Origin of the sequence: Litorivivens sp. (assembly GCF_041624475.1) — a bacterium.
Classification (GTDB): domain Bacteria; phylum Pseudomonadota; class Gammaproteobacteria; order Pseudomonadales; family Spongiibacteraceae; genus Litorivivens.
The window spans coordinates 115,343-230,685 of sequence record NZ_JBFJUX010000003.1 but is presented as its reverse complement, the minus strand read 5'-3'; the positions used below and the strand labels follow the sequence as shown (position 1 = coordinate 230,685).

Below are 115,343 nucleotides of genomic sequence, written 5' to 3'. Positions count from 1 at the left end.
TGAGCCACCGCCCAGTCCAAATACAACCAGAGCAGCAACACTGGCAGCCACCGCAAAACCACCGAGTGGCTTGCGCCAATCTCGAGTCGACGCAGGCGCCAACGGCGCTTCCGCTGCAATGGCCGAACTCACCCGAGCACTGATATCCATACCGTTAAAGGTAGGCTCGCCCAGCAAGGCGCTGCGCTGGCGATGTAATCGCCCCCAATACGCCGCGTCACCGTCATCGCTGTCGCGCATCAGGCGCCGCAATTCCAGTTCCGATGCCTCACCATCCATTAGCGCCGACAGGGATTCCCGAAGATCGTTGCTCATGCCATTACCTCGCTGCCACCCATCTGGGCTTTGACTTTTTCATCTACCGCTTCCCGCGCCCGGAAGATCCGCGAGCGAACCGTTCCCACCGGACAATCCATCACATCGGCAATATCTTCATAGCTCAGCCCGTCAAATTCACGCAAGGTCAACGCGGTGCGTAAATCCTCAGGCAGCGCCTGTATTGCCGTATCGACAACCGCCTTCAGTTCATTACCAAACAGCACATTTTCCGGGTTATCGGTGTCGCGCAGGCCGTCTGCGCCGTCATAGAACTCGGCATCGCCAACATCGACATCAATACTGGGGGGTCGCCGACTGCGGCTGACCAGGTAGTTCTTGGCGGTGTTGATCGCAATGCGGTAGAGCCAAGTGTAGAACGCACTCTCACCGCGAAACTTGGGTAAGGCCCGGTAGGCTTTGATAAAGGCTTCCTGGGCCACATCCTGAATTTCATCACTGTCTTTAACATAGCGCGATATCAGGCCAAAAATCTTGTGCTGGTACTTGAGCACCAGCATGTCATAGGCACGCTGATCGCCTCGCTTGACGCGTTCGACCAGTTGCTTATCGCTTACTTCAGCACGATCCACAATCACGCCGCTCCTGATTGTGACCGTCTGTTACGGTGATAGACCACGCGGTACCCCATTAGTTCGCAGATCAAGCCTGCTTTTTTCTTTCCCGGAAGAATTATTTCCGGAATTGGCCGAATTAGGCATAACCAGTATACTCTGCCCGCAGGCAGAACGCCGCAAATGGTATCGACGCAGCTCACCCAAGGCAATCAATGACTTCCAGTTATACCCATGACGTGCTGGTAATCGGCAGCGGCGCCGCTGGCCTGACCCTGGCCCTCAGGCTTGCCGACCAGGCCCGTATCGCCGTAATCTGCAAAGGCGAGCTGAATCAAGGCTCTACCTACTATGCACAGGGCGGCATCGCAGCCGTTTTGGACGAAGACGATACCGAAGACGATCACGTCACCGACACCCTCGCCGCAGGCGCCGACCTGTGTCACAACGACACGGTGCGCTTTACGGTCGCCAACAGCCGGGAAAGTATCGAGTGGCTAGTGTCACAGGGGGTCGAGTTCAGCCGCTACCCCAATCAAAATGGCTTTCACCTGACTCGGGAAGGCGGCCACAGCCACCGACGTATCATCCACGCCGCAGACGCCACCGGTCGGGCCGTGTCAGAAGCCCTGACCAATCAGGCCCTGCAAAAAGCCGACATCGATATTTTCCGGAATCATGTCGCAGTTGATCTGGTAGTACGCAATGGCCGATGTCTCGGCGCCTATGTCTACGACCGGGAATCCGAGCACGTACGACTGTTCCGGGCCAAATTCGTGGTGCTTGCCTCGGGCGGCGCCAGCAAGGCCTACCTTTACACCAGCAACCCCGACGGTGCCTCCGGCGACGGCATCGCCATGGCCTGGCGCGCGGGCTGCCGGGTGGCCAACATGGAGTTCAACCAGTTCCACCCAACCTGCCTGTACCACCCCAAAGCCAAGTCCTTTCTTATCACCGAAGCAATTCGCGGCGAAGGGGGGCGCTTGCTGCTGCCCAACGGCCAGCGCTTTATGCACCGCTACGATGATCGCGGCGAGCTGGCACCCCGGGATATCGTCGCCCGGGCCATAGACCACGAAATGAAGCGCCTTGGTTCCGATTGTGTGTATCTGGACATCAGCCACAAGTCCGCAGAATTCATCTTGCATCACTTCCCGACAGTCAAAGCTCGCTGTCTGGAGTTGGGGATAGATATTACCCGCGAGCCCATTCCCGTGGTGCCCGCCGCCCACTACACCTGTGGCGGCGTGATGGTGGATCATCAAGGGCAGACCGATGTCAGCAATCTGTTTGCCATCGGCGAAACCTCCTTTACTGGCCTGCACGGCGCCAACCGCATGGCCAGCAACTCCCTGCTCGAATGTATCGTATTTGGACGTTCAGCCGCCGACGCCATCAGCCAGCGACTGGCGGAAAGATTGCCAGACATTCATATCGCAGACTGGGATGAGTCGCAGGTAACCGACTCCGACGAAGACGTTGTGATCTCCCACAACTGGGATGAGCTGCGCCGCTTTATGTGGGATTACGTGGGCATTGTTCGCACCGACAAACGCCTGCAACGAGCGCTGCACCGGGTCGAACTGCTGCAACAGGAAATTCGCGAGTACTACAGCAACTACAAGGTCAGCAATGATCTGCTTGAACTGCGCAACCTGGCTATGGTCTCGGAGCTGATTATTCGCTCGGCCATGCAGCGCAAGGAAAGCCGTGGGCTGCACTACACACTGGACTACCCGGAAACACTAGCCGAGGCCCGCGATACGATCCTCGAGCCCGGGCGCAAAGCGTAACTGCACTCGCAGCTGCCGAAAGACGTCGGGCTCACAGGCATCCCCGGTAATCAACAGCGACCGCCCGGCAAAACTCATGCCTGCCGCGTGGGCCGTCACCCAGCAGGAGCGCAGTCCGGCTCGCTGACGTCGCCCCCCACACTGCAGCCACCAGCCTGCCTCGTCCCTGCCCAAGGCCTCTACCCGCCACGCGGGGTGAAAGGCGCGGGTCCAGTGATAACAGAGACTGATGATCACCAGAAACAGCGCGAGGGTTTTGACAAGCGGGCCTACCTGAGCCAGCAGGACCGCAATGACCGTCAGCAGGTGAATGGTTAGCAGAAAAGCCACTAGGAATCTGGAGGGGCGCAGTTCAAGCCTTAGGGGTGCGGGCGTGGGCTTTGATGTCATTCACTATCCCTAGTAAATTTTTGTCGTCTGGGTTTTCCGTCCCCAGCAGCCACTGAAAGATTTCCGTGTCCTCGCATTCCATAAGGGCAACGTAGTGTTGCTGCTTTTCCGGAGACAGACTGCGAAAACAGTTTTCCATAAAAGGCACCAGCATCAGATCCAGTTCCAGCATGCCACGCCGGCTGGCCCAGTAAATTCGCTTGATCTCGTTTTCTGAGTACATTAAGTTCCACTGCTGCCGTTCATTGAGCGGCGCATTATAGCGACACCGGCCAGTCAACGCATGGCCTTCTTTGCGCTGGCTTTGCCAACCCACTGCTGCTGATTTGCCAAAAACCGGAGTTTACGTTGAGTCTCTCTGCCTTTCACGACCAGTTATTATCCGATGGCGCCCGCCTTGAGGGGGATCACTGCCTGTTTGCAGACAATGTAAGCGAGGGGCGTAACCGCCTGGTGCCACTGTCGCAATACGGTTTTATCAAAGCCGTCGGCCCCGATGGCCAGACCTTCTTTCAGGGCCAGACCACCGCAGATTTTCGGCAGGTCGGCGCCGATCAGGCCCGCCAGGGTGGCTACTGCACCCCCAAAGGCCGAATGCTGGCGAGCTTTACCGCCGCCCAGCTTGACGACGACACACTGCTCCTGCAATTGCGACGCGATGTGGTAACCAACACACTGACCGCGCTGGCAAAATATGCGGTATTTTCCAAAGTGGATCTGAGCGAAGCCAATGAGGACTTTGTCGGTATCGGCCTGAGTGGCCCCGACGCGTCTTCAATACTCAATGACGTGTTTGACGGAACACCGCAATCCGCACTGGAAACCCGAACTGTATCCGGCGGGCTACTCTTGCAATGTGACAGCGCCGGGCAAGGCTTCGAATTGTGGCTCAGCCCTGAAAAGGCGCTGGAGGTTTGGCAAGCATTGAAAACCAAAGCCCAGCCCACCAGCTCGGTGTACTGGGACAGCCTGCGCATCGCCGCCGGCGATGTCCCCGTGTGCGCCGCCACCCGAGATGAATTCCTGCCCCAGTTTCTCAATTACGATCTGACCGGTGCGGTCAATTTCAAAAAAGGCTGCTACACCGGTCAGGAAGTGGTCGCCCGCCTGCACTTCAAAGGCGTACCCAAACGACGGCTGTATCTGGCCCACATTGAAGGTGAAGCGAAAGCTGGAGAAACGGTACTGGACGGCGACAAGGCCGTCGGCATGGTGGCACTGAGTGCAGATGACGGACGCGCAGCGCTGGTACTGACCACGGCCTCCGCCGAATCAGACCAGCTGCGGCTGGAACAGGGCAGCCGGATTAGCGAGCTGTCGCCCCCGCCCTACGGCCTTAGCTAACCGCGACCGGAAGTTCCCAGCGGATGGGGCTCTCCCCTCGCGAGTTCAGGTAGTCGTTGGTCTGTGAAAAATGCCGGCAGCCCAGAAAGCCGCGGTGGGCGCTCAGCGGTGACGGATGCGGCGCCTTCAGAACGCAGTGACGGGCAGTATCCACCAGCTGCCCTTTTTTCTGGGCATAACCGCCCCAAAGCAGAAACACCACCCCTTCCCGCTCACGATTGATCGACTCGATTACCGCGTCTGTAAAACGCTCCCAGCCCTTGCCCTGATGGGCACCGGCCTGCCCCTGCTCCACCGTAAGCACGCTGTTCAGTAGCAATACGCCCTGCTCGGCCCAGCTGGTCAGGCAACCGTGCTTGGGCGGCGTGAGCCCCAGGTCGCTCTGCAATTCCTTGTAGATATTCATCAGCGATGGGGGTGGCGCGACCGGCGGTTTCACCGAAAAGCACAGGCCGTGGGCCTGATCCGGCCCGTGGTAAGGATCCTGCCCCAGAATCACGACTTTGACGTTGTCCAGAGGGGTGGTATCGAGCGCATTAAACCACTCGGCCGGGCGCGGGAAGACCACGGCCCCGCTGGCCATGCGCTCCGCCAGAAATGCGCGCAACTTGACCATATACTCCTGCTCAAACTCGCCGGCTAGCGCCTGTAGCCAGGACGGATGCAATTTGATGGATTTCTGTGCGGACAATGCGAGGCTCCCTAATTGAGGCCGCGCAAGGATACCAAGGCCCGCGTCGTGATTAAACGCTAGGGCACCTCTGATTAATTCGGCAATGGCTCAGCGGAGTCTCTGGCGCGCACTGGCAAGGCGCAGTGCGAAGGTCAAGGGTTATTCTCCTTGACGAGCGCTGCAACGACGTCCAGTGTGCGCCAGAGGCTCGCCCTCCGGGGCTTTGCATTGATCCGCCTGACTGCGTTGCGCTCACTTGAAAGGCAACCAGCCTTCCTGCGTGACCGCGCCTTGACAGGCAAATCAACGCAAAGCCTGAGCTATCGCCGAATTAATCAGAGGTGCCCTAGAAAGGCAGCTGCAGGCGAAACGCGCCTCCCAGCTCTCGATCACTCGCAGCCGTGCCGGTAACGCCGATATAAAAACTGTCCAGCAAGTGATAGCTCAGGGACAGGCTGAGCGAGTCGTTATCCCGATCTCTGGCCACATGCATATAACTGGCGCCAACCACAAAACGTCTGGAAATCGGTTTTTCGACGCCCAACACGGTTTCGCGCCGCCCTTTCATTTCGCCAAAAGCCGGCTGTGGCGTCAGTTCCTGAAACAGGCTTACCCGAGCCCAGTCAAATTGATAATCGATCCGCAATTCACCCCGGGTTCGCAAGTGAAAGGTCGATCCTCGCGGGCCGCGATAGGTGCTTTCAAACAGGTCGCGAAGGGTCAAGCCGACGCGCCAGCGGCCCAGCTCCGTCGAGCTGGACAGGTCGACATTGGCCCGGTGAAAGTCACGCGTGAAGCCACTCAATTCGAAAAAATCGCTTTCCCGATAATCCTGTATCGGCACTTCCCTTTCATAGAGGGAAATCGCCTGATATTTCAGACTGGTACTGACGGTGGTCGCCGTAATATTCACTTCGTCCAGCCGACGATGCAAGGCCACCTCTCCGACACCGTAACCCGACACCCGCGCCCGAGACTCCAGTTCCGACAGTTCGAAAAAGGCAATCACCGGCGCCAGGCGAAGCTTGGGTTCATCCGACTCGACATAGTCAAAGGTGCCGGCAAAACGGGTATGAGCCTGCGCGCTGACAGTGTAGCGGTCATCAAAAACCGGACCGCCAATGACCAGCCCTATCCCGGCCTGAAAGGTCGTCGCAGTGTTGTCCAGCGATTGCAGCCGCCTGATCAGCGGCTCTTCATCACCCGGGCGGTATTCAAAGCGGCGAACGCTGGATTCCAGTGCCGCTGCCTCGCGCCGAGCCTTCAGCAGGTCGTCGAGCATTTCTTCCCGGTCATTGAGAAAAGTATAGCCACTACTGTGTGCAACGGTTTCAACCAAATCCGGACGCTGGGCGGCATTTCCCAGAACAGGTTGCAGGTTTCGACGCGTGGAGTCTGCCTCGTGTGCCAGCAGCGGCGTCGCGAGACAGCCAAAAATAAAAAGGGCCGAGCACAGGCTTCGGCCAAGGGAGGGTAAAACAGCCAAGCGACGAGGTTCCGCCACTACGGCGTGGCCATCCGCCGACGGCCACGCAACGACACGGGCACAGTCACGCGGTCATAAAGCCCTGGCAGGAAACGCTGTAGTAAATCGAGAAACACCGCATCACGGCCGATCAGCACCCGCGGCTTACCTTTTTCTACGCCGCGCAGAATGATCTGTGCAGCGCGCTCCGGCGTGGTCGAGGCAATCCGTTCAAACATGGCGGCTGACTCTTCGGTATTGGTACTGCTGCCGTCAAGACTTTCAAAATGCTTGCCGTTGATCACGATATTGGTCTTCACGCCACCAGGGTGGACAGTGACCACCTTGACCGGAGTATCGCGCAGGTCCTGACGCATGGATTCCGAATAACCGCGCACCGCGAACTTGGCCGCGTTATAGGCAGACTGCGACGGCACCGCGATCAAACCAAACAGACTGGAGATATTGACCACCACCGCTTCCGGGCGCGTCAGCAGGTGCGGCAGAAAGGCTTCAACACCGTTCACCACGCCCCAGAAATTGATATTCATCATCCATTCCAGATCTTCCCGCTGCATTGACTGCACGCGACAGGACAGGGACACACCGGCATTGTTGATAATCACATCACAGCAGCCAAAGTGCTCAACCACGCATTTAGCCCAGTCAGCAAAACTCTCTCGCTCTGACACATCCAGCGTCGCAATATGAAGCTGAGACGGAAAACGTTCCTGCAGAGCGCTGAGCGAATCGGGCTTCACATCCGACGCCGCTACCTTTGCCCCACTGCGCAAGGCCAGTTCAGTGAGGGCAAACCCAATACCGGACCCGGCTCCCGTAACGGCAATAACCTTGCCCTTCAAATCAAACATCGATACATCCTTTTTATAAATTTAACTGGAGCTTGTCGCCGGCTCGCCCAGCTCAACATCTACCTGCGGCACACTCATGGGCCGACGCTGGCTCCGGTAAATGCTCGGATCAAAATGCTTTGCCTGCATCCGGTACTGCCAGGAATAACCGGGCCAGAGCGTTGTGTTCTTGCCATCTTCCGTGAGGTACCAGCTGTCACAACCTGACATCCAGGTAGTGTTCTGCATTTTCGTCTGAAGACGATCGTTAAATTCCCTCTGCACCTCGGCTTTAAGATCCAGCGCGGCGATATTGCGCTCACTCAGGTGCCTCAAATAGGCCATGATATAGCGCAACTGCGACTCGATATAAAAGATAACCGAGATATTACCCGGCCCGGTATTCGGCCCCATAATGTACAACATATTCGGGTAACCGCTTACCGTCATGCCTAGGTAGGCTTCAGACCCGCTGCGCCAGTCATCGTTGAGCAGTCTTCCGCCCAGCCCCTCAATCGGAAAGGGCGCACCCGCAGCCGGCACCTTAAAGCCCGTCGCCAAGACAATGACATCCAGCGGCTGATGACTGCCATCGCGACTGACGATGCCGGCCTCATCGACGCGCGCAATGCCGTCCGTCAACACCTCAACATTGGGTCTGGTCAGCGCCGGATAATAGTCATCGGACAGCAATACCCGCTTGCAGCCCAGCGCATACCTCGGCGTTACTTTATCTCGCAGAACCGGGTCTTTGATCATGCGTGCAAGATAGCGACGGCCGAGTTTCTCCCCAAAACGAGTCATCCAGTTGTTTTTGATCATGACCGGTGCGGTTGACTCAAACATCCAGTACTGCACTATACGGTGCAGTTTCTGCAACAGCGGGAAGCGGGCGTAGAGCTTGCGCCAGCGCGGTGGAATCCAGCCATCGCGTTTGGGCATCACCCAGGGCGCCGTACGCTGGTACAGGGACAGGGATTCAACCACTGGCTGAATTTCGGGAACTACCTGAATCGCGCTGGCGCCGGTCCCGATTACGCCCACGCGCTTGCCCCTAAGATCGCAGTCCGAGTCCCACTCGGCGGTGTGCATGATCTTGCCTTCAAAGCTGTCCAGACCTTCAATATTTGGATAGGCCGGCACATTCAAGGCGCCCACAGCAAAAACTACAGCGCGCGCGCGCACCGCGCCGCCATCGGCAAAATGTAGTGTCCAGAGGTGGTTTTGCTCATCAAACTTCGCCGCCGTTACCTCGGCGTTGAAACGGATTTTTCCCCACAGCTGGTACTTGTCAGTGCAGTGCTGAAGGTACTGATGAATCTCTGACTGACCACCAAAGGTGCGACTCCACTCCGGGTTCGGCTCAAAGGAAAACGAATACAGGTGCGAGGGCACATCGCAGGCCGCACCGGGATAGATATTGTCGCGCCAGACACCACCTACATCCCCGGATTTCTCAAAGATAGCGAAATTGCTCTGCCCTTCCTGCAATAATTTTATGGCCAAGCCAAGGCCGCCAAACCCGGCACCGACAATGGCCGTATCCAGCAGCTCGCCACTATCCTGTCTGCGAGTCGTCATTAAACATTCTCCGTATTCACAATACCGTGAGGCGCACTGAAAAAGGCGCGCACAACGGTGGCGGTATCTTTCGGTCGTTCGACCATGGGAAGATGACCGGTCTCGGGAAACACCATGGCTTTGGCCTGGGGAATGGCCGCGAGGAAGGCATCCACACAACTCACATCCAGCACTCGGTCGCTGTCACCCCACAGAACCAGGGTCGGTGCCTGCACTTGCCCCAAGCAGGCATTCACATCGCCCAGCGAATGTACAAGATCCGAAAAGATAGCGTGGTTGACGATGGCCCGCTGCGCCATCTCAGTCCCCATCAAAAACGCAAACACGGCGCCGAGCACGCGCTTGCGCGAATGAAAGCAGATTTGAAATACCCTCTGCGCTTCCGCCGGGCGGTTAGCCACAAGAAAATTGCGTCCTGCAAGAATCCCCGCCTCCAGCATACTGACGCGGGTTGCCGGTGCGCCGGCGGCATTCATCAGGCACAGGCCGCTGACCAGGTGCGGATAACTGGCTGCAAGCTGGGCGGCAATAGCACCGCCCATAGAGCTGCCCGCGACGAAGGCTGAATCCACCTTCAGATCTTTCAGCCATTGTGCGATACGCTCCGCCTGGCTGGTGACCTTGTAGTCGCAATCAACCCGAAAGCTGCTGTTACCAAAGCCCGGCAGATCGGGGGCCAGCACGCGGTAGTGTCGATGCAATAGCTCACTGAGAAAGGACCAGTTTTCCTTGCTGGAGCCAAAGCCGTGAATCAATACCAGTACCGGCTTGTCACTGGCGCCGGTATCCCAGTAATTAAGCCGATGGCCATCCACCTCTGCCCAGCGAATTCGAGCTCCAGCCCGACGTGCAATCACCGGTTTTAGCCGCCCCCACAAACTTGAGCCCGGCTGCCACTGGCGCAGCGCGTCGTGGTCTATTGCTGCCAAAGGCGTCGCCGCAAAAAGAGCCTCCAACTCTGCGAAAGCCGACTCAGCCGGTGCGGTGACAGTGGAGCTCTCGACCGTGGTCACGCAGCAGCTCCCTGGGCTTTATAGGATTCAACCTCGGTAACCAAATCATCGATTTCTTGGAGAAACTCGCGATTGTCGTGATCCCAGGGGTGAAATCCGGGACGGAAGAAATCCAGCCAGTCCGGCAAGGCGCGCAGTAAAACGCCTTTCGGGCCCCACAGAAAGACAGTCACTTTCCACCACCCTTTCAGATTGAAGAGCTGCCCTTTTTCACGAGCAACCATGCCCAGATAAAACGGTGTCAGCATGATGAAGAAAATCGTGGTGGACATAATCAACGCGAAACAGCGACGCAGATAAGCCAGCAAACCATTTTTCATCACCGCACCATACACATCATAGGCCACGGCTTTGTGCTCAGTCTCCTCCAGCGCGTGCCAGTGCCATATGGCTCCATAGCGTGGCTCAGCGTCAGCCATACGGCTTTTGTCGACCAGGATACGGTGCGCGAGAATAGCCGTCAGATGTTCCAGCGCAATGGTTCCCGCGAGCTGAGAACCTTTTGGGGTAAAGCGCCGGAAAAAATTAAGCAGCTTGAGCACAATGTTTTCGTAGCGGTCTGCCGGCAAGCCCTTGGCAGTAAGGGCGTCGTTGTATTCTTCATGCTCGCGACCGTGCATGGCTTCCTGGCCGATAAAGCCCTTCACGGCTTCCTGCAAGTTTGGGTCGGTGACCTTGTCGCGGTAGTGGCGCACGCTATCGATAAAAAAGCGCTCGCCCACCGGGAAGAATATCGACATGGCATTCAGGAAGTGGGAAATATGAACACTACCGCTGTGCCAGTCACTGATGCGCTCAGCAGGCAGATGAAAATTCAGGTTTCTGCGGACAGGCATTACATCATTATTCATGACAATCTCCTTGAGTCGGCCATAGCGGCCGCCGGTTGATTAAAAGGGTCTGAAATCAGTGTATTTTGCTTCCGTCACCACACTCTGCATTGCCTTGAGCGTGTTAAACGGCGTCTCGATCAATTTGGCATTGACGATGGATGCGGGCAGCGCCCCACCCGGCTCGATATGCATTTGGTACTCCACATGCGTACGGTTACCGTCAAGCGGCGTAAAGCGGAAAAAGCCCTCAGCTCGCTCCATCAGCACCGCGCCGTTATCAAGCGGCACCCTGGCCTTATAGGGAGGCTCAAGGCTGTCCAGCGCAACGGTTTCCAGCGCCACAGTTACCACGCGGCTGCTCATTTCCTGGCTGATGGTGGCCGACAGCAGCAAGGCGCGGTCCTTGGCCGGCCAGGGAAAATCGTTGACCATGTAGGTATAGCGTTTGAGTGGCGTCAATTTACGAATCAGCACCGGTGATTTACAGCTGTGCATCCAGTCCACACAGGCCGCTGTATCGTCCATCAGCGCCAGCGCCCGATTCAGCTCAACATCGATAACGGTTTCACCCTTAAAGGCTTTGTAATCCGAGCCCTCGACGTTACGTGTGTAAACGGTCACGCCGTCCTGATCATGCTCCAGCACCCAGCCATTGCTCTCAGCAAAGGCCCCGGAAGCGCCCACGTGTAACAGCAGCAGTGCCACACACAGTGAGAAAAAGCTGTTCATGCAGTTCATTCGTATTTCTCCAACTACCAGCGGTAGGTCATTTGCAGGGCAACGGAACGCGGCGCTTCAACAAAACCGGTAAAGGTCGTAGCGCCGAAGATGGTATGCGCCAGGGGCGTATCGGCGGCGTAAACGATCACGGTTTCATCAGTGAGGTTTTTGCCGACCAGTGATACCTCCCAGCTCTGATCAATGGCGCCAATACCAATGCGACCATTGAACTTAGTAAAGCCGTCCTGCTCGACGCGTGGGTCAACGTTGGAAGACGGGTTGTAATCATCGGTAAATACAACATCCAGCGTCACACCAATCCCCAGCGTCTGACTGATGGGGCGCAGGTAGCCGACAATAAACGTGCCTGACCAGTCCGCCACGTACTGATTGCTCTGGCCGGTGTAGTCGCAGTACAGGCCATCGCTGGATGTGGGCGTCTGGCCCTGACGGCACTGGCCGTTCTTGAAGTCGGTGAATTCAAAATCCAGCAGTGCCAGGGCGCCGCCGAGACTCAGGTACTCGGTTACCTGGTAACGACCGTCCAATTCGATGCCCTGGGTGATGGCTTCTTTGGCGTTGCCGACATTGAAGCCTAGTGTGCCGTCGAAAATACTGATCTGCAGATCTTCGTAGACGGTATAGAACGCAGCCAGATTCAACTCCGCAGCGCCGTCGAGAAGGCCGGTTTTCATGCCCAGCTCGTAACTGGTAGCGATTTCTTCGTCGTACTCAAAGGTACCGACCAGCGAGGTGCGGTTGGGAATAGCCGCTCCGGGATTCGCCGGGGTCAGCTCGGCACTCGGCGACTGGTTCGAGCGAGCATCAAAGCCACCGGCCTTGAAACCGCGGGTCGCCGTAAAATAGGCCATGCCTTCAAGAGAGAAATCCCACTGTATGTTCAGCAGCGGCGAGAAATGGGTTTCACTGCGCTCGCCTTTCAGGTCATGGCGCTCTGCCGCAAAGCTGATGGCTGCGACGGTATCCACTTCGCCAATGGGCAGACTGTTGCCGTTAAGGTCCGCCAGATCAAGCGAGCGGCTGCCTTCCTTGCTCTCGTAGGTGTAGCGTCCACCCAGGGTAACGCGGAAAGTCTCGGCCAGATTAAAGGTGGCCTGCATAAAGGCCGACGCAATATCGGACACACTGGTAAATTCACGCGGCGCCGTGATATTCGCCACCGCGTTACCCGCATCGCCAATACCCGCCACTTCTTCCGGTGCAATACCCAGCGGATTCGGGTCGTAGTCACCGCGGGTGCCGCCATCCTGAAAATCAGCGGCATTGAGCAACTGCACGACAACTTCAGAGTCCTGAACCAGCTTGTCGTTAAAAGTGAGGTCGGTCCGCTGCAGGTAAACACCACCGATGTAGTCAATCGGCTCACCTACCGGTGATACCCAGCGCAACTCTTGACTGAACTGCTGGTAGTCCTCCGCCAGCTCCAGTTTGAATAGTGGCGCGGCTGTGGAATCGCAGTCACAAAGATCGTCATAGGTGTAAGCCATAAGACCGGTGATCGACTTGAACTCGTTGCCGGCATCCGTCAACCAGGTGACATCCAAGGTCATGTTGTAGGTTTCGTTATTACTGAAATTGCCGTTGGACGAGCCCTTGAAATCCTGGAAGTTATTGCGCACCGAATCATCGGTATCCACATCCACCAGCGGCGGGAAGAAGGTGCGATCGAGAATTTCGGCCTCGGTACGGCCTTCAAACAGAAGGGTTGACGACGTCGACGGATCGTCGCGAATGACTTCCGCGTGACGGCCCAGAGTGTCAAACTTGCCGTACTCCAGCTTCAGCGACGCCGTGGTATCGTCATTGGCGGCCCAGTTGAATTTGAGACGGTAGGTCGCCTGATCGTGCTGAGGGCCAAAGCGATCCAGTGTCAGATTCTCGACATAGCCGCCGTAATCGCGCAAGCGGGCAGAAAAACGGGCGCCGAGATCATCAGTAATGGGGCCCGACAAGACCAGGTCAAAGACCCTCTCATCAAAATTCGGCTCATACAGACCGGAGACAAAGCCCTCAAAGACATCAGTGGGATTCGCCGTGTGAAGGTTCACTGCGCCGGCAATGCTGTTTTTGCCGTGCAGAATGTTCTGTGGACCACGCAGCACCTCTGCCCGAGCCAAATCGAGAAACGGTGCCCGAGCGAGCTGGGCGCGACCGTAATAGATACCATCGACGTACATCCCCACAGACTGCTCGAAGCCCTGGTTCATACCGGTCCCTATTCCGCGAATGAAAATATCGGTACTGATACCGCTTTCGGTTACGGTGAGGTTCGGCACATAGGCCTGCAGGTCTTCCATGCGATTGATGCCCGCCTCGATCATTTTGTCACCACCGATGGCACTGACCGAGACCGGAACATCCTGCAGACTCTGCGCCCGGTGTTGGGCGGTGACAATCACCTCTTCAAGCACAGCCTTGGCCAGAGCCATCGGCGACACCAGTCCCATCAACAGTGGCAGCGACAAAAATCGGTAACGCTTCATTATTATCATCCCTTTCGGTATTAACATCGCCATATGACACATCGCAGTATGTATCATCATTTGATGTAACATACATCTTATCATTAATTGATGTCAAGATAGGAGCAGGCAGGTAGAATGGTCATTGGCTGAACTGACCACGGTCGCGCAGCATTTCAGCCAGCCTTGTCTTTTCAATCACTTAGCGAAAAGTCTCGGCTCTGTAGATCGGCTGCAATGTGCTGCAGCACCCATTTTTTATAGAAATATTTGCAATAGACAGAGAGAATCCAGGCCATTACTTCATGAAGTTTCCAGAAGAAACCATCCAGAACCTGGCGCAATACCGGCAACAGAATGATGCCGATGACAGCGCGGCGCTGGAGGAAAAGCAGGAATACACCGTTGAGGAACTGGCGCTGGCGGCCAATACCTCGGTGCGCAATATCCGCGCTTATCAGGACAAGGGTCTGCTGCCGCCCCCCACCCTGCGGGGACGCAAAGGGATATACAACAATCAGCACCTGTCCCGCCTGCGGGTTATCGCCAATCTGCTGGATCGGGGTTACACCCTCGCCAGCATCCTCGATCTGATTTCCGGGCTGGAACAAGGCGTTGGCCTGTCTGAAATTCTGGGTATGGAATCAGCCATCAACAGCCCCTGGGCCAAAGAAGCCCCGGAAATCATCTCCATGACCCAGATGGTCAAGATGTTCGGTACCCAGCTCACCCCGGCCAATATTCGCCTTGCCGGCGAGCTGGGCATTGCCAAAGTCCAGGGTACTCAGGTTCGCGTCAGCAGCATGAGCACCCTCAAAGTAGCCGCTGACCTGTGCGCGATGGGCATCCCGATGGGCGATCAGCTGGAAATACTGCGGATGAGCCGAGACAACGTCGAAAAAGTCGCCAAGGAGTTTGTTCGTCTGATTTCAGAAAATGTACTGAAGCCCTATCAGCAACAACCCCTGCCACCCAAGGAAGAGTTCCCCAAAATCATCGACCTGATCTGGCGCATGCGGCCCATGGCCGAAATTGTAGTAAAAGCCGAGCTGGGACGCGCCATGGAAATGGCCGCCAGTAATATTCTGGCGGACCAGCTGGAAGGCATTCTGAAAACGCTGGAGTCCAGGCGCGACAAGTAACGACGCCGATTAACAGCAGTAAAAAAGGCCAGCAATGGCTGGCCTGAGGTGTCTATCTGGACGGGGATCAATAACACTTACGCGTTACCTGCCGCCATTGTCGGCGGACAGCGCCCCCGGCTCATCGTCTGTGCAGACTATTCGAGCTATACACCCACCGGCGGCGTCGCCGTCGCGGCGTTGTCTATCAGCATTTCCGCGGCATTGACGAATTTCGACTCGTCAGAAGCCAGGTAAACGACCAGAGCCGCAATGTCTTCAGGTTCACACATCGGGTTGGCCTCGGTCGACAGCGACTCAATTTCCTCGCGAGTAGCGCTGTCGGCACCGGTTGCAACTTTGAACACCATCGGCGTCTTCACACCATCGGGGTGAATCGAGTTACAGCGTATACCATTGCGTTTCTCTCGGCAGTAGAGGGCAACTGACTTGGTCAGAGCCGCCACGGCGCCCTTGCTGGCACTGTAGGCCGCAATAAAGGACATACCGTGCAAGGCTGCAACCGATGACATATTGATAATGGAGCCGCCGCGGCCAGTGGCTTCCATGGCTGGAATGGCGTGCTTGCAGCCCAGGAAAACGCCGTCACTGTTGACGGCATTGACCTTGCGGTAGTCTTCCAGCGTGCAGTCGACCACAGAACCCATGGTCATCATGCCGGCATTGTTTACCAGCACATCCAGGCCACCAAAGTGGGAAACGGCTGTCGCAACGACCTTTTCCCAGTCCGCTTCGCTGCTGACATCATGCTTGATAAACAAGGCCTTATCGCCAATTTCGGCGGCTGCCGCGTGCCCGTCTTTTTCATTCAGGTCAGTCAGTACGACCTTCGCGCCCTCAGCGGCCAGCATTTTCGCGTCAGCCCGGCCCATTCCGCTGGCCGCACCTGTCACGATGCAGACCTTGTCTTTTACTCGATTCATGTTCCCTTCCGATTACAGCTCGTGGATGTCTCGCCTGAGGTGAGCCCCCAGCGGCGCGCTAGTAAAGCATGCTGCCTGCACCTTGAAAAGCCGTGCTATAGTTACAATTCTATAATCTTCAAAAAATTCAAGAAGGTAGCATCATGTCCCGGATAGCAAGGAGCGCCACCGTACTGGCCTGGATCAGCCTCAGCCTCCTCCCCCTCAGTGTCATCGCCACCCGCTGGAACCTGCTTCACTTTCGCTATGGTTTGCTCATGTATCTGCTCGCGGCCCTGCTTGGACTGCTCGTGATCGTGCTGGCCGGGTTGTTTACCCGAAGCCAGCCAAGTGAAGCTGGTCGCAAGGCCTTGAGCAGAGCCGCCCTGCTCTCATTGCCCGCCATCGGCCTGTTCGCGTTCAGCGTATTCAGCGCCGGCGATGCGCCGATGATTCACAATGTCACAACTGCCCCTGATAATCCGCCGCAGTTTATCGCCGCGCCCAAACAGCGTGGCTCCGACGCCAATCCTTTGGCCTACACGCCGGAGCTTGCCGAAATCCAACGCCAGGCCTATCCGGAACTCCAGACACTGACCACCGAGCTCAGCGGCAAAGAGGCCCACCAGGTCGCGTTGGCTGTGGCCAACAAGCTGGGCTGGGAAGTCTATTACGACGATCCCGAAAAGGGCCAGATTGAAGCGGTAGCAACCACCCGCTGGTTCGGTTTTAAAGACGATATCCTGATACATATAAACGCCAGTAGCGAGCCAACCCGAATTGACCTACGCTCTGTATCAAGAGTTGGGCAAGGCGACATGGGTGCCAATGCGCGCCGGATTCAGAAATTCGTCGACTATTTCCGAGAAATTGAGTGAGCTCTTGTTAAACATGGGCGTTTTTTTCTGTCAGACAAAAGCATTCATCGCCGGCATCTGCGCGGCTAAGAAGGCTACTCGGTCGCCTGCAAAGCAAACCATCGCCCGTCGAGCAGCAATTCTAATCTTGCTGGCATGCTCATGCAGTTTGGCAACCGCCAACGCACCAGATCCCGAACCCCAGATCATCATAAACACCAAAGTTACGCTGCCAGCTGGCTTTTCCAATTCCGCATTGCGCTCCATTTTTTTTGGGCGCATGCAGACCTGGCCCGACGGCACCCCCATTACCGTTTTTGTGCTGCCCGATACGCATCCTCTCCACCTGAGGTTCTGCACGCTCTATCTGAAAACCTTCCCCTATGTACTCAAGCGGCAGTGGAACCATCTCACCTTTACCGGTTCCGGCGTGCGGCCAATCGAAGTCGGCACAACCTACAACCTCTTTGAGCGAGTTCGCACCACACCTGGTGCGATCGGATACATCAATCGACTGCCCGGCAATACCAGCGATGTTAAATTTGTCGGTACCGAAGCTAATTCGGAAACGAAAAGGACGATACGGTTTTGAAAAAGCCACCCTATAGACTCGCATTGATGCTGGCCGGCTTGCTGTCAGGAAATGGCTTCGCTGAACAGCAACCACTGACCCTGCATGGCTTTGTCAGCCAGGGATACCTTTACAGCAAAAACAATGACATCTTCGGCGACAGCACTGACGGATCCTGGGAATACCACGAAGCCGGCGCTGGCGGGCGCTACCGCCTGAGCAGCCGACTAAGCTTCTCCGGGCAGTGGTTCGCCAGGGATGCCGGTCGTGGTGACAACGGCAGTGTGCGCACAGACTACCTCTACGCCGACCTTCTTCTATCCCAGGGCACTGACTCGGGCACTGGCCTGCGTTTTGGCCGTGTGCGCAATCATTTTGGTTTTTATAACTCAACCCGCGACGTATTTTTTACCCGACCGTCAATTTTACTGCCGCAGTTTTATCTTGAAAGTTTTGGTGTTCGTGAATTGTTTTTTTCCAGCGACGGCGCACAGTTACACAGCTACTGGGACGAGAAAGACTACTATGTTAACTTCACCGGCACCTTCGGTAAAAACAAAGAGGTCAGCTCTGATACTGTCGCCAATATACTCGGCAGCGCCGCGACACTGGCCGGCGATGCTGAACTGCAAAGCCCAATCTCGGTACAGCTGAGCGCAGGGCTGCCCGGAGACCGCTGGAAGACTGCACTGAGTTACTTCAACACCGCACTCACCTTCAACAGTACCAGCGTACTGGCCGACCTCGATGTCACGCTTACCGCATTATCGCTGCAGTACAATGGTAGAAAAACATCGATAACGGCAGAATATTCACTCATGTCGATAAACTCGACTTTTATTGCACCTGCTTTCAACCTGGTGGCAACCGGCAATACGAAGTCTGAATCGGCATATCTACAGATGGATTACCATATAGACGAACAGTTTACGGTTTATGGCCGCTTCGACCACCGCTTGGGCGATCGTGAGCAGCCCAACCAGACGGATTCGAGCGTAGCGACGCTTGGATCACGCTGGCAACCTCACCCACAATGGCTGTTTGCCGCCGAGATCCACGGCATCCGCGGGACCGCCCCGATTCCACGCATCGACAATCGCAACCAAGAAATAGCAGAACGATCCGAACACTTTATTTTCATGGCCGGCTACCGGTTTTGATCGGGAGTAACTTTGTGTGAGCCAGAGCAGCACACAGATACGGCTGAGCCTGCAAAGTAAACTTCTGCTCATTGTCGTGCTCATCATGTCGCTCGCCATGGCGGGCAACATCACAATTGATTACCTGAATTTCGTCGCTGCCAGCGAAAAAGCCGGGATGAAACGGCTCGACATCCTGTTTTCAACCTTTAAACAGCTGACTGAGCGCTCCACGCGTTTATTTGAGCAGGAATTGTCCCAGATACCCATTGAGCCCTACCTGGCGAAAGAGCAGCTAGCGGATTTACCCAAAGCCCTGTCAACCAATCCGAATATCGCGACGCTGCGTATTCTGAATTTCAACGGCGAGGAGTTACGCGCCTGGGGGCCCGAACATAGCAAAGACGTGCCTGCCTTGCTTCAACAGCAGCTGATCAATCTCGTCCGGCAGAATCAGAATCCAGTCAGCAAGATCTTTTGCAACAGCCAATGTTTTCAAACCAGTTTTGTTCCCGTCGTTACCGACGCGGGTAAAACCTATTTAGTCAACGGCGTACGCAGCCTGCACTCCATACTATTTGATTTTAGCGCCATCACGGCCGCTCAGGCAGCGCTCATCAATTCAAAAACCGACGTGCTGATCGCCACCAACGCAGCAACCACCCTGCCTTTGCTTGAGGAAGTTACACAGCTTTCGGGTTTTATGACAATGACGGCAACTGCTTATGTCGACACTTCGCAAGGCGTGGTGGCCGCCGGTATCAAGCAGCTGGACAGTCGGCTCAGCAGCGATTCGCTCCGCCTCGTTTTGCTGCTGGACGACAGCAATTCGCAAATCATAATCCGGAATTCACTCAAGAACAGTTTGGGATCGGCAGGCGTAGCTCTACTGCTCACTTTCATTTTAACTTACATGGCATTGCGCAAGGCTCTGCAAAAGCTGTTCAATCTGTCGCGTGCCATCCCCCGACTTTCCGATTCCAACTACGACGACTTACGCGCGGCGATCATTCCCTATACAGAGCAAACCCGATTCTCGGACGAGATTGATCAACTCAATCTCACCGTCCTTGAGGTCGCCGACGCTCTGGAAGAAATGGAGGCATCAGTAGCAAAACACCGGGAGGATTTACTGCATACCATCGCCGAGCTGGAAGCAGCCCAGGAATTCAATGATGCACTGGTTAACGACTCGCCTCTGGTTATAGCCGCCTATACGCTCAAGGGCGATATGCTTCAGCTCAATGACTACGGCTGCAGACTGGCGGGCTGGCGAAAGTCTGAGGTTGCCAAGCGTTCAGTCGTCGACCTGATTCTGCCTGACCCGGTCGGAAACACCATTCTCGACAACCTCAAACCCCTGACCCTGGGCCGTGAATCCCGCGCTCAATCCGAACAATTGATACGCAATCGGCAGGGGTCGGTGAGCTACCTCACCTGGATTCACGCACGCGTATCGAGCCAGTCAGGCCCCATCATTCTATCGGTCGGTCTGGACGTAACCGAGCGCCGTCGTACGGAAAATCGACTTCGCTGGCTGAGCAAGCACGATGCCATAACTGACCTGCTCAACCGCGAAGCCTTTCACACCGAAGCTTCTCAACTTATCCAACAATATCGAGACAGTCATCGCGTCGAATTGATGATGTTCGACATAGATAATTTTTCGTCTTATAACGATTTGTACGGCTTTCAGCACGGCGATAATATGCTCCGCGAAACCGCCCGCTATATCGAAGGCCTGATCACCTGTCACACCATAATAGGCCGAACGGGCACCAACGAATTCTCCGCCCTGCTGATTATTGACGACCGCGCGCCTAACTCCAAGCGTATCGAGATGCCCTTCTGCACCGATGGCTATTCCCTGAGGTTTTATTCAAAAGCGGAGGGTGATTCGGTGGAGGTTAATCTTACCGCCGCCATTGCCAGACACCAAACCGATGGTGACACCGTCGACGACTTGCTGAGTAACTGCACAGCGACTCTGCGTACCTTGAAAACGATTGATCGCGGCAAGGTAAATTATATTTCAGCCGGGTTTGACAGCCGGGCCGCACGCCAGGAGAAACTACAAGTTCAGGACGCCATCGTCAAAGCCCTCGCTGACGAACGATTTGTCTTGCTGTATCAGCCTATTTACAACCTGGAGCGTGAACGTATCACCCACTGTGAATGCCTGGTGCGAATGGTGACAGAAAACGGCAAACTACTGTCGCCGGCTGCGTTTATGGATATAGCTAAAAACAATGGACTGATGCCGCGTATTGACTATCTGGTTTTGAAAATGGCTCTGCGTCAATTGCGCGACTGGGCGGACAACAATATTCACTTAAAATTGAGTGTTAATGTCACTGCGGTCACCTTCGAAAGCGAACGCTTTGTGCAGCAGCTGCAAAGGCTGCTGTACGAGACCGGCGCCAGCGGCAGTCAGCTCATATTTGAAATCGTGGAAACCGAAGCTATCAACAATCTGGATTCAGCCAAGGCGCTGTGCGATCGACTGGCAAAACTCGATATCCAGATTGCGTTCGATGATTTTGGCATCGGCTTTACTTCGTTCGAATATCTGCGCGATCTGCCCGTCGACTTTATCAAGATCGACCAGTCCTTCATTCGCTATCTTTACAAGCGCAAAAGCGACCAGCTACTGGTCAAATCCATGGTGGACATGGCGCTTGCGCTCGGCAAAAAAATAGTCGCAGAAGGGGTTGAGGACGACGGCAGCGCCGACCTGCTCCGTGATATGGGGGTTCACTACCTTCAGGGCTATTACATTTCCAGACCGAAACGGGTGAACGAAATCGACCTTAACTACTCTATGCCCACCCTCTGAGTTACGTGCTCACACCGCGTCAGCTCGCACCCGGGCAACAGCTTTTTTCCAACCGTGGTAGCGCCGCTCACGATCAGCTTCTGACATGACAGGCGAAAAGCTGCGCTCTGCCTGCCAGGCTGAAGAGAATTGCTCCAACGAGGTATACAGCCCGGATTGAAGGCCTGCAAGACAGGCGGCACCCAACGCTGTTGTTTCAATCACCGCAGGGCGCTGACACTCGCAGCCAATGGTGTCGGCCAGGCGCTGTACAAGCCAATCATTGACCACCATACCGCCATCAACCCGCAGAGCCGCTAGATCCGCACCATCGTCGCGCATTGCATCCAGCAGGTCGCGGGACTGATAACAGACCGCTTCCAGCGTTGCCCGCGCAATATGCGCAATCTGCGTATCACGGGTCAAGCCCAGTATCGCTCCGCGCGCGTCCGGGTCCCAGTACGGCGCCCCCAGGCCGGTAAACGCTGGCACCATATACACGCCGTTAGAGCTCGGTACACTTTCCGCCAGATCCTGCATTTCTGACGCGCTGCCAATCAGATGCAGACCATCACGTAGCCATTGCACTGCTGCGCCAGCGACAAAAATACTGCCCTCAAGCGCATAGGTCACACGCCCCTTCAAGCGCCAGGCCACCGTGGTCAGTAGTCGGTTTTTGGAGGTAATGGCGCGGCTGCCAGTATTCAACATCACAAAACAGCCGGTTCCATAGGTGCTCTTCACCATCCCAGGTTCAAAGCAAGCCTGGCCAACAGTAGCCGCCTGCTGATCGCCAATCAGTGCCCCAATTGGCAGGCTGACACCGAACAGGTCTTCGACAGTGTGCCCATAGTCGTCGGCAGAGTCTTTCACTTCGGGGAGCAGGCTGGCGGGGATATTCAGCAGATTCAACAGCTCATCATCCCAGCACTGCTTGTGAATATTAAAAAGGAGTGTACGAGACGCATTGGTCGCGTCGGTCGCATGAACTTTGCCGCCCGTCAGACGCCACAGCAAAAAGCTGTCGATGGTGCCAAAGGCCAGCTCACCGCGTTCGGCCCGCTGCCGCACATCACTGCTGGCATCCAGCATCCAGGCGAGTTTGGTTCCGGAAAAATAAGGGTCAAGCAAGAGTCCGGTGCGGCGCGAGACCATCGACTCCACGCCCTCTCTGCGTAGCTTTTCGCAGTGGGCCGCGGTGCGCCGATCCTGCCATACAATCGCCCGACCAACCGGCTCGCCGGTGGCTCTATCCCAGAGCGCTGTCGTTTCACGCTGGTTGGTGATGCCGATGGAGCGTATCTGCGAGGCCTGAATACCCGCGTTGCTGATTGCCTGGTGACAGACCGCCAGCGTCGATGACCAGATATCCTCAAGATCGTGCTCCACCCAGCCATCAGCCGGAAAATGCTGAGCAAACTCCTGTTGGCCTATACCGCAGATAGCGCCTTGCGCATCAAAAACAATCGCCCTGGAGCTGGTCGTACCCTGATCAATTGCCAGCAGGAAATCGGCCATTCACTCACTCTCCTCAACTATCGCTTTCCGATTCAGTCCGTCATCAATAGTAAAAGAATAGCGAGCCTCAGGCGACTTTTCGTACGCCCCGCGGCAACGCTAAGACGACAAACCCGTCCGTCAGGACAGGGTGCCGCCATCAACGCGAATATGCTCACCGGTAATGTGAATACCATCGTCGGACGCCAGCATCGCAATTACGCCCGCTACCACACTGGGCTCTTTGGGGCCTGACAGGGAGCTGATACGAGCCAGCAGACTCATATCAGCATCGGTGGGAAAGGTCACATTGGCGGCCATATTGGTGGAGATATCGCCCGGGCAGACACAGTTTGCCCGCACACCGCGCTTGGCATATTCCACCGCAATGGTGCGGGTCATCGCCAACACCGCGCCCTTGCTTGCGCCATAAGCCGTGCCCCAAGGCAAACCACTGAGCGAAGCAGTCGAGGCAGCATTAACGATATTGCCCTTGGTTTTCAGCAGTTCCGGCAGTACCGCCTTACACAGCAGGAAAGTACCGGTCAGGTTGACATCGATCACCCGCTGCCAATCGGATAAGGCCAGTTCATGGCAATTGTCGAAACGAAGCACGCCCGCCATGTTGACCACCGCATCCAGCTTGCCGTAGGTCGAGATACAATCAGCAATGCAGGCGTTGACGTCACTTTCCGAACTGATATCCAGCCGTCGTGCAGTGGCCTCGCCACCCTGTTTTTTTACTTTCTCAACGGCTTTATTGAGTGCGACCTCATTGATATCGGTGCAAAAAACCTTGCCGCCCTCTTCAGCCAAACGATAGGCAGCTGCCTCGCCAATACCTGAGGCTGCCCCAGTAATTAATATGACCTTGCCAGCAAATCGCTGCATTACACCTTCTCCAATTGTAAATAACACCAAAAAAAACGCATTCACCATGCCCCTGCCTGTGAACGCGGTCAAGCCGCACGGGTTCAAACTCTTGTACTTTTCCAAACACCATAAGCATAGCTGTGTTGGGAGCAAAAAAATGAATAAATTCTTCCACCTGCTGGCGATCAGTGTCGTCGGCACAATCGTATCCAGCCAAGCCCTTAGCACAACCGCTCAATGCGGCTTTCACGGTGCCCGTGAAGTTTCCGGCGCATCTTTACATATTGCGGAAAGCTCCAGCTTCGACAGTTATCGTTATATATGGATTGACGAAATCCACCTGCAGGGCAGCACCGGGATCCTGAAGGACAGCGACCGGAATCACTTGCGGCGCCTGATCAAAGATTCCATCGAGCAACAGTGGCAAGAACGCCTGGGTTGGCGCAGCGCGGCAACTGCCGGTGAAGCGGTTGCCAGCCTCAGTGTCGCGCTGGACACCGTTTCAACTGAAGACGGCGCCGTACATGTGCATGCCAACCTTCGCGACAGCCTGACCGGTCAGCAACTGTTGACGCAATGCGGTCGCGAACTGCACCTGGAAATACCGACTGAGAAAAAAACACAAAAACTTGCCTGGCAGGCTGTACAACAGGAAGTCAGCCATTGGGGGGCCGGCCTGGGCACTCATATCATGGCGGTCTACTGACCGAAATTGTCAATAAAGCTGCCTTGATTCACCCTTGAGTTTGGGGGGGGCTCCGCTAAGCTTCTCATCACTGAATTTGTGATGATGGCAACCGTTCGGCCCGCCCTCGCTGTCTGTCTCAAGCCACTGATTGCCTGAGCTTTTCCCGTTGGCGCGCCGTTCTACCACAGGAGATGTTATGGACGCGCTGGAAACCTTTCGGCAGGAAGTCCGCGAGTGGCTTGAAGCCAACTGCCCAGAATCCCAACGCACCCCGCCCACCCGCGAAGAGCAGGTTTGGGCTGGACGCAATCGCACCTTCCCCAGCGCCGACGCCAAACTCTGGTTCGAGCGCATGCGTGACAAGGGCTGGACTGTGCCCGACTGGCCCAAGGAGTATGGCGGTGGCGGTCTGAGCGAAGCCGAGGCGCGTGTTCTCAAGGAAGAGATGAAGAAATTGCGATGCCGCACTCCCCTGCTGGATATCGGTATCTGGATGCTCGGCCCGGCACTGCTGGAATACGGCAGCGAAGAACAGAAACAGGAACATATACCTAAAATTGCGCGCGGCGAGATCCGCTGGTGTCAGGGCTACTCTGAGCCCGGCGCCGGTTCTGATCTGGCCAGCCTGCAGTGCAAGGCCGAAGACAAGGGCGATCACTTTCTGGTTAACGGCACCAAAATCTGGACCACCAACGCCGACAAATCCGACTGGATTTTCTGCCTGGTGCGCACCGACCCCAACGTTAAAAAACAGGAAGGCATCAGCTTTCTTCTGATCGATATGGAAAGCGAAGGTGTCAGCACCTCCCCCATTGAACTGATCAGTGGCGAATCCGAGTTTTGCCAGACCTTCTTCGACAATGTGAAGGTACCGAAAAAGAATATCGTTGGTGAACTGAATAAAGGCTGGTCAGTCGCTAAAGCTTTGCTCAAGCACGAGCGCAAGCTCATGTCCGAGCAGGAAACACCCGCCGGCACACAGATTACGCCGGTTCAGGCTGCGCTCGACTATGTGGGCACAGACAGCGAAGGCAAAGTTGCCAACCGCGTACTGCGCGACCAGCTGGTGCAACACGAAATGAAATACCGTGCACTGGGCCTCACCCACTTCCGCTCGTTTGAAGAAAAAATGAGCGGTGCAGGCGAAGGCAACATTCCCATGATCATGAAGTACGTGGGCACCGAGTGCACTAAAGAGCGCGAAGAAACACTGATCGCCATGCTCGGCACTCAGGGCCTCGGCTGGGAAGGCGAAGGCTTCAATGACGATGAGTTACTGGCAACCCGCGGCTGGCTGTTTTCAAAGGCGCTCTCAATTGCCGGCGGCAGCTCGGAAGTCCAGTTAAACATTATCGCCAAACGCATTTTGGGCCTGCCAGAATAAGCGGGCCGCAGTGGAGTAAAGAACATGCCATTGGTATTGAACGAAGAACAACGCCTGCTGAAGGACACCGCCAAGGAGTTTCTGGCCAGCAGCGCGCCCGTTGAGGCCTTGCGCAAACTGCGCGACGAGAAGAACGAAACCGGCTACGACTCCGCGCTCTGGCAGCAGATGGCGGAATTGGGCTGGGCCGGTATTGTCCTGCCCGAAGACTACGACGGGCTAGACTTTGGTTTTATGGGCCTGGGCGCTATTATCGAAGAAAGCGGCAGGACACTCACTGCCTCTCCGCTTATCTCCAGCGTGGTACTGGGCGCCTCTGCCATCCTGCTGGGAGGCAATGACGAGCAAAAACAGAGTCTGCTGCCCGCTATCGCCAGCGGCGAAAAAACGCTTACACTGGCGATCGATGAAAGCAGCCATCACAATCCGTCCACCACAGCACTGAGCGCTGAAAATCAGGGCGACCGCTTTGTGTTGAGCGGCAAGAAAGTGACCGTGATCGATGGCCATACTGCAGACCACATTGTGGTTGCCGCTCGCACTTCAGGCTCCGCAGGCGACACCGACGGAATCAGCCTGTTTATCGTGGATGGAAACGCTGCCGGTCTGACGCGCACACGTCGCTGGACGGCCGATAGCCGGGCCGTCTCCGAGCTTACTTTTGACAAGGTCAGCGTTAATAAAGCGGAACTGCTGGGTGAGCTCGACAAGGGCTGGGATATTCTCGACCCGGTACTGGATCGAGGACGTATCTGCCTGGCCGCCGAAATGCTCGGTGGTCTGCAGGAGTGCTTTGAGCGCACGGTGGAATACCTGAAGGAGCGCGAGCAGTTTGGCGTGAAAATCGGCTCATTCCAGGCCTTGAAACACCGCACGGCCCATATGTTTACCGAAATCGAACTGGCAAAATCCGTCGTGCTGGATGCCTTGACCGCCATCGACGAACAGCGCGCCGATCTCGGTCAGATGGCCAGTTTTGCTAAAGCGACAGTTAACGATCTCTATTACCTCGTCACCAACGAAGCTGTGCAGATGCACGGTGGTATCGGCGTGACTGACGAACTGGAAATCGGCTTTTTTCTGAAGCGCTCGCGGATGGCCATCCAGCTGCTGGGCGACAGCGGCTTTCACCGGGATCGCTACGCGAGCCTGAACGGCTACTGAGCGACCGACCCTCACCCCAACCCTCTCCCAATGGGAGAGGGAGCTTCCTAGCGGCTGCGAACTAACTTTGTCCGCTTGGCAAAGGACAGATCGACGAAGGCCTCTTTCTTTGCCAAATCCGGTTTGATTTCCGTCTTGCAGGCCCGGCACTGATAGCGACTCCCCTTCAAAAAATTCGCAAAGCGTTGCGAGCCAAAATCAAAAGCCTGACACGCACAAACAAAGGGATAGGTTCTTCGGCGTTGCGGTTTACGCACTTCTGCGCCAGTGGTATCGAAGGCGCCCGCAGCTTTTGGTGTTGCCCCCAGAACCTGCGCCACACGCTTCCAGATCCGATCGTGCCCCCGTGAGCCATACTGCCGAGTCGCAACGATATGCGCCATTTCATGGCCTACGGTATCGTAAACAAAATCCCACTGCGGGTTGTTTCGAAAAATGACCTTGTTCAGTTCAATCAGATTCTGGTGAGGAACGGCGCGACCGGCCATACGCGCACTGCGCAGACCGAAGGAAAGAATCGGCTTAGGATCAGCATAGTCGAGCTGCTCCACCGCCAGCTGATACGACGTTTCAAAGGCTCGCTGAATATCCGCTTCCAGAGTCTCGGGCAACGGATCATGATAGTTCGCCAGCGCCATCAGAAAGTCGGTTTTACCGGCGTTTTCTGACGCAAGCGCTGCACGATATCCGTCACCTTACCACCCTTGTTCGCAATGTCTTCGTCAGATAGATCGCAAAGCTCGTGGGGGAAGACCAGCCAGTCATCGGTTTTATGCAGGTAGTAGTCGGGCGTCAGATCCGTTTTATTGCGAGCAGGCTTGAACCAGGGCATCGCAACACGAATTTCACCGTGCTGACCCACGCCAAGATTATTACGAATTTCCGCCAACACCGCCTTGATCGTCAGACCAGTATCGAAAACATCATCGACAATCAGCAACTTATTTTCGGTGCTGAAGTTGTTAAACACGTAGTCCAGATTATGCACCTTGACTCGACGCTCACGCTGATCAAGACCGCTGTAGAGGGAGGTTCGAATAGCAATATGGTCAACCGCAATGCCGCAGTATTCAAACAGTTCCTGCACTGCCACGCCCACCGGGGTACCGCCGCGCCAGAGCGCGATGATACAGTCCGGCCGAAAGTCGCTTTCGATGATGCGCGCCGCCAGCTCGTAGGCATCATCGAGCAGGCTTTGGGCATTGATAAAACGCTTGTTCACGAGCAAACCTACTTCCGAAATTGTTTGAAATCCGGCTGCCGTTTTTCCAGGAAGGCCATTACCGACTCGATATTTTCAGGCGAGCCCGCCAGACGCATCATTTCATCCTGTTCCCGATCAACAGCTTCATGCACATTCTGCAAGTGCACCTGACGCATCAGGCGTTTGGTAGCCACCAATGAAGAAATGGGCCACTGGGCTATTTCGCGGGCTTTGCACAGCGCCTGATCCAGCAAGCCATCGTCGCTCACCGCAGCTGTCGCGATTCCGACGTCAAGCGCGCGCTCGGCGTTAATCCATTCCGCGGTATACATCAGCTCGGCCGCTCGACGCGCGCCAATTACTTGCTGCAGGGTATAGCTGCTGCCCCACTCCGGCACCAGGCCCAACTGAACGAAGGGAAAGCGCATACGCAGGCTCTCACCCACATAGACCACATCGGCATTAAGCAGCAGCGTTGCACCACCGCCTACGGCCACACCTCTGGCGGCACAGATCAAGGGCTTGTCAAAATCCAATAGTGCCTTGGCGCTTGAGACAAAGGGGTGCTCGCTGTCTCCATCGGCGTTAGCCATGTCGTTCAGATCAACCCCGGAAGAAAAATCCTTGCCCGCGCCGGTAATAACCACACAAGCTACTTTGGGATTATCCTTCGCAGTATTAATCGCCTCGCGAAAGGCTGCCCACTGCTCGACATTGAACGCATTTTTCTTTTCGGGACGGTTCAGGGTAATCAGCAGTACGCCGTCGTCATCGAGTTCCTGCAGTATCGTATCTGACATCATTACATCTCATTATTCGGTAATAAATTGAACAGCGCTATCCAGCGCCGCGCGGCCCGTGCGGCAACTATTTGCCGGATGTGTTCGGTCTTCATAGCCAAATGAAATACCGAACAGCAGTTTGTTGCTGTCAGCAATCGCCAGCTCTTCCCGTATCTGATCTGCGAAAAAGCTGAGCGCGGTTTGCGGGCAGCTGGCCAGACCATGAGCCGACATACTGAGCATCAGGTTCTGGGCATACATACCCAGATCTGCCGCCTCGCGAATACCGAAATGTTCAGGCAAGAACACGAAGGCCACATGCGGGGCGCCGAAAAACTCAAAGTTCCGATAAAAGGCCTCGCCTCGCGCCGCCTTGTCTTCCCGGCTGATACCCAGAGCGTCATAAAGCTGCTTGGCAGCATCGTACTGCCGTTCTTTGTAAACCCCCTCGTACTTGCCATCGTAGGGAAAATCCATGGTCATTTTCCCCTGTAGAAAGTCGCCACTGATTCGCGCTTTCAAACGCTCTTTGGCAGCTCCGCTGACCACTGCAACCTGCCAGGGCTGGGTGTTACAGTTGGACGGCGCCTGCTGCGCTGCGTCGAATACGGAATGCAGCAAGGCATCACTCACCGGCTGTTCAAGAAAAGCTCGCACAGAGCGTCGTTCGTTTACCAGCGCCCGGAATTGCTCGGCCGATAAGGCTTCTTCCGTTTGGACTGTTGCCGCCTCACTCATCTCGTATGGCTCCTGACTGTCTATAAGATTCTATCTCTTCTGCGCTCAAACCCGCGCGGCACAGGATTTCGTCGGCATCGGCGCCGGCGGCACAGGGGCCGCGCTCAATAGCCGCAGGCGTGCGTGAAAAACGTGGTGCGGGCGCCGTCTGGGTAACACCGTCGATTTCGACATAGTTCCGCCGGGTCTGATTGTGCGGGTATGTCACCGCCTCATTCATATCCAGTACCGGCGCAAAGCACACATCGGTGCCTTCCATTATGCCACACCACTGCTCCCGGGTTTTGCTCTTGATCCGCTCGGCAATGCGTTGCTTGAGCACCGGCCACTGCTCTTTTTCGAACAGGTGGGTATAACCACCCTCGCCCAGATCCAGTTCGAGCTTCTCCGCCAACAGCGCGTAAAACTGAGGTTCGATGGAACCTATAGACACATAACGGCCATCGGCACACTCGTAGGTGTCATAGAAATGGGCTCCGCCGTCCAGCCAGTTGTCCTCGCGCTGCAAACTCCAGGTTCCCCCCGCCATATAGGCTTGAGTGGCCGCCATCAGCGAAATGACACCGTCAGTAATAGCAGCATCTACAACCTGCCCCTTGCCGGATGACTTTGCCTCCAGCAGCGCCGCCAGCATCCCCATCACCAGATAGAGCGAGCCGCCACCATAGTCACCCACCAGATTCAGCGGCGGCACCGGACCACTCTCGCGACGGCCTATGGCTGCCAGCGCTCCGGTCACCGCGATGTAATTGATATCGTGACCGGCGGACTTCGCCAGAGGCCCGTCCTGCCCCCAACCGGTCATGCGTCCGTATACCAATTTCGGGTTGCGCTGCAGACACACGTCCGGCCCAAGGCCCAGTTTTTCCATAACTCCGGGGCGGAAGCCCTCAAACAGACCATCAGCGCTTTCAATCAACTTCAGTACCAGCTCAACCGAGGCAGGATTTTTCAGGTCGAGAGCAATACTGCGCTTGCCACGCGAAGTGATGTCACTGGGGGCCGCCGCGCCAGCGGCGCGGTCAATTCGGATGACCTCGGCCCCCATATCCGCCAGCAGCATGCCAGCAAAGGGGCCGGGGCCAATGCCTGCCATTTCAATGATTTTGATTCCGCTTAAAGGGCCTGGCATAACTACCTGCTCCTGTGTTGATTCGCTTGCAGGGCAAGCGGATGACTCACCTGGTAACTACCAAACAAAAAACGCCTGTTCCTCGCGAAACAGGCGTTCGGTCTTCAGCCCCAGCCGGGGGTTTACTCGCCAGTAAAGTTAGCCGGACGCTTTTCTTTGAATGCTCTCATGCCCTCTTTCGCATCTTTCGACGCGAAGACCGGGCCTGCCAGCTCATCGGATTTCAACATGGCCTCTTCTTCAGCAATGTCAGTCTGCAGTTCACGCAATGAGCGGGTGATAGCTTTCAATGCCAGCGGACCGGTTTTGCACAGCTCTTCGGCCATTTTCTTGGCCTCGGCCAGGGCCTGACCTTTCGGTACGATACGATTGATCAATCCCCATTCCAGCGCTTCTTGGGCAGTACAATGGCGTCCCAGCAGTACCATTTCCGCGGCGCGACAATAGGGAATCTGACGCGGCAGACGGACACTGGATCCGGCCATTGGATACAAACCGCGTGCAACTTCGGTCACGCCATAAATGGAATCTTCCGCCCCGACCCGCAAATCGGTACCGGCCAGAATTTCCGTACCACCTGCCAGCGCATAACCCTCAACCGCCAGTATCAGCGGCTTGCTGGGACGGTTGTCCCGCAACAGAGCCTGCCAGTGAACATTGGGCACGGTGCCCATCAGGTTCATAAACTCGTCAGAGGCATCCTGATTGCTGTCCGGGCCCGCTTTCAAATCCATACCGGCGCAGAAGGTATCACCGACCGCTGTGAGAATGGCGCACATCAGCGAATCGTCTTCATCCAGCCGACGCCAGGCTTTGTACATACCCAACAGCATTTCCGGGTTAAAGGCGTTTTTGGCCTCGGGACGGTTGAGCGTAACGATCAGGGTTTTGCCTTCCTGTTCGATAATACAGTTCTTGGTGCTGATATCGAGTTCAGCCATGAGGACTCTCCGTATTAATTCTTTCCATGTGCCCGCCTCAGGCGGGCACAGTCATCAGGCCAGTTCGCCTTCACCGCTCAGCGCGAAGGCTTTAGCAGTTTTGTAGTCCGGCTTGCCACTCGGCGCGCGCGGAATATCCGCCGTCACATGGACCGCACGTGGCACTTTATAGCCGGCGATGTGGTTGCGACAGTGATCCTGCACGTCCTTGACGGTCACGGTGACGCCCTCGCGCAATTGCAGTACAGCGGTCACTTTGCTGCCCCAGCGCTCATCGGGAGTTGCAACAACCAGCGCGTCGAAAATGCCGTCGTGAGCCTTGAGCGCATTCTCCACTTCTTCCGGGAAAATTTTCTCGCCGCCGCTGTTAATGCAGTTGGAGCCGCGACCGAATACAGTGATGGAGGTATCTTCTTCCAGTTTTGCCGCATCACCGGTCAGCAACCAGGTTTTGCCGTCGACCTCTACGAAGGTTTTGGCGGTTTTTTCCGGGTCGTTGTAATAACCGACGGGAATGTAACCTGAGCGGGCAAAGATACCGGTTTCACCGGGCTTGGCGTGACGACGGGGTGTCTCATCATCGATGATCACGTCCATGTAGTCGGTGCGCGTTACATTGCCCAGACCCGATTCGGATTTCTTCTGACCGTTGTCCATACCCATCTGGCCACCTTCCGATGAACCAAAGCTGTTGGTGATGAAAACGTTCGGGAAATGCTTCTTGAAACCTTCCTGCTTGGCTTCCGAAAAGACTGCACCACCGGAGCCAACGTTAAAAATGGACCCCAGATCCCAGCGATCAGGATTCGCATCCAGCGCATCCAGCAGCGGAATCGCCATCGCGTCGCCAACTATCTGCACAGCGTTAACTTTTTCGCGTTCGCAAATTTCCCATACGTGTTCTGCATTAAGGGAATGCTGATCATTCAGCACCAGCTTGTTGCCTGCCAACAGCTGAATACAGGCATACCACCAAGAGGCACCGTGCATCAGCGGTGCCAGCGCGATACCACACAAGGGGTTCTCGGCAACGCGGGTTTCAATGTCTTCGGGCTTCTCACAGGGGCCATTCGGTGAAAAGTGACCGCCGCCGCCCATGGCCGCGAAGAAAACATTTTTATGGGGCCACATCACGCCCTTGGGCATGCCGGTTGTACCACCGGTGTAGAGAATGAAATAGTCGTCGCCGGAGCGCTCTTCGAAATCACGCTGATCACTCTGACCAGCCATCGCCGATTCGTATTCCACTGCACCGATGGTATTGAGGTCAGCGCCACTGTCGTCATCAACAGCAACAAAGGTTTTCAGGTCCGGGGCCGCACTTCGAATCTCGGCGATATGGGGCGCGAACTCGCGATGATGCACGCAAGCCACCATGTCCGCGTTATCAAAGATATACAGCAGCTCATCTTTGACGTAGCGATAGTTGACGTTGATCGGCACCGCGCGAATCTTGAAGCAGGCCAGCATGGCTTCCATGTACTCGTTGCAGTTGTACATGTACAGGCCAACATGGTCGCCGCTTTTCACACCCTGCGATCGCAGGTAGTGGGCCATGCGGTTTGCCCGCTTGTCCAAGTCGCCAAATGTGGTTCGGTGTGCACCACAGACCAGCGCCTCGCGCTCGGGCACTTTGTCCGCCACAACTTCAAACATATCTGCCAGATTGAATTGCATTTTTCCCTTCCCGTTAAATGACACCGGCCACTATCGTGGCCGGTGAATTCAGCGTTTTGTTACGCTTTCTCTGAACCGACAACCCACATGGCGAAGAACTGAGCCCCCCCGCCATAGGCATGGCCCAGGGCCAATTTGGCGCCTTCGACCTGATGGTCACCGGCATCGCCGCGCACCTGCCGGGCCGCTTCCGCAAAGCGGATCATGCCCGAGGCGCCGATGGGGTTACTGGATAGTACACCACCGGAGCAGTTCCAGGGGATATCACCATTGTCGTCCAGCGACGTGGCCCCTTCCAGGGTCATTTTCCAGCCTTCGCCTTTTTCGGCAAAGCCAAGGTTTTCCAGCCACATGGGCTCGTACCAGGAAAACGGTACGTACACTTCGGCACAATCGAAGTCCTTGCGAGGGTTGGTAACGCCCGCCTGGGCATAAACATCCTTGGCGCAATCGATACCCGCACGCGGGCTGACTTCTTCGCGCCCCGCATACATGGTCGGTTCTGAACGCATGGCGGTACCGCGAATCCAGGCCGGCTTCTTCGGCGACTGCTTGGCGAGTTCCTCATTGGAAATAACCAGAGCACACGCACCGTCAGAAGACGGACAGGACTCGAGAAAGCGCAGTGGCTCCCACAGCATGGGGCTCTCTTCTACTTCCTTGGTGGTTATATTGGGCAGTTGTAAGTGCGCCAGGGGATTGCGCGCACCGTGCAGACGGTCTTTTACTGCCACCTTGATGCCCGCATCGCTCGGCGCCTTGGTTCGGCGCATATACTCGCGAATGATCGGTGCAAAGAAGCCACCCGCGCCCGCATTCAAGTGTGGCGAGAAGGGCTGTGCATTCGACAGTGCCCACATCGCGTTGGACTCTGACTGTTTCTCGTAAGTCACGGTCAGAATGCGTTTGAACATGCCACTTTGTACGTAAGAGGCAGCGACAATGGCGGTTGAGCCACCAACCGAGCCAGCCGTGTGCACCCGCAGCATAGGCTTGCCGTTACAGCCAAGCGCATCGGTCAGGTACAGTTCGGGCATGACCATGCCTTCAAACATGTCCGGAGCTTTACCGACAATAACGGCATCGATATCGTCCCAGGTCAGTTCCGCATCCTGCAGGGCCTTGAAGGCCGCATCGCGCACCAGTCCGGCAATAGAAACGTCTTTGTGTTTGGTTTGGTATTTGGTCTGGCCAATACCGACAACCGCAGCTAATTCAGCCATTATGCTCCCTCCAATACCGCGACCAGATTCTGTTGCAGCGCATGACCCGAGGTCGCGTGCGCCACACCACGTTTGCATTCGCCGTTGATGATGCGCATGGCGACTTCGCCAATACGCGACAACCCAGAGGCCATCATCAGGTTACCGGCTAGCACACCACCCGAGGGGTTGATCACAGTGTCATCACCCAGGCCCAGCGCTTTCTTCAGGATAATTTCCTGATGGCTAAACGGTGCGTAAATTTCGGCAATGTCTACCGGACCATTGGCCACACCCGCCGCCTTGGCCGCCGCCTCCGTGGAGGGCGACTTGGTCAGATCGCGAGCACCGAAATGGGCGCTCTCGATGCGATGGTCAATACCCTTCAGTACCGCGTAAGGCTTACCCCACTTCTTGGCCTGCTCAACGGTGGCGATAACCATGGCGCAGGCGCCATCGGATACCGGGCAGCAGTCGTGCTTGCGCAGGGGAGACAGATAGGTAGGCTCGTTCAGCAGCTCATCCGCACTGACGTCACCTTTCAGCTGTGCATGGGGGTTGGATTTCGCATTCTTGCGCGAGCGGGCAACAACCTCAGCCATCTCACGCTCAGTGATCTCACCGCTGTCTAGCATAGCTCGCGCCTGCAGCGCAGCGCTTGAGACCGTATCCAGCCACAGAGGTGCCAGATAGTAGGGGTCCAGCTGCTGCGACAAGACGATAGGCAATTCACCGGGTGATGATTTGCCAAATCCGTACAACAGAGCAGATTCTGCCTGCCCGGTTTGGATTTTCAGCACCGCTTCATACAGAGCCCAGGCCGCGTCCATCTCAACGTGGCTTTCCTTGATCGGCGGCACCGCACCCAGGGCGTCAACACCCAGAACAAAGGCAAAAGCCGCGCCCTGCAGATAGTCACAGGAACCGGAACAGGTAAAGTCCACGTTCTGTGCACTTTCCAGGCCGACATTGTCCAGCACTTTGCGAACAACCGGCATGATCAGTTCAACTTCATTGCGTGCACCGGCGTCGCGAACGCAATCCGACTGCACGAAAGAGACAATCGCTATATCACGCATCTTTCAGTCTCCCGATTTCTTCCGCAGGCACATCGGGTTCGTCGATGGGTGCGAAGTATTGGATATTTTCCATGGCAAAACCCCACTCGCTGGGATCTTTCCACTTGGCCTCTACACGCATGCCAATGCGCACGTCCTCGTTCTTGCACTCACTCAGCAGATGTAGGAACGAAATATTGGCGCCGTCGACCACCAGATTCGCAATAACGTAGGGCGGCTTGATAGGGTTACCCGGTATCGGAATGTAGACGATGGTAAAGGACTGAACAGTCGCCTTATGGGACAGTTCCACTTCTTCGTTGGTCGCCACACCACAGGCAGCACAGGCACCGCGCGGGGGGATATAGACATTGCGACAGGACGGGCAGCGCTGGCCTACCAGCTTGCCTTCCTTGACCTTGGTGAGGAAGCGGGCAGTAGCCTGCCCGGCGGTAAAGTTGTAGTCGAGATAGACGGGCGATTCAATACCGGTAATCGGCTCGAGCGCCTCCTTGTTTGCGTCACTCATGGCAGTCTCCTCAAGCTGGCTCAAAGCAGGCGATATCGGTGATGAAACCCTTGGTTTCGTCAGCCCAGCGCACTTTTACTTTCATTCCGGTGCTCATTTTCGATTCGTCACCGGCATCTACCATGTGAATCATCGGAATGTCGGAACCATCGATCTGGATCTGCGCCCAGGCAAAGGGCTTGTCCAGGTGGTGCTTGCCGCGCGGGTGCTTTACCCAGGCCCAGGTTTTCACCACACCAGTGTCTGGCAGGTCCACGAATTCACTGAGTTCCTCGGCGGTGACCGGATCGTATTCCATCGGCGGTACAATCACCTTGCCGTCGCTTCCCTTGATACCGACGATCTTGCGATCGCGCAGGGCCGTCAGAAAGCGGCCCACCACCGGACCGGTGGTGCGGGTGTAGGTAAAGCCGAGGGTAAACGCCTGTTGCAGTACTTCCGCTTGAGCGGACATAGGCCTGTCTCCTTGCTTACTGGCTAGAAATAACAATGATCAGAAACGCATTAGACGCTTCTAATCCACTGAAAAAATTACATTTTTTTAACAATATCGGCAGCCGCCGACGATGGGATCAGTATTGAGCAGCGAGGGGGATAACTCAATGACAGAATGTGGCCTATTCGTGTGACAAATCCGATCAGGGGGCCGCTGCGCGCTCTGGCCGGATGTCTGACGCTAGACGCGCGGCTTTGCCGCTCACGAAACATCGCACCGCGAAGCAGTGCCCGCTTTTGCGTCCGACGTCCGACCGCCTAACTAAAGCTTCTTTCCCGACTCCCGCTCCAGCGCCTTGTGCATGTTGAAAGCAATCTGCCCCGCCACCCGCTTGGCACGCTCAGCCTTTTGGCCGGCAAAGTGCTCGTCGACGGTCTCCTCGAAATAGGCGAGCCACTGATCAAAGTCAGCACTGCGCAGTTCACGCTTATCGTGAAGCTGGCGATGAATATTCATGGTGTGGCGCTTATAGTTGTTTTCGCCGAGCAATAGCTTTTCCCAGTAAGCCTGAATGCGTGGGAAGTGCTCTCGGATATCGACATTCGCCACATCCAGGAAGATCGGCGCCAGGCGTTCGTCGACCAACAGCTTGTCGTAAAAGGCTTCGACAAACTGGCGGATGCGGTCAGGACTGTCCAGATCGGGTTTTGACATAACGCGTCACACTGTCTGGTTTAATGCCTTGCAAACCAGACTACTTGCCCCGCTTCTTTTTTGCATCCCGCTTTTTCACAAACTTCATCAAACGCTTCTTGCGATTGACCTGCCTCGATGTGAGCTTGTTTTTCTTGCCCTCGTAGGGGTTGTCGCTGGTGCGGAATTCGATACGAATAGGGGTTCCGACCATATCCAGATGTTTGCGGAAGGTCTTTTCCAGATAGCGCTGATAGCTTGCCGGCACTTTGTCGGTCTGATTGCCGTGAATAACCACGATGGGCGGATTCTGACCACCGGCGTGGGCGTAACGCAATTTTATACGACGGCCGTTAATCATCGGTGGCGGATGGTCAAACACCGCGCCCTCCAGAATGGTCGTGAGCTGGCGAGTTGACATCTTGTCTGTTGCCGAGTGGTAGGCCTTGTTCACAGAGTCGTACAGATGCCCTACCCCGGTGCCGTGTAGCGCGGAGATAAAATGCACTTCTGCGTAGTCGATAAACTGCAGTCGTCGCTCCAGCTCAAACTTGACCCGCTCTTTATGGTCGGGATCAAGCCCGTCCCACTTGTTTACTGCCAGCACCAGCGCGCGGCCGGACTCAACCACCTGCCCCAGCAGGTGCAGATCCTGATCGACTACGCCCTCTCGGGCGTCCATCACCAGAATGGTGACATTGGCGTCATCAATGGCCTTGAGGGTTTTGACGATGGAGAATTTCTCCACCACTTCCTTCACGTTCTTGCGGCGTCGGACACCGGCGGTATCAATCAGAGTATAGGGTTCGCCGTCGCGCTCGTAATCGATGTAGATACTGTCGCGCGTGGTGCCCGGCTGGTCAAAAACCACCACACGCTCTTCACCGAGCAGGCGATTAACCAGAGTCGACTTGCCGACGTTGGGGCGACCAATAATCGCGATTCGAGTGCTCTTGAATTTGTCCTCTTCCGGCACTTCCTCTTCTACGGGCGGGAAGGTGGAGACCAATTCATCCAGCAGCTGACGCACACCGCGCCCCTGAGTGGCCGTAATCGGATAGAAATGCTCTACACCAAGCTCGTAAAACTCGGCCATCGCGGTGTTGGGATCAACACCGTCAACCTTGTTCACGACATAGTAGAAAGGTTTGTTACTGCTGCGAAATTTACTCGCAAGTGCATAGTCAGATGGGGTCAAACCCGCTTTCGCATCCAGCAAAAAGAGCACCGCATCGGCCTCTTCAATCGCCGCCAGCGACTGTTCGGCCATAACACTGTCGATACCCTCTTCGTCACCGGTAATACCGCCGGTATCAATGGCAATAAAACGGTTGCGACCGTGGGTGACCTCGCCGTATTTGCGGTCGCGAGTCAGCCCCGGAAAATCCGCCACCAGCGCATCGCGGCTGCGGGTCAATCTGTTAAACAGGGTGGACTTGCCCACATTCGGACGCCCCACCAACGCAACCACCGGAATCATGCTCATTATTGCCTACTAGCGTTTCGGGCCAAACGTGCGGCGTTTCACCCGATAACTGTCACGATCAAAACTGTAGGCGGCCAAACGGCCTTCGTTGCTGAACACGAAGAGTTTGTCGTCAGCAGTAACCATTGGCGCACGCACGCCGCTGTCGTCGAGCTGAACCCGCGACACCAGATGACCATCCACCTGGGAGACAAAATGAAGGTAGCCTTCAAAGTCACCCACCACCAGACTGCCCGAGAGTATAGCTGGCGCCGAGAGTTTGCGACGCGCCAGAACCGTCTGGGTCCAGATTACGCCCTGGCCGTTCTTCTCGAAGGCATGAATACTGCCCTCGGCATCCGCCACGTAGATATTGCCGTAACCTTCCACCGGCCCGGTGTAGCTGGACAGCTCACGCTGCCACAGGGTGCGACCGCTGCGCACATCTATTGCCACCAGATTGCCCTGGTAGCCCGCTGCATAGAGAATGCCACTATCCAGCAACAGCTCACCGTCGACATCTGACAAACGCTCGATTTCCGTACTGCCCTTGGGCACCGATACACGCTGCTCCCAACGCAGTTCGCCGGTTTCCTTGTCGAGCGCCACAACGCGACCGTTGGCCAGACCGGCAAAGACCAGCGGGCCATCAATCAGCGGCGTCGAGGTTCCACGCAGGGTCAAGCGCGGCACTGAGGCTGAGAAGGCCCAGCGTTTTTCACCGGTAACGGCATCCAGCGCGAACAGTTGGCCGTCATAGGTTTGCACTATGACAATCTCGTCGTCACTCGCCGGCGGCGCCAGGACCTCACCGCTCAATTGGGTCCGCCACAATTCTTTGCCCATCAGATCAAAGGCAATGACGACGCCTTCAGTCGTACCGAGGTAAAGGCGTTCGTAATCCACACCGACGCCACCGCTGACTGTCTGCTTCAGTTTCTGCTTCCAGCGAATATCACCATTGCTGATATCGCGGGCCTGAACTTCACCATCAGCGGAGGCGATATACAGCGTGTCGCCTTCTACTGCCGGCCGGAGCTGGTAGAGGCCCTTACCCTGACCATCCCCCACCTTATCGGACCAGATTCGAATCAGATCCCGCTCGGTGACAAAGTCCGTGAGCTCGGCAGGGTCATTTTCTTCTGGCGTACCTGCACAGGCGGCCAGCAATACAGCAGCCAGCGGCAGCAGTAGTCGGTTGAGTTTCATCATTCCTCAGCGGCTCCGTCCTGCACTTGCTGCAGGTCGTTGATTTTCATGTCCAGCAGGGGGTTCGGCGAGGCATTATCCAGTGACGCCAGCTCTGCCTTGGCCTGTTCGTAGGCCGCCAGTGCACCGCTTTTGTCGCCTTGTGCCAGCAGAATATCGCCACGGGTTTCCGCAATCAGAGCGGCATAGCTGCCAAGTTCGGAACCGGCCAATACCTGTTGCGCATCTTCGTAGCGTTTCTGGGCAAGCAGAACGTGGGCCAGGCGCACCTTGGCCTGCAGCAGCATTGGCTCACTGGGCTTTTGTTCCAGCACCCAGCGCAGTTCCGTTTCCGCCTCATCCCATTGACTGCTCTGAGCGGCGTACTTGGCCTTGTACATGGCACCGAAGATGGCGTAGGTGGTGCCCGGGTAATCGGCTTTCAGGGTCTCGGCCAAATGCCGAGCCGTGGTCACTTTCGTGCCGTCGCTTTCAGCGGCAGAATCCGCCTCCAACAGGTTCTGATAGTTGGCTGAAGCTTCAGCCAGACGCGTTTCCTGCTGCTTCTGCCAGCCCTGCCAACCGAACACAGCTGCGATCGCAACCACAACTCCCAGCGCGATAGACTTGCCATTTTCTGCCCACCAAGACTTGAGGGCCTCGACCTGTTCTTCATCCGTGCGATAGGATTCCACGCTTATACCTCTACCAATTCTCTTGTTTTAATTTAACTTGTTTAATCGAGCTGAGCGGCCAGTTCGCTCACCACATCGGCCATGGCAAGTTGCTGCTGCTCACGCTCTTCACGCAACCACTTGACCTGCACCACTCCCTGCTCGGCTTCACTCTCGCCAATAACCAGCGCGACGCGCGCACCGGAGCGATCAGCCTTCTTGAACTGGCTCTTGAAACTGCCACCGCCGCAATGGGTCAGCACCCGCAGAGAAAGGCTCTCGCGCAGGCTCTCCGCCAGCTTCAGCGCCTCGACCTCAGCCCGGCTGCCAGAGCTTACCAGATAGACATCAGCCTGGGCTGTTTTCTCCGGCAAATTTCCAGTCGCCTCAAGCAGCAGGCACAATCGCTCCAGTCCCATGGCAAATCCCACCGCCGGCGTGGCTTTGCCTCCGAGCTGCTCAACCAAACCGTCATAGCGACCGCCGGCACAGACTGTGCCCTGGGCACCAAGCAGATTGGTGGTCCACTCGAACACGGTCAGGCCGTAATAGTCGAGGCCTCGAACCAGCTTCGGATTGCGCACATAGGCAATTCCCAGCGCATCCAGACGCTCACACAAACCGGCAAAATGGACGCGCGAGTCGTCATCGAGGAAATCATCAAACACCGGAGCGTCAGCTAGCAAAGCCTGGGTCTGCTCATTTTTACTGTCGAGGATGCGCAGTGGGTTGGTGGCCAATCGGCGCTGACTGTCTTCGTCCAGCTGATCTTTCAGGGGCGAAAGGTAGGTCACCAGCGCTTCCCGGAATGATTTGCGACTTGCGCTGCTACCCAGGGTATTGAGCTCCAACGTCAGACCTTCTGTTATACCAAGCTCTTTCCAGAAGCGCGCACTCAGGGCAATCAGCTCGACATCAATATCGGGGCCGACCATGCCAAAGGCTTCAACACCCACCTGATGAAACTGGCGCAAACGCCCTTTCTGAGGGCGCTCGTGGCGGAACATGGGCCCGGTGTACCACAGACGCTGAACCTGATTGTAAAGCAGACCGTGTTGTTCACAGGCGCGCACGCAGGACGCCGTACCTTCGGGTCGCAAAGTCAGGCTGTCGCCATTGCGGTCTTCGAAGGTGTACATCTCTTTCTCGACAATATCGGTAACTTCACCGATAGAGCGTTTGAACAGTTCGGTCTGCTCCAGAATCGGAAAGCGGATTTCGTTGTAACCGTAGCGTGCAAGCAGATTCTGAAGTTTGCCTTCCAGATATTGCCAGAGGGGAGAATCATCCGGCAGAAGATCGTTCATGCCGCGAATGGATTGAATTTTTGCCAACGTGCTGAATCCTTGTCTGCGCCGGCGCTCAGGCCTGGCGCGCAATAATATCGTTTTCTTCAGCCTGTTTTTTCGCAACCCGCTCGCGAATCAGGCTTTCGAGATGATCGATTAGCTCACCACTTTGCACTTTGTGGTCTGTCTTGCCATCGATATAAATCATATTACTGGGGCTGGCACCGGTCACACCGATCTCCACTTCCTTGGACTCGCCGGGGCCGTTCACAAAGCAGCCAATCACCGCCACATTAACCGGTGTGGTCACATCTTCCAGCCGGGCTTCCAGCTCATTCATGGTGCCGATCACATCAAAGTTCTGACGCGAACAGCTCGGACAGGCAATAAAATTAATGCCCTTGGAGCGCAGCTTGAGACTTTTCAAAATCTCGTAGCCGACTTTGATTTCCTCAACCGGGTCGGCGGCGAGCGAGACGCGAATGGTATCGCCGATGCCGTCCATCAATAGCATCCCCAAACCTACCGAACTCTTTACGGTGCCACCGCGCAGCGCCCCTGCTTCCGTGATTCCCAAATGCAAGGGTTGCTCAATCAGCGTCGCCAGCTTGCGATAAGCACCAACCGCCAAAAACACATCGGAGGCTTTTACACTTACTTTAAAATCCTGAAAATCGAATCTATCGAGGATATCCACATGCCGCATAGCGGACTCAACCAGTGCATCGGCGGTTGGCTCGCCATATTTGCGCTGCAGATCTTTTTCGAGTGAGCCGGCATTCACACCAATTCGAATAGGGATATTGTTGTCGCGAGCTGCATCAATAACCGCCCGAACTCGGTCTTCGCGGCCGATATTGCCGGGGTTAATCCGCAGACAATCCACACCGTATTGCGCCACTTTTAGTGCGATCTTGTAGTCAAAATGAATGTCCGCTACCAGCGGCACCTCAACCTGCTTGCGAATTTCACGAAAAGCCTCGGCCGCCTCCATTGAGGGTACAGACACTCTGACGATATCCGCACAAACCGCTTCCAGCTGTTTTATTTGAGCAACGGTTGCGGCCACATCGCAGGTGTCGGTATTGGTCATGCTCTGCACCGATATTGGCGCATCGCCACCCACCGGAACATTCCCCACCATGATCTGCCGGGATTTGCGTCGTACTATAGGAGATTCGTGCATCATATTCAGGCCTCGTGCGCCTCAGTGATTGCCGCTTGTCCCGCATCTGCTTCTGCATCCGGGGCCATCACAACAACCGCTATTGCCCAAAGCACGCCGGCAATCACCAGAGCCGCGAGAATCTTGTGCTGCGGCTTGATCGGCGACACTGTCTTGGGCTGGACTTCACTGTCGGTAGACGGGCTTTTATCCCGCAACTGTCGCTCTGCCGCGTCCAGCAATGGCTGTGGTTCAAGATTCAGAAAGCGCGCGTAACTCCGAATATAACCGCGCACAAAAATATCCGCATTCAGGTGGCGGAAATTATTGGCTTCAATGGCTTCGACATTGCTCACCAGCAGATTCAGGCTGTCAGCCACGTCTTTCTGACTCAAGCCCGCCGCTTCACGGGCCTCTCGCAAACTCAAACCGGGGTCTTGCTCGCTCACTATTTTCTCCTAAGGCCGTGTCTGTTCCAGGTAGGCGCGATATTCAAGATATTCGCGTGACTTCGGGTACAGGTTTTTCAGGGCCAGAGCATAGCTGGCATGGGTATTTTTATCGCCGAATTGATCAGCCAGTTTAATACCCAGTAAAAGACTTGCTGCGCTTTGTTTTTTTACGTGCTTCTGGAACTCGTCATAGTAAACCTGCGCCTTGGGGTAATCGCCAAGCGCGTATTGCGTGCGCGCCAGCCCCAACAATGCCGGCGTCGACTTGTTGTCCATCAAGTACGCACGACGAAACGTCCTGCTCGCGTCTTCGATCCGCCCCAGCTTTTCATAACTCAGAGCCAGATTGAGAAAGGCGTTCAGGCGCCCTTCGTAAAGTACATCTTCAACAACCCGTTCAAATTCGCTTGCCGCCTCTTTCTGACGATCCATGCTGAACAGAAAGGCCGCGTAATTGTTGCGAACTCGAGTATTCTTTGGGCCATAACGCAGCGCTTTGCGATAATGTTCTTCTGCCAGTTCGAGTTCACCCGTGTTCTGGAACACCAGGGCTAGCCCCTCATGGGCCTCAACATTTTTAGGGTCGGTTTCGATGGCGTAGCGCAGGTGGCGCTTGGCCGACTCCCATTCACCGCGGCTGATATAGGTACGGGCCAACTGGGCCGACAATTCCAGCGCGCGTTGTTCGTCTTTCTTTTCGCTGTAGGGCGACTCGGTGGTGGTCACGCAGGCAGTCAGCATGAACACGCAAACCAACAGGCCAAATGCTCGCAAGCACGTCATCATAGTTTATTCACCACGTTTATTATTTGTGCTTCAGAATTTTCACGACGCGACAGGTGACGGGCCGCACGCCGGGTGCGATCCACCACCAAACCCGCCAACTGCCCGCAGGCGGCATCAATATCATCACCCCGCGTGGTTCGCACGGTGGTTACGAAGTCTGCCTGGGTGAGGATTTCCCAGAACCGGCGCGTCGCGTTTTTGCTTGGGCGCTCATAATCCGATAGTGAAAACGGATTAAAGGGAATCAGATTAATTTTGCAGGGGAAGTCTTTCAGCAGAGTCGCCAGTTCATGAGCGTGCTCAGGCTGGTCGTTAACACCCGCAATCAACGTGTACTCGACAGTTACTACTCGATGAATATCGGGCTGGCAGCTGATGTAATGTCGGCAGGCCTCAAGCAGCTCGGCTATGGGATAGCGTTTATTGATGGGCACCAGTTCGTTGCGCAGTGCGTCATTGGGCGCGTGCAGAGAGACGGCCAGTGATACCTGCGAGACTTTCGCCAGTTCGTAGAGCTTGGGTACAACACCCGAGGTACTCAGGGTCACCCGACGCTTGGACAGGCCATAGCCAAAATCGTCCATCATCAGATCGGTTGCAGCCACCACATTGTCAAAATTGAGCAGCGGCTCGCCCATGCCCATCATCACCACGTTGGTAACGATGCGTTTTTTGGCACCGAAACCATCATAGGATTTAATCGCCTGCCACACCTGGCCGATGATTTCAGCGGCAGTCAAATCGCGCTGAAAGCCCTGTTTACCGGTGGAACAGAAACTGCAATCCAGACTGCAGCCCACCTGCGAGGAAACACACAGCGTAGCGCGATCCCCATCGGGAATCAGAACGGTTTCAACAACGTTGCCGCCGCCAACACCGATAGCCCACTTGCGGGTACCGTCTTTGGAATCCAGTTGCTTTAAAATTTCCGGTGGACGAATCTCGGCGACGTCCTTGAGCTTGGCTCTAAGCGCCTTGCCCATATCCGTCATCTGCTCGAAGTCATCCACACCGCGATGGTGAATCCACTTCAAAAGCTGCTGGGCGCGAAAGGGTTTCTCGCCCAGCGACACCATAAAGTCTGCGAGCTGGGCGCGGGTCATCCCCAGCAAATTAACTGGTTGCGACTGTCCGTACACAGGGCTCGCAGACTCACTCATGGTTTCAGGGGCGCTCAGTCGCGGTCACAGATGTCGCTGGCGGCGAAGAAATAGGCAATCTCGCGCTCGGCAGAAGCGGCGGAATCTGAACCGTGGGCGGCATTGGCATCGATTGATTCGGCAAAATCAGCGCGGATAGTGCCCGGCTCAGCTTCTTTGGGGTTGGTCGCGCCCATCAGTTCGCGGTTTTTGGCAATCGCGTTCTCACCTTCCAGCACCTGAACAGTGACCGGGCCAGAAGTCATAAAATCAACCAGTGCGGGGAAAAACGGACGCCCCTTGTGTTCGGCGTAGAAACCTTCGGCCTGGGCACGGCTCAGGCGCAGCATTTTAGCGGCCACGATGCGCAAGCCTGCCTTTTCAAAGCGGCTGTAGATCTCGCCAACAACATTTTTTGCTACCGCATCAGGTTTCACAATGGACAGAGTACGTTCCACAGCCATTAGTCAATTTCTCCAATAAAAACAAAGTATTTAAAAAAACCAGCGCCAGTCGCTGGTCCGTTCACAAAATCCGCTAATTATAAGCTTATCTGAGTGAAATGAATATGCCGCCCGCACCCGAATGGCGGGAAGTCAGCCGGTGAATGCCGCCTAGCCGGTCTGTCGCTGGGCGCCGCGCAGACGACTGACCGCCTCAAGCACCTGAGAGGCCGCATCGTCCAGCTCCTCAGCGGTGGTATAGCGGCCAAAACTGAAGCGCACAGAACTCAGAGCCAGGCGCTCTTCCACCCCAATGGCACGCAGTACGTAACTGGGCTCCAGCGTGGCCGAGGCGCAGGCGGAGCCGGTGGAGACCGCCAGATTGCGCAGAGACATCAGCAGCGACTCGCCATCAACGCCAGCGAAACTGACATTGGTGATACCGGGCCAGCCATTACCATTGACAGTGATACTTTCCAGCTCGCTCAGCGCGCCGAGAAACTGTTTGCGAAGCCCTGCCAGCCGATTTTGTTCGTCCTCGAGAGACTCGCCCGCCAGCGCACAGGCTTCTCCAAAGCCCACGATCTGGTGAGTGGGCAAGGTGCCCGAGCGCATACCCCGCTCGTGACCACCACCGTGAATCTGGGGCGCGAGATGACATTGGCTACGTCGCTTTACATACAGCGCGCCGATGCCCTTGGGGCCATAGCACTTATGGGCCGAAATCGACATGAGATCCACGTTCAATTCAGCCAGATTAATCGGCAATTTACCGACACTCTGGGCCGCATCCACATGAAAGAAAGCCTGATGCCCTGTAAGCAGCGAACCGATGGCGGCTATATCGTTGATCGCGCCAAGCTCATTGTTAACGTGCATCAGACTGACCAGGACGGTGTCTTCACGCAGCGCTGCCGCTACCCCGTCCGGACTGATAACACCCTGAGCATCTGGTTCAAGATAGGTAATCTCAAAACCCTTGCCCGCCAGATACTCGCAGGTATCCAGCACCGCTTTGTGTTCGATGCGCGAGCTAATAATATGCTTGCCGCGTTTCGCGTAAGCCTCGGCAACCCCTTTTAGAGCCAGGTTATTGGCCTCAGTAGCACCGGAGGTCCAGACAATCTCGCGACTGTCCGCACCGATCAGATCAGCCACCTGACGCCGACCGTTTTCCACCGCTTCTTCGGCCTTCCAGCCAAGCAGATGTGAGCGCGAGGCTGGGTTGCCAAAGTTGCCTTCCAGAGTCAGGCACGCGGTCATTTTATCCGCGACGCGCGGGTCTACCGGTGTCGTGGCCGCATAATCAAGGTAGATCGGGGACTGCATAAACTTACTCGACCATGGTCATGGCAATTTGATCGGCTTCGCGAAGATTCTGGCGACTGGCGATCTGCTGTATTTCCCGACGCTCCACCAGGCTAGCCAGACTGATTCCGCTGAGGAAATTATGGATCTGATCGCTCAGATCACTCCACAGGTGATGGGTAAGGCAGACCTCCCCTTCCTGGCAGTTCGCTTCACCAGAGCAGTTTGTGGCATCGACGCTTTCATCCACCGCATCAATGATATCCGCCACAAAGGTTTCTGCCGTGGCCTTATCCAGACAGTAACCGCCACCGGGGCCGCGAATACTCTTTACCAGGCCACGCCGACGCAACTTGGCAAACAACTGCTCCAGATAGGACAGGGAAATATGCTGACGTGAGGAAATTTCCGACAGGCTGACCGGCCCCTGACCGCTGTGCAGCGCAAGGTCCAGCATCGCCGTGACCGCATAGCGGCCTTTTGTGGTCAATCGCATTCTCTATGACCTCCCCTCGTGATTACCCGAATCACGAGCTTTCGAATTAAGCAGCGCCGTTTTCATCCGCCACAGACTCGACACCTTTGTGTTGCCGAATCTGGTACTGCGTGGACGTGAGAATACCGCGCAGAATATTCACTTCCATTTCATCCGGCCGCGCCCGCGTATAAAGGCGACGCAGTCGGGTCATCAGTTGCTTTGGTGCATCGGCCTTCAGAAAGCCCAGTTCAAGCAGGGTTTCCTCCAGATGCACCATATAGCGCTCCAGCGCATCGGCTGTCGCCGGAGGCTGGTCCCACTCTTCCAGCGGGTTACCGCTGAGCTCACCGTCAAGCGCCGTCATTCGCAATTCGTAGCACAGCACCTGCACCGCCATCGCCAGATTCAGCGAGCTGTATTCCTCATTCGCCGGGATATTGACGTGCAGGTTACAAAGCTGCAGCTCTTCGTTGGTCAGCCCGCGATCTTCACGACCAAAGACCAAAGCGACTTTATGCTTTGCCGCCTCGCCATAGGCCTGCTTGGCGCAATGGCGCGGATCAAGTAGCGGCCAGGGAATACGACGGCCACGTGCACTGGTGCCAATTACCAGACCGCAGTCGGCAATCGCCTCCTCCAGTGAGTCAAACACTGTGGCGCTGTCTAGTACATCAGTCGCATTGGACGCACGCCAGGTAGCCTCATCGTGGGGAAATTTCTTCGGTGCTACCAAGGCCAGATCGCTGACACACATGTTTTTCATAGCCCGCGCCACCGCGCCGATATTGCCCGGGTGCGAGGTGTTCACCAGTACGATGCGAATATTATCCAAGCTCATACTCAGGCTCCCGCAATCTCGCGAATGCGCTGCACCATCGCGCGCAGACCATTGCCACGGGTCGGGCTGAGATGACGCAGCAGATCGAGCTGCTCGAAATACTGTTCGATATCAAACTCTAGGATTTCGCCGGCTGATTTGTTGTTGTAAGCCGCCAGAATCACACCCAGCAAACCCTTTACGATAAAAGCATCGCTGTCAGCCTGAAACTCAAAGCTGTCGCCGTTCTGCTCGGTTTCCAGCCAAACCTGACTCTGACAGCCACGAATCAAACGGTCTTCAGTCTTGAGCTCGTCGGGCATGGCGGGCAATTCCTTGCCCAGATCAATAATGTATTTGTAGCGATCTTCCCAGCTGTCAAAAAATCCGAGGGTATCGACGATGTCATCTGCCGAAATACTGCGACCAAAGGGGTTTTCACTCACACGCGCATCCATCAGTAAAACATCCCCGTTTCCAGCTGAGCCTCTTCCGACATCATCTCTCGACTCCAGGGCGGATCGAATACCAGCTCAACCTTGACCGATTCAACATTGGGCACCTGGGCTACGCGGTATTCCACATCACCCACCAAGACCGGGCCCATGCCGCAGCCGGGCGCCGTTAATGTCATTTCGATGTACACGCTTTTTGCGCTCTGATTGATCTCGACCTTGTAAATCAAACCAAGGTTAACCAGGTCCACCGGAATTTCCGGATCAAATACCGTGCGCAGGGCATCCCAGACCTGTTCTTCAACAATATCGTCACCGTCAGGCTGCTCAAACTCGAGCACCTCAGGCTCCAGCCCGAGCGCCGCCGCATCGGTGCCATCAACCCGCACCATATTGCCGTTGTAGGTCACGGTGTAGTTGCCGCCCAAGGCTTGGGTGATGGTGACAAAATTGTCCTTGGGGATGGTTATCGGCGTGCCTACCGGCACGATGCGTCCCGGACAATCGGTGACGGTTGTCACCATTCTGCGTTCCATGTGCTTTCTCTCTTAACCCCGCTTCAGTTGACGTTGAAGCTTTCGCCGCAGCCACACTCATCCGATACATTCGGATTGATGAATTTCAGCGTGCGATTCAGCCCCTCGCGGGTATAGTCAATCTGGGTGCCACGCATCATGCCCATGGCATCGGTCGCCACAAACAAGGTGATCCCGTTGTCCAGGGTAAGGGCGACATCGTCAGCCTCTTTCTGCTCAACAATATCGATCACGTACTTGTAACCGGTGCAGCCGCTTTCCTTGACCGACAGACGAATGGCGCCGGCCTTATCGGCCAGCTGCTTGCGAAAATGCTCCTGGGCCGCCTCGGTGACGGTCAGGGCCTGTTCGGGTGTATAGGTTTCTACGCTCATAATTTCACTCCAACCAATTCCGACTTAGAGCAACTCAAAGCAAAAAGGTTTTGGCTTTCTCAAGTCCGGCAAACAGGGCGTCCACATCCTCAAGCGTGTTGTAGAGGGCGAAGGAGGCGCGCACGGTGCCGGGAATGCCAAACTGTTTCATAATCGGCTGGGCACAGTGATCGCCTGTGCGAACCGCAATCCCCTGCTGATCCAGCAGCATGCCCACATCCGCCGGGTGAACCCCTTCCAGTAAAAAGGAAAAGGCTCCGGCAATAGTCTTCGCGCAGCCAATGCGCTTTAGGCCTTCAAAGGCCGCAGCCTTGTCGTGGGCATATTGCATTAATGCTTTTTCATGGGCCGCCAGCGCGGCACGATCCAGCCCCTGCAGATAGTCCACCGCTGCTGCTAAACCGACGGCGCCACCAATATTCGGAGTGCCCGCTTCAAATTTGAAGGGCAGCTCATTAAAGGTAGTGCCCTCAAAGCTAACGGTTTTAATCATCTCACCGCCGCCGTGGTATGGCGGCATTTGTTCCAGCAAGGCCTCTTTGCCGTAGAGCACGCCGGTTCCCGTGGGGCCATACATCTTGTGCCCGGAGAAGGCGTAGAAATCGCAATCCAGCGCCTGCACATCCACATCAAAATGCGGCACGCCCTGGGCACCGTCGATCAGCACTTTAGCGCCAGCGCTGTGAGCCAGATCGATGATCAGCTTGATCGGGTTGACCGTACCCAGCGCATTGGACACATGACCTACAGCGACCAGTTTCACCCGCTCATCAAGCAGGCTTTTGTAGGCCTCAATATCCAGCTCACCCGCTTCCGATACGGGAATCGGCACGACCTCGGCACTGCACGCCTCGGCGGCAAGTTGCCAGGGCACGATATTGGAGTGGTGCTCCATGGCGGAAACCAGAATCCGGTCACCTGTTTTCAGTACGCTGCGCGCGTAACTGCTTGCCACCAGATTGATGCTTTCCGTGGTACCGCGGGTCCACAAGACCTCTTTGCTGCTGCCGGCATTGATAAACTGCACGACTTTATTGCGGGCGTTCTCGAAGGCCACGGTGGCGCGATCACTGAGCGCGTGAGCGCCGCGATGCACGTTGGAATTATCCCGGGCGTAGTAGTTGACCAGCGCATCTATCACCGCCTGCGGCTTCTGTGTGGTCGCCGCATTGTCCAGATAGATCAGAGGCTGGCCATTGACCTCCTGCTGCAACGCGGGAAAATCGCCGCGCATAGCTTTGGCGTCAAAGCCTGTAATAGCAGGCGCCACCGCGTTCATGCAGCCGCCCTCGCCCGATCGAATTTCTTCTCAAAGAGTTCGGATACCAGCGGCGTCAGGTAGTCGCGCACTGGAATATGCGCCAGCTGCTCCAGCAGCTCATTGATAAAGCCAAAGCTCAGCATAATCTCGGCGCGCTCACGATCTACGCCCCGGCTCTGCAGATAGTACAGGGCCTTTTCTTCCAGCTGGGCAATGGTGGCGCCGTGACTGCATTTCACATCATCGGCATAGATTTCAAGCTCAGGCTTGGTATCCACTTCCGCATTGTGACTGGTCAGCAGGTTCTTGTTGCTGAGATCGGCCACGGTTTTCTGAGCATCCTCGTGAATATGGATGCGGCCGTTAAATACCGCTTTGCCGTGGTCACCAATAATGCCGCGAAACACTTCGTGCGTCGTGCAGTTGGGCACCGCGTGTTCAATGCAGGTATGAAAGTCCACCGTGTGTTTGTGGTTCGGCATGTAAATACCGTTCAAGCCACAGTGGGCGCCTTCGCCGCGATGGTGAACCACCACATCGGTGCGCTGCAGGTTGGCACCCAGACTCATCATAAAACTGTTGAGAGTCGCGTCGCGATCCAGATTCACATGCACTCCGCCAATATGAAGCGTGTTTTCTTCTTCCAAGTGCAGGTGGTAGTGAGTCAAGCGCGCATTGGCGTCCAGCTGCAGCTCGGTAACTGCATTGGTAAAACAGTTCTGAGCCTCTTCGGTGCTACTGAAGTGCTCCACCACCGTCGCTTCGGCTGACGTCTCCAGGTGCACCAGCAAGCGCTGGTTGACCGCAAAGTTCTGCGCTTCCGGGGTGGTGATATGATGGATATAAATCGGTGTTTTCACTTGAGCATTTTTCGCCACATGCAGGTAAACACCCTCTTGCAGCCAGCTGTCATTCAGAGCGGCAAACAGGTGTTTTTCACTGTCGGCAATGGTGCCCAGCTTGCTCAGAATCGCCTGTTGCTGGCTTTCATTGGCCTGAGAAAAGCGCACCACTTCCACGCTGTCCGGCAGCTTGTTGCAGGACAGGCTTTCGGAAAACACACCGTTTACAAAGATCAGGGCACAGGCATCTAGGCCTTGAATGGCATCTACCTGTTCACTCAGCTCAGCGCCACTTGCCTGAGGCCAGCGCAGGTAGCTTCCGTCCGCCAGCGCCTGCAGGCTGGTGTACTTCCAGTTTTCGGTTTTGCGGGTCGGGAAAGGGGTCACCTTCCAGCGCTCGCGACCGCGCTGATTAAACTCGGCCAGCCAATCGAGACCCGCTGGCGTCAACTCCGCCGCTTGTTGGGTAAACGCTGTCATTACGCGACCTCTTTGGTGATCCAGCCGTAGCCTTTCTCTTCCAGCTCCAGCGCCAGCGAATGGTCGCCGGACTTGATAATCCTGCCGCCGGACAGTACGTGAACAAAGTCCGGCTTAATGAAATCGAGCAGGCGTTGGTAGTGGGTCACAAGCACTATCGCGCGGTCTTCATTGCGCATGGCATTCACGCCTTCGGCAACCACTTGCAAGGCATCGATATCCAGACCGGAATCGGTTTCATCCATAATGCAGAGCTTGGGTTCTAGCAGCATCATCTGCATCAGCTCGTTGCGTTTCTTTTCGCCGCCGGAGAAGCCTTCGTTCACACCGCGCTTCAGGAATTGATCATCCAGGTTCACGGCTTTGCACTTTTCTCGGGCCAACTTCATAAACTGGACTGAATCGATCGGCTCCTGCCCGCGATGTTCGCGCACCGCGTCAACCGCGGTTTTCAGAAACTCCATATTGCTCACGCCGGGAATTTCCACCGGGTACTGGAAGGCTAGAAACAAGCCTTCACGTGCGCGCTCTTCGGTGTCCATATCCAGCAAGTTCTTACCATCAAACTCGACGCTACCGCCAATAGCCTCGTAGTTTTCCCGGCCCGCCAGCACATGACCGAGCGTGCTTTTACCGGAACCGTTCGGCCCCATAATGGCGTGCACTTCGCCCGCTTTCACTTCAAGGCTGAGACCTTTCAGAATTTCCTTGTCGCCGACACTGGCGCGTAATTCTTTGACAGACAACATTGACTGATACTCTCCAACAATTTTTCTGGTGCGGCCCTATCTGGCCGCACCGCAAAGACGAATAAGTTTTAACCTACCGAGCCTTCCAGACTCACCTCGAGCAGCTTGCCGGCTTCAACCGCAAACTCCATGGGCAGCTCTTTGAATACTTCCTTACAAAAACCATTAACGATCAGCGAAACCGCTTTTTCGGCGTCCAGCCCGCGCTGCTGACACAGATAAAGCTGATCCTCACTCACCTTGGAGGTGGTCGCCTCGTGCTCTACCACCGCGCTGGGATTGCGGCTCTCGATATAGGGGAAGGTATGGGCGCCACAGCGATCGCCAATCAACAGCGAATCACACTGGGTGTAGTTACGGGCGCCTTCGGCGCGCTGACTCATGCGCACCAGGCCGCGATAGGCGTTCTGGCTCTGACCGGCAGAGATACCCTTGGAGATGATGGTTGAGCGGGTGTTTTTACCCATGTGAATCATCTTGGTGCCGGTATCCGCCTGCTGGAAATTATTGGTCAGGGCGACAGAGTAAAACTCACCCACGCTGTTATCGCCTCGCAGCACCACACTCGGGTATTTCCAGGTCACCGCAGAACCGGTTTCCACCTGGGTCCAGGAAATCTTGGCACTGTCGTGACACACGCCGCGCTTGGTCACAAAGTTGTAGATACCACCCTTGCCTTCCTTGTCGCCGGGATACCAGTTCTGCACGGTGGAATATTTAATCTGGGCGTTGTCTAGCGCCACCAGCTCAACCACCGCCGCGTGCAGCTGGTTCTCATCACGCATGGGCGCGGTGCAACCTTCGAGGTAGCTCACATGGCTGCCCTCTTCGGCCACAATCAGGGTGCGCTCGAACTGGCCGGTTTTGGCCTCGTTGATACGGAAGTAGGTGGATAGCTCCATCGGGCAACGCACGCCCTTGGGGATATAAACAAAGGAGCCATCACTGAATACGGCGCTGTTCAGGGCTGCGTAAAAGTTGTCCTTGCGCGGCACCACAGAGCCCAGATACTTTTTGACCAGCTCGGGGTATTCGTGAACAGCTTCAGAAATAGAGCAGAAAATCACGCCCGCTTCTAACAGCTTGGCGCGAAAGGTAGTGCCGACCGAAACCGAATCAAATACCGCATCGACCGCTACACCGGCCAGCATCTCCTGCTCATGCAGCGGAATACCGAGCTTTTCGTAGGTGCGCAGCAGCTCGGGATCTACCTCATCCAGGCTTTTGGGCTTATCCGCCATACTCTTGGGGGCCGAAAAGTACGAAAGGGCCTGAAAGTCGACCTTCGGGTAGCGCACATGGGCCCACTCAGGCTCGACCATCTCCAGCCAGCCGCGATAGGCCTCCAGACGCCATTCCAGCATCCAGTCGGGCTCGCCCTTCTTGTTGGAAATAAAGCGGATAACGTCTTCATCCAAGCCCGGAGGCAAGGTATCCGACTCAACCGAGGTGTAAAAACCGGCCTCGTAGTCGTTTTTCAGCAGGGTATCAATTTGGGCCTGTTCGCTTTGCGACATAATCCTGGACTCAAAATTTCTATGAAAATCAAATAACTGGGCTTCGCCTGCAGGGCAGACTCCTACAATCGGCACGATGGGAGCGAGCCCTGCTCGTAGAGGGTGTATTGTGACAAAACCGAGTAAATTACTCAACTATTAGTCAGGGTGATTTTGGCGTGGTGACAAGGAGGGAAAAGCAGGCGCACGCGCCCACTCAAAGCAAGGCGCGGCTGCCAATGACTGGGACCGTATCAGGCCGCTTGTTGAGCGTCCCCGTGCTCCAACCAATGCAGAGCAAGATCGCTTTCTTCGGAGGTAAAGCCTCGAATTTCCATCCAGGAAAACAGATGCCCCTCCCAAGCGCTGAGTTTGCGTATCCAGGTTTTGTCGCATACCACCGCGATGCGCTCAAAATGCCGATACGCCTTAAAGAAAGCGCCGATATGCGACAACTCAAACCCGATGGCAGCCAAAGAAGGCCAGTGAAACTCACTGACAGTGACCAGCATATGTCCACGCTCCATATCAGTGGTCACACGGCTCAATTCTTCGAGAAAGCTCTGCATATCTTCTTTGGTAATCGAGCCCTGCATTTCAACATCGATACGATTCAAATCAACTGGGAATACTGTAAGCATGATTTTGTCCTCGCGGCGTAAACCGCCGCCAACCGCATTGGACAAAGCATAGGCCATAGGCACGCTCGAGGCTGCAAATCTCAGCGTTATAGTTAACATTAATCTAACAGCGAGCAAGTCTATCGTAGCAATGACTAAAAAGGGCGGCACTAGCACTCAGGCGACATTGCATGAGTGTTAGCGGCAAGTATCCAGGCCGATGAGGCCGCCACAACGAAATTCAGCCCGACGCTTCCCACACAAACCGCCACGTGGACAATCGCTCCACATAGTCAGCGCAAACCCACAGATCAGCGACCGCAGCCAATTCGTTATCCAGATAAATAAGCGGCAAGCGGTCTCGTCGCCACGGCGGCACCCCACGCTCCTGCAGGAGCTTTTTCAGACGTTGGGAATGGGCGCGCCCGGCAGGCTGGCAGCGCTCTCCGCCACGCCGAAATCGAACCGTGAAGCGCTCTGGCTGGCCCCCACCCAAGGCGCTTAGCTTACCGGCACCGGGCAATTCCAGCACAGATCCTCCATCCCAAGTCAGCTCCAGCTTTGCATCGAAAGGCTCCAGCTGGGTGATATACAGAGCTTCTTTAAAGCGGCGCACCTGGAACTCACCCAGTTCGAACACCGGCTCTGCGTCGGGAGAAGACCAGAGCATGGATTTTTGCAGGGCTTGCAACTGAGCCAGTGAAGGCGTCAGCCCGGCTTGAGACAACCACTGCCGCAGCGCCGCATTGCGGTCACCTTCGTCCAGACTGCGCAGGGCTTCCAGATCCAGTGCTGTCCACGCGCTTTTGCGAGTGTGAAAGGTCAGATTGCTGAGGCTGTCTTCGGGCAGCGCTGTTGCCGCCAGCCCCGCAAGCCTTGCAAGGGTATTGCGATAAGCAGGCCAGCGCGCTTCTACCTGAGGCAGAATGTTGTGGCGCAGGTAATTGCGATCAAAACTGGTGTCGCGGTTGCTGGGGTCTTCAATCCAGTCGAGCTGATGCTGGCGGGCATAGTTTTCCAGCTCGCTGCGTGACAAACCCAGCAGCGGTCGCACCAGCAAGGCGTCACCCAGTTCGCGCTCGCGGGGCATCCCCTTCAAGCCTTCAAGCCCGGTGCCGCGAAACAGTCTGAGCAGCAGGGTTTCGGCCTGATCATCAAGGTGGTGAGCCTGCAGCAGTACATCGCCAGCCTCAAGAAAGGAATCAAAGGCCTCATAGCGCGCCCGGCGGGCCGCTTCTTCTACGCTGGCGTTATCGTCTACGGAAACAGCTAACGCATGAAAGGCAATGCCCTGCGATTTAGCAAAACCTTCGCAGTGGCGCTGCCAGTCGTCGGCCTCTGCCTGAAGACCGTGGTGAATATGCAAAGCGTGCAGCGGGGGGCGCTCAGACAGAGTATTTAAAGCATGCAGTAAAACAGTGGAGTCGAGCCCACCACTAAAGGCGACCACCCAGCGCGGGCGGTCGAGGTAGGGCTCAAGCAGTTCGAGAAGAACGGATTCCATAATGAACCCGAAGTGCAATCTTAGCTGTTGCCGTAGGACATCAGGCGCTCGTAGCGGCGCGCCAGCAAATCGTCCATCGGCTGGGATTGCAGGTCCTGCAGCTGTTCGAGCAGGTGTTTCTTCAGGCGTTCGGCCATCAGGTCGATATCACGATGGGCGCCGCCCAGCGGCTCGGGAATGGTCGAATCCACAATGCCCAGCTCTTCCAGTACCGTGGAAGTAACCCCCATGGCCTCGGCGGCATCCGGCGCCTTTTCACTGGTTTTCCAGATAATGTTGGCGCAGCCTTCCGGCGAAATAACAAAGTAGGTGGCGTACTGCAGCATAGCCAGGTGGTCACCGACACCGATACCGATTGCGCCACCGGAGCTGCCCTCGCCCACCACCACACAGATAATCTGGGTTTTCAGGCGCGACATAACCGCAAGGTTCTGGGCGATGGCTTCACTGATACCGCGCTCTTCACTGTCGATTCCGGGATAGGCTCCTGGGGTGTCGATCAAGGTAATGACGGGGATTTTAAATCGCTCGGCCAGCTCCATCAGACGCAGGGCCTTGCGGTAACCCTCGGGCTTGGGCATGCCGAAATTGCGTTTGACCTTTTCCTGCACGCCGCGGCCTTTCTCCTGACCGATCACCATCACCGGCTTGCCACCCAGCCGGGCGATACCACCGATGATGGCCTTGTCGTCGCCAAAACGGCGATCGCCGTGCAATTCGTCGAAGTCCTCAAAAATGCGGTTGATGTAATCGAGGGAGTAAGGGCGCATCGGATGACGCGCTACTTTGACGATGTCCCAGGAGGTCAGCGAGCTGAAAATCTTCTCGGTGAGCTTGGTGCTCTTTTCCCGCAGCTTGGTGATTTCTTCAGTAATGTTGAGATCGTTGTCATTGCCCACCAGCTGCAATTCCTGGATCTTGGTTTCCAGTTCAGCGATGGGCTGTTCAAAGTCTAGGTAATTCGGGTTCATTACTGGCCTGTCTCTGTTGAGCGCCCGGAGAGTTAACACCGAACACTTATTTTTTCTTTAAAAACAATGCGTAAGAGCACAGCATTATACTTTATTCGTAATCGATGACCACGTTATTAATGCCGCAGTCATCACGCAATCGAACAATCAATTCATCGCTGGGCCGTACCTGCCACTCCTCGCCCAGGCGAATATCCGCGCTGCACTCCTCCCGGCGATAGGCGATCACCACCGGGCAGGAACCGCCTTTGGCGTGTTGCAGATGGGATTTCACCCGCTGGATGAACTGCTCTGCCATCTGCTCCGAGGAGAGCTGCAGCCGCAGGCGCTTGGCCCGGATTTCTCGGGCCTCATCCAGTGTCACCAAGGTATCAGCCGCCATTCTCAGGCCACCAGTAAAATCGTCGTGGGACACCTTACCCTCAACCACCAGTATCTGGTCTTTGCCCAGCTTCTCGCGAGCCTGCTGAAAGACCTCCGAATACAGTGCCGCATCGATTCTCGCGCTGCGGTCATCGAGAGTCACCACGGCCATATCGCCGCGCCGGGTTTTAATGACCCGCATGCCCACCACCAGCCCGGCGACCTTGCTGGTCTGATTATCCGGCTTCAGGTCGACAATACGCTTGGGCACAAACTGCCGAATCTCGGCTTCGTAATCATCAATTGGGTGCCCGGTAACATAGAGGCCAAGGGTGTCTTTTTCGCCCTGCAAACGCTCACGGGTATTCCAGCGGCGCACATTGCGAAAATCTTCGTACACATCGCGTTCGTCGGCGGCCAGGGTCTCGCCGAACATATCGAGCATGCCCGCCTCTTCATTCTTCGCGGTCTGTTCTGCGCCTTTCACCGCCTCCGGGAGACTTGCCATCAGCACTGCGCGATCTTCGCCGAGTGAATCAAAGGCGCCGGCGCGAATCAGGGCTTCCAGCGCCCGCTTATTGGCTTTGCGCGGATCAGTGCGGGTACAGAAGTCGAACAGGTTTTTGAAGGGGCCGCCCTGCTTGCGCGCCGCAATCAGGTTTTCAACAGGACCTTCACCGAGGCCTTTAATAGCGCCGAGGCCGTAGATGATTTCGCCTTCATCGTTAACCGTAAACTTGTACTCGCCCTGATTCACATCCGGCAGTTTCAGCGGCAGCTTCATCGCCCGGCATTCTTCGATAAAGGTAACGATCTTGTCGGTGTTATCCAGTTCCGAACTCATGACCGCCGCCATGAACTCCGCCGGATAATGGGCCTTCAGCCACGCCGTCTGGTAAGACACCAGTGCGTAGGCGGCCGAGTGGGATTTGTTGAAACCGTAGCCCGCAAACTTCTCCATCAAATCGAAAATATTGGAGGCGAGGTTTTTATCAAAACCCTTTTCAGCGGCACCGGCCATAAACAACTCGCGCTGCTTGGCCATTTCTTCAGGTTTTTTCTTACCCATCGCCCGGCGCAACAAGTCAGCGCCGCCGAGTGAATAACCGCCCATTTCCTGGGCGATCTGCATAACCTGTTCCTGATACAGGATGATGCCGTAGGTGGGCTCCAGGATTGGCTTGAGGCACTCATGCTGGTATTGCGGGTGAGGATAAGACGGTTCTTCGCGACCGTGCTTACGGTTGATAAAGTCATCAACCATACCCGACTGCAGCGGGCCAGGCCGAAACAGGGCCACCAGTGCGATGATATCTTCAAAGCGGTCAGGCAACAGACGCTTGATCAGGTCTTTCATGCCCCGGGATTCAAGCTGGAAGACCGCCGTGGTCTCGGCCCTTTTCAGCAGGGTAAAGGTATCCGGGTCTTCCAGCGGAATCGCCATGATATCGAGCGCTTCCTCGCCCACCTTTGCCCGTTTGCCGTTGATGATTTCCAGCGCCCAGTCGATGATGGTTAGGGTGCGCAGGCCGAGAAAGTCGAACTTGACCAGCCCCGCTTCTTCCACGTCGTTTTTGTCGTACTGGGTCACCAGACCGCCACCGGCGTCGTCACAGTAAAGCGGCGAGAAATCCGTTAATCTGGAGGGCGCGATCACCACGCCCCCGGCGTGCTTACCCACACCGCGGGTTATGCCTTCCAGCTTCTGGGCCATATCCCAGATTTCCTGGCCCGCCTCATCTTCTTCGAGATACTGGCGCAGGGCCTCTTCCTGCTCGTAGGCCTTCTCCAGCGTCATGCCCACTTCAAAGGGTATGAGTTTGGAAAGCTTGTCGCCCACCATGTAGGGCTTGCCCTGCACCCGGGCCACGTCTCGCACCACCGCCTTTGCCGCCATGGTGCCGAAGGTGATGATCTGACTGACCGCCTCCCGGCCATAGTGATCCGCAACATAGGAAATCACCCGGTCGCGGCCTTCCATACAGAAGTCGACATCAAAGTCGGGCATAGAAACCCGTTCGGGGTTCAGGAAGCGCTCGAACAGCAGGTCGTATTCAATCGGGTCGAGGTCGGTAATTTTTAAGGCGTAAGCCACCAGCGAGCCGGCACCGGAGCCTCGCCCCGGCCCCACCGGAATGCCGTGATCCTTGGCCCACTGGATAAAGTCCATTACGATCAGGAAGTAACCGGGAAAGCCCATCTGCAGAATGATGTTCAGCTCAAAGTCGAGCCGCTCCCGGTATTCCTTTTCGATGGCGGGAAAATCGGGTGAACTGGTATCGAACAGAAACTCCAGCCGCTCATCCAAGCCCTTGTGCGACAGCTTGCGGAAAAACTCGTCCTGGGTCATGCCCTCTGGAATAGGATACTCAGGCAGATAATACGTACCCAGCTCAATTTCGACATTGCAGCGCTTGGCAATTTCCACCGTGTTTTCCAGCGCCTCTGGAATATCGGAAAACAGCTCCGCCATTTCCTCCGGCGAGCGCAGGTATTGATCGGCGCTGTAGCGCCGCGCTCGGCGCGGGTCATCCAGGGTTCTACCGTCGGAGATACACACCCGGGTCTCGTGGGCCTCGTATTCCTCGGCTTTCAGAAACTGAACATCGTTGGTAGCAACCACAGGGCAGCTCAACTCCGCTGCCAGTTCAACGGCAGCGTGCAGATAGTCTTCTTCGTACTCCCGATGGGTACGCTGCAATTCAAGGTAGAAGCAGTCGGGGAAATCTGCCATCCAGCCGCGCAGACAGTCGGCAGCCTGATCGCGCTTGCCCGACAGGAGGTATTGGCCCACATCGCCTTCACGGCCACCTGACAGCACAATCAGCCCTTCGCTGTGCTCGCGCAGCCACTGCCGGTGCAGATAGGCCTTCCCCTGCTGCTGGCCTTCCTGATAGGCGCGGGATATCAGTACCCGCATGTTGGCGTAGCCGTCGTTGTTTCGCGCCAGCAGCACAATCTGGCTTATGTGGTCCGGGTCGTGCTCGTCCCGAAGAAAGAAATCAGCACCGTAAATCGGCTTGATGCCGGCGCTGTAACAGGCCTTGTGAAACTTGATCAGGGCGTAGAAATTGCAGCGATCGGTCAGCGCCACCGCCGGCATACCTAGGTCACTAACGCTTTTTATCAGCGGTTTGATCCGCACGATACCATCGGACAGGGAGTATTCGGAATGTACCCGCAGGTGAACAAACCCGGTCATGAAAGCTCCTCGACTATTTTTCGCACTGGCGCGTAGGAACGACGATGAAAAGGCGTTATGCCGTGCTCGCGCAGGGCATCCAGATGCACCTTGGTAGGATACCCCTTGTGGCTGGCAAAACCATAGTCGGGATACTGCACAGCCAGAGCATCCATTTCCGCATCGCGAGTGACCTTTGCCAGAATCGAGGCGGCCGCGATGCAGGCGTGCAGGCTGTCGCCCTTCACCACCGCCTGGGCGGGGTAATGCCATTTGGGCAGTTTGTTACCGTCTACCAGCACGTATTGGGGCTGGGTTGGCAGGGCCTCTACCGCGCGCTTCATCGCCAGCAGGCTCGCCTGCAGGATATTGAGGCTGTCTATTTCGTCTATGGAGGCGCGGGCGATACTGTAACTAAGCGCCTTGTCCCGAATTTCATCAAACAGATAGAGACGCTTTTTCTCGGTCAGCTTTTTGGAGTCATTCAAGCCGCCAATCGGTCGCGCCGGATCGAGAATCACGGCTGCAGTAACCACGTCTCCAGCCAATGGGCCGCGTCCCACTTCGTCGACGCCGGCGGTCAGCTCGGGAAACTCGAAACTGTCGAAAAGATCAGCCATGGGCACTTGCCTCCGCCAATTCCCAAACCGCCTCTGCAGCGCTGTCACTGGCATTGAGCGCAATATCGCGATGCATTTGCGCAAAACGGGCTTTGAGCTCATCCACCTCAGAACCACCCTGCAGCCGTTCCAGCAACAGTGGGCCGAGTACATCCGGGCGCACATCATCCTGAATAATTTCCGGCACCAGGGCCTTGGCGGCCAACAGGTTCGGCAGGGAGATATGCGGTGTCTTAACCAGGCGGGATAGAATTTTATAGCTCAAACTTCCCATGCGGTAAGCCACCACCATCGGTCGCTTGAGCAACATGGCTTCCAGCGTAGTGGTGCCTGACGCCATCAATACCGCATCGGCAGCCGCCATTACCTCTCGCGACTGGCCGTCCAGCAATTGCACGCTCGTGTTGCGATTCGCCAACAGCTTTTCCAGTTGCTTGCGGCGCTCGGTGCTGGCGGCGGGAATCAAAACCTTCAAATCGGGCAGCCGCTCCAACAGCCAATCTACGGTATCCAGGAAGGCTGGCGCCAGATGCCCCACTTCGCCGCCGCGGCTGCCGGGCAGTACCGCCAAAACCAGCTCGTTATTAGTCAGCCCGAGTGTGTCCCGCGCGGAAATGCGCTGATCTTCCAGAGGAAACTCATCGGCGAGGGGGTGGCCCACAAAGCGCACGGGCACCTGATTGGCCTCGTAGAAGGCCGCTTCAAAGGGCAGCAGGGTCAGCATTAAATCCACCGCGCGGGCAATGGTTTTGATTCTGCCCTGCCGCCAGGCCCACACCGACGGACTGACGTAGTGCACAGTCTTGATGCCCGCACTTTTCAGATCCGCCTCGATATTAAGCGTAAAATCCGGCGAGTCGATGCCGATAAACACATCGGGGCGCGTTTCACGAAAGTGCTGCTTCAGATGCTTTCGCATGCGCAGCAATTCCGGCAGGCGCTTGAGGGGTTCGGTCAGGCCCATCACTGACAGGCGATCCATGGGATAAAGGCTGTTAAAGCCTGCCGCCAACATGCGCGAGCCGCCGACGCCGTCGAAGTGGAGTTCGATGCCTGACTGCTCAGCGCGAGCCTGCAGGGACCTCATCAAACCGGCCCCGAGGATATCGCCGGAGGCCTCCCCGACGACAATACCGATATGTAGTCTTCGTTTCGCCATGGGCTCCAGCAACGTTATTGTTGTAGTGGATCGCGCAGCTGAGCGATGCGGATGGTGTCGCTAGCGGACAATACCCCGTGATGACTGGCGAATCGATTCCACCAGCAAATTAACTTCAGGGGTTTTCTCCGCCAGTTCTTCCAGTTTCAACAGGGCTTCGTCGGTGGTCAGCCCCTGCCGGTAAATCAACTTGTAAGCGCGGCGGATGTCACTGATCGCCTCGCTGCTGAAACCGCGGCGTTTGAGCCCTTCAACATTGATGCCCTTTGGCTCCCCCGGATTGCCGGTAACGGTCACGTAGGCGGGAACATCCTTGCCCACCGCAGCGCCCATGCCCAAAAAGCTGTGTGCGCCCAGTTTGCAGTATTGATGTACCAGCGCATAACCGCTGAGGATGGTCCAGTCACCGAGAATGACGTGTCCGGCCAGCGCCGAGTTGTTGACCATGATGCAGTGATCACCCAACACCGAGTCGTGCCCCACGTGGGAGTAGGCCATCAGTAGATTGTTATTGCCGATAACCGTTTCGCCGCGATCCTGTACGGTCCCGCGATGAATCGTCACGCCCTCACGGATGACATTGTTGTCGCCAATGATCAGGCGTGTGGGTTCACCGTTGTACTTGAGGTCAGGAGTATCTTCACCCACTGAAGAAAACTGATAGATATGATTGCCGCGCCCCATGACAGTGGGCCCCTTGAGCACCACGTGAGAGGCGATGGTGCAGTCGTCTCCGATCTCGACATCGGGCCCCACAATTGTCCAGGGGCCAATCTCGACGTTCTCGCCAATTTTGGCAGAGGGATCAATAATGGCGCGAGGATCAATCATTTCAGCGGGCCCGGTCTGCGCACAGGATGGTAGCGGAACAGGCCAGTTTGCCCTCAACGTAGGACTGGCACTCAAACTTCCAGATGCCGCGCTTGTCAGACACGTACTGCACTTTCATTTCCAGCTGATCGCCGGGCACTACCTGGCGTTTGAAACGCACATTGTCGACACCCGCAAACATATAGATGGAGCCATCGGAGGGCTTTTTATCCATGGTTTTGAAGCCGAGAATGCCGGCCGCTTGAGCCATGGCTTCAATGATTAATACGCCGGGGAAAATCGGAATCTCCGGAAAATGCCCGTTAAAAATGGGTTCGTTGATGGTGATGTTCTTGATCGCGGTAATACTCTTGCCCAGCTCGATCTCAACCACCCGATCCACCAACAGAAAGGGGTAGCGGTGCGGGAGGTACTCCCGAATTTCATTTACATCCATCAACATTGAGGTCTATTTCCCAGAGGTTTCTTTAAACAGTTTTTCTATTTCGCCAAGGCGTTTATTCAGCGTATCCAGCTGCGCAAAACGTACTGCGCTGCGACGCCAGTCACCGGTAGGCATCATCGGCGTTCCCGATGAATAGGACACACCCGGCTCAGTAATCGACTTGGTCACCAACGTACAGGCCGTCACATGAACTCTGTCCGCTACCGTCAGGTGACCGACGATTCCGGCGCCACCACCGACAGTGCAGTTGCGGCCAATCGTTGTACTGCCAGCTACCGCAGCACGCCCGGCAAAGGCACAGCCATCGCCAATCACCACGTTGTGCGCAATCAGCACCTGACTGTCGAAAATTACGTCGTTACCGATAACCGTGTCGTCCAGCGCCCCCCGATCAATGGTGGTACCGGCGCCGATTTCCACCCTGTCCCCGATACGCACACCGCCCAGCTGAAAAATCTTTGTCCAGGCCCCTTGATTGGGCGCAAAGCCAAAACCATCGGCCCCGATGACAGCGCCGGAATGTATACGCGCATCGCTGCCAATGATAACCCGATGGTAGATACTGACGTTGGGGAACACCACACAGCGCGGGCCGATTTCGACGTAATCCGATAACACCACACCCGGATGAAGGGTAGTGCCCTCGCCGATGACGCAATGTTCACCCACCACCGCGTTGGCACCGATACTGACGCCCTCCGCCAGTTTCGCAGAAGCCGCCACCACCGCACTGGGGTGCACACCCGCTAGGCGAGGCGTATCGTCAAACAGCGCGCTTGCGCGGGCAAAGGCGAGATAGGGGTTATCGGAAATCAATGCGGGCAAGGAAGTTTGCTCCGCCATATCGCGATGCAAAATCACCGCTGTAGCACGGGTATCGGACAACTGTTTGCGGTATTTTGGGTTGGCCAGAAAGCTGAGATCGCCCTCCCCGGCCGAGGCCAGCGTCGCCAGCCCTCGAATCTCGAGACTCGCGTCCCCGACACACTCCAGTTGCAGCTGTGCTGCCAGTTCACCCAGGGTAAAGGTCGAGGACGCGCTCATGAATTACTTGGCCTGGTTGATCTTGTCAGTAACCTTGGCAGTAATGTTGTAGGCGTTGGTCACGTGCAGGGTCGCCTTGGCGTCCAGGATCATGCCGATGTCGTCATCCTTGATCATCTTGTTGACCACTTCCTGCAGTTTCGGTCCCAGTTCCTGAACCACTTCCTGCACCAGCTTCTGCTCGGCCGCTTTCAGCTTGCGGTAAACGTGCTCGATATCAGAGCGCTTTTCGCTGATCTTCTGGGTCTGGGCCTGCAGCTGCTCCTGGTTCATTACCGCGCTGTCTTTCTTCAGCTTGGCAACCAGGTTGTTGTGCTCTTCCTGCAGTTTTTCCACTTCTTTCAGGTTGGCCTTGAATTCCTTTTCTTCACGCATGGCCTTCAGACGTTCCTGGGCCTTGTCGCTGTTCAGAATAGCGGCCTGAACGTCCAATACCACAATGCTCTCTGCGGCCAGTGAAGCGCTGGCAGCCATGGCCAGCAGCAGCGAAAAGGCGACAGTTTTCAATTTCAACACAATACTTCTCCCGATGTTATTTGGTTACAACTCTACTTAGAAGGTGCGTCCCAGCGAGAACTGGAACACTTCGGTCTCGTCGATGGCTTCGTCGTTAAGCGCTCGCGCCAGACTGAACGTCAGTGGGCCCATCCCGGTAATCCAGGTCAGGCCAAAGCCCGCAGAATAACGCAGTTTCGACAAATCCACACTCGAACAGTTGAGCTGGGTGGAACGACAGCTCGAACTGAATACATTGCCCGCATCAAAGAAAAAGCCGGAGCGGACGGAGCGCTGGTCTTTCACAAAGGGCAGCGGCACCAGCAACTCGATGCTGGCTTCAATCAACACGTTACCACCGAAGGGGTCGGTATCGCGTTCAAAGGGGGTGGTGATCAATTGGCCGGTTGCCGGGTCAAGCACATAACCCAGTTCATTGGACAGTGCGGTTGCGTTGCCGCTGCCGTCAACAGCTGTGGCCGCCTGAGATACACGGTAAATCTGTGCCGGCGTACTGTGTGGCCCAAGCGTGTTGCTCTTGTAGCCACGAATCGAGCCAAAACCGCCGGCGTAGAAGTTCTCGAAGAAAGGCAGCTCATCGAGATCACCATAGCCGTCGCCATAACCCAGCTCGGTTTTAAAGCGCATCACAAAATCACCGACCAGCGGCAGATAGGCCTGACCATTAAACATGACCTTGTAGTACTCGGTATCCGAACCCGGTAGAGCCACTTCCAGCGACAGGGTCTGCGAGGTGCCGCGGGTTGCCAGCAGGCCGCGGTTCAAGGTGGACCGGCGCCAATTGGTCGATACGGTGTAATTGTTGAACTCATCGCCGTACAAATCCAGAAAGCCGGGCTCACCCGCAGGCGCGGAACCGGCAGGCAAGGCGCTGAGCGGCTGCAAGGTTTCGGGGCCGGTGTAAGTACCCGTAGAACTGTCGAAATTTGACTGATAGAACTGATTCACCGTTTCGAAGAAACGAGGGCTGGATTTGATTTCCTGCACCGCGCCAATACCCGCTTCGATTTCGGTATTGGCAAAACCGAGGCTGAAGCCCAGACGCTGGATTTCAGACAGTGGGTAGCTGAAGTTCAATGCCGCACCCGCCGTATTGGTGGTATAGCTGGCAATGTTGACTTCATCCAGATCGGCTTTGCGGTAGTACACACTGAAACCACGACTCACGCCGTCCTCGGTGTAGTACGGCTCCATGTAGTTAAAGCTGACGTTGGTCAGGAAGTCAGAGCGCGACAGGCCAATGCCCACCTGCTTGCCGGTACCGAAGAAGTTGTTCTGCTGGATGTTGGCGCCCAGTATCAGACCGCTGTCCTGGGAGAAGCCGACACTGGCAGCCAGCGAGCCGGAGCTCTGTTCTTCGACCACGTATTCCAGATCGATCATGTCGTCGGTGCCCGGCACTTCGCGGGTTTCCACCTTGGCCTCTTTAAAGAAGCCCAGTCGTTCCAGGCGAACCCGCGACAGCTCGATATTGGACTGGGAAGCCGGTGCCGATTCCATCTGCCGCATTTCACGGCGCAGCACTTCGTCGGAGGTACGGTGATTGCCGGAGAAATCCACACGGCGCACGTAGGTGCGCTTGCCCGGATCGATAAAGAACTTCAGGTCGACAACCTTTTCTTCTTCATTGATTTCCGGAATACCGGATACCCGAGCGAAGTTATAGCCGTCGTTGCCCAGTCGCTTGGTAAGCAATTCTTCGGTCGCGGTTAGCTTGGCCTGGGAAAAGGTTTCTTCCGTTTTCGGCAACAGGAAGGGAGTCAACTGATCTTCCGGCAGCACCACATCACCGGACAATTCAACCTTGCCGACTTTATAGACCTCGCCCTCGGAAATATTGGCGGTGATATAAACCTCTGCCTTGTCCGGGCTGATCGCCACCTGGGTGGAGTCAATATTGAACTTGATATAGCCGCGATCCAGATACCAGGAGCTGAGCTTTTCCAGATCACCTTTCAGTTTTTCCCGGGCGTATTTGTCGCTGCTGGTAATCCAGCTGAACATGCCACTGGGTTTGAGTTCGAATTCGTCGAGCAGGGTGTCATCGGGATAGGCGCGGTTCCCCACAATATTGATGTGCTTGATGGCCGCCGTGCTGCCTTCATTGACGTGAATACTGACCGCGACCCGGTTGCGCGGCTGGGCGATAACATCGGTTTCAATAGAGGCGTCATAACGCCCCTGGGAAACGTACTGGCGGGTCAGCTCCATGCGCATGCCTTCCAGCGTGGAGCGCTTGAACACTTGCCCTTCTGCCAGCCCGGCATTTTTCAGGCCATCGAGCAAAGCTTCTGTTTTGATCGCCTTGTTGCCGTCGATATTGATTTCGCTGATGGAGGGCCGCTCAGCCACAATCACAACCAGTACATCGCCTTCGCGACCGATTTTGATATCGTCAAAGTTGCCGCTGCGAAACAGCGTGCGGGCAGCGTGTGCCAGACCCTCTTCACTGACCCGATCGCCAACGTTGAGAGGCAGTGCCGCGAACACCGTATCCGGCGAGATGCGCTGCAAGCCCTCTACGCGGATATCGCTCACCACAAAGCGTTCGACCGCCCACGCAGAAGTCGCTGCTGCCAGCAGCACACAGAATACAAAATGCTTCACAATCTTTGAGAACACCAATAGTCCTTGGCTACCGCAAATCCGCAGCAGCTACTTACTCATTATTCTGAAAGCCCCAGGGCTCACAGGCGCAATACATCGTTATACAGGGCAAACACCATCAGGCAGACCACCATTGCAAGGCCCACCTGATTGGCCACCATCTGTATTTTTTCGGTAACCGGGCGCCCGGATACGAGCTCAATCAGGCCGTAGACGATATGCCCGCCATCGAGGACAGGTACCGGCAACAGATTGAGAACAGCCAGGCTGATGCTGAGCAAAGCCAGCAGGTTGAGCCAGGCCGACAGGCCGTACTCGGCCGAGGCGCCGGCCACTTTAGCAATGGTTATGGGCCCACTCAAGTTTTTTGGTGAGAGCAGCCCTGTAATCATTTTATAGATCGACTCAACGGTAAAAACGCTCATATGTACGGTTTTGTGGCTGGCGGCAATAAAGGCTTCCACCGGACCGTAGTGATACTCGCGAAGCCACTTTTCCGGCAGCGGTGGCGGCGGCACCACTGCCATGCCGACAAAGCCCACCCGATCACCTTCCGTATTGCGACCTGCGGGAGTAATGGTTGTACGCTGCAGCTGACCATTGCGTTCAAATTCAAGCTCGATCGGGGTTTCTGCACGCACTTTCACGTACTCCACCCAGGCCATCCAATCGTCGATCGCCTCGCCGTCAGCCGACACCAGGCGGTCACCCGCCTGCATACCGGCGCGCTCGGCCGCACTGTCGGCAACCACTTCACTGATCACCGGCTCGACCCTGGGGCGATACAGCTCCAACCCTAAGCCGGCGATAGGATCGGGCTCGGCCACGCCTTTCATCCAGCCATCGAGAACAATGGTCGATTCGTAAATCAAGTCAGATTCAGGATATTTGGCGGCAATGGACAATTCGCCCGTCTCACCGACCCGCTCCAACAGGCGGATACTAAGCTGCTCCCAGGTCGGCGTTGCCTTGCCATCTACCGAGACAATTTCCTGCCCCGCAACCAGGCCGGCCTGCTGCGCCAGAGAGCCCTCTTCCACCTCACCGACCAGCGGCGCCACGCCCTGAGTGCCGCCCATAAACACAAGCCAGTAAACCAGTACCGCCAGCACAAAGTTGGCGACCGGTCCGGCGGCGGCAATGGCAATGCGTTTGCCGGGAGATTGACGATTGAAGGCCAGATGCGCCTCTTCGGGCGGCACGTCGCCTTCGCGCTCATCCAGCATTTTTACATAGCCACCCAGCGGGATGCCGGCCACAGCAAATTCGGTACCGTGCCGGTCGCGCCAGCTGATCAGGGGTTTTCCAAAACCAATGGAGAAGCGCAGCACCTTGACGCCGCAGCGGCGCGCCACCCAAAAATGGCCAAATTCATGCACTGCCACCAGAATGCTGAGGGTGACAACGAAAGCGAGCACTGTCTGTAGGGTATCCAGCATTACTTATTCTCTGCTTGTCTGCGCTTTACTTCGGCGACGGCCGCAGCGCGTGCTTCCCGATCGGCCAATTTGACCGCATCGAGGCTGTTCGGTTCAACGACGGCGACGGAATTCATCACCGATTCAATCACTTCCGCGATAGCCGGAAAGGCCAGCTCCCCTGCGAGAAACGCCGCCACGGCTACTTCGTTGGCCGCATTCAGCAGTATCGCCGAGGTGCCACCGCGCTCGACCGCCTCGCGGGCCAGGCGCAGGCAAGGGAAGCGAACCTCGTCCGGCGCCTCGAAGTCCAGCCGCCCCTGGGCAATGATATCCAGACTACCCACCCCGGAGGGCATTCGCTCCGGCCAGGCCAAGGCGTGGGCGATGGGTGTGCGCATGTCGGGATTCCCGAGCTGGGCCAGCACCGAGCCGTCGATATATTCCACCATGGAATGGATAATGCTCTGCGGATGCACAACCACATCAATGTTTTCGGCCGGGGTATCAAACAGCCAGCAGGCCTCAATCAACTCCAGACCTTTGTTCATCATCGTGGCGGAATCCACCGATATCTTGCGCCCCATCGACCAATTGGGGTGAGCACAGGCCTGATCTGGCGTCACATGAAGGAGCTTTTCGGCGGGAGTTTCCCGGAATGGGCCGCCCGATCCGGTCAGCAGAATGCGCTTAACCCCCTGCGAGGGCAAATCACGGCGACTGCCGTCATCCAGACACTGAAAAATCGCGTTGTGCTCACTGTCGATGGGCAGCAGAACCGCATTGGCCTCTTCCACCGCATCCATAAACAACTGCCCGGCCATCACCAGCGCTTCCTTATTCGCCAGCAGCACCTTTTTCCCGGCATTCACCGCCGCCAGCGTCGGTTCGAGCCCGGCGCCGCCGACAATCGCGGCCATAACCACGTCCACTTCGCGCGCTGCAGCCACCTCACACAGACTGCGCTCGCCGGCCAGCACTTCGGTCTCATCGACCTGCTTATCAGCAAGGGCCTGACGCAACTGCTCGGCAGACTGCTCGCAGCGCATCACCGCAAAGCGAGGTCTGACAGCCATCACCTGTTGCAGCATATCGGCCACACCGGTATTGGCGGTCAGCGCGAATACCCGAAAACGGTCGGGCTCGCGGGCCAACACATCCAGTGTGCTGACGCCGATCGAACCAGTCGACCCGAGTATGGTCACTAACTCCATATAAGCGCTCTACAATTCATTGCTCTGCAATACACGGGTTACCAGCCAACAACCAGCATCCCCAGCGTAAAGACGGGAATCGCCGCTGTCAGGCTGTCCAGGCGATCCATCAGGCCACCGTGGCCCGGCAACAGATTGCCACTATCTTTAATACCGCGATGACGTTTGACCATGCTTTCCAGCAAATCACCCAATACGGAAGCCAGCGAGGCTACACCCGACAGCACCATAAATACCGGAAGTTCCACCGGCAGGCCACCCGGCCAGAAAAGCCCCGCAACCAGCGCCAGCGCCTGGCTCGCCGCCAGACCACCCCAGAAGCCGGCCCAGGATTTGTTCGGGCTGACATTCACCGCCAGCTTGGCACGACCCCACGCACGCCCGGCAAAATAGGCGCCTACATCGGCGGCAACCACCACCACCAGCACATAGAGAATCAGCAGTGCACCCTGCCCCTGCACCCGCAGGTAGTAAAGCGCCAGCCAGGTGGGCAGCAAGACCACAAGGCCCATCAATGCGCGCACCACAGCACTGCCCCAAAGGCCTGCGCTGCCCGGATAGCCCATCACCCACAACAGGGCAATCGCCCAGAAAATCACAGCCACATGCATAGCGTCACGCACCAATTCGATATTGGGCACCGCATTGAACAGATTGGCCTGAAAAGCAAAACCGCTCATGCCGGCGGCAACGATCAGGCAATACAGGGCTCGCAGCCCAGGCGCGCGAATACCCGACATATCCGACCACTCCCAGGCCGCACCCACCACCACCAGTGCAAAAAGGGCCATCAAGGGCGCGGGCTCAAGCCACACCAGCGCTGCCAGCAGTGGCACCACGATGGCTACGGCGGTTATCACCCGTTGCTTAAGCACGATCCTGGTCCTTATCAGATTGATTATTATCCAGCCGGCCGCCGAATCGCCGCTCGCGATCGGCGTAACTGCGCAGCGCCAACTGCACCTGTTCGGCGTCAAAATCCGGCCAGAGCGCATCGCAGAAGTAATATTCAGCATAGGCAAGCTGCCACAACAGGAAGTTGCTGAGGCGGTGCTCGCCGGCCGTGCGAATGCAGAGGTCGGGATCCGGCAGATGCGCGGTACTCAGGCGCGCCGCCAGGGTTTCTTCGGTAACCGAGTCCGGCGTGCGCTCACCGCGCGCTACTTCTTCGGCAAGCTGACGGGCAGCCTGAGTAATATCCCACTGACCACCGTAATCCAGCGCGATATTCAAACTGGTGCGCTTGTTGGCTCGGGTCGCCTGCTCGGCGTAGTCCATCTTCTTCAGCAAGGTGTTCGACAGCCGGTCCCGGCGACCGATAAAGCGCAGGCGCACACCGTCCTGGTTGAGTTTGCGGATTTCACTGTCCAGGTAGTTGGAAAACAGCTTCATCAGCGCACTCACTTCCGATGAGGGCCGTTTCCAGTTTTCACTGCTGAAGGCAAACAGCGTAACAATCTCGACCCCGGCTTTCTGGAACTCGTCCAGCACACCGCGAATGGTCTCTACGCCAGCCCGGTGGCCGGCGTAGTCCTTCAGGTTGTGCAGTTTGGCCCAGCGATTGTTGCCATCCATTATGATGGCAACGTGGCGCGGTACTAGCTTGGAGACCTCAGGTTGAGAGGTATCAGGGCTGGCATCAAAACTCATGAGCCGGCTCAGATTTCCATCAGGTCTTTTTCTTTTTCAGCCAGCTCACGATCAATTTCAGCGATGTATTTGTCCGTCAGCTTCTGGATATCATCCGCTGCACGGCGCTCCTCGTCTTCGCTGATTTCTTTTTCTTTTAACAGGTCCTTGAAATCGCCCAGGGCGTCGCGGCGAATATTACGAACAGAAACGCGCGCGTTTTCCGCTTCATTGCGGGCCTGTTTGATATAGCCCTTGCGGGTTTCCTCGGTCAGCATCGGCATCGGAATGCGGATATTGGCACCGGCCGTGCTTGGGTTGAGGCCCAGATCCGACTTCATGATGGCCTTTTCAATGGCGGGCACCATGCTTTTTTCCCAGGGGATCACCGACAGAGTGCGGGCGTCTTCCACATTGATATTGGCTACCTGGCTCAGCGGCGTGTCCGAGCCGTAGTAATCCACTTTGATGGAATCCAGCAGGCTGGGGTGGGCCCGGCCGGTGCGAATCTTGTTGAAATTCTGCCCCAATACGTCGACAGACTTGCCCATGCGCTCAGCGGCGTCTTTTTTTATGTCTTCAATCACTCACTTGTCTCCTGTGATTCGCTTACCAGCGTACCTTCTTTGCCACCCACCACAATACTCAGCAGGGCACCTTTCTGCTCCATCGCGAACACCCGCAGCGGCATACTGTGGTCTCGGCACAGGCATATGGCGGTCAAATCCATTACTTCCAGTTTCTTGTCCAGCACCTCGTCGTAGGTGAGATGGTCATATCTCACTGCGCCGGGATCCTTCATCGGGTCAGCGCTGTACACGCCATCTACTTTCGTCGCCTTAAGGACAAGGTTAGCTTCCATCTCAATACCGCGCAGACAGGCTGCGGAGTCGGTCGTAAAGAAGGGATTGCCGGTGCCCGCCGAGAATATTACGACTTCACCACGCTCCAGGGAACGGATAGCCTTGCGGCGGTCGTAGTGATCCACCACGCCGCTCATGGGAATGGCCGACATCACTCGGGATTTGATATTGCTACGCTCCAGCGCGTCGCGAAGCGCCAGACCATTCATCACCGTGGCCAGCATACCCATATGGTCGCCTGTCACCCGGTCCAGCCCGGCGGCGTTGAGGGCCGCGCCGCGAAACAGATTGCCACCGCCAACGACCAGACCAACCTGAACACCGATACCCACCAGTTGACCGATTTCCAGCGCCATGCGATCCAGCACCTTCGGGTCTATCCCGTAGCCCAGCTCGCCCATCAGCGCTTCGCCGCTCAATTTCAACAATATGCGTTTGTATTTCTTGTCCCGGTTCTGACTGCCCATACTCAACTGGCCCTGTGAAATTTTGCGCGTATTGTAATACGAAAATGGGGCCCGAAGGCCCCATTTTTTAGAAGAGGAATCAGCCTTTTAGCTGAGCGGCCACTTCTGCCGCAAAATCCACTTCCTCTTTCTCGATACCCTCACCCACTTCCAGGCGAACAAAACCGAGAATGTCAGCGCCAGCGCCTTTCAGCAGCTTGCCAACGGTGGTGTCAGGGTCTTTAACAAATGCCTGCTCGGTGAGGCTGTTTTCGGCCAGGTACTTACGAATACGGCCGTCGATCATTTTCTCAATGATTTCCGGCGGCTTGCCGCTTTCCTGGGCCTGAGCTGTGTAGATCTCACGCTCTTTCTCAATCAGCTCTGCAGACATATCGTCGGGCTTGGCAACCAGCGGGTTAACCGCTGCCACATGCATTGCCACATCACGCGCCACTTCCACGTCGCCACCTTTCAGGGCAACCAGTACGCCGATACGGTTGTTGGAGTGCACATAGCTGCCTACCGCACCTTCCCCTTCAACCACAGAAATGCGACGCACAGAAATGTTCTCACCAATCTTCTGCACCAGCGCTTCACGGGCGCTTTCCAGATCACCAGACATCAGCGCAGCCACATCGCCCTGCTTGTCTTCAAAGGCCTTGTCGACAACTTTATTCACAAAGGCCAGGAAGTTGTCGTCGCGGGCAACAAAGTCGGTCTCGCTGTTAACTTCAACCAGCACACCGTAAGAGCCGTCTTCAGCAACTTTGGCAGCAACAATGCCGTCAGCCGCAGTACGGCCGGCTTTCTTGGCCGCCTTCATGCCGCTGGACTTGCGCAGATCTTCAATCGCTACTTCGATATCACCACCGGCTTCGACCAGTGCTTTCTTACATTCCATCATGCCGAGCCCGGTACGCTCGCGCAGTTCTTTCACCATGCTTGCAGATACTGCAGCCATTTGAGATTCCTCCGGAATTTGGCCCGGTTAAGCCGGGCCTGTTTAAATCAAATGCATTTCCCAATCAGGCCATGAAAAAAGGGGCCGCAGCCCCTTTGGCCTGCACGCTCGATCAGGCTTGATCGGCTGCGTCGTCGGCCGCGACTTCTACAAACTCGTCTTTGGCAGAGGCACCGCCATCGGCGCGAGTGGAAACAATCGCATCAGCAACCGCTGTGGTGTACAGCTTGATCGCGCGGATCGCGTCGTCATTGCCGGGGATAACGTAGTCAACGCCAGCGGGATCACTGTTGGTATCAACGATACCGATAACGGGGATACCCAGCTTGTTGGCTTCCTGGATGGCAATGCGCTCGTGATCAACGTCGATTACGAACAGTGCGTCGGGCAGGCCGCCCATATCCTTGATACCACCGATCGAGCGCTCGAGCTTCTCCATGTCGCGGTAGCGCATCAGGGCTTCTTTCTTGGTCAGCTTGTCAAAGGTGCCGTCGTTCTGCTGGGCTTCCAGGTCGCGAAGACGCTTGATGGACTGACGAATGGTCTTGTAGTTGGTCAACATGCCGCCGAGCCAGCGATGGCTGACGAAAGGCATACCGGCACGCTGGGCCTGCTCGGCAACGATTTTGCCGGCAGCGCGTTTGGTGCCAACAAACAAGATCTTGTTACGGTTACCCGCGAGCTCAACGATTTTGTCCAGTGCTTCATTAAAAGCAGGAACAGTGTGCTCGAGGTTGATGATATGGATTTTGTTGCGAGCGCCAAAGATATACGGCGCCATTTTGGGGTTCCAGAAGCGGGTTTGGTGACCAAAGTGGACACCAGCCTGCAGCATATCGCGCATGCTTACATGTGACATCAGATTTTCCTTTTACGGGTTCTTGCTTGCGCATCTCCCATGACCCAACCCGGCAGCCGTCAACATCAAAATGGCGTCTGGCGAGCACCCGGGATCATGTGTCGAGATACGGGCGGCGTTAGTGTTATCCCCCCTGGCAGGCACGGAGCCCCCGGAGAGGGCGCGTTTTATACCATAACTGCCACCCAATATAAAGCGCATTCTACTCTCTCAAGCGTCGCCTGCCAGACGCGCTTGGTTTACAATGCCGCCTTTGAAAGTCACCGGGAGTGTGCCCTCCCGCCAAGGACGAATGCCGTAGCCCTATGAATGTCACTATCAAAACCCCCGAAGAAATCCAACAGATGCGCATAGCAGGCCGATTGGCTGCCGATGTGCTGGAAATGATCGAGGAATACATCAAGCCCGGGGTCACCACCGACGAGCTGAATACCCTCTGCCACAACTATATTGTGGACGTTCAGGGCGCTATTCCCGCCCCGCTGAACTACAACGGCTTTCCCAAGTCCATCTGCACCTCTCCCAACGAGGTCATCTGCCACGGCATACCCAACAGCAAGCCATTGAAAAATGGGGATATTCTCAATATCGACGTAACCGTCATCAAGGACGGCTGGCACGGCGATACCAACCGCATGTACTACGTGGGAGAGGTTCCCGAGCACGCCCAGCGCCTGTGCCGTGTCACCCAGGAATGCCTGTACCAGGCGATCCGCTTGGTCAAACCCGGTGCCCGCCTCAGCGATATCGGCACCATCATCGCCAAGCACGCCCACGCCAACCACTATTCGGTGGTGGAGGAATACTGCGGCCACGGCATCGGCCGGGGTTTCCATGAAGACCCTCAGGTACTCCACTACGGCAAGGGCTACAACTCGCGCAACGATCTGGTTTTGAAAGAAGGCATGACCTTCACCATTGAGCCGATGATCAATGCGGGCAAGAAGCACACCAAGCTCAATATGAAGGACGGCTGGACGGTCACCACCAAAGACCGCCGACTGTCCGCCCAATGGGAACACACCATGGCGGTAACTGCTGACGGCGTTGAAGTCCTCACCGCCCGCAGCGACGAAACCGAATTCCGGAGAAACTGGCAGTGACCGCTTTAGCCGCTCAGGCACAAACTCTAACGCAAGCCAAAGACCGCATTAGCCTGTTTCGCGAACACCTTCAAAAAAAACGCGAAGAACTCGATGAGCGTTTCAAGGCCGATGACAGCATCAGTGACATCATTCACAGCCGGGCCAAAACGGTAGACGAAGTACTTCGCGCCGCCTGGGGTCTATACCCCTGGGGCGAGGATATCGCACTGGTCGCCGTTGGCGGTTACGGCCGTGGCGAGTTGCACCCCTATTCCGATATTGACCTGCTGATTTTGCTGGAAGACGGCAACAGCGAAGACTACCGCGATGCACTGGAGTCCTTTATTGCCCTGCTCTGGGATCTGAATCTGGACATTGGCCACAGCGTTCGCAGTATCAAGCAGTGCATCAAAACCGCCAGTGAAGACATCACCGTTGCGACCAATATCATGGAGTCGCGCACACTGGCCGGCAACGACCAACTGCTCGATACCCTATTGGAAGCCACTACACCAGAAAAAATCTGGCCGAGCCGGGAGTTCTTTCGCGCCAAATGGGACGAACAGATCGCTCGCCACCGCAAGTACGCCAACTCTGAATACAATCTGGAACCCAACGTCAAAAGCTGCCCCGGCGGCCTTCGCGACATCCAGATGATTGGCTGGATTGCCAAGCGCCACTACGGTGTCGAATCATTGAGTGACTTGCTGCCATTGGGCTTTCTGCGCGAAGAGGATCTGTCGATTCTGCGTCGCGGCCGCGATTACCTGTGGACGATCCGCTACGCACTCCACATGCTAAGCGGCCGTGAAGAAGATCGCCTGCTGTTTGACCACCAACGCGAGCTGGCCCGCAGGTTCGGCTATGAAGACGACGATGCGCGCCTCGCCGTAGAGCAGTTCATGCAGCGCTACTACCGCATGGCACTGGCACTGGGCGAACTCAACGATCTGATGATCCAGCACTTTGACGAAGCCATTCTCCGCGCCTGCGAAGCGGAAACCATACTCGAGCTGAACCCGCGTTTTCGGGTACGCAATGGCCACATTGAAGTCACCAACAAAAATGTCTTCAAGAAAACGCCAACCGCCCTGATGGAAATTTTCGTGCTGATGGCCCAGCACGACACCGTTGACGGCGTGCGCGCCTCTACCATCCGTCTGATACGTGATCACCGCGAACTAGTGGACGACAAATTTCGCGCTGATCCACGCAACCGCCGTTTTTTTATGGAGATCCTGCGGTCGCGTAACAAGGTGGCCCTCACCCTGCGCCGCATGATGCGCTTCGGCGTACTCGGCAAATATCTTCCCGAGTTTGGCCAGATTATTGGCCAGATGCAGCACGACCTGTTCCACATCTATTCGGTCGACGCCCATACCATGGAGCTGGTAAAAAACCTGCGTCGCTTTACCTACCCGGACCACGAAGAAAAATTCCCGGTGGCCTCACGAATCGTACGGCGTATGGACAAACCGGAACTGCTCTATCTGGCCGGGCTGTATCACGACGTTGCCAAAGGGCGCGGCGGCGATCATTCCACGCTGGGAGCAGTTGATGCCCGCGTATTCTGCGAGAATCACGGCCTGTCCAATCGCGACACCAACCTCGTGAGCTGGCTGGTGGAAAAACATCTGCTGATGTCCGCTACCGCGCAGCGCAAGGATATTTCCGATCCGGACGTAATCCGCGATTTTGCGTTGGAAATCGGCGACCAGGTGCGGCTCGACTATCTCTACGCGCTGACCGTGGCGGATATTAACGCCACCAACCCCACACTCTGGAATTCCTGGCGCGCCTCTTTGCTGCGTCAGCTCTATGCAGAAACCAAGCGTGCGTTGCGGCGCGGCCTGGAAAACGTTATCGACAAGCAGGACTGGATAGTCGACACCCAGCGCGACGCCATGCGCCGGCTCGAAGACCACGGATTCGAAGAAGAAGAAGTCCGCGCTATCTGGAACGATCGCGGCGAAGACTACTTCTTGCGCGAACGCGCAGACGACGTGGTGTGGCACACACGCGCCATTGCCCGCCACCACGACATGAGTAAACCACTGGTACTGGTCAAGAAGAGCAGCAATGTCGACCTGGAAGGGGCAACCCAGATCTTTGTTCACACGCTGGAACACGACAACCTGTTCGCCGTGGTTGCAGCCACCATGGAACAGCTCGACCTGAATATCGTCGACGCTCGAATTTACAGCTCCACCACCGGTTATTCCCTCGACACCTTCTATGTCCTCGACGCCGACGGTAAACCCATCGGCGACGATGAAGGCCGCTGTCAGACTATCGTCGATTTCCTACGCGAACAGATCGAACACCCGGACCGCTTCCCGGAAATGATCAGCAAGCGCACGCCACGCCAGATGCGCCTGTTTTCAACACCGACCCGCACCACCATGGCGACCGACATCAACAAGGCCTGCTCGGTACTGGAAGTCATCACCCCCGATCGGCCTGGTCTGCTGGCCCGGGTCGGGCGTATTTTCTACGAATACGAAATCAAACTGATGGCCGCCAAAATCACCACCCTGGGCGAACGGGTCGAAGACGTGTTTTTCATCACCAACAAAAAGAAACAGCCCATAAAGGACCTGAAACTCTGTGAGGACATTCAGCACGCCATCTGCAAGGAGCTGGATGAGCAGGCCGCCGCACAACCCAACTACACCTGATTGGAACATATTGTCTTGAACCCGGATTTACAGCAGCTTCAGCCCTACCCCTTCGAGAAGCTCCGCGCCCTTTTTGCCGGAGCTAACACACCGGATATAGCGCATATAGCGCTTTCCATCGGCGAGCCCAAGCACGCCTCCCCAACCTTTGTCATGGAGGCTCTGGCCCGGGAACTACCGCGACTGGCGAATTACCCAACAACAAAAGGGCTGCCGGAATTGCGCCAGAGCATTGCCCGCTGGGCCACACGGCGCTTCAATCTCCAAGCTCTGGATCCGGAGCAAGAGGTGCTGCCGGTCAACGGCACTCGGGAGGCCCTGTTTGCCTTTGCACAAACGGTGATTGATCGCAGTCGCGACGCGCTGGTTATCAGCCCCAACCCCTTCTACCAGATATACGAAGGTGCGGCGTATTTGGCGGGGGCGGAACCGCTTTTCCTGAACTGCTATGCTGAAAACGGCTTTCTGCCAGATTTTTCAGAGATCACAGAAGAGCAGTGGCAGCGCTGCCAACTGCTGTATCTGTGCACCCCCGGCAACCCGACCGGCGCCACACTCAGCCTGGAGCAACTGCAAAACCTGATTCGGCTGGCCGATGAAAACGACTTCATCATCGCCAGCGACGAGTGCTACTCCGAAATCTATCCCGACGAAGCCAAGCCACCGCTGGGATTGCTGCAAGCGGCTGCGGCAATGGGCCGTCACAACTACGCGCGCTGCGTGGTTTTTCATTCCCTGTCCAAACGCTCCAACCTGCCGGGGCTGCGATCCGGCTTTGTCGCGGGCGATGCCAGGGTACTTGAAGCCTTCTTGCAATACCGCACCTATCACGGTTGCGCTATGCCGATTCAGCATCAGCTGGCCAGCATCGCCGCCTGGGACGATGAAAACCACGTTATCGAAAACCGCCGCCTCTATCGGGAGAAATTTTCCGCCGTCACCGATATTCTTGCGCCGGTACTGCCAGCCTCAATTCCAAACGGCGCGTTTTACCTGTGGCCGCAAACGCCCATTGATGACCAGGACTTTGCGCGCCGGCTTTATGAACAGCAGCACGTCACCGTGCTTCCCGGCAGCTTTCTCAGCCGCGAGGTCAATGGCCGCAACCCCGGGAGTCAGCGAGTTCGCATGGCACTGGTGGCAGAACCTGACGAATGTATCGAAGCCGCCCACCGCATCTGCCGTTTTATCGAAACCCTGTAAGTTGAAATCCTTGTGACCTCATGCTGAAAAAAGAACGCGCTGCCTATATTCTGCACCGGCTTCAGGAGCTCTATCCGCAGCCGCCTATCCCACTGGATCACAAAGACCCCTACACTTTGCTGGTGGCGGTACTGCTATCCGCCCAGTGCACCGACGAGCGAGTCAATCAGGTCACACCAGCCCTGTTCGCACTGGCCGACAACCCGTTTGATATGGCGACAAAAAGCGCCGATCAGATTCGCGAGATCATTCGCCCCTGCGGTCTGTCGCCACAGAAATCGAAAGCCGTTCAGCGGTTATCGGAAATTCTGGTGGAAAAATACAACGGAGAGGTACCGGCCGATATGGATGCGCTGGAGGAATTGCCCGGCGTCGGACATAAAACCGCCAGCGTGGTGATGTCCCAGGCCTTCGGTGTGCCCGCTTTTCCGGTAGACACCCATATTCACCGGCTGGCGCAGCGCTGGGGACTGACCTCGGGCAAAAGCGTTGTGCAAACCGAACGCGACCTGAAAAAACTTTTTCCCAAAGAAAGCTGGAACGCGCTGCATCTGCAGATCATTTACTACGGACGGGAATACTGTCCTGCGCGTGGCTGCCACGGCTTGGTATGCGAGATTTGTACGACCTGCTACCCCAACCGGAAGAAGCCGGTGGTTACACTCAAGGCATGAAGCGCCAAGCCCCAAATCCAGGCCCTTCGCTGGCAAAGGACAGGGGCTTGGGGTTGCCGACACCGTGAACTCCCCTGTCCAATCTGCTATTCTTCGCCCCCCAAAATGAATTCAGAAAACCCATGATCAGACTCTACGGCATCAAAAACTGCGACACCGTGCGCAAGGCCCGCAAGTGGCTGGAACAAAAGGGTGTTGAACACAGTTTTATCGACTATCGCGACGAAGCACTCAGCAAGAATGAGCTCGAGAAGTGGTATGACGCAGTGGGTGACAAGCTGCTGAACAAGCGCAGTACCACCTGGAAGCAGCTCAGTGAGTCTGAGCGCACGGCCGACGACAAGGCCTCTATCGTCGCCCTGCTAGCCCAGCACCCAACGCTTATCAAGCGCCCGGTTCTGGTCAACGCAGACACGGTTCATGTCGGCTTTTCCGACAAGGACTATCAGACTCTCACCGCAAATTAATTCACAGAAAACAAAGGTAGCCCCTATGACATCCTCTCTTTTCAGTGTTGGCATTGGCGTCGGCACCCACAACGGCAAAGGCGAATGGCTGGAAGTATTCTATCCCGCTCCGCTGCTTCAACCTTCTGCCGAAGTGACTGGCGTACTGGTCGACGCGCTGGCCTTTACCGGCGGCAATCACGCCATCAATCTTGATCCGGCACGCATGATTGCCCTGTCAGAGGCGCTTAAAGGTGTCGACGACGACCTGGCCGCAATCTGCGGCAAACTGTCCAGCAGCAAACAGCCGCTGGTTGCTACCGTGCTGAGCACAGATGAAGCGCCCACGTCGGTTCCAGAGGTTTACCTGAAACTGCACCTGTTGTCGCATCGTCTGGCCAAGCCCCACACCCTGAAACTGGATGGCATGTTCGGCGTGCTGCCCAATGTGGCCTGGACCAATCAGGGCGCTGTAGCGATTGATGAGTTGTCTGACCGGCAGCTTGAGGCGCGCCTGAAAGGTGAACTGCTGGAAGTGATGTCCGTCGACAAGTTCCCGAAAATGGCGAATTACGTGGTTCCCGCCGGCGTACGCGTAGCCCACACCGCGCGCGTTCGACTCGGCGCCTACCTCGGTGAAGGCACCACCATCATGCACGAGGGTTTCGTCAACTTTAACGCCGGCACTGAAGGCCCCGGCATGGTCGAAGGTCGCATATCTGCCGGCGTGGTACTGGGCTCAGGCTCTGACCTCGGCGGCGGCGCCTCTACCATGGGCACCCTGTCGGGCGGCAACAATGTGATCATTTCTGTCGGCAAGGAATGTCTGATCGGCGCCAACGCCGGCGTTGGCATCCCGCTGGGTGATCGCTGCACCATTGAAGCCGGGCTCTACGTGACGGCCGGCTCGCTGGTCACCATGCTCGACGACAAAGGCCAGGTAGTAAATACCGTTAAAGCCCGTGATCTTGCCGGCCAGTCGGACCTGCTGTTCCGCCGCAACTCGAAATCTGGCGCCATTGAAGTGCTGACCAATAAATCAGCTATTGAGCTGAATGAGGCGTTGCACGCGCATAATTGATGCGTTCGATATAGCTCGCCCATAAAAAAAGAAAGCCCCGACCTAAAAAGGCGGGGCTTTTTTTATACACCTTCCCTCACCCTAACCCATTGACTCGCTTTGCTCGGGGCTACGCCCCACCGTCGCTGGCTCCGGTGCCCAAATCTTTTAGATTTGTCCCAAAGGGAGAGGGGATCCCCGCAGGAGCAATCTGGAGGGTACCCTCTCCCTCCGGGAGAGGGACAGGGTGAGGGCAGTTTTTCTACTTAGCGTCGAGAGCCTGATAGTAATCCATCAGAATCTTGGCCACTTCAGGGCGCGAAAATTCGGGCGGCGGTGCAATTCCCTGCCCCAGCATTTCGCGAACCTTGGTACCCGACAGCAGCACGAAGTCCTCTTTGTCGTGATCCGGCGCGTCCCGCATCATGACGACTTTATTGAGTTTCTTCGAGTAGGCAGTGTGATCCGCCTTGAAGATTTCAATACCCAGCGCATCGGCCGGCACCTTCTCGTCGAAAATGGTCTGCGCGTCAAAGGCGCCGTAGTAATCACCGACACCGGCGTGGTCTCGGCCAACGATCAGGTGGGTGCAACCGCAGTTCTGGCGGAATACTGCGTGCAATACCGCCTCACGGGGGCCGGCGTACAACATGTCAAAGCCGTAACCGGTGACCATCGCGCTGTTCGGTGGGAAGTAAACTTCAACCATCTTGCGAATAGCCGCATCGCGAACGTCGGCGGGAATATCACCTTTTTTCAGTTTGCCCAGCAGCATGTGAATCAGCACGCCATCGGCGTTCAGTTGCTCGCGAGCCATGTGGCACAGCTCTTCATGCGCGCGGTGCATGGGGTTACGGGTCTGGAAAGCGACAACCTTTTCCCAGCCGCGCTCGGAAATTTCGTTGCGAATCTCTACTGCGGTGCGGAAGGTATCCGGGAAGTCCGTCTGGAAGTACGAAAAGTTCAGCACCTCAATCGGTCCGGACAGCAGGGTATTGCCCAGGCTCTTGAAGGTTTTTACGCCGGGATGCTCAGGGTCCAGCGTACCGAAAATCTGTTCGGCCATCGTGTCGATTTGCTCGCCGGCAACGGTCTCAACCCCATCGACAGTCATCACCGCCAGAATCGGGTGGCCCTCAACATTGGGGTCACGCAGGGCTATGCGGCTGCCCGCCTGAATACCTTCAGCAGCTTCAGTCAGGTTAACGACCGGTACCGGCCAGAACAGGCCATCCGTCGTCTGCATGTTTTCCGCCACGCTCAAGGCGTCGGCCAGATTCATGTAACCCGACAGTGGGGTAAAGTAGCCCGCCCCCATCATCACAGCGTTGGCAGCGGCTGCAGAGTTGAGCAGCAGCGAAGGCAGCGTTTCTGCCTCTTTCTGCAAGGCGTGGTGCTTCTCGGTGTCGTAAACAAACAAGGGCTTCAGTTCATCAGCGCCATGGGGTTTGATCATGTTGTTGCTCCGTAAGTTGTCTCGCAGTACATGAGGTGCCGTGATCTACCCTGGCACCCCTGCGTGTTCCGTCGTCAGACGTCCGACGTTAAATAATTCCGCGCTTGCTCATTTCTTCCAGCAGCACTTCCACTTCTTTTTCCAGGCTCATCTCGTGGCTGTTCAATACCACTTCGGCCTGCTGCGGCGCCTCATAGGGATCATCGATACCGGTAAAGTTCTTGATCTCGCCGGCACGCGCCTTTTTGTACAGACCTTTGGGGTCGCGCTCTTCAGCGACAGACAAGGGCACATCTACAAAGATTTCCAGAAAGTCCATATCGCTCTGCGCGTGCAGTTCACGTACCTGATCGCGGTCAGCGCGGTAGGGGCTGACAAAGCTCGACAGCACAATCACACCGGTATCCACGAACAGCTTGGCGATCTCACCGATTCGGCGAATGTTCTCAGCCCGGTCTTCGGCAGAAAAGCCAAGATTCTTGTTGATACCCAGACGCACATTGTCACCGTCCAGCCGGTAGCAAAGGTGGCCCTTCTCGATCAGGGCCTTTTCCAGTGCAACGGCAACGGTGCTCTTGCCTGAGCCCGACAGGCCGGTAAACCACAGGGTAGCGCCCTTCTGCTTCAGCATTTTCTGACGATCTTCACGGGTCACTTCACCGTCGTGCCAATGCACGTTCGTCGCTTTTTGCTCTGCCATGGTGTTCTCCACTAGAGGAAATCAAAGGTTTCGGAGTATATCAGCCGGTGGTGGCCAGCTTAGGGAAAGGCGCCATCATACGGAGCTACTCGCCATTAGTAAAACGGGTTATTATAATAGTCAGTATCGATTTTTTAGATAGCAGGCCTTGTCATTGCGAGCGCAGCGAAGCAATCTTTCCGGATATAGCACCAGTGTATGTAGATTGCTTCGCTGCGCTCGCCATGACCGGAGACACCCGCTCGCAAAAACAGTTTAATTTCTGAGGCCCGGACCATGAACTTCACTCTCCGCCAACTTGGCATCTTCCTGGCCGTCGCCCGCCACGAAAACGTCTCCCGCGCCGCCCAGGATCTGAATCTGTCCCAGTCCGCCGCCAGCGCCGCCCTGCAAACCCTTGAGCAAAACTACGGCATGAGCCTGTTTGAGCGCCACGGCAACAAACTGAGTCTCAATGCGGTAGGCCGCAGTCTGCGCAAGGAAGCGGAAACGCTCTACGCTCACTGCCAGCAGTTTGACCAGATACTGAAACAGCACGGCGACCTGGGCCACCTGAAAGTGGGCGCCAGTTTTACCATCGGCAACTATCTGGTGGTGCGCTATCTGGCTGAGTATCTGGCCCACTACCCCAAGGCCGACGTCGACCTCACTACCGCCAACACACCCGAAATCGTCAACAAAGTGCTGAACTATGAAGTGGATATCGGCATGATCGAACGGGAGGTACATCACCGGGATCTGGAATTGATCCCGTGGATGGAAGACGAACTGATCGTGTTCTGCTCTCCTGAACACCCCTTTGCCAGCAAGGGCACACTGGGTAATCGGGATATCCGCTCCGCACGCTGGATACTACGCGAAGCCAATTCCGGCGCGCGCCACACCTTTGACCACGCCATGGCCGACCTGCTGCCGGAAATCGATATCTACCGGGAATTTCAACACAACGAGGCTATAAAAAGCGCGGTGGAAACCGGACTCGGCATCGGCTGCCTGTCACGGCTGGTGCTGCAAAGCGACTTTCGCAGCGGCAATCTGGTACCGCTGAAACTCAGCCGCCGGGATATGACGCGACGTTTCTACTTTGCCCTGCCCCGCAAACGCCACAACAAAGCAGCGCTGGATTACTGGCTGCAAGTCTGTCGCGCACCTAACAAGGCGAACACCTGAATCCGTGGCTCATTTACGCTCACCACGATAGAAAGGATAAAGGAGTGAGCCGCGACGATTCTACGTCACGGCAGGTGCGGAGCTTACACTTGGAGGCGCCAGAATAAGGAGCTTAGCTTATCGAACAGCACCTATAATGTTCCCAATACAGTCGTAGTCGCTTGCTCCGCGATCAGCTCATCAATGAGTAACCTTCTTCGGCAGTGCCTTGGCCTGATTCACCCAATCCTGAACCTGAGAGACTGCCGGCACTTTGCGCACCAGATGCTTTGCCTCATTACATTCAGCCATTTTGTGCTGCAGATTTTCTGCATTTCGGTGCGCCAATTCCGGAACGCTATCGACACCAGCCGCCTCTAGCAAATCTGCATATTGAGTACTCACGCCTTTGATACGCGCTAGATCGGCACGATTAACCCACTCAAGAATGAGCTTTTCACTGATCCCCGATCTATCCGACAGATCTTTACGCGCATTTTTGGCACAACACTGATCCAACAAACCTTCAATGGATGCAACCCCTGCACTTGACAGTTTGTTCGAATAGACATCGCCGATGCCTTCAATTTTTGAGAGTTTGGTCATAACCCACCCGACTGATTAAGAAAATAGACTAAAAATACTCGTTTCCCGGTTTGCTCAGCACAATGAGAGATTATGGCTGAGCGCACCCGTTAGATGAAAATAGTAGTGATCGTCCTCACTCGCAATTGGCGAAATGCCGGAACCAAAGCCCATCTCCCCTCAACGAATTCAAATCAGCGTAGTGGCAATCTGGCAGTTTTGTGAGGTAGTAATTCAGGTAGCTGATTTTACACCGCAATACCAAGAACGCAGCACTCAGGAGTGCTGCTCTTCATAGGTCGAAAGACACTAAGATTAACCTGCCTTGGAGCAAAAAAGTCTAGGGGTCGGTCTCGAATTATGCGCGGGTCGGCTACGACCCGCGCCTTGAGATATGTGACATTCCATTTATTGCAAAGCGGATACTGCCATGCGATTCAGTACTGAATAATCGGCGCCTTGTGCAGCCAGGTATCATCGGCTAACTGTTCGATCATGCAATGCGCGCAATCGGCGAAACTGATACTGGAGAGCCCACTAAATTTATCGAAGCCCACCCGGTAAACGCCGGTCTGGGGCCCCGCTTTCATTTGCAACGGCCGCACGCCAACCCAGTCGATATCGGTATTCTTATTTAATAGCGCCAGCTGGTTTTCCTTATCAAAATGACGAAGACGCAGAAAATGCTCCGCGTACCAGCGGACAAACCTTGCACCGAATCCAACGGTGTCCTCGGGAAGAAGATTACTGCCACCACCACACCAGACCAGACGCTTCACCCCCTTCTCACGCATGGCCGCGAGTATATTGCGCGTTACATTGGTGCAGAGGTTTTCCGGTGAGGTCTTCTCGTCGACACCAACGGCGAACAAAACCGCATCGGTGTTTTCATTCAGGGCACTGGCAACGTCCTCGTAGGCCAGACCATCGCCTTTGATAATCGTAGCCTTGTTATGCATACCCTGAGGTAGCTTGTCAGGCGTACGCGCCAGCACTGTTACGGTGAAGCCCCTGTCAATACATTGACGAAGACACTCGGAGCCCACACCGCCGGTTGCACCAAAGATCGTCACATTCATTATTTTTATTCCTCTATTAGGCTCAGGTATTGCCCGGGTCATTTTGCCCTTTCAAGGTGCGATACAGAGTTTCGCACAAATTCTTGAGCTGGGTGGCACTTTCAAGGTCGGGCATCGCCTGACAGGCTATGGCTTCGGGCACCGATTCCGCCTCAGACTTCAACTTCCTTCCGGACTTCGTCAACTCGAGACGCTTTTGTCGCTCATCGCCCGGATACACCGTGCGCCTGAGCCAGCCCTTGTCTTCCAGACGCTTCAGAATGGGCGTCAGCGTTCCGGCATCCAATCGGGTGCGCTCGCTCAGCGCTTTAACGCTGATACCGTCCCGCTCCCACAAACTGAGCATCACCAGATACTGTGGGTAGGTTAAACCCAGAGGCTCCAGCAGAGGGCGATAGGCGCGAATCAGCGCATTAGTGGCTGAATACAAAGAATGACAGATCTGCAGATCAAGCTTGAGGTAGGACATGAGCACTCCGGGGATAAACTCGGAGCATTATATTTTGCGCGCAAACTATTTGACAAGCTCATCGCTGCCACCTATAGTTTAAAATATTACTTTGCGCACAAACTATTACTGGAGTTCACATGATCAAACGACACCTGTACGCCGCTGCCCGCCTCTTGCTTGTTGCTATAGCGCTGTCACTTGGTGCCGTCAGCCCGGCACTGACCGAGGGCAAGCCCGCATTGGAAATAAGCGAACGCGATTTCAGCTGTATCAGGGATATGACACCCGTGCGCGGATTCTTTGTGGACAGCCTCACAGGTGATCTCGATGCCACCCTTGCGGTAGCCAATTCACCCAACGGTGGAGCCTACCCTCCGGGCAGTGTCGTTCAACTGGTGCCTACTGAAGTCATGGTCAAACACCCGGAAGGTACCAGCCCCGCCACCAAAGACTGGGAGTTCTTCGAGCTGACGGTCTCGCCCGAGGGCTCAAAAATTGCCAAACGCGGCTTTGTCGACGTCAACAACCGCTTTGGCGGCAACTGTCTGGGCTGCCACGCCAAGGCAAAACCTCAATGGGATATGATCTGCGAGACCGGTCATGGCTGCGACCCGATCCCCCTCACCAAGGCCATGGTCCGTGTGATTCAGAAAACCGATCCGAGGTGCGAGTCAATGCCGGCACTGAGCGCGGAAGAAAAGCAATTACTGGGGCAGCTCCAGCAACTCCTTCGCTAGCAAGAACAGAAACCGGTGGTGTCTCAGTCTCAGGCCACAAGCCCGCCAGTCTCGCGTATCTCGGCCTCACTCAACTCCCGACACTGGCCGGGTTCAAGTTCGCGCAACGCTATTGGACCCACAGATACCCGGTGCAGCGACAGCACCTCATTCTGAAAGTGACCAAACATACGCTTCACCTGGTGATACTTTCCTTCAACCAAAGTCAGCCTGGCTTCGTGCGGGGACACTATCTCCAGCTTCGCCGGCTGGGTGGTAATGTCCTCGTAGGCAAAATAAATACCGCGGAAAAAGGCGGCGACATAGTCCGCATTCAAGGGTTTCGCCACCGTGACTTGATAGGTCTTGGCCAGTTTTGACTCTGGCAGACTCAGGCGTCGCGACCACAACCCGTCGTTGGTAAGCAGTATCAACCCGGTAGTGTTGAAATCCAGTCTTCCCGCTATATGCAGATCATGCTTTTCCGGGTGATCGATAAGATCAACCACCGTGGTATGGGTGCCGTCTCTGGTCGCGCTGACAACGCCCTTGGGTTTATTGAGCATAATATAAACCGGTCGCTTCTGTTGCAGGCAGACGCCATCCAGTTCAACACGACTGAACTTATCTATCAGCTGTCGAATGGATTCTGCCGGCTTACCCCCCACCAGGATTCGCTGCTGAGCTATTAGCAGCCGAACATCCGATTTTGAATATGGACTGTTCTTGCTGATGTAACGGTCCAACCGAGTACTACTGGATGTCATAAAGCCAACTCGCTGCCTCTCCGGCTTGTTTAAAAGGTAGTTAAAACAATTTTCACGATAAGTTTTTAGAATATGTACGCAGTGCCTTGCGCACCTTTTAGCCTACAACAGACTTGCGCTTTATACACAGATATCCTCCTGTGAGTCGTAGTACCCCGCGTCTCGTAAGAAGCCTTCTTCAACACCAGAGCACCTCGCACGCCAGCCGGTACCTCGTTAGCATACTTTTTTCATCAGCACATGTACGGATAGTTTTTTCAAGACCGTTGAAACCGCTGCACATTGTTCACTTGGGCCCAAATGCCATCGTAAATCTTAAGAAACAAAAATGAGATTTCGGTCTATAACTATTTATGACAGGGCGCACATTTGCGCAATTTCATAGCCATCGCTGCGGGAGTATCAAGCATGAAACGCATTCAGTCACTCATGAAGAGAAAAAATCAACGCGGTGCGACCATGGTGGAGTACGCCATTATGGTAGCAGTCTTCGCGGTAGCTCTCATTGCCACCGTCGTCATTATGCGCGGCGCGGTTGAGGAAGGGTTTACCGGCGTTTGCGAGGCCATCTCCGACGGCATCCCCGATTCTGATATCGATTGTACGCCTGAAGAGGAAGCCTGATCCTCTGACAATAAGGACGCCGGAGTCTTCTCCGGCTTTTGCATGCGTTCTCCGTAGTAGCACGTTTTCCGCAGTCGGTAATAGCGGTAATAGCAGCCGGCAGCGGAATGGAAAGCAGTTGCGACAGCGGACGCTGCACTGAATTCTCTCGGAGAGCAACGTAATGCAGCTTCGTGCACTCATTCTACTGATCCTAGCCCTCGTTCTCGGTGGCACAACCGTTTATCTGATGAACGACTACCTGCAGAAAGAGGTAAGCAGTCGTCAACCCGGTGTCGAGCCGGAACTGACGCCTGTCGTGGTCGCAAGGGTCAACCTTATCCCCGGAACCCGCCTGACACAGGAAGTGCTCAAAGTCGTCGGCTACAAAACCGAAGCACTGCCTGAAAGCTACTTCAGCGACGTCAAAACCGTACTGGGCAGTGATACCCAAAGTGCTCCGATTATTCTGCGCGAGGCAAGGAAAGGCGAGCCGATTCTCAAGTACATTCTCTCACCATACGGCGCGCGCGGCGGCATGCCAACGCGAATCCCTGAAGATATGCGAGCGGTCACGATTGCAGTTAATGAAATTAAAGCTGTGGCTGGCTTTGCCCTGCCCGGCGACTACGTTGATGTCATCCATACCACAGACGCTGGCCGCACTGACGAAAAGCTGGTGACGCGCATCATCCTGCAAAACATCAAGTTGCTGGGTGTCGATCAACTTAACTCTGAAACAGAAACAGAACCGAAAGTCTCCAATGCTGCGACTCTGTTGGTTTCACCGTTTGACGGCCAGCGACTGATACTGGCACAGAAACTGGGCGAGCTGACCTTGATGCTGCGCAACGAGTTTGACGCCTCCCTGATTGAGGAAAGCGTTGCCACATACAAAGATCTGCTAACGATAGAGAAAAACCGGCCTACCCGAATCTACAAACGCGAACGCCGACCGAGGGTAGAAATTATCCGCGGGCTGGAGATCAGCGAAAAGACAGTTGATGAAACTGACACCGGCGCACCAGCCAGTACAACAGGTGGGGCGAAGTAGATCCTCGCCCACACGAAACAGAACGATGAGGAGCAGCAATGACTATGCATAGCTGGAGAATGAACTGGGTTGCGTTACTTCTCATACTGGGAATTTCGCAGCCCGTCGACGCCGCAGGCCCCTACCGTCTTGAATTTGGCACCAGTGGCAAGGAAGAGGTGGAGTTGCGCCTTGCGGTCGGGAAATCTCAGATTATTCGGGCCGACGGCGCGCTCGATCAGGTTGTGATCGGCAACCCCGAAGTCGCTGACATCAAACTACTGTCCTCCAATCAGGTGCTGATTCTCGGCATCAAGCCGGGACACACCAACCTGGTATTCAAAAACAAACGCCGTGATCTTGTCGCCTTGATGGATGTGGTCGTGGGCTACGACCTGCTGGGCATCAAGCGCAAACTCTACGAAGTACTGCCGGACGAGACCGCGATTGAAGTCCGCGGTTCCAACGACTCGGTGATAATCTCCGGACAAATATCCAACACTCAGGCTATGGAAAAGGCGCTGGCGATCGCTCGCAGCTACGTGCCGGAAAAAAAAGTCGTAAACCTGATGCAGGTTGGTGGCGGCCACCAAGTCATGCTAGAGGTCAAGATATCAGAGGTCGCGAGAAACTCCCTCAAGGATCTCGGCGTCGAGACCGTCTTTTCCAATAATGGTATTGATGGTACCACCTTGCTGACCGGCTCTTCGGCCACCAATGCCTTTGGGCTGGTTGACTATATCGACATTGGCGGCAGCGCTGCCGATTTCTTAAACGTCCGACTAACCGCTCTTGAGCAGAAAGGCCTCGCGCGCACCCTGGCCGAGCCCAATCTGGTCGCCCTTTCAGGTCAGGAGGCAAACTTCCTGGCGGGCGGAGAGATTCCGATACCCGTGGCCCAAGCCGAGAACTCAGGCGCTATAACGATTGAATTCAAAGAATTTGGGGTTGGGCTCAAGTTTACGCCAACGGTGATGAGCGCCGATCAGATCAACCTCAAATTACAGACCGAGGTCTCATCAATCGACGACAGCCGCTCCTTCGCACTCGGCGGTGGCCTGCTGATCCCCTCAATTAACACCCGCCGTATGGGAAGCACGATTGAAATGGGCGACGGACAGAGTTTTGCCATAGCCGGCCTGCTGGAAAACAATCTGGTGGAATCAATCCGGCAATTTCCCTGGCTGGGCGATATACCGATTCTGGGCGCGCTGTTCCGCAGCAACAGTTTTAATCGGGAAGAGACTGAACTGGTCGTCGTCGTAACCCCACGAATCGTCAAGCCTGTTCACCCCGGGAAGATACGACTTCCGACCGACAATATCGTCCCGCCCTCCCAGCTCGATTGGTATCTGCTGGGCGGAATGGAAGGCAACCGTTCCTATCGCTTCTGGCGGCGCGACGATGGTAATTCATCAGGTAAAGCCAAAGTGGGTACCGTCTACGGAATTGAAGGAGCATTTGGCCATGAATAGTTTTAAAAGCCTCAGCACTCCATTACTGCTGGCATTTATAGTGGGGCTGTTAGCAGCCTGCGCCGGGCCACAAACCATTAGCGCCAAACACGCCAAGGCAACACGCTCGAATCAAATGGCACAGGCAGTCAACCCCGCCGCGGGGCAAGCGCCCGCAGCTCCCATGGGGCTCGACGGCCAGAAAGCTGAGCAGGTTATCAAAGCCTACCGAGCTGACAAGGGCAAGGCCAGCTCGGGCCGCCTCATATCCAACGTTGCCCAATAGGTGACCGAAGACTGTCTACTTTATTCAACACAGATGAGCGAGCTTGAAATTACTGCGACCACAATGCCCACGCTACACAATCGGAGACATTCGACGATACATAGCACGGGTTCAACCGTCCATCTTGGACAGGCAACGACGGGATACAAGCGATCGCTGATTCAAAGGAGGCCACGAATGAAACGTCAACAGGGAGCATTCCTGGCTATCATGGCCGTGCTGATCATTGCCCTGCTTGGCTTTTCTGCACTGGCCATTGACGTTGGCCGGGTTCTGGTGCTCCGCTCTGAGATACAGAACGCCGCGGATGCCGCGGCCTTGGCCGCCGCGTTTGAGCTTAATACCGAAGCCAATGCCATTGAGCGCGCAAAACTATCGGCTCGCAATGCACTCGTGCACAACAGCCACTTTGCCCGTGTACGCGAATTGCTGAATGACGACACACTGCCCGACGAGGCTTTCGTGTTTTTCTGCGTCATTGGCAGCCGCCATGATGTTGATGCCAGTGACGCTAACGTTGATCTCAGCCACTTCTGCGGGAATATAACGCCCTATGGTACTGGCGGCGCTGATGCCAGCAAGTATGAAGCCAGCGGCGATACCGACGCCCACTACGTCAGAGTACGCCTCGCCGCTTCCGACGCTGCCGCCGACAATTTTACCCTCGACCTTATCTTCTACCCAGTAATACGCCTGTTGGGCGCAGAGAATGTGATTACGGAACTGTCACTCGAAGCGACAGCGCTGGCCGGCAGAAACTTCTACAGCTGCAATACACCGCCCCTGGCTATCTGCGACCCCTTTGAGGCTTCAGGCCAAACCTTCAGAGATGCCATGCCCGTAGGTGGACACATCACCCTGAAGCAACAGGGCTCCAATCAGTGGACCAATGGCAACTTTGGCTTTCTCGAGGTTAACGGAGGCCCGGGCGGCGCCTCGCTGGCAGAATTTCTTGCCGATGAAGGGCTACTGGGTTGCGTACCGGCTTTTGTAACCACCCAGCCCGGCGGCGTCACCCAAAAAGCCAAATCGGCGATAAATACCCGCTTTGGCATTTATGGCAACAACGATGACAACTACGGCAACACCTATTCACCCGCGGTATCGCCGTTCAACAGAGCGAGCGCACCGGTCGACTATCCTCCCGCGCCACACGTGGGTAGCTTCCCCGATGATTTAACCCATCTTGGCAGCGACAGTCGTTTCGGCACCGGGAACTGGAATTGCAACGCCTACTGGGCCAGTACCCACGGCGGCGCACCCATCGCCTGCACGCCTGGGGTAACGCGGTGGGACGTATACAACTACGAGATTGCAAACGGACTGCTGACGCCCGACATGGTAGACGAGCACACTGCCGGCACGCTGGATCGCCGCCAATTTCATGTATCAGTGCTCAGCTGCGCAGCGCTGGGTTTGACCGGCGGTAAAACCAGTACGGTGGTATTTCAACCCGACGGATTTGCCAAGATTTTCCTGACCGCACCGGCGACATCGCCGCCGAATGCAGAGATGTATGGTGAGTACATCGGCTGGGGCAACGAAGACGATGCAACCTTTCACATCGACATCCAGTTGTATGAATAGATCGCAGCGCGGCATGGCAATGGTCGAGCTGGCAATACTGATGCCGCTATTGGTCATGCTGGTATTTGGGGTCTTTGAGCTCGGGCGCGCGCTCTACCAGGAGCAGCTAATTACCAAAGCAGCGACAGCGGGAGCAAGGTATATGACACGAGCCTACGGTGCACTTGACCAGGACTGCGCGACACAAAGCAGCTGGGATTCCGCCGTTGACAATGCAAAAACACTGACCGTCTTTGCGGGCCAGGAAACGCCGCTGATCACAAACTTAGAACTCAGCGACGTAGCCGTTGCGGTCACACGCCGTGTACTGCCCTCGCCCGCCAGCCCAGTCTGCGTGATACAACTGACAGTCACACTACCCTTCGCCAGTATATTCGGAGAAACGCTGGTGCCATTTACCTCTATTGGCGTGATGACTCTCAATGCTTCCGCCGAAGCTGTCTACATTGGTGAATGACATGCGCCTGAGACGCCATCAGACAGGAACAGCGTTGGTAGAAAACGCGATGACAATGGCGGTTTTTCTGATGATGGTCATGGCGATTATCGAATTCTCGATTCTCATGTATGTCTGGACACGCGGCGCGGAAGCGGCTCGATACGCCAGCAGGTATGCGATTGTCTCCGACCCGGTCATGAACCTCAGCACGCTGGATTGCGATGGTGGCACAGTTACTGAAATCACGACCACCTGTGATGGCGTTGCTGCCTGTAACGACCTGATGGAGCGTATCAATGCGTTTATGCCACAGGCAGAACCTGAAAATATCGAAGTCACCTATCGCTGTAGCGATGCGGGTTTTGCAGGCCGGCCCGTCGAACTGATGATCCCCGAGGTAAGCGTGAAAGTCATTAACATGGTCTACAGAATGGTTATACCCGGCCTCATCGGCATGCCGGGCGAATGGCCACTGCCACCAATGACATCAACTCGCACAGGCGAAGACCTCGAAACCGTGAGCTCGTCTTGACTGGGCCTGATAATGGAATTTGACTGAAAAAAGGATATTAATGTGCTGTCACTAAAAGTTATTTCACTGTATCTGGACGATGAAGTCTGCCGCGATATAGAACTTTCAGTAGGAAGAATCGACGGCGTTTCCATTGAATCGCGAAAAGTTAACAACCTCGTATCGCAGCTGAACTCCATCGGCGACAAGGAGAGCAGTGACGTTCTATTTGTTGAGCTCGATGACGACCTGGATGAGCTTCAGCTCGATGACATTGAAACCGAGCTGGCCAGGATAGCAGACTCCATCGCGGTGTTCGTTTCTTTCGCATCCCACAATATTAGCCTGATGAGACGAATGATCCGGATTGGTGTTCGCGATGTCATTCCTCAACCACTGGACAGAAATGATCTAGTGAACCAAGTCTCTGTCGTTGTATCAGAGAAACGCGAACGTCTTTTGAATACCAAAGGATCGTTGTCGTCCGTATACGCATTCTTTAATGCCAAGGGTGGCTGCGGCGCCAGCACACTAGCGACGAACGTAGCCGTTGAACTGGCACAACGGCACAAACTAAAAGTCGCGCTTATTGACCTTGATCTACAACTGGCGACTACAGACTTGCTACTTGATTTAGTTCCAAAATCCACCGTTTACGACGCGATATCCCAATCTCACCGAGTAGATTCGGTTTTCCTCAAAGCACTTATGACCCGTCACAGCAGCGGCCTGGATGTACTGCCCTCACCCGGCGGACTCACGTCAATTACCGATGTCAGCATCGAGGATATACGCCGCGTATTGGACGCGGCCGCCGAAGCATACGACGTAGTCATACTGGATATGCCACTGCTGTTCACCGGATGGACCATCGAAGCCTTGAAAATGTCCGAGAAAATTCTTCTCGTCGTACAGAACGCACTGGCAACCATCAGAGACGCAAAGTCCATTCTGGATAACCTACCCACGCTTGGCGTCGATCGTGTTGCCATAGAAGTAGTCAGCAATCGTGCCGAAGCCAGTATGGGCTCTGTATCCATTGACGAACTCAAGAAAACACTGCATGTAAGACGCGTTCATCGAATACGCTCGGACTTCAGCGCATCGGCCAACGCCCAGAACCAAGGGAAGCCTGTGTCGACCGTCGCGCCTAACAGCAAAATGACTAAAGACATTAGAACACTGTCAAGGTACTTGTATCTAAGCTTCAAGAACCCCGGCGAAGACCCAACCAAGTACTCGAAGTCTAGTTTGTGGGGAAAGCTGATTGGCCAGTCTTAATCCAGAATTCACAGGACACCGCGAATGAACGTTGAAGCAAAAAAGACTTTTCAGGGGTCTCGACAGAATGAAATACAGACCCTCAAAAACCTGATTCATCATCAGTTGATGGGACGGATCAATCTCAAGGTCATAGAAGAGCTATCTGAGGATGAGGTTCGCGGTCAGATCACGGCCGTTGTTCGCGATCTGATGGAGGAGCAGACCGCCATACTGAATGAATCGGAACGTAAAACACTGATAGATGACATTCTCAACGAAGTGCTAGGGCTAGGCCCGCTGGAATCCCTACTGGCTGACCCCAGTGTGTCGGACATTCTGGTAAATAACGCCAAAAACGTCTACATAGAACGGCACGGCGTCCTCGAGAAAACCCATGTGCATTTTGAGGACGACGATCACTTGCTGCGTATTATTGAAAAAATTGCCACCGGCGTGGGACGCCGCATCGACGAATCAGTACCGATGGTCGACGCGCGACTACCCGACGGCTCGCGCGTTAATGCAGTTATACCTCCACTGTCCCTGGATGGACCCTCCTTGTCGATAAGAAAGTTCAGTATCGATCCTTACACGGTAAAGGACCTGCTGAATTTCAAGACAATGACAAAGGCCATGGCGAAGTTTCTGGCAGCCGCAGTCAAATCTCGAGTTAACATCCTGATCAGCGGCGGCACGGGAAGCGGAAAAACTACTCTGCTGAACGTGGTCTCAAGCTCAATTCCTATAACTGAGCGGATTGTCACTATCGAAGACTCAGCCGAACTACAACTTCAGCAGCCTCATGTGGTCCGTCTGGAGACCCGACCACCCAATATTGAGGGCACGGGCGCCATAAAACAGCGTGATTTACTGCGAAACTGCCTTCGCATGCGCCCCGACAGAATTGTCATCGGTGAAGTCAGGGGTGGCGAGGCGATAGATATGCTTCAAGCCATGAACACCGGACATGACGGCTCTTTGTCAACCATTCACGCAAACTCGCCGAGAGACGCGCTGACCCGTCTTGAGCATATGGTCGGTATGGGTGAGGCGCATATCCCCCCCTTGGTAATACGACAGCAGATTGCGGCCGCCATTGATTTGGTCGTGCATACTGAACGGCTGGCCGATGGACACCGTGTAGTAACCAGTATTCAGGAAATTACCGGCATGGAGGATTCGGTAGTTAACATGCAGGAGATATTCTCATACAAAAGATCATCGGTGGATGGCGCTGGGCGAGTGGTCGGAAAATTCCAGGCTACGGGAATACGACCGACAATACTCAACCGCATTCGCGAACGTGGCATTGAGCTGGACGAGCGTATATTTGATGAAAACTATCTCTACGAGTAATGGAGTAACATCGCATGCCAGATAACGCTCAAGCCTTAATGATACTGGTGCTGGCGTTTATGAGCGCGGTATTCCTGATAGAGTCGCTGTACTACATCTGGCGGAGCATGCGCTCAGGCGGCGGACAAACCCGAAAACGCTTGCGGAAACTATCCGCAGCCGGAACTTCTAGCGACGCAATTCCCAATCTTCTTCGCCGCGAGGTCCTGTCTAGCAACAGCGTTCTGAATAAAATTTACCTCGCGATACCACGGTTTCACTTTATCGACAGGCTACTGGAACGCGCAGCCCCCAACTATTCGATTAGCCGATATCTTCGAATGTGCTTCATCTTCGGCCTGACAATTTACCTTCTTGCAGTCTATAGCGTTGGCACTAGCAACGCACTGGGTTTTCTGATCGCGTTCCTGAGCGCGCTCATCATTCCTTATCAGACTCTCAAATACCTGGCTAATCGATATGTTGAGCGGTTCAACGCTCAACTGCCCGACGCTATAGATTTTATAGGTCGCAGCCTGCGGGCTGGAAACCCGCTGTCCGCTTCCCTTAAAGCCGTATCCGAAGACATGAGCGACCCGGTAGCATCTGAGTTTCGCACAACCTTTGACGAGATGAAGTATGGCATTGAAGTCGAGCAGGCCATGCTTAATCTGTCCAGAAGAACCGGTAGTGATGAAGTCAAGTTCTTCGTCACCGCCGTTTTGGTGCAACGGACAACGGGCGGCAATCTGGCAAAAATTCTTGATCGGCTGTCAGCGGTAATGCGCGCACGCGCCAATACCCGCCGGGAGATCACTGTGCTATCCACAGAAATGCGCTATTCGGCGAATATTCTGGTGGTATTGCCTTTTTTCGTTGCCGGCGCAGTAACATTCGTCGACCCCGGGTATCTTTCAACTCTGTTTGAATCAAGCACAGGACTGATTCTAGTCGCTCTGCAATTGGTGTTGATCGGTATTGGTTATTACATCATCCAGAAAATGGTCAACTTCAGAATATAGGCCAACGGAGATCTATCGTGGACTTGAATACAGCTGCCGCTATGTTTTCTGGCATACCAATATTCAATCTGCTATTGGGGCTGACATTCGCCACCATAGTGCTTCTGGTCGGCGGCTTCGGCTACTGGTTCGTGGATGAAACACCCCTTGTCAAGCGTCGCCTGCGGGCGATTCAGGAAGGACAGGAAGCACTGAAGAAACATGATCATATGGAGGGAGCATTTCTTGTTCGCTGGGCAGAGCCAGTCAGCAAACTGATTCTGCCTGACGAAGACTGGAAGAAGTCGCGTCTCCGCAAGCGTCTGGTACTTGCAGGCTATAGATCACATAGAGCGCTATACGTCTTCGGCTTTGCCAAAGTTTGCCTTGCCGTTGCCGTCCCTCTGTTTCTGGCCATTGTGTGTATCGCGGCAAATTTTAACCCCTTGCGCGAAACCGGCGGTATCGCGCTGCTGCTGTTCTCGGCGCTATCGGGTCTCTATATGCCTGACTTATTCCTTGTTATGCAGGCCCGTGATCGACAGGTCGTTTTGCGTGACGATTTTCCAGATGCCATGGATTTGATGGTGGTATGTATTGAAGCCGGGCTTGGCCTCGACGCCGCCATTCAGCGCGTTGGTAGAGAGCTGGAGGCCAGCCATCCGGAGCTGGGCGTAGAACTCAGTTTGGTAAGTCTCGAAATGAAGGCAGGCAAGACTAAAGAAGAAGCGCTTAGATCACTCGCCGAGCGTACCGGCCTTGCGGAAATAAAAGCTCTTACCTCAATACTGATCCAGGCTGAACACTTCGGCACCAGTATTTCCGCCTCACTTATCGGGCATTCAGACGAAATGCGCAATGTGCGTACCCAAACGGCTCGCGAGCGGGCGGCGAAGCTCCCGGTTAAGATGGCCTTTCCAGTAATGTTTTGTATTTTTCCTGCCCTGTTTCTCGTCTTACTCGGTCCAGCATTTATCAAAATGCTCAGCGGCTTCAGCGTACTCAGCGGTGGGTAAGAGTGAATGTCGACAGCAGACAGATAGCGCCGTGTCTTTTGCTAGACACTGGCCACAACTTGGCGACGAGATTGATAAAGGTGATCCATGAAAAGATTAGGAAATGTGGTTTGCATTAGAGCTACGGCCCTTCTATTGGCAGCATTGTTAGCCGGCTGTGCAGCAACACCACTCGATAATGCCGCTCTAGAAAGCGAGACATTCGAGTCACACGTCGAGAACGGACAGCGGCATTGGAATGCCGGTGAATACGAAAGGGCAACCGACGCCTACCAGCAGGCACTGGCCCTTCAAGACCGGGCCGACATCCGCAAAGCATTGGGTCTGTTGGCACTTTCTATGAGCCGATTTTCTCAGGCTCGCGCCTACCTGGAGCCCCTGGTTCGAGACAACCCGGAGGACCTGAATCTTCGAGAAAACTACGCGATCACGCTACTGAAACAGCAGGATATCAAACAGGCGGAAGCCCAGTTTCTGGCGATTCATACGCTTTCGCCCGACCGACCGGCAACCCTGAACTACCTCGGTGTCATCAGCGACCTTCAGGGCGACTACGCCGCAGCAGGTGACTACTACCAAAAGGCTCTGTCGCTACAGCCCAATAATGCGATATTCAACAATAACTATGGCTACTCACGCCTGATGCTCGGCGACTTCATCGCAGCTGAGCACTGGTTCCGCCAGGCATTGGAACAAAATCCAGACCAGGCTGAACGTATCACCAATAATCTGGCTATCGCCTATGCCCGCCAGGGCCAATACGAGAAAGCAATCACACTGTTAAGTGCCACCGGGGACGAACCTTCCGTGCTCAACAATATTGGCTACGTCGCCCTGTTGAACGGTGACTATCGCAGCGCTATCGCCTATCTGGAAAGGGCCATTGAACTAAGCCCCAGCTACTATGCCAGAGCCGCCGCCAATCTTGAACTTGCCCGAAAATCGCTGGATAAGAGCGAAAGCGACTCCTGAGTTTGACTACTCACGTCAAAGCTCGACAGACCGGCGTCGCCCTCAGACGGCAACGATCGAATAGCTTGCCCGGGGGAAATGAACATGCAAGGTGCCAAACTCGGGAGTTTCTCTGGCGAGCACAATCCTGTCGTCAGTGATCGCAACCAGCGTCCCTGACACCGGCACAACAGCGTAGTCCGACGGTGCCACCTCCACCTCACTGCCCACCGCAACCGGCGAACCCTCTATACTGGCCGGCAATGGGCGCGGGTCGGCCGCCTTCGCCGCAGCAAAAGCCTGCTCACGTGTTATATCCTCACGATGCCCGTGCCCAATGTCAGACACCCGCTGAAACCAGTCTTTAACCCGCTGCCCGGCATCCAGCGGTCTTCGGCTGCAGTTTGCATGGAGCCACAAGGGGTGAAAACAAGCCAAATCCGCCAGTGCCGGCTCACTACCTCCAACCCAGTCGCTGTCAGCCAAACGAGCCTCCAAGGCTGATACCAGCGACTTCAGTTCTGCCTTGGCATCGTCGCCCTGGGGCGGGCGAACTGTTCCGCCCTTCATCATGCCCGCTCTGTCTTTGATAAAACGGAAGGTACCCACAGGACCAAAGCGCAGCAGCATTGTGCCGATTAAGCGCATAGGTGGAACGGCGCCTATGGCCGCAAAAAAAGCCTTCTTCTCCGCCTGCGCCATCAATGCCGTGTCAGCCTCACTGGCGTTGGCGGGATCAAGCGCCGGCCACTTAGCCGCCGCAGCGACTTCGCGCGCGATAAGCCCGGTATCACAAATAATATCCGCACCAATCTGCAATACCGGAATGCGGCGATACCCACCGGTCAGGGGGTCGAGGTTCGGCCTAGGTGGTTGCACGGGCGACTCCAGCGACTGCCAATGGAGTGCTGTCATCCCGAACATCAGCCGAACCTTTTCGGCGTAAGGTGACGCATCGTAGTGGTGAAGAATAATCGGCTTACTCATTGGGTTGTCTTCCTGATTGACTGTGGAATGCGGACTAAGATCCTACCACAGACGATACAGGCAAACTTAACAGGCCGGGCCGGACCCGGTGAGGGTCGGGCGATGTACAAAAGGGCAAGGGTTAGCGATTAGAGCAGTAAACCCGTGACAGGCTTATTTTATTATAGTTAAGCTCTCTTGGAGCCCGTCGATTGATATGCAGGCTGACGATAGATTGTCGTTTTGTTTCGGCCTGCAGCCTTTGAGGTATAGAGCGCTTCGTCTGCCGCGCTGAGGATACATTCCGGGCTTGAATCCTCACCGGGGATTCCGACAAAAACCCCGACACTGAGAGTAACGATCCCCAATGGTGAGTTCTCATGGGATATAGCCAAGGATTCCACTCGCTTTCTCAGCGCCTCGAAATGTTCAATCACAACCGCTTGTTCTGCAACGCTAGATGACACAACAACAAACTCATCACCGCCATAGCGAGCAGTAATGTCCTCAAGCCGCAAAAACGTTTTAGTCATTTCCTTCGCAATTCTGCAGAGCACCTTGTCACCGGCAACATGGCCATAGAAGTCGTTATATTGCTTGTAAAAGTCAATATCTATAAACGCTAAACACAAATTCATGTGGTGGCGAACATGAAAGCCATAAAGGCGTTCAAATTGGCTGTCAAAGAAGCGACGATTGTAAAGTGATGTTAACCCATCGTGGGTGGCCAGGGTTTGAAGCTCAGAATTCTTAAACGCGAGGGTGATGTTGGATTGTATAAGGGTGTCTCGATATTCACGTTCCTTAGAGATATCCCGGCTTCTAACAACCAGATAATCGTTTTGTCCGTCCGGTTTGATTGAAAAGTTGAGACTGATTCTCGCAGGGAAATGGGAGCCGTCCTTTTTCAGGCATTGCATTTCAAGCACCACTGGCGCACGATCAACTACCGCCTGCGTAATTTGGTTGATCCCCTTCTGATCGTCAGACATTTTGTAGAGAGCTACAGAGTTTTTGTCTTGAAGTTCTTCGAGCTCAAAGCCGTAAATTGCAGTGAACTTTGGATTGACGTACTCAACCGTGCTGGGGCGTCCTGAGCCGATAGCCAGCACCATCAACCCTTCGTCAAGCGAACTCATTATCGAGTTCAAGAGCTTTTTACATAGTGACATTATCCACTGCTTTGACTCATCCGGAGTCACGTTTGTGTGTTTTTCGAATGCGGTTGCCGCTGAGCGCGGGCTGTACTCTTCCGCATCATGAGTGGAGCACGTAAGAGATACGCTATCCAGAATTGTGAAGCAGTTCTATAGGTATTATTACTGACTAACGCCCCGCTCAAAATAATTCACACCCCGCAATAGATCCCTGTATTTTTTTTCAAAACATTGCTTTACGAAAGATCCTTTAGGAACTAAAAGAACCAGAGTAAGTACAATTGCATAGTAAAGCCCGGCCTAAGCTGCATACTGCACCAGCAAATTAACGGGGCCGAACTTCTAGCACCGCTAATTTGCTGTGAGATTTGTGTAACTCAACCTCAAAACGGCCACTGATGTCAGCGCGGAAGGTGATCTCCGAGCTCTGACCAGGCATCAGCTCAGCCGACAGGTCATAACCGTGAAGATGCGCCTCATCTATCTGGTTTGTGAAGAACCGCAGCGTGACCAGCGTGCCTTCAACCACGGCCACAACAGCCGGCCCCTCCGCGAGCTGACCGCTTTTCACCGTAAAATCCACTATCCGCGTCGGCAGATCAAGGGATGGTGTCGCAGGCTCTTGCGCGGGTTTCATCAGCAGGAACAAACCGGTCAGCAACAGGGCGCCAAGCAGCAGGATCGCAATGGTTGATTTAGTCACTGTGTTACTCCATTTCGAGGTCTTATTCTTCAAAGAAAACGCAGAGCCGTTAGCGGTTGCGCGAGAATCCACAATCCCGCGATGGTAAAACCGATCATCAACGCCAGCATGGGTAACTGGCTGGTCATTGCCTTGCCTCGGGAACCAAACACCCGTAATGCGACCCGGTGGGCAACCCACACGCTAACCACATGCCCAAACAGGATCAAACCCACCTGCGAATGCCAGATGGTTCCCATCTCAGGCAGAATCGGGGCGCGAAAACTATGCAATGTGCCGAACAGGTTCCAGTGCCAGCCAAACGGATCAGAGGCCAGGCTGATGATTTTCAGGCCATGGCTCAGGATCAGCGTGGCGTAGTGGGTCAGGTGGTAGACGAAGGCAATGGGCAGTAGGGTGTAGCCGAAATCCAGCGCCAGCTGGCCGATCGTGCGCTGCGACCCGGTCAGTAGTTTGGCTAGTTTCAGTGTCAGCAAATACAGCGCCAGATAAACAAAGGGCGAAGCCAGCAGACACAGCGTTCCCCAAGCGACATACCACGGCATAAATACCTCGATCGCATTGATCGGACGAACGCCCTGCCACTGCGTCATCCAGCCGGTAGGGTCGCCCCAGAACAACATCGACCACCCTTGGGTCGCCTTAAGCCCGTCGAAGGCGGTGGTAGAGAGCATCGCCAGCGCAAATGTCACCGTACTGATATGTCTCGGTGCCTCTTGAGTCAGCCCGCTAAACGGCCAGCGCAGAGACAATTGACCCGGCTCGCCATGATTTCCTCGCTGGTAATGAACAGGCGCCATAAGCGCAATCAGCCGGAAAAAAACGGAAAAGAACTCACAATGCCTAAACCAGGCGCGCGCTCCAACCAGCCAAACGCCGCCGAGGTTGAGTACGGTATATACGGTGAGAAAGGTGGCCAGAGGCTTGGGCCTGCCACTGCCAAACAATTCAAACCAGATAAAACCGAGATACAGCAAAAGAGCTGGCCAATCCGCCAGCGCGCGCGGATAGTTCACTCGGCCTGCGCAAAAGTTTCGCCAGACTCGCCCGATGCCGTTAGCCAGGCTATGCCAGGGATTCAGTGCCGCATAAAAATTACCGATGAACAGCGTCAGGTAGGTGAACAGCAGAACAAAAATGACCCAGAAAAACGTCAGACTGAAATTGCGCAATGGATCGCGGTGACCAAGAAAGCCGGTTGCGACACACAGCAGCAGTATGAAAACTGCAAACAGGCGCAGGGTCGGCATTGCGCGTCGCAGGGTAGGCAGAACATTGATTGGCACAGAGCCCGCTGGACGTGGCCCAGCCGGTGAAGTCATGAACAGCGCCGCAACAACAAAAGAGACAACCAAAGTTGCTGCAGCGCCCCAGGCATAGAGCCAGAGTGGCACCGGCAAGGTGTACAGCCGCCCGAAACTGTGCGCCTGCGCGACACCCGGCAAAGCTGTCAGCAATGTGCTGATGAGGACAACGGGCCAATAACGCACCACCTACTCCGGCCGGTAAAAAGGGCTTGGCATTCCTCTAGTGAGACTCCAGTTGCTGAACCGTTTGAGGAACCGGCAGTGTCCGCGCATGGGCAGCGGCTTCCAGTGTCTGCTCCCACATTTGCAGATAGGTTTCGGCTGAATTGTAGAAAGAGTCCAATGCTTCCTTGCCACCTTCCAGCCGGATCTCTTCCACAAGGTCCGGGATCATGCCGTAATGGTACATACCGCCTTCATTGACGTCCCACAACCTGCCGTTATCACTGGGGACAGATAGCATCTCAAACAGAAGTGGCGCCGTGTTATCGAACTGTGGCCCCCAATCGTCACCGCTAAAGAGTCGAAAGGGATAAGGTACGGCGCCTGTCTCCTTGACGCGGCCCATGCCTCGTGGCCCCGGCAGGTCGCGCAAGCCGTTAGCATCGGCGCCATAGCCCACCGAAAACTCCCGCGTGGTGCCGGATGCATCCCACAGGGGTTTCAGCTGCTCAAGAAACTTCACATGGTCAAAACCATTCTTGTTGCCTGGGTAGATCACCCCGCCCTGCAGGATAATCTGTTTGGCCTGTTCGTTGTTGATGCCACCCTGCCCGCCGTGGCCGGATACCAAGGGGTAGTCCGGCTCAGTCTTCGCAGTATGATCCAGCATGATCTGTTTGCTTTTTATCTCAGCGTGGTCGATGTCTATGATGAATCCCTTCTTCATCATTTTGTCGATAGCGTAGATACCCAGATCCGTCACGGTGCGCGCGTTGCAGCGGCGACCGGATTCCATTGTCGGCACCATGCCATTAGTCGCCTCCAGCAACAAGGCGATGTTAGGGTCGTCGCCCAAGTTGCTCAGAACGGGATCTAATATGGGCTGTGGAATCGGGACGCTGTCATCCTGCGGCTCCCGGGTAGCCAAATACTTCAACCCGGCGTTGTAGAGAAAGTTCTCGCCTTCACCACCATCTTCGCAGGCATAGGTCTCGAAGAATCGTCCGGTGCCGTAGAAGTTCACCAGCTCCAATATATCGCTGAACAAGCCCGCTCCGCCCAGAGAGCTATCCACATCGTGGAAGGGGAAGACCTGACGCACACCGGCGTCCCAAACGCGATCAATTTCGGCGTCTATATCTTCTTTGGTGCAGGACGATATCTCGTTGTCACCAGGCAGGAACCGTACGTTACAGCCCCAGATATTAGTGAATTCCAAACCGGGGATCACCGCCAGCTTGCCCTCTGCAATGACTTGACGTGCCTCGGCTGGTGAACCGACGATCCGGAAGAAGCCTTTGCCAGGGCCACCGAACTGGGCATCGATATAGTCCTGCATGTCGCTGAGGTACTCGACCTGCTTCATGCCAACACTCATATCCACGCAATCGAGATCAAGCGGGTTCTGGCCACGAGATGGCCCAGTATTTTGAGCAACCTGACACAGTGCCTCGATATTGGTGCCGAGCACAGTCATCAATCGCAGACCAGACATCCAGGCCCGCTCCACCCAGCGCCAGTACATTTGCTGGTGAAGTTGTGAGTCATTCTTAGGCCAGTCGATAAAGGTCGGCCAGCCCTCGGTATCGTGGGTGGTGCCGGGCGAGCTATCGAGAATCAGCGCCTCCGGGTCGGTCATACCATCGGGCCCGTGAAAACTCTCACAATTACCCAGCGCGTGCGGTACGCCAAAGCGATGAACCGCCTGGCCCCACTGCACACCACCGGCCGAAGGGCCGACATTGCGGCTGCCATCCGACATTTCACTGCCCATCGACATATGGGCGTGAACCTCGGCAAAACCCAACACGGGCTCATTGACGTTACCGGTATAGCTCTGGCCAATCACGCCGAGCGGCATCTCCGGGTACTCGGCACAGCCGAAGGCAGCCTCAAAGGTCAGCGGCGCCGGAGTATCGCCGAGCACCAGCAGCCCATTCGCACCGACCGCCAGCGAGCCACCCAGCGTGGCGGCATTGAGAACGTCGCCGCTTTCAGTAAAGGTCCAGTCAGAACCATCTTCAGCCTCTAAAAGCGGTACCGTCGACACATCTGAGCCACTGGCTGTCATCAGCATCTCGTCCGATGTGTAAAACAGGTAGCGCGCCAGGTTGGCTGCCCGCATATAGAACTTTTCAGCACTGCCCGCACTGGTGCCATTGGCGACAAAAGTCTCGCCATCGCGCACCACATAGTCACTGCCCACCTTCATTACCCAGCACTGGTTGTATAAGTCGTATTTCCCCAGTGGTGAAACCGGGGCCGGGGCAGGCACACTATTGCTACTGCTGCTTGAATCGTCGTTGCAGGCGCTCAAGCCGGCCAGCAACAATAGCGAGATGGAAGTCCGAAGGGTTATTGAAAGCGCGTTCTTAAGCAGAAACCGCTGAATCATGGGGCAAACATCCTGTGCGTTATTATTGTGTTAACTTTCTGATTATAAATACTATTTAAGCGTAGAACTGGCCAAGGGTGGCCTTTAGCATAATATTGACGCCGACCACATAATACACTCAGTTCAGCGGTGCTGAAACCGATAGGCCGTAGAATCTAACTACCTGTTGATGGCGACTCCCAGTCTGAAGGAGCGCGGGTGGAGTGCCCTATGTTACGGGAGAGGGCGGCAAAACAGACAAGAGCCGGTGCACTAGAATTTAAGCACGAGCTGCAGGTACGCACTTCGGTCAACTTCAACGGGTGGAGTGCCCACCACCCGGTCGACAAACTCCTGATGTCCGCCGGTTAGCAGATTTCTGCCGACAAGGCTAAGCGTTGCGTTGGGCGAGAGCACTTTACTTACTTTCAGGTCGAGCGCGGTGTACGCGTCTATATGATGTTGTTCAATGTTGTCGACGTAGCGCAGGGTCGTTGACAGTTCCACTTGCCGAGGCAGATCCCAATGAGAGGTAACTGCCGCTTTGTGTCTCGGGCTTTCCCGTTCGGCGTTGTCAGCATTGGGATCATTACTCTGATCGGCCTCTACCTCAATATCGACATAGGAGTAGATGAATTCGCCGCGCCAGCTGGGTGATGCCTTGAAGCCAACGCTGAGTTCGCCACCCCGAGAGGTGGCCGCGGCACCATTGGTGGCGATAAGGGGCACTATGAACGGCGTCGGCCCGGTAGAGGGTTCTGGCGCGCCGGGCTCCAGCGTTCGGAGATCCTCGTACTCGTTGTAGTAAAGCGCCGTATCGAGGGTGAGCCTGTCGCTGACATTAAAACGCCAACCAAATTCATAGGCCTTCAAGCGCTCAGATTCAAAAGCTTCATCCCCACGAATTTGCAATTGCACCGCGGGATTAAGCAGGTCGAAATCGATAATCACATCATGCTCGGTTCGGCTCGGTGTGCGGCGGGCGTCAGATGAGGCGAGCCAGAAGGTCATGTTTTTCTGAGGCGTCCACACCATGCGCATATTCGGCTGCTGCTCTTCGCCGGTAAAATCATTGTGCGATATCTTTACGCCCATGATTGCCCTCAGAGATTTCAGTAGCTGATGCTCATACTGAACAAAGCCACTGGTCACCGCGTACTCGCGCCGCGTTGGCCTGTAGCGAATATACTGGTCTTGAAGGTTATCCTTGGTCAGACGGTAGGCAAGGCCCCAGAGCAGCCGGTTTGCTGCTGTTGGTTTGAAGTCATGTTGCAGATCGAGATCGTAACTGTTGATTTCGAGGTCAAAAAACAGGTCATCTCGCTTTGAGTGGTCTGCAGTAAAGCGAGAGCGAAAGTTGTGTTTATCGCTTGCCTGCTTCTCCCAATGAGCCAGAAAATTCATGCCGGAATAGCTCACATGCTTTCTGCGCAGTTCGGTTGCCGAACCGGAACCCGGTGCCGGCAGAATCAGCTCCTCATTCTGGTTGCCCTCGTAAGCGTTGAACTGTAGGCTCGTTGCACCCTGCTCCACCGATCCAAAATCCAGCCGAAAGCCGCCTTGCGAACCCGTCCATTGATCATAGTTGTCTGATCCGTCAGGCCTGGTTGCATCGTCGCGCTCAAAGGATTTGAAATACGCACGCCCGTAGCGGTTGTTACCAAAAGCTTTTCCGTATCTGATACTGCCAAACCAGCGCTCTTCATCCCCGGCAGCTACAGAAGCCTTGCCACCAATCGTGTCGCAGCTATGTTTGGTAACGATATTGATAACACCATTAAAGGCATTGCCACCCCACAATGCGGTACCGGGCCCTCTAACGACTTCTATCCTGTCGATGTCTTCGATCAGAGTATCCAGCGTGTCCCAGAACATCCCGATTTTGGCTGGGGAAAAAGCGCTGCGACCGTCGACGAGGATCAAAAGCCGGTTGGTGAAAATGCCGCCATTGAAGCCGCGAATGCCAATACCCCACTTACCCTTACCGATCCGGGTAACCTCTACGCCGGGTACCAGCCGCAACAATTCAGGTATCGATGTCGCGCCGGAACGTTGAATGGTTGAATTCTTGAGGATGTAGACCGCGGCAGAAGAGTCCTGAAGCCGTTCGCCTCGGCGAGCAGACACACTGATATTGACGTTCATCAGTTGCTCAAGGCTAAGCTCCGTGAGGTTTTCCATGCTCTGGGCGGGCACCCCCAGCAGGTATAACGGCCCCAGCCAGCAAAAATTCAAGATTTTTGCCAGACGCCGACCGTTCACTCCGCCACGATCGCCCATGTAACGCCCTTTACAGGTTAATTTTTAGACACCGTTGTATTTCAGCGTAGTGCAGGTATTGTCGAAGTGCCAGCAGATCGCTGAGCCTTGATCGAATTTTCAATGACGTTGGAGTGAAATACCCGAAATTGACTCGCTAATTCACAACTTCCAGATTATGAGTGCTTGCGACTGCTCATTTACGCGGGCGAAGTAAGTGATCTGGCCTTTCATGCCCTGCTTCAGCGATAGCAACGCTCCAGGCTGCATAGGAGTCACCCCATTGCGCTTATCGCCAGATCATAAAACGGCCCTGTTCACCGGGCGGGCTCAGATTCAAGTGCTGAGCGCAGCTAAACTCAGCCAGTCTTGGCAGGAATGTGTCTTAGCGATCGACTCCCGCCGCGCTGACAAATTCCGCCCATTTTTTAGCAACGTTTTTCCCTGCGTCACCCGACAAGTAGGACAAACCATGGCCCCGGCTTTCTGCGCTGATAATATGGGCGATAGCTTCAGTGGTTTTATGCATATGTAAAAGTGCATACATCTCGGCCGCCGCTGCCAAATGCCGGGTAATTTTCGGGCGCTCACTTGATTCATTGGTGCGCTCTAAAGCATCTCTCAATGCAAATGTGTAGCCCGTAAGTTTACTGATAATTTCTTCCATGCTTAATTACGCCTAAAGTCGGAAGTACGCGCATAAAACCTGAAGTTACACAGAGGATTGTGTCACTACTGAGTCATACCATTTATTCTCAGTCCACGGTACAGCCGCGCTCTTGAAAACAAAATGAAAGGCTTGCCTGGCTATGCCGTTTTATCTCTATATCCACCGTCATGTCTCTGCCAAGCCTGTACACCCGCTCCTCGGTTGCCCGCTCTCCATTAACGAAAATGCGATTTTTCTCGTCAATGTATATCGTGTAATGCTGTTTGTTGGGCGATGAACCCACATACCAAGCCAGCCCGGAGACTACCGCGAAAATAATGACCAGAGACGCTACCATTGGCACTAAAAATCTGGTCATGACTTTAAAACCTGTTTTTCAGCGGTATGCGCAGCGAATCCGGCCCTTGCGCAAGAAAAAGCAGGATCAGCCGCCGCAACAGTTTGCCATGCCATATCAGCCACCGAACACCGCAAAACTCAACCAAACGTAAATACCATAGCCAATCAGAAGCACTCCGCCCTCCGCACGGCTAAGGCGGCGGCCCGAGTACAAGAACAAAAGCAGAAGCACCGCTGTTCCAAGCATGACCCATTGATCAAACTGCAAAATTCTTGCATGAACTGGCAGCGGCTGAAGTAGCGCGGAAACCCCAAGAATCCCCAGTAAATTGAAGATATTGCTGCCCAGTATGTTTCCGACAGCCACATCTGCATGCCGCCGAATAGCGGCAATTACCGATATGGACAATTCTGGTAGCGAGGTGCCCACGGCCACCAGCGTCAAACCAATAACGGCCTCTGGCACAGCAAAATGCTCTGCAATGCCAATGGCCCCCATCAGCAGCACTTGTGATCCGGCAATTAAGAGCAGCAAGCCAAAAGCGACGGCGGTTACAGTCCACAACAACGACTTCGGAATGGCGGCGACCTCATCTGCTTCAGCCTGGTGTAATTCACCTGAGGGCCCAGCGTGAAACCGCTCGCTGCGGTAAGCCCAAACCAGATAAGCACCCAGAGCGACCAGGAATACAGCCGCATCTGCACGCACCAGGGCACTTCCCCCAACCAGAACAAGAAACAATACACTTGCTGCGACAACCGTGACCGCATCCCGCCTCAGGGCAAGCGGCTTGACGACCATTGGCGATATCAAGGCGCAAATTCCGAGTATCAGCAGGATATTACTGATGTTGCTACCAACTACGTTGCCGATCGCAATGTCTGGTCGCCCTTCCACCGCAGCATTCACAGACACTACCAACTCCGGAGCAGAGGTACCGAAGCCCACAATAACCAGACCACTGAGCAAGGGTGACACACCGAGCCGCTTTGCCGCCGCCAGCGAGCCCCGGATCAACGCTTCCCCGCCAACTGTGAGCAAAGCAATACCTGAAAGAAGAAACACAATATCCAACATATTTTAACGGTAGCTCCTTAAGAATTACGCCGCAGGCTGCCGCGCGGTTTTTTCGGCACCGGCTTACCTTGCCTTGTTATGGGCATTTTCGCAAAACATACCAATATTTGGCACAGGAGGCTTCCTATGACCAGAAATACCAACATTACCCTTGGCCGAGACTTTGACGCGTTTATTGCTGAACAGATAGAAGATGGCCGCTATGGCGCTGTGAGCGAAATGGTGCGAGCAAAAAAGGGGACCAAAAAAGGCACGGAGGGATTAAATATCGCGCATCATGCCTCTTGGTGGATTTTTAACCCCTCTGTCCCCTTTTTCTCCAATATTTGGCACAGGAGGCTGCCCATGACCAGAAATACGAGCATTACTTGGCCCAGACCTTGACGAGTTTATTGCCGAACAGATAGAAGATCGCCGCTATAGCGCTGTGAGCGACATGGTGCGAGCATAAAAGGGGACGACAAAAGGGAACGGCGGGATTAAATATCGCGCATCACGCCTCTTGGTGGATTTTTAACCCCTCCGTCCCCTTTTTTTTTTAAGTGATTCCAGTAAGAATCCCACTCATCACGGTTCAGCCCAACTGAATTTAGTAGGGCTTCTGTGAATGCAACACGATCTTCTACGACTCCTTTCCAGTGAGTGGGTTCTGCATTCGAGCCAAATACCTTACACCACTCTAGAACGGCCAAATCAAGAAAGCCTCCATGAATTAGCCGCCAAAAGTTCAACTTTGGATCTTCATCAATGGTAGTGAGAGCACTCTTCATATGAATGCACCTAACGATTTGGACGAGTATCGCTCGTTGTTTATGTATTCTTTCTTCCATACTCTCTAGAAAACATAACGCCCTGCTAAGGGGCGGCCAAAGCAGCGCTTTGGGCGTCCCGCGGAGGCCGCGTCTTTTGCGGCCGGAGTGAACTTAAGCAGCTTGTTATAGGGATTTCTGGTCATTGCTCAAGTTCCGCTGCAACTAATGAATTGTACTGCTTTGCGAACTGGTCAAATACTTCAATTAGCTCGATTTGGCATGAGTAAAACACTTTGCTTGGGTCTAGAAAGTCTTCTCGTATACCGGAACCTTTGTAATCAGGCCAATATTTACCATCGGGCAGCCCGTTTATATTGAAACCCTCCGGGTGTACAGAAGGGGTGGGGATGAACCGTAAGTCGCCTTTCTTCTTGGCTTTTTTAAATTCGGCTGTAGCGTCGGTAGATTTAAGTTCAGCGATCATAGTTTCGACGTATTCTGGGCACGCGTCGTCCACTTGCGCTATAACCTGTGCAGAAAGCAAGCCTCCTAGAAAAAGCGCCACAACGGTTCGCATCTTTAGTGACATCATCCAATCCCTATAACAGCCTGTTAATGAGGTCTCCGACCTCATAATAATTATTAGCTGGGGCCCACTGTAATATATTAGAGAGGGCCCCACCCTATGCTCTATCCATCTGTTTTTATTGAATATTACCCCAAGACCGACAATAGCCCACCCGATTAAGCTGGGGCCCATTGAAATAAAAACACGAAAGACATACTGTATACATAAACAGTAATTGATAATGGAGTATCGATATGACTGTGGCTGCATCCCCATTCCTTGAGTCTATTCGCGCACACATGCTGGTTCGGCGTTACAGCCGGCGAACGGTCAGTGCTTATTTGTATTGGATTAAGTACTTTATTATTTTTCACGGCAAAAAGCACCCACGAGATATGGGCGACAATGAGGTAGAACAGTTTCTTACCTGGCTGGCATGTGAAAGGCATGTTTCAGCGGGCACACAGGCTATTGCTTTGAATTCTCTTGCCTATCTTTACAATAAATTTCTCAATCAACCGCTAGGCAAGCTAGGCCAGTTCCGACGGGCAAATCGGCAGGCAAAACTACCTACGGTATTAACCTCTCAAGAAGTTGGCGCGTTACTCTCACATTTAAACGGTATACATCAGCTTATGGCGGCCATGCTCTATGGCTCCGGGCTTAGGCGTATCGAGCTGGTTCGCTTGCGGGTGAAGGATGTTGATTTTGACTTCCAGCAGTTGAAGATATGGCAAGGCAAGGGCGACAAACATCGATTGACGACATTGGCACCTGAGTTAGCTCCCCTCCTTCGGCGTCAGATTGAACAGGTTAAGCTCACACTGGAGGAGGACAAAGACAACCCGAATTACGCTGGCGTATGGATGCCAGATGCGCTTGCACGCAAGTTCCCCAAAGCACCTCTCAGCGTCGACTGGCAATACCTGTTCCCGGCTTCTCGATTGAGCATTGATCCACAGTCGCAACAGATTCGCCGCCATCACTTCGATGAAAGTACATTGAACAAGCTCGTAAAAAACGCAGCCAAAGCGGCGAACATTCCCAAGACAGTCAGCTGCCATACACTGCGCCACTCCTTCGCCACGCATTTACTGCAATCAGGCGCCGACATACGCACGGTTCAGCAGCAACTCGGCCACAGTGATGTCACAACCACGGAGATATACACCCATGTGCTGAAACAGGGGGCGCAGGGAGTAAAAAGCCCGCTGAGCGGGCTGATGCAGGGTTGGCAGCAGCCTTCTGTGTGAAGGCTGCTTTTAGCAGGGAATGGCTCAGGCCAGCCAGCGGCCCAGCGGGGTTTTACCCCACAGGAAGTTGATGAACTTCTTCATGCCTTCCACGTTGTCACTGGTGTAGGGGTAGC

The 115,343-nt window shown here is 55.4% G+C and carries 114 protein-coding genes and 1 pseudogene (2 of these 115 running past the window's edge); 32 read left to right on the top strand and 83 right to left on the bottom strand.

Annotated features, from left to right (window positions below):
• Together ABY734_RS05735 and rpoE are read right to left on the bottom strand one after the other, a co-directional pair.
• Positions 1–315: the 5' portion of a sigma-E factor negative regulatory protein gene (locus tag ABY734_RS05735; RefSeq protein WP_372778046.1), read on the bottom strand. It extends 264 nt beyond the left edge of the window; only the first 315 of its 579 coding nucleotides appear in the window; the start codon lies at positions 313–315; its stop codon lies off the left edge, out of view.
• Entirely contained in the window at positions 312–914 is a 603-nt protein-coding gene (rpoE, locus tag ABY734_RS05730; RefSeq protein ID WP_372778045.1) for an RNA polymerase sigma factor RpoE, read from the bottom strand. Before rpoE ends, ABY734_RS05735 begins: the two co-directional genes overlap by 4 nt.
• Positions 915–1,105: 191 nt before the next feature.
• Here rpoE and nadB point away from each other — a divergent pair, with 191 nt between their 5' ends.
• A complete protein-coding gene (gene nadB, locus ABY734_RS05725) occupies positions 1,106–2,683 on the top strand; it encodes an L-aspartate oxidase (RefSeq protein WP_372778044.1) in 1,578 nt (525 codons plus the stop codon).
• Here the strand turns inward: nadB and ABY734_RS05720 are convergent.
• Together ABY734_RS05720 and ABY734_RS05715 are read right to left on the bottom strand one after the other, a co-directional pair.
• The gene (locus ABY734_RS05720) at positions 2,636–3,013 is read right to left on the bottom strand and encodes a hypothetical protein (protein ID WP_372778043.1); all 378 of its coding nucleotides are present in this window, start codon (positions 3,011–3,013) and stop codon (positions 2,636–2,638) included. The genes nadB and ABY734_RS05720 overlap by 48 nt on opposite strands.
• A gap of 22 nt (positions 3,014–3,035) precedes the next feature.
• On the bottom strand, positions 3,036–3,296 hold the full coding sequence (locus ABY734_RS05715) for a succinate dehydrogenase assembly factor 2 (RefSeq protein WP_372778042.1): 261 nt from the start codon (positions 3,294–3,296) through the stop codon (positions 3,036–3,038).
• Positions 3,297–3,421: 125 nt separating this feature from the next.
• On the opposite strand from ABY734_RS05715, the gene ABY734_RS05710 reads away from it, so the two are divergent.
• Positions 3,422–4,417 carry a folate-binding protein YgfZ gene (locus ABY734_RS05710; RefSeq protein WP_372778041.1) on the top strand — a complete coding sequence of 332 codons (996 nt, stop codon included), beginning with the start codon at positions 3,422–3,424 and terminating at the stop codon, positions 4,415–4,417.
• Here ABY734_RS05710 and ung read toward each other — a convergent pair.
• The 8 genes from ung to ABY734_RS05670 all read right to left on the bottom strand — a co-directional run bounded on the left by ung (position 4,410) and on the right by ABY734_RS05670 (position 14,057).
• On the bottom strand, positions 4,410–5,108 hold the full coding sequence (gene ung, locus ABY734_RS05705; RefSeq protein ID WP_372778040.1) for a uracil-DNA glycosylase: 699 nt from the start codon (positions 5,106–5,108) through the stop codon (positions 4,410–4,412). The two genes, ABY734_RS05710 and ung, sit on opposite strands and share 8 nt — an antisense overlap.
• A 328-nt stretch (positions 5,109–5,436) precedes the next feature.
• Positions 5,437–6,576, bottom strand: a complete 1,140-nt coding sequence (traF, locus tag ABY734_RS05700; protein WP_372778039.1) for a conjugal transfer protein TraF — start codon at positions 6,574–6,576, stop codon at positions 5,437–5,439.
• Positions 6,577–6,593: 17 nt separating this feature from the next.
• Entirely contained in the window at positions 6,594–7,427 is an 834-nt protein-coding gene (locus ABY734_RS05695) for an SDR family NAD(P)-dependent oxidoreductase (protein ID WP_372778038.1), read from the bottom strand.
• 21 nt (positions 7,428–7,448) lie between these two features.
• A complete protein-coding gene (locus tag ABY734_RS05690; RefSeq protein ID WP_372778037.1) occupies positions 7,449–8,987 on the bottom strand; it encodes a flavin-containing monooxygenase in 1,539 nt (512 codons plus the stop codon).
• Positions 8,987–10,000 (bottom strand): alpha/beta fold hydrolase, encoded by a 1,014-nt coding sequence (locus ABY734_RS05685; RefSeq protein WP_372778036.1) that lies wholly within the window; start codon positions 9,998–10,000, stop codon positions 8,987–8,989. The genes ABY734_RS05690 and ABY734_RS05685 overlap by 1 nt, the downstream gene beginning before the upstream one ends.
• Complete coding sequence (locus ABY734_RS05680; RefSeq protein ID WP_372778035.1) at positions 9,997–10,851, bottom strand: metal-dependent hydrolase; 855 nt, start codon at positions 10,849–10,851, stop codon at positions 9,997–9,999. Before ABY734_RS05680 ends, ABY734_RS05685 begins: the two co-directional genes overlap by 4 nt.
• 39 nt (positions 10,852–10,890) lie before the next feature.
• Positions 10,891–11,571 carry an START domain-containing protein gene (locus ABY734_RS05675; protein ID WP_372778034.1) on the bottom strand — a complete coding sequence of 227 codons (681 nt, stop codon included), beginning with the start codon at positions 11,569–11,571 and terminating at the stop codon, positions 10,891–10,893.
• A gap of 14 nt (positions 11,572–11,585) precedes the next feature.
• Positions 11,586–14,057 (bottom strand): TonB-dependent receptor, encoded by a 2,472-nt coding sequence (locus ABY734_RS05670; protein WP_372778033.1) that lies wholly within the window; start codon positions 14,055–14,057, stop codon positions 11,586–11,588.
• A 284-nt stretch (positions 14,058–14,341) separates the two neighbouring features.
• On the opposite strand from ABY734_RS05670, the gene ABY734_RS05665 reads away from it, so the two are divergent.
• On the top strand, positions 14,342–15,178 hold the full coding sequence (locus tag ABY734_RS05665; protein ID WP_372778032.1) for a MerR family transcriptional regulator: 837 nt from the start codon (positions 14,342–14,344) through the stop codon (positions 15,176–15,178).
• A gap of 146 nt (positions 15,179–15,324) precedes the next feature.
• On the opposite strand, the gene ABY734_RS05660 is transcribed toward ABY734_RS05665, so the two are convergent.
• Positions 15,325–16,101, bottom strand: a complete 777-nt coding sequence (locus ABY734_RS05660; protein WP_372778031.1) for a glucose 1-dehydrogenase — start codon at positions 16,099–16,101, stop codon at positions 15,325–15,327.
• Positions 16,102–16,244: 143 nt separating this feature from the next.
• Here ABY734_RS05660 and ABY734_RS05655 point away from each other — a divergent pair, with 143 nt between their 5' ends.
• The 4 genes from ABY734_RS05655 to ABY734_RS05640 are packed head-to-tail and all read left to right on the top strand — an operon-like array spanning position 16,245 to position 21,483.
• On the top strand, positions 16,245–16,958 hold the full coding sequence (locus ABY734_RS05655; RefSeq protein WP_372778030.1) for a DUF1499 domain-containing protein: 714 nt from the start codon (positions 16,245–16,247) through the stop codon (positions 16,956–16,958).
• Positions 16,909–17,529 carry a hypothetical protein gene (locus tag ABY734_RS05650; protein ID WP_372778029.1) on the top strand — a complete coding sequence of 207 codons (621 nt, stop codon included), beginning with the start codon at positions 16,909–16,911 and terminating at the stop codon, positions 17,527–17,529. Before ABY734_RS05655 ends, ABY734_RS05650 begins: the two co-directional genes overlap by 50 nt.
• Positions 17,526–18,668: a hypothetical protein gene (locus ABY734_RS05645; protein ID WP_372778028.1), complete on the top strand. Its 1,143-nt coding sequence runs from the start codon at positions 17,526–17,528 to the stop codon at positions 18,666–18,668. The genes ABY734_RS05650 and ABY734_RS05645 overlap by 4 nt, the downstream gene beginning before the upstream one ends.
• 16 nt (positions 18,669–18,684) lie before the next feature.
• Positions 18,685–21,483, top strand: coding sequence for a putative bifunctional diguanylate cyclase/phosphodiesterase (locus ABY734_RS05640; protein WP_372778027.1), 2,799 nt, complete (start codon positions 18,685–18,687; stop codon positions 21,481–21,483).
• A 9-nt stretch (positions 21,484–21,492) separates the two neighbouring features.
• Here the strand turns inward: ABY734_RS05640 and glpK are convergent, their stop codons facing one another.
• Together glpK and ABY734_RS05630 are read right to left on the bottom strand one after the other, a co-directional pair.
• Positions 21,493–22,980 carry a glycerol kinase GlpK gene (gene glpK / locus ABY734_RS05635; RefSeq protein ID WP_372778026.1) on the bottom strand — a complete coding sequence of 496 codons (1,488 nt, stop codon included), beginning with the start codon at positions 22,978–22,980 and terminating at the stop codon, positions 21,493–21,495.
• A 120-nt stretch (positions 22,981–23,100) separates the two neighbouring features.
• Complete coding sequence (locus ABY734_RS05630; protein ID WP_372778025.1) at positions 23,101–23,850, bottom strand: SDR family NAD(P)-dependent oxidoreductase; 750 nt, start codon at positions 23,848–23,850, stop codon at positions 23,101–23,103.
• 139 nt (positions 23,851–23,989) lie between these two features.
• Here ABY734_RS05630 and ABY734_RS05625 point away from each other — a divergent pair, with 139 nt between their 5' ends.
• The 3 genes from ABY734_RS05625 to ABY734_RS05615 all read left to right on the top strand — a co-directional run bounded on the left by ABY734_RS05625 (position 23,990) and on the right by ABY734_RS05615 (position 27,068).
• Positions 23,990–24,538 carry a hypothetical protein gene (locus tag ABY734_RS05625; protein WP_372778024.1) on the top strand — a complete coding sequence of 183 codons (549 nt, stop codon included), beginning with the start codon at positions 23,990–23,992 and terminating at the stop codon, positions 24,536–24,538.
• Between the two features lie 178 nt (positions 24,539–24,716).
• Positions 24,717–25,904: an acyl-CoA dehydrogenase family protein gene (locus tag ABY734_RS05620; protein WP_372778023.1), complete on the top strand. Its 1,188-nt coding sequence runs from the start codon at positions 24,717–24,719 to the stop codon at positions 25,902–25,904.
• Positions 25,905–25,928: 24 nt separating this feature from the next.
• Positions 25,929–27,068 (top strand): acyl-CoA dehydrogenase family protein, encoded by a 1,140-nt coding sequence (locus ABY734_RS05615; protein WP_372778022.1) that lies wholly within the window; start codon positions 25,929–25,931, stop codon positions 27,066–27,068.
• A gap of 47 nt (positions 27,069–27,115) precedes the next feature.
• Here the strand turns inward: ABY734_RS05615 and ABY734_RS05610 are convergent, their stop codons facing one another.
• From ABY734_RS05610 to rpsB, 50 genes and pseudogenes are all read right to left on the bottom strand, one after another.
• Positions 27,116–27,706, bottom strand: a complete 591-nt coding sequence (locus ABY734_RS05610; protein WP_372778021.1) for a SprT-like domain-containing protein — start codon at positions 27,704–27,706, stop codon at positions 27,116–27,118.
• On the bottom strand, positions 27,706–28,290 hold the full coding sequence (locus ABY734_RS05605) for a phosphoribosyltransferase (protein WP_372778020.1): 585 nt from the start codon (positions 28,288–28,290) through the stop codon (positions 27,706–27,708). Before ABY734_RS05605 ends, ABY734_RS05610 begins: the two co-directional genes overlap by 1 nt.
• An 8-nt stretch (positions 28,291–28,298) precedes the next feature.
• Positions 28,299–29,075 (bottom strand): enoyl-CoA hydratase/isomerase family protein, encoded by a 777-nt coding sequence (locus ABY734_RS05600; RefSeq protein WP_372778019.1) that lies wholly within the window; start codon positions 29,073–29,075, stop codon positions 28,299–28,301.
• A 9-nt stretch (positions 29,076–29,084) separates the two neighbouring features.
• Positions 29,085–29,792 (bottom strand): nitroreductase, encoded by a 708-nt coding sequence (locus tag ABY734_RS05595; RefSeq protein WP_372778018.1) that lies wholly within the window; start codon positions 29,790–29,792, stop codon positions 29,085–29,087.
• On the bottom strand, positions 29,785–30,924 hold the full coding sequence (locus tag ABY734_RS05590; protein WP_372778017.1) for a CaiB/BaiF CoA transferase family protein: 1,140 nt from the start codon (positions 30,922–30,924) through the stop codon (positions 29,785–29,787). Before ABY734_RS05590 ends, ABY734_RS05595 begins: the two co-directional genes overlap by 8 nt.
• 122 nt (positions 30,925–31,046) lie before the next feature.
• On the bottom strand, positions 31,047–31,865 hold the full coding sequence (locus tag ABY734_RS05585; protein ID WP_372778016.1) for a crotonase/enoyl-CoA hydratase family protein: 819 nt from the start codon (positions 31,863–31,865) through the stop codon (positions 31,047–31,049).
• 54 nt (positions 31,866–31,919) lie between these two features.
• A complete protein-coding gene (locus tag ABY734_RS05580) occupies positions 31,920–33,542 on the bottom strand; it encodes an acyl-CoA synthetase (RefSeq protein WP_372778015.1) in 1,623 nt (540 codons plus the stop codon).
• A gap of 59 nt (positions 33,543–33,601) precedes the next feature.
• Complete coding sequence (locus tag ABY734_RS05575) at positions 33,602–34,765, bottom strand: thiolase domain-containing protein (protein ID WP_372778014.1); 1,164 nt, start codon at positions 34,763–34,765, stop codon at positions 33,602–33,604.
• The gene (locus ABY734_RS05570) at positions 34,765–35,823 is read right to left on the bottom strand and encodes a thiolase domain-containing protein (protein ID WP_372778013.1); all 1,059 of its coding nucleotides are present in this window, start codon (positions 35,821–35,823) and stop codon (positions 34,765–34,767) included. The genes ABY734_RS05575 and ABY734_RS05570 overlap by 1 nt, the downstream gene beginning before the upstream one ends.
• Positions 35,816–36,331, bottom strand: a complete 516-nt coding sequence (locus ABY734_RS05565) for a Zn-ribbon domain-containing OB-fold protein (protein ID WP_372778012.1) — start codon at positions 36,329–36,331, stop codon at positions 35,816–35,818. The genes ABY734_RS05570 and ABY734_RS05565 overlap by 8 nt, the downstream gene beginning before the upstream one ends.
• 10 nt (positions 36,332–36,341) lie before the next feature.
• The gene (locus tag ABY734_RS05560) at positions 36,342–36,785 is read right to left on the bottom strand and encodes a Zn-ribbon domain-containing OB-fold protein (RefSeq protein ID WP_372778011.1); all 444 of its coding nucleotides are present in this window, start codon (positions 36,783–36,785) and stop codon (positions 36,342–36,344) included.
• A gap of 303 nt (positions 36,786–37,088) precedes the next feature.
• Positions 37,089–37,481: a group III truncated hemoglobin gene (locus tag ABY734_RS05555; protein WP_372778010.1), complete on the bottom strand. Its 393-nt coding sequence runs from the start codon at positions 37,479–37,481 to the stop codon at positions 37,089–37,091.
• 40 nt (positions 37,482–37,521) lie between these two features.
• Entirely contained in the window at positions 37,522–38,940 is a 1,419-nt protein-coding gene (gene der, locus ABY734_RS05550) for a ribosome biogenesis GTPase Der (RefSeq protein ID WP_372778195.1), read from the bottom strand.
• A 15-nt stretch (positions 38,941–38,955) separates the two neighbouring features.
• Positions 38,956–40,137 (bottom strand): outer membrane protein assembly factor BamB, encoded by a 1,182-nt coding sequence (bamB, locus tag ABY734_RS05545; RefSeq protein ID WP_372778009.1) that lies wholly within the window; start codon positions 40,135–40,137, stop codon positions 38,956–38,958.
• Positions 40,134–40,808 (bottom strand): YfgM family protein, encoded by a 675-nt coding sequence (locus ABY734_RS05540; RefSeq protein WP_372778008.1) that lies wholly within the window; start codon positions 40,806–40,808, stop codon positions 40,134–40,136. The genes bamB and ABY734_RS05540 overlap by 4 nt, the downstream gene beginning before the upstream one ends.
• A 41-nt stretch (positions 40,809–40,849) precedes the next feature.
• Positions 40,850–42,121: a histidine--tRNA ligase gene (hisS, locus tag ABY734_RS05535; RefSeq protein WP_372778007.1), complete on the bottom strand. Its 1,272-nt coding sequence runs from the start codon at positions 42,119–42,121 to the stop codon at positions 40,850–40,852.
• 28 nt (positions 42,122–42,149) lie between these two features.
• Entirely contained in the window at positions 42,150–43,265 is a 1,116-nt protein-coding gene (gene ispG / locus ABY734_RS05530) for a flavodoxin-dependent (E)-4-hydroxy-3-methylbut-2-enyl-diphosphate synthase (protein ID WP_372778006.1), read from the bottom strand.
• A 2-nt stretch (positions 43,266–43,267) separates the two neighbouring features.
• Entirely contained in the window at positions 43,268–43,690 is a 423-nt protein-coding gene (locus ABY734_RS05525; protein WP_372778005.1) for a helix-turn-helix domain-containing protein, read from the bottom strand.
• A gap of 9 nt (positions 43,691–43,699) precedes the next feature.
• Entirely contained in the window at positions 43,700–44,479 is a 780-nt protein-coding gene (gene pilW / locus ABY734_RS05520) for a type IV pilus biogenesis/stability protein PilW (RefSeq protein ID WP_372778004.1), read from the bottom strand.
• A complete protein-coding gene (gene rlmN / locus ABY734_RS05515; RefSeq protein WP_372778003.1) occupies positions 44,476–45,639 on the bottom strand; it encodes a 23S rRNA (adenine(2503)-C(2))-methyltransferase RlmN in 1,164 nt (387 codons plus the stop codon). The genes pilW and rlmN overlap by 4 nt, the downstream gene beginning before the upstream one ends.
• Before the next feature lie 14 nt (positions 45,640–45,653).
• Positions 45,654–46,082 carry a nucleoside-diphosphate kinase gene (ndk, locus tag ABY734_RS05510; protein WP_372778002.1) on the bottom strand — a complete coding sequence of 143 codons (429 nt, stop codon included), beginning with the start codon at positions 46,080–46,082 and terminating at the stop codon, positions 45,654–45,656.
• Positions 46,083–46,232: 150 nt separating this feature from the next.
• The gene (locus tag ABY734_RS05505) at positions 46,233–47,390 is read right to left on the bottom strand and encodes an IscS subfamily cysteine desulfurase (RefSeq protein WP_372778001.1); all 1,158 of its coding nucleotides are present in this window, start codon (positions 47,388–47,390) and stop codon (positions 46,233–46,235) included.
• A 4-nt stretch (positions 47,391–47,394) separates the two neighbouring features.
• Complete coding sequence (gene iscR / locus ABY734_RS05500; protein ID WP_372778000.1) at positions 47,395–47,865, bottom strand: Fe-S cluster assembly transcriptional regulator IscR; 471 nt, start codon at positions 47,863–47,865, stop codon at positions 47,395–47,397.
• 46 nt (positions 47,866–47,911) lie between these two features.
• A complete protein-coding gene (gene trmJ, locus ABY734_RS05495; protein ID WP_372777999.1) occupies positions 47,912–48,685 on the bottom strand; it encodes a tRNA (cytosine(32)/uridine(32)-2'-O)-methyltransferase TrmJ in 774 nt (257 codons plus the stop codon).
• 2 nt (positions 48,686–48,687) lie between these two features.
• On the bottom strand, positions 48,688–49,122 hold the full coding sequence (locus ABY734_RS05490; RefSeq protein ID WP_372777998.1) for a SufE family protein: 435 nt from the start codon (positions 49,120–49,122) through the stop codon (positions 48,688–48,690).
• Positions 49,122–49,655, bottom strand: a complete 534-nt coding sequence (gene sufT / locus ABY734_RS05485) for a putative Fe-S cluster assembly protein SufT (protein ID WP_372777997.1) — start codon at positions 49,653–49,655, stop codon at positions 49,122–49,124. The genes ABY734_RS05490 and sufT overlap by 1 nt, the downstream gene beginning before the upstream one ends.
• Positions 49,656–49,678: 23 nt before the next feature.
• Positions 49,679–50,029, bottom strand: coding sequence for a HesB/IscA family protein (locus ABY734_RS05480; RefSeq protein WP_372777996.1), 351 nt, complete (start codon positions 50,027–50,029; stop codon positions 49,679–49,681).
• A 34-nt stretch (positions 50,030–50,063) separates the two neighbouring features.
• Positions 50,064–51,308 carry an aminotransferase class V-fold PLP-dependent enzyme gene (locus ABY734_RS05475; protein WP_372777995.1) on the bottom strand — a complete coding sequence of 415 codons (1,245 nt, stop codon included), beginning with the start codon at positions 51,306–51,308 and terminating at the stop codon, positions 50,064–50,066.
• Positions 51,305–52,612, bottom strand: coding sequence for a Fe-S cluster assembly protein SufD (gene sufD / locus ABY734_RS05470; RefSeq protein ID WP_372777994.1), 1,308 nt, complete (start codon positions 52,610–52,612; stop codon positions 51,305–51,307). The genes ABY734_RS05475 and sufD overlap by 4 nt, the downstream gene beginning before the upstream one ends.
• Positions 52,612–53,361 carry a Fe-S cluster assembly ATPase SufC gene (gene sufC, locus ABY734_RS05465; RefSeq protein ID WP_372777993.1) on the bottom strand — a complete coding sequence of 250 codons (750 nt, stop codon included), beginning with the start codon at positions 53,359–53,361 and terminating at the stop codon, positions 52,612–52,614. Before sufC ends, sufD begins: the two co-directional genes overlap by 1 nt.
• 68 nt (positions 53,362–53,429) lie before the next feature.
• Positions 53,430–54,878, bottom strand: a complete 1,449-nt coding sequence (sufB, locus tag ABY734_RS05460) for a Fe-S cluster assembly protein SufB (RefSeq protein ID WP_372777992.1) — start codon at positions 54,876–54,878, stop codon at positions 53,430–53,432.
• A 233-nt stretch (positions 54,879–55,111) separates the two neighbouring features.
• Positions 55,112–55,555: an STAS/SEC14 domain-containing protein gene (locus tag ABY734_RS05455; RefSeq protein ID WP_372777991.1), complete on the bottom strand. Its 444-nt coding sequence runs from the start codon at positions 55,553–55,555 to the stop codon at positions 55,112–55,114.
• 163 nt (positions 55,556–55,718) lie between these two features.
• The gene (gene tilS, locus ABY734_RS05450; protein ID WP_372777990.1) at positions 55,719–56,981 is read right to left on the bottom strand and encodes a tRNA lysidine(34) synthetase TilS; all 1,263 of its coding nucleotides are present in this window, start codon (positions 56,979–56,981) and stop codon (positions 55,719–55,721) included.
• A 20-nt stretch (positions 56,982–57,001) separates the two neighbouring features.
• Complete coding sequence (locus ABY734_RS05445; protein ID WP_372777989.1) at positions 57,002–57,952, bottom strand: acetyl-CoA carboxylase carboxyltransferase subunit alpha; 951 nt, start codon at positions 57,950–57,952, stop codon at positions 57,002–57,004.
• Between the two features lie 91 nt (positions 57,953–58,043).
• The gene (gene dnaE / locus ABY734_RS05440; protein ID WP_372777988.1) at positions 58,044–61,517 is read right to left on the bottom strand and encodes a DNA polymerase III subunit alpha; all 3,474 of its coding nucleotides are present in this window, start codon (positions 61,515–61,517) and stop codon (positions 58,044–58,046) included.
• Entirely contained in the window at positions 61,514–62,116 is a 603-nt protein-coding gene (gene rnhB, locus ABY734_RS05435; protein WP_372777987.1) for a ribonuclease HII, read from the bottom strand. The genes dnaE and rnhB overlap by 4 nt, the downstream gene beginning before the upstream one ends.
• A complete protein-coding gene (gene lpxB, locus ABY734_RS05430; protein WP_372777986.1) occupies positions 62,109–63,275 on the bottom strand; it encodes a lipid-A-disaccharide synthase in 1,167 nt (388 codons plus the stop codon). The genes rnhB and lpxB overlap by 8 nt, the downstream gene beginning before the upstream one ends.
• Before the next feature lie 60 nt (positions 63,276–63,335).
• A complete protein-coding gene (gene lpxA, locus ABY734_RS05425) occupies positions 63,336–64,106 on the bottom strand; it encodes an acyl-ACP--UDP-N-acetylglucosamine O-acyltransferase (RefSeq protein ID WP_372777985.1) in 771 nt (256 codons plus the stop codon).
• A 1-nt stretch (position 64,107) separates the two neighbouring features.
• Positions 64,108–64,545 (bottom strand): 3-hydroxyacyl-ACP dehydratase FabZ, encoded by a 438-nt coding sequence (gene fabZ / locus ABY734_RS05420; protein WP_372778194.1) that lies wholly within the window; start codon positions 64,543–64,545, stop codon positions 64,108–64,110.
• A gap of 9 nt (positions 64,546–64,554) precedes the next feature.
• A complete protein-coding gene (gene lpxD, locus ABY734_RS05415; RefSeq protein ID WP_372777984.1) occupies positions 64,555–65,595 on the bottom strand; it encodes a UDP-3-O-(3-hydroxymyristoyl)glucosamine N-acyltransferase in 1,041 nt (346 codons plus the stop codon).
• Between the two features lie 3 nt (positions 65,596–65,598).
• Positions 65,599–66,111, bottom strand: a complete 513-nt coding sequence (locus tag ABY734_RS05410; RefSeq protein ID WP_372777983.1) for an OmpH family outer membrane protein — start codon at positions 66,109–66,111, stop codon at positions 65,599–65,601.
• 36 nt (positions 66,112–66,147) lie between these two features.
• A complete protein-coding gene (bamA, locus tag ABY734_RS05405) occupies positions 66,148–68,718 on the bottom strand; it encodes an outer membrane protein assembly factor BamA (protein ID WP_372777982.1) in 2,571 nt (856 codons plus the stop codon).
• Positions 68,719–68,798: 80 nt separating this feature from the next.
• Positions 68,799–70,157, bottom strand: a complete 1,359-nt coding sequence (gene rseP, locus ABY734_RS05400; RefSeq protein WP_372777981.1) for an RIP metalloprotease RseP — start codon at positions 70,155–70,157, stop codon at positions 68,799–68,801.
• Positions 70,157–71,350 carry a 1-deoxy-D-xylulose-5-phosphate reductoisomerase gene (ispC, locus tag ABY734_RS05395; protein ID WP_372777980.1) on the bottom strand — a complete coding sequence of 398 codons (1,194 nt, stop codon included), beginning with the start codon at positions 71,348–71,350 and terminating at the stop codon, positions 70,157–70,159. The genes rseP and ispC overlap by 1 nt, the downstream gene beginning before the upstream one ends.
• Before the next feature lie 122 nt (positions 71,351–71,472).
• Positions 71,473–72,165 (bottom strand): annotated as a pseudogene (locus ABY734_RS05390) (phosphatidate cytidylyltransferase); the annotation flags it as partial.
• A 52-nt stretch (positions 72,166–72,217) separates the two neighbouring features.
• Positions 72,218–73,000 carry a polyprenyl diphosphate synthase gene (gene uppS / locus ABY734_RS05385; protein WP_372777979.1) on the bottom strand — a complete coding sequence of 261 codons (783 nt, stop codon included), beginning with the start codon at positions 72,998–73,000 and terminating at the stop codon, positions 72,218–72,220.
• Between the two features lie 8 nt (positions 73,001–73,008).
• Positions 73,009–73,566, bottom strand: coding sequence for a ribosome recycling factor (gene frr, locus ABY734_RS05380; RefSeq protein ID WP_372777978.1), 558 nt, complete (start codon positions 73,564–73,566; stop codon positions 73,009–73,011).
• A complete protein-coding gene (gene pyrH, locus ABY734_RS05375; RefSeq protein WP_372777977.1) occupies positions 73,563–74,309 on the bottom strand; it encodes a UMP kinase in 747 nt (248 codons plus the stop codon). Before pyrH ends, frr begins: the two co-directional genes overlap by 4 nt.
• Positions 74,310–74,388: 79 nt before the next feature.
• Positions 74,389–75,252, bottom strand: coding sequence for a translation elongation factor Ts (gene tsf, locus ABY734_RS05370; protein ID WP_372777976.1), 864 nt, complete (start codon positions 75,250–75,252; stop codon positions 74,389–74,391).
• Between the two features lie 112 nt (positions 75,253–75,364).
• Positions 75,365–76,111 (bottom strand): 30S ribosomal protein S2, encoded by a 747-nt coding sequence (gene rpsB, locus ABY734_RS05365; RefSeq protein WP_372777975.1) that lies wholly within the window; start codon positions 76,109–76,111, stop codon positions 75,365–75,367.
• A 269-nt stretch (positions 76,112–76,380) separates the two neighbouring features.
• Here rpsB and map point away from each other — a divergent pair, with 269 nt between their 5' ends.
• From map to dapD, 6 genes are all read left to right on the top strand, one after another.
• Positions 76,381–77,214, top strand: a complete 834-nt coding sequence (map, locus tag ABY734_RS05360; RefSeq protein ID WP_372777974.1) for a type I methionyl aminopeptidase — start codon at positions 76,381–76,383, stop codon at positions 77,212–77,214.
• Positions 77,211–79,874, top strand: a complete 2,664-nt coding sequence (locus tag ABY734_RS05355) for a [protein-PII] uridylyltransferase (protein ID WP_372777973.1) — start codon at positions 77,211–77,213, stop codon at positions 79,872–79,874. Before map ends, ABY734_RS05355 begins: the two co-directional genes overlap by 4 nt.
• A gap of 15 nt (positions 79,875–79,889) precedes the next feature.
• Positions 79,890–81,077: a succinyldiaminopimelate transaminase gene (dapC, locus tag ABY734_RS05350; RefSeq protein WP_372777972.1), complete on the top strand. Its 1,188-nt coding sequence runs from the start codon at positions 79,890–79,892 to the stop codon at positions 81,075–81,077.
• Between the two features lie 20 nt (positions 81,078–81,097).
• Positions 81,098–81,751 (top strand): endonuclease III, encoded by a 654-nt coding sequence (nth, locus tag ABY734_RS05345; RefSeq protein WP_372777971.1) that lies wholly within the window; start codon positions 81,098–81,100, stop codon positions 81,749–81,751.
• A 122-nt stretch (positions 81,752–81,873) separates the two neighbouring features.
• Positions 81,874–82,218: an arsenate reductase gene (locus ABY734_RS05340; protein WP_372777970.1), complete on the top strand. Its 345-nt coding sequence runs from the start codon at positions 81,874–81,876 to the stop codon at positions 82,216–82,218.
• Positions 82,219–82,243: 25 nt separating this feature from the next.
• Complete coding sequence (gene dapD, locus ABY734_RS05335) at positions 82,244–83,278, top strand: 2,3,4,5-tetrahydropyridine-2,6-dicarboxylate N-succinyltransferase (protein WP_372777969.1); 1,035 nt, start codon at positions 82,244–82,246, stop codon at positions 83,276–83,278.
• 241 nt (positions 83,279–83,519) lie between these two features.
• Here the strand turns inward: dapD and sat are convergent, their stop codons facing one another.
• Together sat and cysC are read right to left on the bottom strand one after the other, a co-directional pair.
• Positions 83,520–84,713 carry a sulfate adenylyltransferase gene (gene sat / locus ABY734_RS05330; protein ID WP_372777968.1) on the bottom strand — a complete coding sequence of 398 codons (1,194 nt, stop codon included), beginning with the start codon at positions 84,711–84,713 and terminating at the stop codon, positions 83,520–83,522.
• Between the two features lie 88 nt (positions 84,714–84,801).
• A complete protein-coding gene (gene cysC / locus ABY734_RS05325; protein ID WP_372777967.1) occupies positions 84,802–85,413 on the bottom strand; it encodes an adenylyl-sulfate kinase in 612 nt (203 codons plus the stop codon).
• 276 nt (positions 85,414–85,689) lie between these two features.
• On the opposite strand from cysC, the gene ABY734_RS05320 reads away from it, so the two are divergent.
• Positions 85,690–86,583, top strand: coding sequence for a LysR substrate-binding domain-containing protein (locus ABY734_RS05320; protein WP_372777966.1), 894 nt, complete (start codon positions 85,690–85,692; stop codon positions 86,581–86,583).
• A gap of 180 nt (positions 86,584–86,763) precedes the next feature.
• On the opposite strand, the gene ABY734_RS05315 is transcribed toward ABY734_RS05320, so the two are convergent.
• From ABY734_RS05315 to ABY734_RS05305, 3 genes are all read right to left on the bottom strand, one after another.
• Positions 86,764–87,168, bottom strand: coding sequence for a DUF4332 domain-containing protein (locus ABY734_RS05315; protein ID WP_372777965.1), 405 nt, complete (start codon positions 87,166–87,168; stop codon positions 86,764–86,766).
• Between the two features lie 416 nt (positions 87,169–87,584).
• Positions 87,585–88,226, bottom strand: a complete 642-nt coding sequence (locus tag ABY734_RS05310) for an NAD(P)-dependent oxidoreductase (RefSeq protein WP_372777964.1) — start codon at positions 88,224–88,226, stop codon at positions 87,585–87,587.
• A 22-nt stretch (positions 88,227–88,248) separates the two neighbouring features.
• Positions 88,249–88,695 carry a MarR family winged helix-turn-helix transcriptional regulator gene (locus ABY734_RS05305; protein WP_372777963.1) on the bottom strand — a complete coding sequence of 149 codons (447 nt, stop codon included), beginning with the start codon at positions 88,693–88,695 and terminating at the stop codon, positions 88,249–88,251.
• A gap of 119 nt (positions 88,696–88,814) precedes the next feature.
• On the opposite strand from ABY734_RS05305, the gene ABY734_RS05300 reads away from it, so the two are divergent.
• Positions 88,815–89,414, top strand: a complete 600-nt coding sequence (locus ABY734_RS05300; RefSeq protein WP_372777962.1) for a hypothetical protein — start codon at positions 88,815–88,817, stop codon at positions 89,412–89,414.
• A 29-nt stretch (positions 89,415–89,443) separates the two neighbouring features.
• On the opposite strand, the gene ABY734_RS05295 is transcribed toward ABY734_RS05300, so the two are convergent.
• A complete protein-coding gene (locus ABY734_RS05295) occupies positions 89,444–90,160 on the bottom strand; it encodes a pseudouridine synthase (RefSeq protein ID WP_372777961.1) in 717 nt (238 codons plus the stop codon).
• A gap of 408 nt (positions 90,161–90,568) precedes the next feature.
• Between ABY734_RS05295 and ABY734_RS05290 the strand changes: the two genes are divergently transcribed.
• From ABY734_RS05290 to ABY734_RS05235, 12 genes are all read left to right on the top strand, one after another.
• The gene (locus tag ABY734_RS05290) at positions 90,569–90,784 is read left to right on the top strand and encodes a Flp family type IVb pilin (protein ID WP_372777960.1); all 216 of its coding nucleotides are present in this window, start codon (positions 90,569–90,571) and stop codon (positions 90,782–90,784) included.
• A 163-nt stretch (positions 90,785–90,947) separates the two neighbouring features.
• Positions 90,948–91,817: a Flp pilus assembly protein CpaB gene (cpaB, locus tag ABY734_RS05285; protein WP_372777959.1), complete on the top strand. Its 870-nt coding sequence runs from the start codon at positions 90,948–90,950 to the stop codon at positions 91,815–91,817.
• 44 nt (positions 91,818–91,861) lie between these two features.
• Positions 91,862–93,271, top strand: a complete 1,410-nt coding sequence (locus ABY734_RS05280; RefSeq protein ID WP_372777958.1) for a type II and III secretion system protein family protein — start codon at positions 91,862–91,864, stop codon at positions 93,269–93,271.
• Complete coding sequence (locus ABY734_RS05275) at positions 93,264–93,536, top strand: hypothetical protein (RefSeq protein ID WP_372777957.1); 273 nt, start codon at positions 93,264–93,266, stop codon at positions 93,534–93,536. The genes ABY734_RS05280 and ABY734_RS05275 overlap by 8 nt, the downstream gene beginning before the upstream one ends.
• Positions 93,537–93,713: 177 nt before the next feature.
• Positions 93,714–95,123 carry a pilus assembly protein TadG-related protein gene (locus ABY734_RS05270; protein WP_372777956.1) on the top strand — a complete coding sequence of 470 codons (1,410 nt, stop codon included), beginning with the start codon at positions 93,714–93,716 and terminating at the stop codon, positions 95,121–95,123.
• On the top strand, positions 95,116–95,580 hold the full coding sequence (locus ABY734_RS05265; RefSeq protein ID WP_372777955.1) for a TadE family protein: 465 nt from the start codon (positions 95,116–95,118) through the stop codon (positions 95,578–95,580). The genes ABY734_RS05270 and ABY734_RS05265 overlap by 8 nt, the downstream gene beginning before the upstream one ends.
• Before the next feature lies 1 nt (position 95,581).
• A complete protein-coding gene (locus tag ABY734_RS05260) occupies positions 95,582–96,094 on the top strand; it encodes a TadE/TadG family type IV pilus assembly protein (protein ID WP_372777954.1) in 513 nt (170 codons plus the stop codon).
• Positions 96,095–96,136: 42 nt separating this feature from the next.
• Complete coding sequence (locus ABY734_RS05255) at positions 96,137–97,354, top strand: CpaE family protein (protein WP_372777953.1); 1,218 nt, start codon at positions 96,137–96,139, stop codon at positions 97,352–97,354.
• A 24-nt stretch (positions 97,355–97,378) separates the two neighbouring features.
• The gene (locus ABY734_RS05250) at positions 97,379–98,692 is read left to right on the top strand and encodes a CpaF family protein (protein ID WP_372777952.1); all 1,314 of its coding nucleotides are present in this window, start codon (positions 97,379–97,381) and stop codon (positions 98,690–98,692) included.
• Positions 98,693–98,706: 14 nt separating this feature from the next.
• The gene (locus ABY734_RS05245; RefSeq protein ID WP_372777951.1) at positions 98,707–99,693 is read left to right on the top strand and encodes a type II secretion system F family protein; all 987 of its coding nucleotides are present in this window, start codon (positions 98,707–98,709) and stop codon (positions 99,691–99,693) included.
• 17 nt (positions 99,694–99,710) lie between these two features.
• Positions 99,711–100,688 carry a type II secretion system F family protein gene (locus ABY734_RS05240; RefSeq protein WP_372777950.1) on the top strand — a complete coding sequence of 326 codons (978 nt, stop codon included), beginning with the start codon at positions 99,711–99,713 and terminating at the stop codon, positions 100,686–100,688.
• Positions 100,689–100,775: 87 nt separating this feature from the next.
• Positions 100,776–101,660 carry a tetratricopeptide repeat protein gene (locus tag ABY734_RS05235; protein ID WP_372777949.1) on the top strand — a complete coding sequence of 295 codons (885 nt, stop codon included), beginning with the start codon at positions 100,776–100,778 and terminating at the stop codon, positions 101,658–101,660.
• A 42-nt stretch (positions 101,661–101,702) separates the two neighbouring features.
• Here ABY734_RS05235 and ABY734_RS05230 read toward each other — a convergent pair whose 3' ends face one another.
• The 9 genes from ABY734_RS05230 to ABY734_RS05190 form a co-directional block, all read right to left on the bottom strand.
• Positions 101,703–102,626 carry a glutathione S-transferase family protein gene (locus tag ABY734_RS05230; protein WP_372777948.1) on the bottom strand — a complete coding sequence of 308 codons (924 nt, stop codon included), beginning with the start codon at positions 102,624–102,626 and terminating at the stop codon, positions 101,703–101,705.
• Positions 102,627–102,793: 167 nt separating this feature from the next.
• A complete protein-coding gene (locus ABY734_RS05225) occupies positions 102,794–103,744 on the bottom strand; it encodes a diguanylate cyclase (protein WP_372777947.1) in 951 nt (316 codons plus the stop codon).
• A 343-nt stretch (positions 103,745–104,087) separates the two neighbouring features.
• Positions 104,088–104,465, bottom strand: a complete 378-nt coding sequence (locus ABY734_RS05220) for a hypothetical protein (protein ID WP_372777946.1) — start codon at positions 104,463–104,465, stop codon at positions 104,088–104,090.
• Between the two features lie 29 nt (positions 104,466–104,494).
• A complete protein-coding gene (locus tag ABY734_RS05215) occupies positions 104,495–105,955 on the bottom strand; it encodes a hypothetical protein (RefSeq protein WP_372777945.1) in 1,461 nt (486 codons plus the stop codon).
• 37 nt (positions 105,956–105,992) lie between these two features.
• On the bottom strand, positions 105,993–108,329 hold the full coding sequence (locus ABY734_RS05210; protein WP_372777944.1) for a peptidase M19: 2,337 nt from the start codon (positions 108,327–108,329) through the stop codon (positions 105,993–105,995).
• A 252-nt stretch (positions 108,330–108,581) separates the two neighbouring features.
• Positions 108,582–110,588 (bottom strand): TonB-dependent receptor plug domain-containing protein, encoded by a 2,007-nt coding sequence (locus ABY734_RS05205; RefSeq protein WP_372777943.1) that lies wholly within the window; start codon positions 110,586–110,588, stop codon positions 108,582–108,584.
• Between the two features lie 364 nt (positions 110,589–110,952).
• Entirely contained in the window at positions 110,953–111,234 is a 282-nt protein-coding gene (locus ABY734_RS05200; protein WP_372777942.1) for a hypothetical protein, read from the bottom strand.
• Positions 111,235–111,322: 88 nt separating this feature from the next.
• Complete coding sequence (locus tag ABY734_RS05195) at positions 111,323–111,595, bottom strand: hypothetical protein (RefSeq protein WP_372777941.1); 273 nt, start codon at positions 111,593–111,595, stop codon at positions 111,323–111,325.
• 96 nt (positions 111,596–111,691) lie between these two features.
• Entirely contained in the window at positions 111,692–112,654 is a 963-nt protein-coding gene (locus ABY734_RS05190) for a calcium/sodium antiporter (RefSeq protein ID WP_372777940.1), read from the bottom strand.
• 126 nt (positions 112,655–112,780) lie between these two features.
• Between ABY734_RS05190 and ABY734_RS05185 the strand changes: the two genes are divergently transcribed.
• Positions 112,781–113,038 (top strand): type II toxin-antitoxin system ParD family antitoxin, encoded by a 258-nt coding sequence (locus ABY734_RS05185; RefSeq protein WP_372777939.1) that lies wholly within the window; start codon positions 112,781–112,783, stop codon positions 113,036–113,038.
• A 95-nt stretch (positions 113,039–113,133) separates the two neighbouring features.
• Here the strand turns inward: ABY734_RS05185 and ABY734_RS05180 are convergent, their stop codons facing one another.
• Positions 113,134–113,424 (bottom strand): hypothetical protein, encoded by a 291-nt coding sequence (locus ABY734_RS05180; RefSeq protein ID WP_372777938.1) that lies wholly within the window; start codon positions 113,422–113,424, stop codon positions 113,134–113,136.
• A gap of 181 nt (positions 113,425–113,605) precedes the next feature.
• Complete coding sequence (locus tag ABY734_RS05175; protein ID WP_372777937.1) at positions 113,606–113,995, bottom strand: hypothetical protein; 390 nt, start codon at positions 113,993–113,995, stop codon at positions 113,606–113,608.
• A gap of 233 nt (positions 113,996–114,228) precedes the next feature.
• Here ABY734_RS05175 and ABY734_RS05170 point away from each other — a divergent pair, with 233 nt between their 5' ends.
• Positions 114,229–115,227, top strand: a complete 999-nt coding sequence (locus ABY734_RS05170; protein WP_372777936.1) for an integron integrase — start codon at positions 114,229–114,231, stop codon at positions 115,225–115,227.
• Between the two features lie 24 nt (positions 115,228–115,251).
• Here ABY734_RS05170 and ABY734_RS05165 read toward each other — a convergent pair whose 3' ends face one another.
• On the bottom strand, positions 115,252–115,343 hold the 3' portion of the coding sequence (locus tag ABY734_RS05165) for an aldehyde dehydrogenase family protein (protein WP_372777935.1). The gene runs 1,453 nt beyond the window's last position; only the last 92 of its 1,545 coding nucleotides appear in the window; its start codon lies beyond the right edge, outside the window; its stop codon occupies positions 115,252–115,254.

Excerpts from the sequence above, each read along its gene's own strand:
- uppS (WP_372777979.1), bottom strand. The coding sequence starts at position 73,000 with ATGAGTTTTGATGCCAGCCCTGATACCTCTCAACCTGAGGTCTCCAAG.
- ABY734_RS05210 (WP_372777944.1), bottom strand. The coding sequence starts at position 108,329 with ATGATTCAGCGGTTTCTGCTTAAGAACGCGCTTTCAATAACCCTTCGG.
- sufB (WP_372777992.1), bottom strand. The coding sequence starts at position 54,878 with ATGTCGCAAAGCGAACAGGCCCAAATTGATACCCTGCTGAAAAACGAC.
- ABY734_RS05675 (WP_372778034.1), bottom strand. The coding sequence starts at position 11,571 with ATGAACTGCATGAACAGCTTTTTCTCACTGTGTGTGGCACTGCTGCTG.
- ABY734_RS05610 (WP_372778021.1), bottom strand. The coding sequence starts at position 27,706 with ATGGCGCTGGCGAACTATCATGATCCGTTGCCCGAGACTCTGGAAGCG.
- nth (WP_372777971.1), top strand. The coding sequence starts at position 81,098 with ATGCTGAAAAAAGAACGCGCTGCCTATATTCTGCACCGGCTTCAGGAG.
- ABY734_RS05715 (WP_372778042.1), bottom strand. The coding sequence starts at position 3,296 with ATGTACTCAGAAAACGAGATCAAGCGAATTTACTGGGCCAGCCGGCGT.
- ABY734_RS05275 (WP_372777957.1), top strand. The coding sequence starts at position 93,264 with ATGAATAGTTTTAAAAGCCTCAGCACTCCATTACTGCTGGCATTTATA.
- tsf (WP_372777976.1), bottom strand. The coding sequence starts at position 75,252 with ATGGCTGCAGTATCTGCAAGCATGGTGAAAGAACTGCGCGAGCGTACC.
- pilW (WP_372778004.1), bottom strand. The coding sequence starts at position 44,479 with ATGATGACGTGCTTGCGAGCATTTGGCCTGTTGGTTTGCGTGTTCATG.
- ABY734_RS05625 (WP_372778024.1), top strand. The coding sequence starts at position 23,990 with ATGAATAAATTCTTCCACCTGCTGGCGATCAGTGTCGTCGGCACAATC.
- ABY734_RS05505 (WP_372778001.1), bottom strand. The coding sequence starts at position 47,390 with ATGCAGTCCCCGATCTACCTTGATTATGCGGCCACGACACCGGTAGAC.
- ABY734_RS05235 (WP_372777949.1), top strand. The coding sequence starts at position 100,776 with ATGAAAAGATTAGGAAATGTGGTTTGCATTAGAGCTACGGCCCTTCTA.
- ABY734_RS05590 (WP_372778017.1), bottom strand. The coding sequence starts at position 30,924 with ATGCCAGGCCCTTTAAGCGGAATCAAAATCATTGAAATGGCAGGCATT.
- ABY734_RS05445 (WP_372777989.1), bottom strand. The coding sequence starts at position 57,952 with ATGAACCCGAATTACCTAGACTTTGAACAGCCCATCGCTGAACTGGAA.
- ABY734_RS05225 (WP_372777947.1), bottom strand. The coding sequence starts at position 103,744 with ATGAGTTCGCTTGACGAAGGGTTGATGGTGCTGGCTATCGGCTCAGGA.
- ABY734_RS05665 (WP_372778032.1), top strand. The coding sequence starts at position 14,342 with ATGAAGTTTCCAGAAGAAACCATCCAGAACCTGGCGCAATACCGGCAA.
- ABY734_RS05480 (WP_372777996.1), bottom strand. The coding sequence starts at position 50,029 with ATGAGCGTAGAAACCTATACACCCGAACAGGCCCTGACCGTCACCGAG.
- ABY734_RS05305 (WP_372777963.1), bottom strand. The coding sequence starts at position 88,695 with ATGTCCTACCTCAAGCTTGATCTGCAGATCTGTCATTCTTTGTATTCA.
- ABY734_RS05655 (WP_372778030.1), top strand. The coding sequence starts at position 16,245 with ATGTCCCGGATAGCAAGGAGCGCCACCGTACTGGCCTGGATCAGCCTC.
- sufT (WP_372777997.1), bottom strand. The coding sequence starts at position 49,655 with ATGGAACGCAGAATGGTGACAACCGTCACCGATTGTCCGGGACGCATC.
- ABY734_RS05690 (WP_372778037.1), bottom strand. The coding sequence starts at position 8,987 with ATGACGACTCGCAGACAGGATAGTGGCGAGCTGCTGGATACGGCCATT.
- ABY734_RS05320 (WP_372777966.1), top strand. The coding sequence starts at position 85,690 with ATGAACTTCACTCTCCGCCAACTTGGCATCTTCCTGGCCGTCGCCCGC.
- ABY734_RS05660 (WP_372778031.1), bottom strand. The coding sequence starts at position 16,101 with ATGAATCGAGTAAAAGACAAGGTCTGCATCGTGACAGGTGCGGCCAGC.
- pyrH (WP_372777977.1), bottom strand. The coding sequence starts at position 74,309 with ATGGGCAGTCAGAACCGGGACAAGAAATACAAACGCATATTGTTGAAA.
- ABY734_RS05615 (WP_372778022.1), top strand. The coding sequence starts at position 25,929 with ATGCCATTGGTATTGAACGAAGAACAACGCCTGCTGAAGGACACCGCC.
- ABY734_RS05185 (WP_372777939.1), top strand. The coding sequence starts at position 112,781 with ATGACCAGAAATACCAACATTACCCTTGGCCGAGACTTTGACGCGTTT.
- sat (WP_372777968.1), bottom strand. The coding sequence starts at position 84,713 with ATGATCAAACCCCATGGCGCTGATGAACTGAAGCCCTTGTTTGTTTAC.
- ABY734_RS05265 (WP_372777955.1), top strand. The coding sequence starts at position 95,116 with ATGAATAGATCGCAGCGCGGCATGGCAATGGTCGAGCTGGCAATACTG.
- der (WP_372778195.1), bottom strand. The coding sequence starts at position 38,940 with ATGATTCCGGTGGTTGCGTTGGTGGGGCGTCCGAATGTGGGCAAGTCC.
- ABY734_RS05570 (WP_372778013.1), bottom strand. The coding sequence starts at position 35,823 with ATGCGTGATATAGCGATTGTCTCTTTCGTGCAGTCGGATTGCGTTCGC.
- ABY734_RS05170 (WP_372777936.1), top strand. The coding sequence starts at position 114,229 with ATGACTGTGGCTGCATCCCCATTCCTTGAGTCTATTCGCGCACACATG.
- ABY734_RS05490 (WP_372777998.1), bottom strand. The coding sequence starts at position 49,122 with ATGGATGCGCGTGTGAGTGAAAACCCCTTTGGTCGCAGTATTTCGGCA.
- ABY734_RS05260 (WP_372777954.1), top strand. The coding sequence starts at position 95,582 with ATGCGCCTGAGACGCCATCAGACAGGAACAGCGTTGGTAGAAAACGCG.
- ABY734_RS05695 (WP_372778038.1), bottom strand. The coding sequence starts at position 7,427 with ATGTTTGATTTGAAGGGCAAGGTTATTGCCGTTACGGGAGCCGGGTCC.
- nadB (WP_372778044.1), top strand. The coding sequence starts at position 1,106 with ATGACTTCCAGTTATACCCATGACGTGCTGGTAATCGGCAGCGGCGCC.
- iscR (WP_372778000.1), bottom strand. The coding sequence starts at position 47,865 with ATGCGATTGACCACAAAAGGCCGCTATGCGGTCACGGCGATGCTGGAC.
- ABY734_RS05245 (WP_372777951.1), top strand. The coding sequence starts at position 98,707 with ATGCCAGATAACGCTCAAGCCTTAATGATACTGGTGCTGGCGTTTATG.
- ABY734_RS05580 (WP_372778015.1), bottom strand. The coding sequence starts at position 33,542 with ATGCAATTCAATCTGGCAGATATGTTTGAAGTTGTGGCGGACAAAGTG.
- ABY734_RS05560 (WP_372778011.1), bottom strand. The coding sequence starts at position 36,785 with ATGTCCGCTCAAGCGGAAGTACTGCAACAGGCGTTTACCCTCGGCTTT.
- ABY734_RS05340 (WP_372777970.1), top strand. The coding sequence starts at position 81,874 with ATGATCAGACTCTACGGCATCAAAAACTGCGACACCGTGCGCAAGGCC.
- ABY734_RS05680 (WP_372778035.1), bottom strand. The coding sequence starts at position 10,851 with ATGAATAATGATGTAATGCCTGTCCGCAGAAACCTGAATTTTCATCTG.
- ndk (WP_372778002.1), bottom strand. The coding sequence starts at position 46,082 with ATGGCTGTGGAACGTACTCTGTCCATTGTGAAACCTGATGCGGTAGCA.
- ispG (WP_372778006.1), bottom strand. The coding sequence starts at position 43,265 with ATGATGCACGAATCTCCTATAGTACGACGCAAATCCCGGCAGATCATG.
- ABY734_RS05175 (WP_372777937.1), bottom strand. The coding sequence starts at position 113,995 with ATGTCACTAAAGATGCGAACCGTTGTGGCGCTTTTTCTAGGAGGCTTG.
- ABY734_RS05290 (WP_372777960.1), top strand. The coding sequence starts at position 90,569 with ATGAAACGCATTCAGTCACTCATGAAGAGAAAAAATCAACGCGGTGCG.
- bamB (WP_372778009.1), bottom strand. The coding sequence starts at position 40,137 with ATGATGAAACTCAACCGACTACTGCTGCCGCTGGCTGCTGTATTGCTG.
- ABY734_RS05295 (WP_372777961.1), bottom strand. The coding sequence starts at position 90,160 with ATGACATCCAGTAGTACTCGGTTGGACCGTTACATCAGCAAGAACAGT.
- ABY734_RS05475 (WP_372777995.1), bottom strand. The coding sequence starts at position 51,308 with ATGAACGCGGTGGCGCCTGCTATTACAGGCTTTGACGCCAAAGCTATG.
- ABY734_RS05620 (WP_372778023.1), top strand. The coding sequence starts at position 24,717 with ATGGACGCGCTGGAAACCTTTCGGCAGGAAGTCCGCGAGTGGCTTGAA.
- ABY734_RS05280 (WP_372777958.1), top strand. The coding sequence starts at position 91,862 with ATGCATAGCTGGAGAATGAACTGGGTTGCGTTACTTCTCATACTGGGA.
- dnaE (WP_372777988.1), bottom strand. The coding sequence starts at position 61,517 with ATGACCGGGTTTGTTCACCTGCGGGTACATTCCGAATACTCCCTGTCC.
- rlmN (WP_372778003.1), bottom strand. The coding sequence starts at position 45,639 with ATGAGTGAGTCTGCGAGCCCTGTGTACGGACAGTCGCAACCAGTTAAT.
- trmJ (WP_372777999.1), bottom strand. The coding sequence starts at position 48,685 with ATGAGCTTGGATAATATTCGCATCGTACTGGTGAACACCTCGCACCCG.
- sufC (WP_372777993.1), bottom strand. The coding sequence starts at position 53,361 with ATGTTGTCTGTCAAAGAATTACGCGCCAGTGTCGGCGACAAGGAAATT.
- ABY734_RS05555 (WP_372778010.1), bottom strand. The coding sequence starts at position 37,481 with ATGTCAAAACCCGATCTGGACAGTCCTGACCGCATCCGCCAGTTTGTC.
- ABY734_RS05585 (WP_372778016.1), bottom strand. The coding sequence starts at position 31,865 with ATGGCTGAACTCGATATCAGCACCAAGAACTGTATTATCGAACAGGAA.
- ABY734_RS05230 (WP_372777948.1), bottom strand. The coding sequence starts at position 102,626 with ATGAGTAAGCCGATTATTCTTCACCACTACGATGCGTCACCTTACGCC.
- glpK (WP_372778026.1), bottom strand. The coding sequence starts at position 22,980 with ATGGCCGATTTCCTGCTGGCAATTGATCAGGGTACGACCAGCTCCAGG.
- ABY734_RS05315 (WP_372777965.1), bottom strand. The coding sequence starts at position 87,168 with ATGACCAAACTCTCAAAAATTGAAGGCATCGGCGATGTCTATTCGAAC.
- ispC (WP_372777980.1), bottom strand. The coding sequence starts at position 71,350 with ATGGAGTTAGTGACCATACTCGGGTCGACTGGTTCGATCGGCGTCAGC.
- ABY734_RS05575 (WP_372778014.1), bottom strand. The coding sequence starts at position 34,765 with ATGGCTGAATTAGCTGCGGTTGTCGGTATTGGCCAGACCAAATACCAA.
- ABY734_RS05565 (WP_372778012.1), bottom strand. The coding sequence starts at position 36,331 with ATGAGTGACGCAAACAAGGAGGCGCTCGAGCCGATTACCGGTATTGAA.
- lpxA (WP_372777985.1), bottom strand. The coding sequence starts at position 64,106 with ATGATTGATCCTCGCGCCATTATTGATCCCTCTGCCAAAATTGGCGAG.
- rpsB (WP_372777975.1), bottom strand. The coding sequence starts at position 76,111 with ATGTCACATGTAAGCATGCGCGATATGCTGCAGGCTGGTGTCCACTTT.
- ABY734_RS05270 (WP_372777956.1), top strand. The coding sequence starts at position 93,714 with ATGAAACGTCAACAGGGAGCATTCCTGGCTATCATGGCCGTGCTGATC.
- cysC (WP_372777967.1), bottom strand. The coding sequence starts at position 85,413 with ATGGCAGAGCAAAAAGCGACGAACGTGCATTGGCACGACGGTGAAGTG.
- ABY734_RS05195 (WP_372777941.1), bottom strand. The coding sequence starts at position 111,595 with ATGACCAGATTTTTAGTGCCAATGGTAGCGTCTCTGGTCATTATTTTC.
- tilS (WP_372777990.1), bottom strand. The coding sequence starts at position 56,981 with ATGGAATCCGTTCTTCTCGAACTGCTTGAGCCCTACCTCGACCGCCCG.
- ABY734_RS05205 (WP_372777943.1), bottom strand. The coding sequence starts at position 110,588 with ATGGGCGATCGTGGCGGAGTGAACGGTCGGCGTCTGGCAAAAATCTTG.
- ABY734_RS05300 (WP_372777962.1), top strand. The coding sequence starts at position 88,815 with ATGATCAAACGACACCTGTACGCCGCTGCCCGCCTCTTGCTTGTTGCT.
- ABY734_RS05670 (WP_372778033.1), bottom strand. The coding sequence starts at position 14,057 with ATGAAGCGTTACCGATTTTTGTCGCTGCCACTGTTGATGGGACTGGTG.
- rnhB (WP_372777987.1), bottom strand. The coding sequence starts at position 62,116 with ATGGCTGATCTTTTCGACAGTTTCGAGTTTCCCGAGCTGACCGCCGGC.
- lpxB (WP_372777986.1), bottom strand. The coding sequence starts at position 63,275 with ATGGCGAAACGAAGACTACATATCGGTATTGTCGTCGGGGAGGCCTCC.
- ABY734_RS05455 (WP_372777991.1), bottom strand. The coding sequence starts at position 55,555 with ATGGCCTATGCTTTGTCCAATGCGGTTGGCGGCGGTTTACGCCGCGAG.
- sufD (WP_372777994.1), bottom strand. The coding sequence starts at position 52,612 with ATGACAGCGTTTACCCAACAAGCGGCGGAGTTGACGCCAGCGGGTCTC.
- ABY734_RS05250 (WP_372777952.1), top strand. The coding sequence starts at position 97,379 with ATGAACGTTGAAGCAAAAAAGACTTTTCAGGGGTCTCGACAGAATGAA.
- ABY734_RS05200 (WP_372777942.1), bottom strand. The coding sequence starts at position 111,234 with ATGGAAGAAATTATCAGTAAACTTACGGGCTACACATTTGCATTGAGA.
- ABY734_RS05630 (WP_372778025.1), bottom strand. The coding sequence starts at position 23,850 with ATGCAGCGATTTGCTGGCAAGGTCATATTAATTACTGGGGCAGCCTCA.
- ABY734_RS05595 (WP_372778018.1), bottom strand. The coding sequence starts at position 29,792 with ATGAGTGAGGCGGCAACAGTCCAAACGGAAGAAGCCTTATCGGCCGAG.
- ABY734_RS05190 (WP_372777940.1), bottom strand. The coding sequence starts at position 112,654 with ATGTTGGATATTGTGTTTCTTCTTTCAGGTATTGCTTTGCTCACAGTT.
- lpxD (WP_372777984.1), bottom strand. The coding sequence starts at position 65,595 with ATGAGCGCGTCCTCGACCTTTACCCTGGGTGAACTGGCAGCACAGCTG.
- ABY734_RS05650 (WP_372778029.1), top strand. The coding sequence starts at position 16,909 with ATGCGCGCCGGATTCAGAAATTCGTCGACTATTTCCGAGAAATTGAGT.
- rseP (WP_372777981.1), bottom strand. The coding sequence starts at position 70,157 with ATGCTGGATACCCTACAGACAGTGCTCGCTTTCGTTGTCACCCTCAGC.
- dapD (WP_372777969.1), top strand. The coding sequence starts at position 82,244 with ATGACATCCTCTCTTTTCAGTGTTGGCATTGGCGTCGGCACCCACAAC.
- ABY734_RS05180 (WP_372777938.1), bottom strand. The coding sequence starts at position 113,424 with ATGAAGAGTGCTCTCACTACCATTGATGAAGATCCAAAGTTGAACTTT.
- cpaB (WP_372777959.1), top strand. The coding sequence starts at position 90,948 with ATGCAGCTTCGTGCACTCATTCTACTGATCCTAGCCCTCGTTCTCGGT.
- ABY734_RS05600 (WP_372778019.1), bottom strand. The coding sequence starts at position 29,075 with ATGATGTCAGATACGATACTGCAGGAACTCGATGACGACGGCGTACTG.
- ABY734_RS05310 (WP_372777964.1), bottom strand. The coding sequence starts at position 88,226 with ATGAATGTGACGATCTTTGGTGCAACCGGCGGTGTGGGCTCCGAGTGT.